Genomic DNA, 114,520 nt, shown 5'->3' on the forward strand with positions numbered 1-114,520 from the left:
ACGCAGGTTTCTTTTTGGTTGGCATACATGCACCTCTTACTCATGTTATGCCCGAACACAAAATTTCTGACACCCCCTCGTCGCCAGGTTTTTCACTAAAACTCCCCCGACCAAAGCTTCCAATTCGCCACGCTTGCGGCCCTTCTCCATCCACTCCGACCAACCCCTCTTCCGCGTCAACAGCGGCGTCCCGATCCGCGAAGCCCTGTCCCACGTTTCCGACTTGCTCCACCTCTCCAAACTGCTGGCCGAAGACGCGGCGATGGAGCGCAATACGGACCGCTATGCCTGGGTGTCGCACTATTTGCAGGAGATGAGTAAGGCGGTGATCGATGACGTGGTGAAGGTGTTGGCCGCGCCAGGTAACAACCGCAGCCAGTAACGTCGCTGTCTGAACCTGATACGCACGCAAGAAAAAGCCCCGAACCAGTCGGGGCTTTCTCATTTCGGCCTTGTATCAGGCCTCAACCACGCATCCGATCATCAGAAGATGTTGATCGGGTAATCCACGAACACACGGACTTCGTTGCCGCTGACGTTGTAGTCGCTGGATTTCTGCGACACGCGCAGGACCGAGCTGCGCACTTTCACGCTCAGGTCTTTGGCCGGGCCGCTTTGGACCACGTACTTGAACTGGTTGAAGATTTCGCGCTCGGTACCGCCGGTGCTGGTGGCGGTGGTGATGTTGTCGCCACGCACGTATGCCACGTTGTAGGTCAGGCCTGGAACGCCGAAAGCGCCGAAGTCGAGGCCGTAGCCTAGCTGCCAGCTGCGTTCGTCTTCAGCGTTGAAGTCGGACCAGTAGGAGTTGGCGAGGTAGATGGTGTTGCCACCGTCACCGAAACGACTGCCATCGTTCTGGTAGCCGCCGTACGGGTAGCCGAGGTTGCTGTCACCGGTGCTGCGCTGGTGCGCGAGGGTGAACGAGTGCGGGCCAGTGACGTAGGTCGCTGCCAGGCTCCAGATTTTGTTGTCCTGGCCTTCGGTTTTGTTATCAAGGGCGTAGGACTTGTCCAGCTTTGTCTGGTAGCCGTTGAAGTCGAAGGTCAGGGACTGATCGGTGGCCAGCGGGAACACGTAGTTCAGGTTCACGTACTGTTTCTTCAGAACGTCTTCTACGTTGGACGCGTAGAACGCACCTTTGAATTGTTCCGTGAACTGGTAGCGACCGCCCAAGACGTTGATCGATTTCAGGCCACCGCTGTCACGACCTTCGGCGCTCTTGCGCGATTCGGCGGTGAAACGGCCAGCGTTCAGCTCCAGGCCTTTGATCTCCTTGGAGGTGATCAAGGTGCCGGTGTAGCTTTCAGGCAGCAGGCGCGAGTTGTCGTAGTTCAGCACCGGCAGCTCCGGCATCTGGTCGCCATAGGTCAGCACGGTGTTGGACAGGCGGAATTTTACCGCCGCGCCAGCCTTGGCCAAGTCATCGGCAGCTTCGCCGCTGTCGCCTTGCTTGAAGAAGTCGATACCGCCGGCGCCACTACGACCCTTGCCGCCATCGAGGCGCAGGGCGTACAGACCGAAGGCATCAACGCCGACACCCACGGTGCCTTGGGTGAAACCCGAGGAGAAGGTGCCAATGGCAGCTTGGCCCCACTCGGCCTTGTCTTCTTTACCGTTCTTGTAATCACGATTGATGTAGGCGTTGCGCAACAGCACTTTCAGGCTGCTGTCTTCAACAAAACCTTTGGACTCCGCCTGGTCGTTAGCCATGGCTTGAGTGGCGCTAAAAATCCCCAGAGCGATCAGACCGATCCGCTTATTCAACATGTTATTTTCCTTATTACGGGTTGATACGCGCTGTGACCGCTGGCTGAAATGGCTGCTATTGCGCTCTTTTTTCACTCCAAAACAAAAAGGCCCGCCCACGCAAAAGCGAGGCAGGCCCTTATTATTTTTTGGAGTCGTGGCGGTTGGCCACAGGCGTTGGGGCGAATCCTAGCCGTGCCCTTAAGCATGTGTCAATTTCGTGAATCTTCTGTAATTAGGCGAAAATTGTCTAAGAACTTACTGCTCGGCAATCGCCAATTGCACCGTGTGGCTGTCCACAAACTGCTCGAAATGGGTGACTTTTCCGTTCGCCAGAGTCCACAAATGCGCGACACGAGCGTTCATCGGACGACCCGTGGCCTTGTAGATTCCGCTGTAATTTCCATAGGCGAATACCTTGTCGCCCTGCGCGACATAGCTCTCGACCTTGAACTGAAAATCGTCCCATTCAGTGCCCAGACGCTTGAAGACATTTTCGACGATGGCGTCAAAACCGACGTAGGTCCCCGCATAGGGAAACCCAGCCGCTTCAGTCCATTGCGCATCGGCGGCCAACGCTGCAGCAGTGTTGCGTGCATTCTCCTGGGAGTTGGCACCTTCGTAAGTACTTTTGATCAGGCTCAGGTTATCCATGGGTCGCTCCGCGTAGTCGATGAGATCAGTGAGCACAACCGTCCAGGCCACAGGCTTGAACCGGGGAAGTGGATTCGTTCGGATGGGCGACGACTGATTGGCTCAACCAGGCCGCAAATGCTTCAGGCTTACCGAGCCATGGACTGATGTCGACCACGGTGAATTGATCGTCCTGCTCCAGCACCAAGGTCGGGAAGCCCTGGCCACCAACCTGCGCCAACAGTGCGCGGCTTTTCTTGATGTGGTCTTGGGTTTCGTTCGCCAGTGCGTCCTTGAACTCGCGCTTGAAGGACTCAGCTTCCAGGCCAATCGATGCAGCGAGTTCCAGCAACACCGCTTCATCGGCAATCCGCCGACCTTCCACGTAGTGCGCGCTCTGCAAACGCCCCAGCAGTTCCAGCCCACGTCCGGCGAGTTGTTCAGCGGCCAGCACGGCAGCAATCGGTGGCGCGGAATCAAACACGGCAGTGTGATCGCGCAACAGGCCTTCGAAATACGCCTCACCAAATGGCTGCCCGGTGTATTCGGCGATGCGTCGGTCGTGAGGCATCACGTAATCACGCAGTTGAGGTGAAACAGTCTGCCGGTTGGCGCCGGTCATCATGCCGCCGCCATGGGCGATCACCGGCAAAACAGCCTGCGCCGCTTGCACCAATGGTTTGGCGCCGTAGCACCAGCCGCACAGTGGGTCGTAGATGTAATGAAGGGTCGCGGTAGACATGGAAAGCTCCAGCAAAGTCGTAGGAATTCGATGCCGGCAGACTATTCCTATGACGGAGAGGGAAAAACGCCGTAATGGCTTTTAGTCTGTTTCGCAGATCGGTCAAATGGTGTGTTTGGGCTACGACAGGCTGGACCAAACCTGAACCCGCTTTTCCAAGGGCAAAAAAAAAAGCGCTGCCATCCGGGCAGCGCTTTACCAATCCTTTGCTTTCTATCCTTCAATCACATCCCACAAGGCTTCAAGTTCTGCCTCACTGAATAAACCAGCGGGATAACGCTCGATCATCATCCTGCGCGGGTCAGGTTCTCTGACCTGTCGCGTTCCGTTGGATTTCAACCATTGCGCCAGCACCTGAAGCGATTCGCCATTCATTGCCAAGGGATGCGATGTCCGCTCGCTGACCATATTCATTTCCGGCGCTCTCTCCTGGTTCGTGAGCGGCTAACTTATCCAAGGTTTATGACAGAACAACGCGGTTCTACATTCCCGAGAATTGCTCTCAGACAGATACAAGAGCTATGCCAAAGTGCCTGCCAGGCCAGCATGTGGATATAAAAAAACCCGCAGTCCATAGGAGCTGCGGGTTAGATAAGGGGTCACTCACATGAACCGGATAAAACGCGGATCAATCCAGCGCCACCGATTGTTACAACTTCACTCAACCTTTGTGCGGTGCCGGCTGTTGTTGGGTAAGGCAATGGATGTTACCGCCACCCAGTAACAGTTCACGCCCCGGCACCATCACCACTTCGTGCTGCGGGAACAGGTTCTGGAGGATTTCCTTGGCTTGCGCGTCCAGCGGATCGTCAAAGCTCGGCGCAATGATGCCGCCGTTGACGATCAGGAAGTTCACGTAGGAACCGGCCAGGCGCACAGAAGGGTTACGCTCCTGAGTACCGTCTACCGGGTCGACACCGGCGCACTCTTCCTCGGTCGCGTAAAGCGGCCCCGGAATCGGCATTTTGTGCACCTTAAATGGGCGGCCCTTGGCGTCCTTGGTGCTTTGCAAGACCTTCATTGCAGCCTGGCAACGCGGGTAGTTCGGATCCTGCGGATCGTCGGTCCAGGCCAACAGCACTTCACCGGGACGCACATAGCAGCAGAAGTTATCGACATGACCGTCGGTTTCGTCGTTGAACAAACCGTCCGGCAGCCAGATGATTTTATCCACAGCCAATTGTGCGCTCAGCACCGCTTCGATGTCGGCACGGCTCATGTGCGGATTGCGATTACGATTCAACAGGCATTCTTCAGTGGTGATCAGCGTGCCTTCGCCATCGACGTGAATCGAACCGCCTTCGAGCACGAAACCCTCGGTGCGGTAACGTGGGCTGCGCTCGATCTCGAGGATCTTGCCGGCCACTTGCGAGTCACGATTCCACGGCGAATACAGACCGCCATCAAAGCCGCCCCAGGCGTTGAAGTCCCAGTCGACACCACGGACTTCGCCGCTGTTATTGATGACGAAGGTCGGGCCGGTGTCACGGACCCAAGCGTCGTCGCTGGACATCTCGACGAGGCGGATATTCGGCACGTCCAGACGCGCACGGGCGTTTTCGTACTGGGCCGCCGAGACGGCAACGGTCACCGGTTCAAAACGTGCGATGGCCTTGGCCACCGCAACGTGAGCGGCTTGCGCCGGCTTGCCACCCAGGCGCCAGTTGTCCGGGCGCTCCGGCCAGACCATCCAGGTCTGGGTTTGGGTTGCCCACTCGGCGGGCATGTAAAAACCGTCAGCGCGAGGCGTGCTGTGCAAAGTAGTCATAGTGATCAGGACTCCAGGGAACCGTCGAGGGTTTTGATTGCGCCGTACAGGTTTGGACGACGATCACGGAACGAACCCCAGGCGCTACGGATGTGCTCCAGTTCGTCGAGGTCGAAGCTCTGAACCAGTACGCCTTCTTCGGTTTCGTTGAGCTCCAGGACTTTCTCGCCGAACTGGTTGGCGATGAACGAGGAGCCGTAGAAGGTGATGTCGTAGCCGTCCTGCTCTTCATTGCCGATACGGTTGCTGGCGATCAGCGGCATCAGGTTGGCGCCGGCATGGCCTTGTTGGACGCGCTGCCAGTGGTCGCGGGACGAAATGCTCTTGTCGTGCGGTTCGCTGCCGATGGCGGTTGGGTAGAACAGGATTTCCGCGCCTTGCAACGCCATGCTGCGGGCGCATTCCGGGAACCACTGATCCCAGCAGATGCCCACGCCGATTTTCGCGTAACGGGTGTTCCAGACTTTGAAGCCGGTATCGCCCGGGTTGAAGTAGTACTTTTCATGGTAGCCAGGACCGTCCGGGATGTGGCTTTTACGATAAATCCCGAGGTTGCTGCCATCGGCATCGATGATCGCGATGCTGTTGAAACGTGCGCGACCCGCCAGTTCGAAGAAGCTGATCGGCAGCACGACTTGCAGTTCTTTGGCGACTTTCTGGAAATGCTTGATGGCCACGTTGTCTTCAACTGAAGTGGCCAGCTGCAGGTAATCCGGGTTCGGCTTCTGGCAGAAGTACGGGGTCTCGAACAGTTCCTGGATCAGGATGATCTGTGCGCCTTTGGCTGCGGCCTCACGGACCAGCTTCTCAGCGGTCTCGATGTTGGCTTCAAGGTCCCAGGAACAAGCCATCTGGGTAGCGGCGACGGTAACGATACGGCTCATGAATCATCTCCCGGGCGGGTTCAGAGGGTCGATTGTGGCATCGACCGATGACAGAAATGGGAACGGCCAGGCGCAGTGATCTACGCCGTTGCGTTAGGCGACTTTATAACCGATAAAAATCGGCTTTTAAAGCGATATATAATCACGAAGTCGAAAATAACCCTTTAAATCCCGATATCAATCGAACTTATCGCAATCCCGTGGAAGTGTGTTTAGAGGCCTTCGTCCAGCACCTTCGACAAGGTATCGACAAAGAAATCCACACTGTGTCGCGTGGTCACCATCGGTGGTTTGATCTTGAGAATGTTCAAGTAATCGCCGGTCGGCTGCATGAAAATGCCCAATTCGCGCAAGCGGTCGCACAACGCCGTGGTTTCTTCCGTGGCCGGTTCCAGGGTTTCGCGGTTGCGAATCAACTCCACGCCCAGATAGAAACCGGAGCCATGCACCGCGCCCACCAAAGGATGGCGCTCGATCAACGCCTCAAGCCGCTCCTTGAAATACCCGCCAACGATCCGGGCGTTTTCCCAGAGTTTCTCTTCCTTCATCACATCCAGCACCGCCATGCCGATGCGGCAACTGACCGGGCTGCCGCCTGCCGACGAGAAGAAATAGCCTTCTGCCTCCAGCGCCTCGGCGATTTCGCGACGGGTAATGACCGCGCCCAATGGCTGGCCGTTGCCCATACCTTTGGCCATGGTGATGATGTCCGGCACTACGCCCTGCTCTTCAAAGCCCCAGAAGAACTTGCCCATGCGACCGTAGCCGACCTGCACTTCATCGGCGATGCACACGCCACCTTGGGCACGGACCAGCGCATACACCTGTTTCAGGTAACCCGGTGGCAGAGAGATTCCACCGGCGTTGCCGTACACCGGCTCGCAGATAAAACCGGCCAGTTGTCGCTTCTGCTCGGCAATCTTCGCCAGGTTGTGTTCGACGCTGCGCACGTAATCCGGCGCGCTGTCGAGGCCACGGAACTCGCCACGATAGGTGTTCGGCGCCGTCACCGGGTGCACCCAGTCCGGACGACTGCTGAGAGCCTTGGGGTTATCTGCAATTGAAGTCGACACCGCATCGGCGGCCACCGACCAGCCGTGATACGCCTCAAGCACGCTGAGCATGTCGCGACCGCCGCTGTAGGCCCACGCCAGACGAATCGCCAGGTCATTGGCCTCGGTACCGCTGTTGACCAGAAACACCCGATCCATCGAGTCCGGCGCCAGTGCCAGCAAACGCTCGGAGAACTCAGCGATAGCCGCATAGTGGAAACGCGAGTTGGTGTTGAGCAACGACCACTGACGGCTGGCCTCGGCGGCCATGCGCGGGTGACCGTGACCGAGCACCGCAACGTTGTTGAGCATGTCCAGGTAGGAGCGGCCCTGCATGTCGATCAGATGATTGCGCCAGCCCCGCTCGATGCGCGGCGGATCGACGTAATAGTGTTTTTGCGAGCGGGCAAAACTCGCATCGCGGCGTTCCAACAAAGTATGCGGATCAAGTTCGGCCTCTGCGTCGCAAGCCAGCCCCAACAACGCCGCGGGCGATGGGCACAACGCCTGCCAGGCAGATGCGCGGGACGGTGAGCAAAACAGTGGTGGATTCAGTTCCGCGCCACGGCTGAGCTGAACCCGCAACGCTCCGCTGACTTCACCCAGCACCTGCCCTTTGAGCACGGCCGCACCGGTGTGCAGCGAGGGATGGACACCCCACAGGCGCACACTCAATTGTGCGCTGTCCAGTTGCACGTGGCCGTCGGCGCTCAGGTGCACGACACCGGCAAAGGGTGCTTCAACCGTTGTGCCCTGTGGCACCTGCAAGTCAACGTGCAGCGGGCACGTGTCCGGCTCGACGGCACTGTCCGGACGCGTCTGCGATAAACGGTATTGCCCGTAACGACTGGCCGCCAAACCATGGGCTGCCGCCGCTTCGACCAACAGACGTTGATCGATGCCGTCCTGCTCCCAGTTGCCCGCTTCGAAATGCGGGCTCAAGACACCGAGGTCGATCAAGGCAAACTCGCGGCCGACCAGGCTCGGCAGCAATGGCGCAAAACCCTGACTGGCAATTGCCGGCAACGACTGGCCGACCGCTATCAAAATCGCCGCTTCCATCAGTTCAAATGGCACTGAAGTCGCAACGCGGAAAATCTCCCACTCGTGGTTCAGATTATCGCGACTGTATTGGTTCTGCGGATCGATGCTGATCTGTTGCTCACCGCTGAGCACCAGCACCGCTGCACGCGCGACGATCAGCGGCCACAGCGCCAGCAACTCTTCGTGCTTCAGCGGATTGACCGCGTGATAAGCCTGCACCGCCGGCAAAATGCACAGTGGATCGCCATCGGCATGGTGCAGCAGCGCAGCGCAGGTCACCGACAGATCGGTAATGCGCCAGGTACGAATCAGATCGCCAAAATCGATGACGCCCTGCAACCGCCAGTGACGCTGCTTATCCCGTTTCCAGACCACATTGTCATCGGTGATGTCCATGTGAATCGCCTGCACCGGCAACTTCACCATCAGCGGCTGCAAACGCCGCTCGGCCTGTTGCGCGGCCTCGGCGATCAATGTTCGTTGCCGCTCATCGCTGATCACCGGCAGCAGGTGATTGATCAACGCATTGGCGTGCCGGGCATCCCACTGCAAGGCACGCTCAAGCCCCGGATGCTCGAACCCGGCTAGCGCCAGATCCATTTCGCCACAGAGTTGGCCGAGGCCGGCAACCAGTTCATGGCCAAGGTGCTTGAGGTGGGTCAGCGATTGACCTTCGATGTAGTCGAGCAAACGCACGTGCAGTGCTTGCCCAGCCAGCTCCAGGGTCAGCAGGTCCTCGCCGTTTTTCGCCGGAATCGCCCGTGGCACATGCAAACCCGGCTGCGAGCCCAGGTGTTTGAGTGCCGCGTGCTGGGCGTGCAGCTCCAGCGCCGCGTAGTCACCCCGGCAGATTTTCAAGACGAAACGGCCCTGGTCGCTGTCGAGCCGGTAGTTGAGATCCTGCTGGCTGCCCAGCGACTGCAACGTCCCGCTCAGGCCGTAGTGCTCGCGCAACAGCTCCAGCGCTTGCTGCACGGTGACTTGCGGGCTGGGCAGACTGGCACGATGAATCAACGTGGCGAGCGACATACAACGACCCCTGGAATTTTTATAAGGCGCCTATATCGCCACTGCTGACCGCGATACGCAACCCCCTTATACCGGTCAGTGATGGATAACGGCGGGAGGCTTCAAGCCACGCCACACAGAGGTGAACTTTCCCACGAAACGTGTCGAACCCGAGGAATGTTCGACGCGTTCTCACGCCCCTAGGCTGCCTCCCATGGACAGGGAAGCCCGCCGCACATGCCAGAACGCTCATACCCGCTGACGTACAAAGAACAGCTGCGCCGCCGTATTTTGCAGCCGCCGCCATCACCCAACCTGTATCCGCCGATTGCCGATTTGCCGGTGAATCGACCCGCTGATCCCGCCCCCAACAAACCGCTGGGCTGCGTTTTCGCCAAATCCTGCAAGTTGCCGGACGGCATCATCAATTACGCCAATCCGTCCGGTTTCGTGCCGCTGGATTCGTTGAAGGATTACGGAAACTTCGCCCTGCTGGGCGGGCGAGAGACCGACAGTCCTGGCGCCGTGCAGCTCAAGAAAATCAGTGGCAGTGCATTGCCAATCGGCCTTGGCGGCCTTGCTCTGGGCGGGTCATCGGTCAGTGCTGTCACAGCAGTCGGCGGCACTGTTGCTGCCGGCTTGCTAACCGGTCTGGTCGCCCTGCTCTGGCCCTCCGAACTGGGCGACAGCGCCCTCTATAGCGAAGAGCAACTGCGCTCGCTTGAACACGCCAACTCACGGGTGCGCCTGCGCGTCGAGCAACAGGCTGACGGCACCCTCATGGGTTACGGCTTCTACACCGGCAACAACGCCGAATGGCAACGGATTCCGGTGATCCAGTTCCAGGCACGCGGGGCGCAACAGGTCGCCGTATTCGGTGAAGGTCTCGAGCTGATCTGGACCCCGGCCATCGACCCCGCCGATACCCTCGGCATCCCCGCACTGGAAGCCGCCCCGCAAGCACCGACCCTCTGGGTCTACCCGCCCACCGAGGCGAGCAACAGCATTCTGGTGAACCCGATTTATCCACCGGAGTATCAGGATTTCATCCTGGTATTCCCTGCGGATTCGGGGGTTAGGCCGCTTTATGTGGTGGTGAGCGGTCGGAGAAGCGGCCTTGTAGACCCTGATCACAAGTACCACTCCAAACCTACATTTCTGCCCGCATTTCCCAACACCATATGGGCAAAACCCAAAACTCCTATTCGAGGAGGGGGCGGCAAACGTGCCCGCTGGAAGGATCCTGAGGGGAAAATTTACGAATGGGACTCAGAAAGTAAAGCCGTAGAAAAATATACGAAGCGAGGAAAACACCTCGGTGAGTTCAACCATGTGACAGGCGAACAAACGAAAGATGCTGATCCAACAAGATGGGTAGAACCATGAAGCACATGCTAATGGGTGTTCCACACGATGAAGACTTTCCAACCCTTGAGAAGGAGCTTCCTCTTACTGCAACAGAACTAATGCCGATTATGGGGTGGCGCCATCCCAATGAGTGCGCCTTTGACTACCTACTCACCGAGCAACAAATTTGTGACATAGAGAAAGCCTGCTCAATAAGGCTACCCAGAGATCTGGAGCTTTTTTTAACCAGCTTCGCTTGAGCTGAATTAACCTATGGAAAGAATATCCCCTATGCGCCGAATTGCATTCTCAGACAAAAAAGTCCGCAACATGCCAGGCCGCCATCGCGGGCAAGCCTTGCTCCTACACGAATGCTACAGCGATCGCAAGAACATGGTTTGTCCGCCCCCCCCTCCCGCAGCTCAACAAAACTCCACAAAAACCAAAATCCGACCAACACCCCTCTTGTGCCGCCCCCCTCCTGCCGACAAGCTATGATCCATACGCATAATCGTTCGACGGAAAAGGCAACTCCACATGCGCATTCTCATCACCGGCGGTGCCGGCTTCATCGGCTCGGCGCTGATTCGCCACCTGATCCGCCACACTGAACATGAAGTGCTCAACCTGGACAAGCTGACCTACGCCGGCAATCTAGAGTCACTGAGCAGTATCGCCACCAACACCCGCTATGAATTCGTGCAGGCCGATATCGTCGACCAGGCCACCGTCAGTGCGGTACTGGCGCGGTTCCAGCCGCACGCGATCATGCACCTGGCCGCAGAGTCCCATGTAGACCGCTCCATCGACGGCCCGTCGGACTTCATCCAGACCAACATTGTCGGTACCTACAGCCTGCTGGAAGCCACTCGCGCCTACTGGAACAGCTTGGCGGAGCCTGAGAAAAGCGCCTTTCGCTTTCACCACATTTCGACCGACGAGGTGTATGGCGACCTGCATGGCGTCGATGACCTGTTCACCGAAACCACACCCTATGCGCCGAGCTCGCCGTACTCCGCCAGCAAGGCGGCGTCCGACCATCTGGTCCGCGCCTGGCAACGCACCTATGGCTTGCCGGTGCTGCTGACCAATTGCTCGAACAATTACGGGCCGTTCCACTTCCCCGAGAAACTCATTCCGCTGGTGATCCTCAACGCCCTCGCCGGTAAGCCACTTCCGGTGTACGGCAACGGCCTGCAAGTGCGTGATTGGCTGTTCGTCGAGGATCATGCCCGCGCACTGCTCACCGTGGTGACCAACGGTGTGGTCGGTGAGACGTACAACATCGGCGGCCACAATGAACAGAAAAACATCGACGTAGTCCGCAGCATCTGCAGCCTGCTGGAGGAGTTGGCGCCGCAAAAACCTGAAGGCGTCGCGCACTTCGCCGACCTGATCACTTTTGTCCAGGATCGCCCCGGCCACGACCAGCGTTACGCCATCGACGCCAGCAAAATCGAACGCGAGCTGGGTTGGGTTCCCGAAGAAACTTTCGCCAGTGGCCTGCGTAAAACCGTGCAGTGGTACCTCGATAACCTAGACTGGTGCCGACGGGTTCAAGACGGTAGTTATCAAGGTGAACGTCTGGGCAACAGTGACTTCAAAGATCTGATCGCCTGAACGCGGCATCCCTCGCGCCGACCACGGCTTTGAGTAAGAATGTCGTCCATCACCACAAATTCACGATTGCTGGAGAACCCCCCATGAATGTAGTCACCACCGACCTGCCCGGTGTTCTGATCATCGAGCCGAAGGTATTTGGTGACGAGCGCGGCTTCTTTTACGAAAGCTTCAACGCCAAAGCTTTCGAGGCCGCGACTGGTCTGAAAGCAATATTCGTACAGGACAACCACTCCCGCTCGCAAAAGGGTGTATTGCGTGGTTTGCACTACCAACTGGAAAATACCCAGGGAAAACTGGTGCGTGTCATCGCCGGTGAAGTGCTCGACGTGGCAGTGGACATCCGCCGCAGTTCACCTCACTTTGGAAAGTCGGTCGCCGTACGTCTGTCGGCTGAAAACAACCGTCAACTCTGGGTGCCGGAAGGTTTCGCCCACGGCTTTGCAGTAATGAGTGACTACGCCGAGTTCCTCTACAAAACCACCGACTACTACACCCCATCGGCCGAGCGCTGCATTCGCTGGGATGACCCATCGCTGGGCATCGACTGGCAACTCAGCGAAGCGCCGCAGCTGTCGGCCAAGGATCAGGCAGGCAAACTGCTCAAGGACGCCGACGTTTTCGCCTGAGCCAATCAGCGGCTGATGTCTCGCGTTGCGCGAGTGTCTTGCCGAACAAGCCTAGGCATAATGCGCCTGTACCTTCAGGCGCCCGATGCTTATGACCCCAACACTCCCCCGCAGACCCCGCTGGCGCAGCCTGGCGCTGCTCGCCCTGTGCCTGGCGCCGTTGTTGTGGCCACTGCAGCACCTGGCCGAGCGTTATTACCGCAGCGAGCTGGTTGGACAAAACCGCCAGACGCTGGACCTCTACGTCGCCAACCTGCTGGGGACCCTGCACCGCTATGAAGTCTTGCCGCAGATCCTCGGTGATCTACCGGCCCTACGTGCCGTTCTCGCCGCGCCATATGAGCCGCAGGCCACCGACAACGCCAATCGCCTGCTCAAGGACATCCGCGCCCAGACTGGCGCCGAAGTCATGTACCTGATGGACACCCACGGCAAGACCCTGGCGGCGTCCAACTGGGACAAACACGATAGTTTTGTCGGGCGTAACTTTGCCTTCCGACCGTATTTCAGCGAAGCCATGCAAGGCCGCCTCGGGCGCTTTTTCGGCCTGGGCACGACGTCGGCCAAACGCGGTTATTTCTTTGCCGGAGCCGTGCGCGATGGCGAGCAGATCATCGGTGTGCTGGTGGTCAAGGTCGACCTCGACCACACTGAAAGCCTTTGGGGTAAAACCCCCGAGCAACTGCTGCTGACCGATCACAACGGGGTGGTCATCATCACCTCACGCCCGGAGTGGCGCTTCAGGGCGACCCGACCGCTGACTGACGAAGAACGCCACGCGATCTCTGCCGTCCAGCCCTACCCGACCCGTGATCCGCAACCGCTGAACCTCAACCCGGACGCTTGGCTGATCCAGACTCAGCAGATCGAAGAAACCGGCTGGAGCGTCAGCATCCTCGCGCCCAGGACCCTGATCGACCGCCCGGTGCGCACCGTGGTGGCCATCGGTGGCGCGACGTTGTTGGTGTTGATGTTGTTGCTCGGCCTGATGATGCAGCGCCGTCGCCACTACTTGCAGCGCATCGCATTCGAAGCCAAGACCCGCCGCGAACTCGAAGCGCGCGTCGCCGAAAGAACCAGCGACCTCGAAGGCCTCAACCGCCGTCTCAAGCAGGAAGTGCTGGAGCGCGAACAGGCGCAACAGGAACTGGTGCGCGCCCAGGATGATCTGGTCCAGGCCGGCAAACTTTCAGCGCTGGGCACGATGTCGGCGAGTATCAGCCATGAGCTCAATCAACCGCTGGCGGCGATTCGCAGCTACGCGGAAAACGCCGAAGTGCTGCTCGACCATCAGCGCACCGACGACGCCCGCGGCAACCTGAAACTGATCAGCGAACTGACCGGGCGCATGGCCTCGATCATCGCCCATCTGCGCGCCTTCGCCCGCCGCGACCGTCACGCTCCGGAAAGCGTTGCGCTGCAACCGGCGCTGGACGATGCGCTGGCATTGCTGGCCAAGCGGCGGCGGAGCATGGAAGTCGAGCTGATCCGTGACCTGCCGGCCGCCACGCTATGGGTCGAGGCCGGCGAAACCCGTCTGCGCCAGGTGCTCGGCAACCTGTTGGCCAACGCCCTTGATGCCCTGACCGAAAAAGGCCCGCCCCGTAGACTCTGGTTGAGTGCCGAATCCACTGCCGATGGCGTCAACCTGTACATTCGCGATAACGGCCCGGGGTTCTGCATGGAAGCCCTCGGCCGCGCCGGCGAACCGTTCTACACCACCAAGACCCGCACTCAGGGCCTTGGATTGGGGCTGGCCATTTGCGACACGCTGATGCGCGCCTTCGGCGGTGAACTGTCGTTCGCCAACCACAAGGAAGGCGGCGCCCTGATCACCCTGCGGTTACGCGCCGGCGCACCCGGTGTAAGTCTGCAACCGTCCGAGGACCGCAGTGAATGAGCAACCTGATCGACAATCGGATTCAAGTGGTGCTGATCGACGACGATCCGCATCTGCGTCAGGCCCTGAGCCAGACCCTGGACCTCGCCGGCCTGAAAATCCTCCCATTGGCCGAAGCCAAGGGCCTCTCCTCGCGCCTTGAGCGCGACTGGCCGGGCGTGGTGGTCAGCGACATCCGCATGCCGGGCATGGACGGCCTCGAACTGTTGAACGAGTTGCACGCCCAGGACCCGGAGCTGCCGGTGTTGCTGATCACCGGCCACGGCGACGTGCCGCTGGCGGTGCAAGCGATGCGTGCCGGTGCTTATGACTTCCTCGAAAAGCCGTTCGCCAGTGATGCGTTGCTCGACAGCGTGCGCCGCGCCCTGGCCCTGCGCCAACTGGTGCTGGATAACCGCAGCCTGCGCCTGGCCCTGAGCGACCGTAATGAACTGAGCACGCGACTGGTCGGACAATCGGCGCCGATGCTGCGACTGCGCGAACAGATCGGCGCCTTGGCACCCACCAAGGCCGACGTGCTGATCCTCGGTGAAACCGGTGCCGGCAAGGAAGTCGTGGCCCGCGCCCTGCACGACCTGTCGAACCGCCGCAATGGCCCGTTTGTGGCGATCAACGCCGGGGCGCTGGCCGAATCGGTGGTCGAAAGCGAATTGTTCGGTCACGAACCCGGCGCCTTCACCGGCGCGCAAAAACGCCGGATCGGCAAATTCGAATTCGCCAACGGCGGCACGCTGTTCCTCGATGAAATCGAGAGCATGAGCCTGGACGTTCAGGTCAAACTGCTGCGCTTGTTGCAAGAGCGGGTGGTCGAGCGTTTGGGCGGCAATCAACTGATCCCGCTGGACATCCGGATCATCGCCGCAACCAAGGAAGACCTGCGCCAATCGGCGGATCAGGGGCGGTTTCGTGCGGACTTGTACTACCGCCTGAACGTCGCGCCGCTGCGTATTCCGCCGCTACGCGAACGCGGCGAAGACGCGCTGATGCTGTTCCAGCACTTCGCCAACGAGGCCAGCGAGCGCCACGGTCTGCCGCCCCACGAACTGCAACCCGGACAACGAGCCCTGCTGTTGCGCCATACCTGGCCTGGCAATGTCCGTGAACTGCAAAACGCCGCCGAACGTTTCGCGCTGGGCCTGGAACTGGCGCTGGACAACGGCGCTCCGGATGGCAGTGCTGCGCCGCACAGTGCAGTGCTCGGCGGCAATCTGAGCGAGCAGGTGGAAAGCTTTGAAAAGAACCTGATCGCCGCCGAACTGGCGCGCACTCACAGCTCACTGCGCAGCGTCGCCGAAGCGCTGGGTATTCCACGCAAAACCCTGCATGACAAACTGCGCAAACACGGCTTGAACTTCGCCGATGGCGCTGGCACCAACAGCAATGCCGACGAGCTCGATTGAGCCATGCCGACTAACCTTCACCCAAGCGTCCCACACTGCGAGGCCCGTGCATGAACCGCGACAGTCGTCATCTGGAATCCGTCCTCCATCGCGACATTCCCCTCACCCGGGATATGGGCCTCAAGGTACTCGACTGGCACGACCGGCAATTACGCCTGCACTTGCCGCTGGCGGCCAACGTCAATCACAAGAGCACCATGTTTGGCGGTAGTTTGTACTGTGGCGCGGTGTTGGCGGGTTGGGGCTGGCTGCATTTGCGCCTGCGCGAAGAAGGCGTCGAGGGCGGGCACATCGTGATTCAGGAAGGTCAGATCAGCTATCCGCTGCCGGTCACTGGCGATGCCATTGCCATTTGCATGGCGCCAAGTGCGGCGGTGTGGAGGAAGTTTTTGGCGATGTACCAACGCTACGGCCGAGCGCGGTTGGCGTTGCATACACGGGTCGTCAACGTCGATAGCGATGAGGATGCGGTGACGTTTACCGGGCAGTATGTGCTGCATCGGTAGTCCCTTTGCAGGAGGTCAGCCAAAGTTTACGCAAAACTTGTGGTGAGGGGGCTTGCCCCCGTTGGGGCGCGAAGCGACCCCGAGCCCAGACACCGAACGGTATCCGTTAAACCCCATTGACTGTATTGCGACTGCTGCGCAGCCGAACGGGGGCAAGCCCCCTCGCCACAAGGCTGCGGTGTGCTCAGGAGCGAGCCAGTTCCAGCAGCTTCTCGCGCCACGCGGCTTTGGCCGGCAGCGCCAGGAAAAACGCATTGCGCAACGACTCTCGCGCCGGATAGCTGAACGGCTCACCGCTCAACTCCAGCACCTCGCCACCCGCACCTTCGAGCACGCCTTGTGCGGCAGCCGTATCCCACTGGGAGGTTGGTGCCAAACGCGGGTAACAATCCGCCGCGCCTTCGGCCAGCAGGCAAAACTTCAGCGAACTGCCGATATTGGCCAGTTGCAGCTCACCCAGACTGGCACTCAAGCCAGCGAGCAAGCGCTCCTGCTCAGGGCTTGAATGTCGACGACTGGCGACCACGGTGAACGCTTCGCCAGCAGGCAGTACGTCACGGACCTGAATCGGCAGCGGCGTAGCATCCTTGTCGGCACGCCAGGCCCCAAGTCCGGCGCCACCGAAGTAGCAGCGGCCATTGGTCGGCATCGACACTACGCCAAACACCACACGTCCCTGTTCGATCAGCGCGATGTTGACGGTGAACTCTTCACTGCCGGAAATGAACTCCTTGGTGCCATCCAACGGGTCGACCAACCACCAGCGCTGCCAACCGGCGCGCACCGATTGCGCAATGTCGGCGTCTTCTTCCGAGAGCACCGGGATGCTCGGATCAAGTGCTGTCAGCCCGGCCAGAATCAGATGATGAGCGGCGAGATCGGCGGCGGTGACCGGAGAATCGTCAGCCTTGGTGGTCACGTCCGTGCCTGTGCGCCAGAACGGCAGGATGACCTCGCCGGCCTTCAACGCCAACTCGACCACGGGGGCCAGCAAAGGATGAACCTGGGGGAAATCACTCACGGTTGAAACACTCCACGCTGGGTCAATAAATCACGGGCCAGGTACAACGCCGCCAAGGCGCGGCCTTCGGTGAACTGCGGGTTCTGCGCCAGCGCCGCGAGCTCTCGCAGATTGACCCGGTCCACACGCATCGGCTCTGGCTCATCGCCTTCAAGGCTTTCTTCGTACAAATCAGTCGCCAACACCACCTGAATTTTCTGGCTCATATAACCGGGCGACAGCGACAGCTCGGTCAGATGCTCCAGTTGCCGGGCGCCAAAACCGGCCTCTTCCTTGAGCTCACGCTCGGCCGCTGCCAACACATCCTCGCCAGGTTCGATCAAGCCCTTGGGCAACGACAGTTCATAGGCATCGGTTCCGCCGCAGTATTCTTCAACCAGCACCGCGTGGTCGGAATCGAGCATCGCCACGATCATTACTGCGCCATACCCCGCGCCCTTGCCGACCAATCGCTCATAGGTGCGCTCGACGCCATTGGAAAAGCGCAACTGCACCTCTTCAACGCAGAACAAGCGGGTGGTGGCGACGATCTCGCGGGCTAATACTTCGGGTTTCTGGCGCATGGCGGCTCCTTGGCGTGAACGCGGTACTATAACGCGGCTTTCTTGATTGTTTATGTCGGATATCTTTTTACCGCTGGAGAAGTTTTCAATGCCATCACTGCCCTGGCGCGACATTGATACCGTTCTGCTGGATATGGACGGCACGCTGCTGGACCTGCACTACGACAACCATTTCTGGATGGAACACCTGCCCAAGCGTTATGCCGAGCTGCATGGTGTCAGTCGGGCCATGGCCGAGCTGGAATTGCAGCCGTTGTTCGAGCGCAACGCCGGTCAGCTGCAGTGGTATTGCCTGGACTTCTGGAGCGCTGAGCTGAAGCTGCCGGTGCGCGAGTTGAAACTCGAGACCGCCCATCTGATCGCATTGCGACCGGACGCCGATACCTTTCTGGCAGCGATCAAGCAGGCCGGAAAGCGCGTGATCCTGATCACCAACGCCCACCGTGACTCATTGTCGCTGAAGCTGGAAAAAGTCGAACTGGCGCCCTACTTCGAGCGGTTGATCAGCTCCCACGATTACGGTTTCGCCAAGGAAAACCCGCAATTCTGGGACGCCTTGCACGCAGACATCGACTTCGACCCACGCCGCAGCCTGTTCATCGACGACACATTACCGATCCTGCGCAGCGCCCGGGAATTTGGCGTGGCGCATCTGTTGGCCGTGAGCCAGCCGGACAGCCGAAAAGAACCGAAAGACACTGCGGAATTTGCAGCCGTCGGGGATTATCGGGATCTCCTTGCAGGCCTCTGAGATCGAGTCGCCTGCATCGCGGGCAAGCCTTGCTCCTACGGACCGTGTGATCGCGTAATCGTGTAATCGTGTGATCGCGTAATCGTCTGTAGGAGCAAAGCTTGCTCGCGATGGCCATCACACGGTCTAGAAATCCACAGTGCCCGACCAATGACTCAACTTCGGCACAAGCGCTAGAATCGCGCCCTTTGCCTGCGCCACGGAGCGACGATGGACATCAAACAGCTGAAATTCCTCATCGCCCTCGACGAAACCCGACACTTCGGCCAAGCCGCAGCGCGCTGCCACATCACTCAGCCTACTCTGTCGATGCGCTTGCGCAGCCTTGAAGAAGAACTCGATCTGCCGTTGGTCAATCGTGGCCAGCGCTTCGAAGGTTTCACCGCACCGGGCGAGCGGGTGCTGGCCTGGGCGCGCACCGTGCTGGCCGCCTGTGACGGCTTGCAGGCCGAGGCCGCAGCCTGTCGCGGCAACCTGGTCGGCACCTTGCGCCTGGGCGTCGTGCCGCTGTCGAGTTTTGATCCGCTGCCACTGATGCAGAAACTGCACGCCGAACACCCGAACCTGCGTTTCGAACTCTCGGCCTTGAGCTCGGAGCAAATCCTCGAACACTTGGCGAACAATCGCCTGGACCTCGGCGTGTCCTATCTCGAGCGCCTCGACAGCGAGTGCTTCGATTCATTGGCCTTCAGCGAAACCCGCATGGGCCTGCTCTACGACCAGCGCTTTTTCAGCTTCGGTGAAAAGCCCTTGAGCTGGGAGGCTCTGATCGAGCTGCCCTTGGGCATGCTCACCAGCGGCATGCACTTTCGCCAGTCCATCGACCACAACTTCCACAGCCGTGGTCTCAGCCCGCAGCCGTTGTTACAGACCGACGCGGTCCATCAATTGTTGCAAGCTGTGCACGGTGGCCTGTGTTGCGCAGTGATGCCACTGGAAGGCGGGCTCGAAACACTGACCGAGCATTTGCGCCTGCAACCGATTGAAAATGCGCAAACCCTTGGCCGGCTGGGGCTGATCATGCGCCGCGGTACACCGCGCTCGGCATTGGCTGAAGCGTGTTTCGCGTACTATCAGAAATCACTTACGAACTCTTGATCGACGCCATCTATCGGTAGATCAGTAATAGCGATTAGACGTGACACATTGACGCGCCTAGGCTTAAGGCTGGATAAACCGCCGGTATTGCCCCATGAAAGCCAAGCGTCCGGTTTGCGGGGCGCCCGCCGTCGAAATGCCCACGCCAGCCGCCAGTCAGAACTATCAGTATTGCAACCTCGACCATAGCGAATCAGCCAGCACCGCGCTCGCTGAGGAAGTGGCGTTGGCAATCGCCTACAACGGCATCAGCCAGGCGGTGATGCTGGTGACACCGAGTGACCTGGAAGACTTCATCGTCGGTTTCAGCCTGGGTAGCGGGATCATCAGTGACGTGTCCGACCTCTATGACCTGCAACTCAGCGGGTCCGGTTCGGCGCAGTACGCGCAGGTCAGTATTTCCAGCCGCGCGTTCTGGAACCTCAAGCAGCAGCGCCGGCAACTGGCCGGTACCAGCGGTTGTGGACTCTGTGGCGTCGAAGCGGTAGAGCAAGCCTTGCCGCAACTCAACGTATTGCCCGGTGCCCCCTTACCGCCCGCACAATGGCTTGAAGGCCTGCGCCAGCGCATCGGTGAATTCCAGCCATTGGGCCAATACAGCGGCGCAGTGCACGCCGCTGTGTTCATGAACAACCAGGGCGAGTTGCTACTGGGCCGTGAAGACATCGGCCGGCACAACGCGCTCGACAAGCTGATTGGCGCGCTGATCCGCCAGAACATCCCGATGGCAGGTGGACTGGTGATAGTCACCAGCCGTTGCAGCCTCGAACTGATCCAGAAAGTGCTGCGCGCCGGCATCCAGACCCTGGTCAGCCTGTCGTCGCCCACCGGCCTGGCCGTGCAATGGGCACGCCGGCACAACCTCAATCTTATCCACCTGCCGCAAAAAAGTGCGCCGCGGGTCTACAGCCCTGCGACGGAGAACCAAGCGTGAGTCAACATCGTCAAGCCGACCAGAAACCCGTCCCCCGCTACAAACCCTACAAAGGCCCAGCCGGTGGCTGGGGCGCGCTGATCAGCGTCGCCCAGGCCTGGTTGACCAGTGATAACGCGCTGAAAAACCTCCGCATAATGCTCAAGACCAACCAGAACGGCGGCTTCGACTGCCCCGGTTGTGCCTGGGGCGATTCTCCGGAAAAGGGCATGGTGATGTTCTGCGAGAACGGCGCCAAGGCGGTCAACTGGGAAGCCACCAAGCGCCGGGTCGATGCCGCGTTCTTCGCCAAGCACAGCGTCAGCTCGCTGCTGGAACAAAGTGACTACTGGCTCGAATACCAGGGCCGGTTGACCGAGCCGATGAGCTACAACGCCGAAACCGACCGCTACACTCCCATCAGCTGGGAAGCAGCCTTCGCGCTGATCGGTAAACACCTGCAGAACCTGCCGAGTCCGAATCAGGCCGAGTTCTACACGTCGGGCCGCGCCAGCAACGAAGCGGCGTATCTCTATCAGCTGTTCGTCCGTGCGTTCGGCACCAATAACTTCCCCGACTGTTCAAACATGTGCCACGAGGCCAGCGGTGTGGCCATGGCGCAGAGTGTCGGTGTCGGCAAAGGCAGCGTGACCTTCGACGACTTCGAACACGCGGACGCGATTTTCGTCTGGGGCCAGAACCCCGGCACCAACCATCCACGGATGCTCGAACCTCTGCGCGAAGCAGTGAAGCGCGGCGCTCAGGTGGTGTGCATCAACCCGCTCAAAGAGCGTGGCCTGGAGCGTTTCCAGCACCCACAGCACCCGATCGAAATGCTCACCAACGGTGACAAGCCGACCAACACCGCGTACTTCCGCCCAGCGTTGGGCGGCGACATGGCGCTGCTGCGCGGCATGGCCAAGTTCCTGCTGCAATGGGAACGCGAGGCGCAGCAAACCGACGCGCCATCGGTGTTCGACCACGACTTCCTCAACGAACACACCGTCAGCGTGCTCGACTACCTGGGCGAGATCGACGACACCTCATGGGAGCAGATCGTCGAGCAGTCCGGGCTGACTCTGGAGGAGATCGAGCAAGCGGCGCGCATGTACGCCAAAGGCAAGAACGTGATCATGTGTTGGGCCATGGGCATTACCCAGCACCGGCACTCGGTACCGACCATCCAGGAAATCGCCAACCTGATGCTGCTGCGCGGCAACATCGGTCGGCCGGGCGCGGGCCTGTGCCCGGTGCGCGGGCACAGCAACGTGCAAGGCGACCGAACCATGGGCATCAACGAACGCCCGCCAGCGTTCTTCCTCGATGCACTGGAGCGCCGCTTCCAGTTCAAGGTGCCGCGTGAAAACGGTCACAACGTGGTCGAGGCCATCCACGCGATGCTCGACGGTCGCTCGAAAGTCTTCATCGGTCTGGGCGGCAACTTTGCCCAAGCCACGCCGGACAGCCCACGGACCTTCCAGGCCCTGAGCAATTGCGACCTCACCGTGCAAATCAGCACCAAGCTCAACCGCAGCCATCTGGCGCACGGTAAAGAGGCGCTGATCCTGCCGTGCCTCGGGCGCACCGACATCGACTTGCAAACCGAAGGGGCGCAAGCGGTGACCGTTGAAGATTCGTTCAGCATGGTTCACGCCTCCAACGGCCAACTGCAGCCGTTGTCGAAACAGATGCGCTCGGAGCCGTCGATCATCGCCGGCATCGCTGCCGCAACCTTGGGCACCACGCCTGTCGACTGGAATTGGCTGGTGGCCGATTACCGCCGTATCCGCGAACTGATTGCCGACACTATTCCGGGCTTCAAGGACTTCAACCAGAAAATCGAGAACCCGGGCGGCTTTTATCTCGGCAACAGCGCACGTGCCCGGCGCTGGCACACGCCGTCGGGCCGCGCCAATTTCCGCCCGAACATCCTGCCAGCTGATCTGGTGCACGAGCGCACCCGCGCCACCGGGCAGTTACCAGACCTGATCATGCAATCAATGCGCTCTCACGATCAGTACAACACCACCATTTACGGTCTCGACGACCGTTATCGTGGGGTCAAAGGCCAGCGTGACGTGCTGTTCGTCAACGAAGCCGACATCATCCGCCTGGGTTTCAAACCGGGGCAGAAAGCCGATATCGTATCGATCTGGGATGACGGCCGTGAGCGCCGCGTCAAAGGCTTCACCTTGCTGGCGTTCGATATTCCCGCCGGACAAGCCGCCGCCTACTACCCGGAAGTGAACCCGTTGGTGCCGCTGGAAAGCATCGGTGATGGCAGCCACACACCGACCTCCAAGTTCGTGGCGATCCGTTTGGAAGCAGCAAGCGAAACCGGGTTGATCATGGCAAAGTCTGCCTGAGACAAAGTCAAACCTCACCACAGGACTATGTTCACCTCACTGACCCGGTGTCAGAACACTTTCCAAACGCCCACAAAAAAGGCCGCTTTTGTATCAAAGCGGCCTGTCGCAAGTAGCTAAAGACCCGCGAAAATCCATTAAGTTCCGTCTATAAAACAATAACTTAGCAAATTGTGCACAAGTCGTGTTACTCGTCGGATTTCTATTGTAACCATCGCGACACAGCCTCAGGATCGCGCCGTCATCCCTTTGAGGCTCCTCTCATGAAGTTCTCCTCGATTCTCTTGTTGTCCCTTGGCCTGATCAGTGGCGCCGCATCTGCCGGTGGCACCGCCGAGGCAGGTGTTGGCGGCGCATTGGGCGGGGTACTTGGCTCAGTGGTTGGTCAATCGCTGGGTGGCAGCACCGGCTCGACCATTGGTGCAGCCCTGGGCGGCGCCGGCGGTAGTGCGGTAGGTGCCAACAGACACAGCCGTGGCGAAGCCGCCATCGGTGGTGCGCTCGGCGCAGCCGGCGGTAACGTGGTCGGCCGCAGCATGGGCGGCACCACAGGCAGCCTGATCGGCGCAGCCGCCGGCGGTGGCGTGGGCGGTGCGCTGGGTAACCATATGGGCAACAGCAGCTATGACGAAGACCGTGGCGGTCGTGACCGTGGTGGCCGCCGTTACTACCGCGATGATGACGATGACCACCGCGGTCGTGGCCACGCCTACGGCCATCGCAAGCATCACCACCGGTACTATCGCGACTGATACTCGAGTAGTGTCACGCAACGGAATCGAGTAGGAGGCGGCTTCACAGCCGCCGTCCTCTCACACCACCGTACGTACGGTTCCGTATACGGCGGTTCAGGTTATGCGGCTAAGCCGGTTTATCGTATCCAGTATCGAGACCAGCCCGAGTCGATCCCACAGTTTCTTCGGCAGCGCCTGATTCATATGTGGCGCTCCCGAGTTCCACCATGGGCCTCGGCCATTGAAGGCCGATTTCCACGCCCGCGCCTCATCAAGCCCTAAGCGCATCAGGTTGCGCGCCCTCGTAGAGGGCCGCTTCCATTGACGCCAGGTGACACAACGAAGTTTGTGACGCACCCAGCCGTCCAGCGCCTCAAGTGGCCGCTTACTTTGACTCAGCTTGAAGTAGCCAGCCCAACCACGCAGCACGGGGGTTATATGCTCAATGATGTATCTCATTGAACGGCTCCGTATCCGACGCAGCAGTTCCCTGAGTCGGTCGCGCAAGCGATGCAGGCTCATGCTCGCCACTCTCAGCTTCGGCTGTTGATGCCAGCTCATCCCATAGCCCAGATAATCACAGACCCAAGGCCGTGCCACGCGGCTCTTTTCCCGATTCAACGTCAGTTTCAGACGCTGGCTCAGGAAGCGCTCAACGCTGACCATCACTCGTTCGCCCGCACGGCGACTGCGCACATAAATGTTCGCATCGTCGGCATAGCGCACGAAGCGATGGCCCCGCCGCTCCAGCTCTCGGTCGAGTTCGTTGAGCAGAATGTTCGACAGCAACGGCGAGAGCGGGCCGCCTTGCGGCGTCCCTTCCTGCCGTCGGCTGGCGATCCCGCCCGACATCACTCCGGCCTGGAGGTAACGACGGATCAGCGTGAGTACCCGCCGGTCTTCGACATGACGCTGTACATAAGCCATCAACACATCGTGGTTGACCCGATCAAAGAACTTCTCCAGATCGAGCTCCACGCACCAGCGGTGACCCGCCGCCACATGGGCACGGGCTGTTTCGATTGCTTGGTGGGCGCTTCTGCCCGGACGAAAGCCGTAGCTGTAGTCCGAGAACAGCGGATCGAAGATCGGCGTGAGCTGTTGCAGCAGTGCCTGTTAGATCAAGCGGTCCACGACGCCGGGAATGCCCAGCTGCCTTGTGCCGCCTTTGGGTTTGGGGATGTCGACGGCGCGTACACCTTGCGGGTGATACTCGCCGGCCAGCAACCGAGCCTTAAGGATCGGCCAATACTGTTTCACGTAGCTCGCCAAGTCGTCGACCGTCATGCCATCGGCACCCGGTGCGCCCTTGTTGCTGACCACGCGTTGATACGCACACCTAAGGTTGGCCGGTGCAAGCACCCGCGCCATCAGCGTATCCGACTCCGCGTTCGTCCACGTCACGGACGCCGCTGATACCTGTGCACTGTCAGCCGTCATCCTCGGATTCTGTCCGGGATTCGGAGTAACAGTCTTCTCTGGGAGAAATTTCTGCATTTCGGTATTCAACGAGACTCTGACGCCTACTGGCGGCATAACCTGTTCGGCCCTTGGTGGCATGGTGATTCGCCACTTACTACGGCCTCGGCTGACTTCTGCAGATCCATCCCGTCGCCTCGCGACGCTCGGTAGCACAGTGGCAAACCTGCAGATCTCCCAGGGTAATTCGCGCGACCTTCCTGCTTATGCCTGTCGGATTTACGTCACAGCGTTCCGTGCAAGTATTGGGCTTTGACGATTGAGGCCGTCTTACCCCGCTGCGCCGCCTCTATCCGCTTCCTGTTCGTCAGGCCAGCATTTTGCCTCGGGCTTCCTTCAGATTCGCAGTCGCCCGCGACACCCTTGCCTCTGGCTAACACTTCCCCTTGCCGGGTGTGTAGAGGACTTTCACCTCCAAGTCACCAGCGAGGCCACCACAGCCAAGCTGGTTGCGCTTGCGCGCAACGCGCCATGCCTGGCGCACCTCCAAAAAGTCGCAGCCCTCGGGCTGCGATTTTTCGTTTCACACCACCAACCGCTCCAAGGCCCCACGTAACCCGGCAGGAATCGCCACCGGCTGATTCGAGGCCCGATCCACAAACACATGCACAAAGCGCCCTGCCGCACAGGCGTCCGCTTCCCCGGCCTTGAACACCGCCAATTCGTATTGCACCGAACTGCTGCCCAACTTGCCCACCCGCAAACCGATTTCAATGCGCTCGGGAAAAGCGATCGAGGCGAAGTAATCGCACGCCGAACTCACCACAAACCCCACCACTTCACCGCCGTGAATATCCAGACCACCGACTTCGATCAGATAGGTATTCACCGCCGTGTCGAAGAAACTGTAATAGGTCACGTTATTCACATGGCCATAGACATCGTTGTCGTGCCAGCGGGTGATGATCGGCTGGAAGTAGCGGTAGTCGGAGCGCTGGGGTATCGGGTTGGACATCAGTGTCGGTTCCTGGAATTGAACAGCCAGTCTAAGGCGAAAACCGCCCGGCCCGCTCCTACATGAGTGACAGTTCAGTCAGCCAGATTCGCTTCGGCCCACTCGCGTACCTCGGCATACGGATAATCCTCCAGCGCTGCAAACCCCGGAATCGCTCGCGCCTTGAGCTTGGTAAACAACGGCACGCTGATACCGCACAAGAATCGCGTCAGCCGTTCCGCACCCGGTAGATCGCCGCTGTACGCCTCATGCCTGTGGATAAAGTCGCCACACAGCGACTCGAAGTTTTTATCCACAAGCGCCGGCAGCTCAGGCGGTTCCGGCAGGCGGGCAACCTGCCCATGACACACCGAACAATGCCCGCACTGCTGCGGCGCGTTTTCGTCACCGAAGTACTGCGCCAATCGATAACCCAGGCAGCGCTCGGTGGCGAACAGATCGAGCATCGCGTGAATCCGGGCAATTTCGGTACGTTCATGTTGCGTGAAATAGCCATGCAACTCGGCACTCAACGCCTGGGCATCGAAGTCCGTCAGCAGCAGGCTGTAGACCTCGGTCATCTGCTTGCTTTCCAGCTCGACCCAGCCCTTCTCCTGGAAGTAATCCAGCGCCTTGACTACCCGGTTGCGCTCGGCTTGATGCTGTTGGTAAAGCGCCTCGAAATTCACCGTGGCCCAGGTTCGCGCACGGCTGGAGGTCTGGATGATCGCCTCGACGAAGTCCCGTCGCTCGCCTTCGAAACGTGCCAACAAGGCTTCAGGCTCCAGCAGGAACTTGAAACGGTATTCGGCAAAGTAGGCGTAACGCGGGGCGATCAAGCCTTTGAGTTCAAGTTGCACCAGCAAGGTCTTGAGCGGCAATTGGCGGATATTGCTCTGGTCAGCCAGCGGTCCCAGTAAAAACTCCCACTGCCCATCTGGCGCGGCCGCTTGCAGTTCGTCGAGCACACAGCGGATGCCGTCCAGCTCCGGCGTGTCGCCGTACACGAAGTTTTCCAACACGTTGAGGCTGTCGCGGTTGGCCAGCACCAGACAGTCGGAAGGCTGCCCGTCACGCCCGGCACGGCCAATTTCCTGACTGTAGTTTTCGATGGATTTCGGCAGGTCAAAATGCACCACGTTGCGGATATCGCTCTTGTCGATACCCATCCCGAACGCGATGGTGGCGACGATGCAATTGGACTGCCCGCCCATGAACCGACGCTGAATGGCTTCCCGTTGTTCGTGGGGCAAACCGGCGTGATAGGCCTCGGCCTGAAGACCGTTTTGGCTCAGGTGCTGGGCAATCTGTTCGGCGGTTTTCTGCAAGGTCACGTAGACGATGCTCGGCTGCCCGGCACGCTGGCTCATCCACTCCACCAGACGCCGGCGCTTGTCCTGGCCACGCACCGGTTCAACCAGCAAATTCAGGTTGGGCCGATAGAAACCGGTGGTCACCACATCGTTCGCCGCGATAGCGAATTTCGCCTGCATGTCGGCGATCACCTTGGGCGTGGCAGTGGCGGTCAGTAGCAAGGCTTGCGGGATGTTGAACTGGCGCTGGTAGTCCGGCAGTTTCAAATAGTCGGGCCTGAAGTTGTGGCCCCACTCGGAGATACAGTGCGCCTCGTCCACCACCAGCAACGAGATCGGTACCTGCTGCAAAAAGTTGCGAAAGCGCTCGTTCTTCAAGCGCTCCACGGAAATCATCAGGATCTTCAATTCGCCGGAACGCGCCCGCGCCATCACCTCGTTGGCGTCATCGCGGCTCTGCGCCGAATCGATACTCGCCGCGGCAATCCCGTGGCGCTGCAAGAACGCCAATTGGTCCTGCATCAACGCCAGCAACGGCGACACCACCAGCGTCAGGTGCGGCAGCAACAAGGCCGGCAACTGATAGCACAAGGACTTGCCGGAACCGGTCGGGAAAATCGCCGCCGCCGAGCGCCCGGCCAACACTGCACTGACCGCCGCCTCCTGGCCGGGCCGGAACTGTGGATAACCAAAGACCTGTTCGAGGGTGTTGTGCATAAGCTGTCACTCCGTTGACTGCTGCCATGCCGAAAGCCTAGCCGGCCAAAGCAGCGAGTCGAGAAAAGGTCGGGCGCAAAAGAGATACGGGATGATACAGGGAGGGAGTGTCGCAAGAGCACCGATCGTTCCGCGCCGGACGTGGAACGATCGTAAACGAATGAGTCGAGCCTACATTTGGGCCCGACAGTCGACCCACTTCACACCGTTGCGCTGATTCGCCGCAATCAACGCGGGAACGGCCTTCGGTGCCTTGTCGTGGATGTCATGGAACAGGATGATCCCGCGGCGCCATAGCAGCATCAGGGTCTGCACACGTTGGGTCGCGGCGTCTGCGTTGATCTGTTTGCTCCAGTCCTGGGAGTCGATGCCCCAAAGCATCACTTTCAGCCCCTGAGCCTTGAAGAACCCGGCGCTATCGCTGCGACGCTGGCCATACGGTGGGCGAAACAACGACTGATAGTCATCCGGAACCGTACCGCGTACCAGCGTCACCGAACGGTTGATCGACGATTGCCACTCGCTCCAGGCGCTGTGGGATTTGTGCTCCCAGCCATGCAGGGCAACGCACTGGCCTCGGTACAACTCGCGCATTTTGTCTGGCGAAGATTGACGCAAGCGTGCCTGAAAGGGCTCGCCGAGCACAAAGAACACGCCGTGCAAATCGTTGGCCCGCAGCACATTGGCCACGGTATCGGTGTGCTTGTCGATGCCACTCGGGCCATCGTCGAACGTCAGCAGAAACTGTCGGTCGGCCAGCTCATCGCCGGTCAGTTCGGCGCTGTCGAAGCGCTCGATCTCGCTGCTGATCCTCGGGAACAACGCGGCCAGACGCAGTTGCTCGTTCAAATACTGCTCGTGAAATACCCGGCTGACCGAAGCCCATGCGGCATAGGCCGGGACGACCTCGCCGGTGAAGCTAGCCGCCTGCTGACGCAAATCGTCGAGACCACGCACCTGTGGACAAAACAGCTCGGCCTCGCAGTTCTGGCTGGCGCTGCGGTAGTTGCTCAATAGCCGGTCCCAGAAACGCTGGCGCACCTGCTCCACGGATTTGAACTCGACTTGCTTCACACCCAAACGCTGCTTGAGGGCGTTTTCGTCCAGTGCTTCGCTGGCCAGCAACGCCTTGCCGAACATCAGCATCTCGGCGCGCGAGGCCGTATCAAAACCCGCCTCAGTGGCCAGCGAACCTGGCCAGCCGCCACGATCAATCGTCGCGAATACCGCCGCACCCACCGCCTGCGCAGTGTTTGCCCACAGGCAACCGAGCAGTAAAAAAGTAAAAGCCCGCAACCGCATACCCAGCTCCTTAAATGCACAACGCGCCGATAGCGGCGCGTTGTGGGGTCAACTCAACGCAAACCGATCAGCGGTTTTGCACGCGCTCGATCGCCTTGTCATACACCGGGTTGGCTTTTTGCTGCTTGGCCAACTGGTAATGACGCAATGCGTCGGGGAACTGATTCGCCGCTTCATAGATACGGGCGATGTTGTAGTAGGAACTGGCGCGAACAGTGGCAGCCGAATTGCCGCTGGCCAGAGCGATAGCCTTGCGGTTGGCCCAGATCGACTCGGCAGTGTTGCCGGCCTTCTGATACGCCAGACCCAGGTTGCTGTAGGCCTGACCGAAACCGTTGTTCAGTTCGATAGCCTGACGATAGAAGTCGATCGCCTGCGGCAGGTCGCCGGCGTGGTAGGCCGCTTCGCCTTTCTGGTTCAGGCTTTTCGCATCCGACAGTGCCGAAGCACTGACCGCCACGGCAGTGACGGCCATGCTGTCATCGAGCAACGGCGAGACTTCGTTCAATACGTTCTTGGCATCGACCTGCGAGCCCGTGAAGTTATTGATGTCCTGGAAATCGCCGCTGCCGGTCATACGGAATACGGTCCACAGATTGCCACTGCGGTTTTGCGGCACGTAGTAAGTGCGTACCAGCGATTGGCCCATGTACACGAACACTTTGGCCTGGCTGTCGGAGAGCGCACGCGAGCTTGGATTACCGCCGTTACTGAAGTCATGCACGGCGTAAACGTAGCTCTCACCGTAGTGCTTTTTCTCCAGGGTGATGGTTTCCGGGCCATAGCTGGTGGTGTCATCGACATCCAGATGAGCGTCGGTGCCCTGCTTGCTGCCGAAGTAGATGTTGTTGCCGGGGAAGATCATATGCGAGTCGAGGTCCCGCGGGGTTGCGCCCCAGGTCAGCACCACTCGCAGGCCGTCGAGGTTGGTCATCACCGGGCTGACGGCATAGGTCATGCCCTTGCACGGGCACTTGACCACCAGGTTGGAGTAACCCGGCTTCTTGATGATCAGCAGGTTGCTGGCGTCATCGGCAAAATCGGCGGTCAGGCTGACCTGGCCCTGAGCATTGGTACGCCCCACCACGTTCTGCGCGCCGTTGCGTTGCAACAGCACTTCAGCGTCGGCGATCTTCTGATCCTTGACCACCGCACTCAACACCTCGATCGGCAGTTGTTCAGCCTGCGCCGAGCCAAAAGCGGCCCACAGCGACAAAATCGAAGCCATACGATGCAATCGCATACCTAATTCCCTTTAAGTGTTTAAACAGACGTTTAGAAACGCCCTACGGATTCTGGCGCGCACCATACCGAAATTTGCCGCGTTTCGCCTGACAATCGCGTAGGAAAATTGACCTCTAAGGGAATCGCTGTAAAAAACCTCGGGCTATGTGTAGTCCCCAGCCTTAAGAGCAAGTAAACCCCCTACAAAACCTGTCCATTCGGGCTGTCTTGCGAGACTTCGGGATCGGGTTCTATAGTTTGCGGCGCGGCTAAACCCCGTGTGTCGGCCTGCAGGAGCGACGTCGTGACTTCCTACAGGACACGTTCAATGAACCCACTCGATCCGTCTAACAACCGCTATCGCCCACTCAAAACCAGCTACAGCGAAACCCCGGTGCTGGTCATCGACACCGAAGCCAACCCCCACGCCATCCTGGACGCCGCCCGACAACGCATCCGCGCCTCCAGCGACCTGCTCGAAACGCTTTATTGCCTGTGCTTCAAGCAAGCAGATGTGAAAGACATTCCGAATATCGTCAATGCGCTGTATCTGCTGACTCAGGATGGGAGTGAGTTGCTTGAGGTGGCTCGGCAGCGGATGACGAGGTGAAAACGTTGCCAGCCAATAAAGGATCCCTCATGCGAACCCATCAAGCCGACGCATACAACCAGCAACTCGCTGCCGACATTCAAGCGGCCATCGACGACCCTAGACCCAGCATTTCGCATGAAGACGCCATGTCGGAGATGGATGCAGAGATTCTGCATTCGTATGGGGATGGAGTGATAACAGCCGCCTACGACGCATGGTTCAGGGAGCAAGTACAAACCAGCATCGACGACCTTCGGCCCAGCATTGAAGATGAAGAAGCCAAGCGTTTTATGGCTGAAAAACGAGACGTCCTACGTCGGCGAAAAGACCGATAGACACGGCCTTACTAATCTTCGTCCCCTTCCTACAACCTCGTGCTCCTTGTCGCCTTTCGCCAGCCTGCACACCACACCTATAGTCGTTAGCGTCGCTGCAAAATCAGCGACCGGGTTTGGTCACCCGAATTGGAATGCACGAAAGCAAGCGTTGTATGCTGCCGGCACCTCTAGTGTAAGCACGCGTTATGGCGGCTGTGTTTGGGACGTCTTCGGGCGTGCCGGGTTTTCGTGTACCTCTACCGGTTGACCAACCTGAACACAGTCCGCCACCCATCGCTTGGTCACGATAACGGCGGTTTCTTCTGATAGATCCAGAGGTAACCAACAATGAACAAATTAGATCCGTTTGCAGAGCGCTATCGCGCCACCAAAACTAATTTCACCGACACGCCGGTTCTGATCATCGACACAGAAGCCGACCCGCAAGACATCCTCGAAGCCGCCCTGCAACGCATCCGCGCCTCTAGCGACCTGCTCGAAACCTTGCACTGCCAATGTTTCAAACACGGCGACGTCAAAGACATCCCCCATATCACCCACGCCCTGTACCTGCTGAATCAAGATGGCTGCGACCTACTCCAGATTGCCCAACAACGCATGCTGAACTGGAAAGCGCCGGCCTGACGTCCGAGTGAACAGATCGTTCCCACGTTCTGCGTGAGAACGATCGAACGCAAAGTGTTGAAAGCCGTCATCGAACACAGGAGATAACCGTGAACACGTTTTTTGATGAGCTGATGGAAAGCGTGCAGCAGATGGACGAGATCGTACGGGGTGAACGCCTACCTTCCCGCAAATTCCATGTTGACGCATTGCAAGCCAAAGAAATTCGTAAGCGTGGGAACGATCAGCCGCGTATCCAGAGCCTTCCACCCAAGCCCTGTGCCCAATAACATTCCTGCATGCCTCAACCGGACTGTTAACCATGTACCTCGCCCCCAACTTTCCCGACGACCACGCCATGCAGTTACTCATGCAGTTGCTGCACGAAGAACTCGGCCTACCCGAACGCAAAACTATCAGCCTCAGCACCTCGATCAATTTCGACCTCGGCTGCGACGGCTCAGACGCCCGGCACCTGATGGAAGCCTTGGAAGAACAGTTCGCCATCGACTTCGTCGACTACGACGCCTATCGCTACTTTCAGCCCGAAGGCTTCGACGTGTTTCTCAAACGCAGGGCCAAGGGGCGTGGAGACAAAGTGCCACTGACCATCGGCATGCTTTACCGGGCCATCAAGACCCAACGCTGGAATACACAGGAATTGGAAGGCATTCAGCCGAACACATAAGTGGCATTATTCTGGCTGTTTAGAGCTATTTCAGCTGGAATAATGGCAGTTCCAGTGGCCCATCATATCCCAACCCAACTGCAAAGAAGTGGGACCACGGTAAGGGGCAGGCTGATTGTGTGATTTTTGGCCAAGCGGCAGCGCTTCACTTAAGTGCTATTATTCTGGCAGTTAAAGCCAAAAAATGAAGGAATAATGGCACATGGCTAAGAAAACGGCGCCGCTCCTGCCCTCCACAAACAAGCTGCTCTCCGAGTTTGGTGAGCGCCTGAAACTTGCTCGACTACGCCGAAAACTGACGGCCAAGCAAGTGGCCGAGAGAGCTGGTATGTCACTGACCACATTGCGCTCTCTGGAGTCAGGCGGATCAGGTGTGACGATGGGCGCCTATTTGTCAGTGATGCAGGTGCTCGGCCTGGAGAAAGACGTAAACAAGCTCGCAGCCGTGGATGAACTGGGGCGCAAACTGCAAGACGCGCAATTAACGCCGGGAGCCAACCTCGCCGCCAACAAACGCCAACGAGCTCGCAGCGTGAGGCCAACAAAAACAACGTCTCTTGTTAGCGACAAGATGACGGAAGTGATTGAAGACCCCGCCTCAAAATTTAATCTTGCCCATGATTTCCCAATCAACACCCACTCTTTATCCAGTTTGTTGACCCAGAAGAAAAAACCCAAACCTACGACAGGTGAAAAATGACACTGATCGCCGTGTATGCAGATTGGGAATCCTTGAACGGCCCTAGGCGTCTTGGATTCCTCCACGCCAACAAGGTCCGCTCCAACAACGTGTTCGAGTTTGAGTACGACGCTGCTGCATTGGCCGATCCTGAGTTGAACTTCACATCTCTCGATCCTCGTATCGGGCTCTTTGAGGGCCGACAGTTCCCCGGTCAACATCAGACCCGTTTCGGCGTTTTTGCTGATTCAAGCCCGGATCGATGGGGTCAGTTGCTGATGAAACGGCGACTGGAACGAGATATTCGTGACGGGTTGATCCCCAGAGGCAGCAAGCTGTACGAGTCGGATTTTCTTTTAGGCGTTCATGACCTTTATCGGGTCGGGGCAATCCGCTACAAGCTCAATGACGAAGGCAACTTCCTGGATGATCGCGATGGGTTGGCTGCCCCCCCCTTCGTCGAGTTGCGCGCTCTGGAGGAAGCAAGTCGTGCCTTGGAAAACGACCCGGATAATACGTCGCCCGATGGGCGCGAGTGGCTGAGAATGCTGATTGCACCAGGTGGTTCATTGGGCGGGGCCAGACCCAAGGCCAGCGTTGCTGACGAGCATGGTCATTTGTGGATCGCAAAATTTCCAAGTACCCGCGATGACTATGACGTCGGAGGTTGGGAAATGGTGGTGAATGCCTTGGCGAGTCGTTGTGGATTACGGGTCGCGAACGGAATTGCACGCCGCTTCGCGAGTGATCATCACTGCTTCATGGTCAAGCGTTTCGACCGCACCGAAAATGGTGGTCGACTCCATTTTGCCTCAGCCATGACCATGACCGACCGAGTTGACGGCGACGATGCATCAGTAGGCGCCAGCTACCTGGAATTGGCTGAAGTGCTCATTAACCACGGTTCGGAAACCAAGGCAGATCTGCGCGAGCTGTGGTCCCGCATCGTGTTCAACATCCTGGTATCCAACACCGACGACCACCTGCGCAACCACGGTTTTATCCTTGATCCCGGCCGGGGATGGCGACTGTCTGACGCCTACGATATGAACCCTGTAGCACACACCGACGGATTGAAGCTCAACATCACCGACTCCGACAACGCCTTGGATCTTGAGCTCGCTCGCGAGGTTGCAGAGTACTTTCGGGTCAGCCGCGCAGATTCAGAAGAAATCATTGAAAGCTTCCGAAACGTAGTCAGCCAATGGGCAACATTGGCCGAAGCGTTGGGGCTTCCGAGGCGTGAACAAGACAACGTGGCGCCGGCGTTTCGCCTCTCAGAAAAATAGATCCAGCACATCAACTGCGACGCCTGTTACCACATCCATCCCAAAGGCTACGATGTACTCCTCAAACGCGAGTCAAGGGACGTGACGACAAAGTCCCCCCAATCATTGGCATGCGCTACCAAACACTAAGCCATCAAGATTCGACGTAGAGAAAATCAAGACTGCGTTGCCATAAAGCTCCACTACGTCCGCCTAACCTGGCCCGACTCCAATGGTTGCAACATCGGAGGCTCAAGCCGCGCAGCTAAAACCTACTCGCCGCTAGCGTCGTTTTCCTAGCATTTTGCGAGCAATCCCCCACGACACGCGACCAAAATCTAGTCCCACCTATCATTACGTACTGGCTATTTGGTAGCCACCAAGCTTTACTCTCAATCAGTAAAAATGGGTTCGTATTCCCAATAGGAGAAAAACTGCTTACTCGAGTATGGATGACACGTAAAAAATCTCGCCATATCAATCTATAAATGGATTTAACATGCAGATTACCAATAATACAAAGCGTGAAATGCCAGGCTGGATATCTGAAGTACTTCTAGTAAACAACATAACACACCTAACGACAATTCAACGTCTTGCTATAGAAGCGGGAGTTGCACAGTATGAAAACCTCGTAATTTGCGCCCCAACGTCCTCAGGAAAAACGTTAGTCGGAGAAATCGCGCTACTGTCCGCACTAAAAGAAAACAACAAAGTTTTATATCTAGTTTCTCACAAAGCTTTGGCCGAGCAAAAATATGAAGACTTTACATCAAAATATGGAAAAAATAGTCCAAGACAAATAGCAGAGATTTCTATCAGCACGGGGGACAGAGAAGAAGGTCAACCAGAAGCCCAAGTACAAGTCACAACGTATGAGAAAGCTATTTCACTATTACATTCCGGCAGCCTGAACCTTTCGGAAACCGTAATCATTGCTGATGAACTTCAGATAATTGGAGATAATAGTCGCGGAGCAGAAATTGAATTATTGTGTGCAGCAATACGACAACGAAAACCCAAACAATTCATAGCACTTACCGCAACAGTTGAGAATGGGCAAGAACTCGCTGACTGGTTAGAGAGCAAACTGGTAAATACGACTGATAGAGACATTGACCTAATACAAGAAGTTTGGTTTGAAAACAAAATCTACACTTTGAAATTTGGTACAGATGAAGGCGAGAACACAACCCCTATAGGTCGCTTGCCCAATACCACTCTGGATGCAGTTGAACAATTACTCAGCAGGAACCTTGGCCCCATATTAGTTTTTACCGAAACAAGAAAAGACGCTATGACCCTAGCAGAAAATTACTCTGCCAGAAGAGCAAAAACTTCAAATGGCTATATATTTGCCGAACAACTCTCATTATTCTCGGAAGCAACAGAATTTTCAGAAAAGCTAAAGACTTCTTCTGAATCCAATATCGTATTTCATACGGCTGATTTGACACAAAGCGAACGCTTGGTTATTGAGCAAGCGTTAATTAAAAGCGAGTTTGATGTATGCTTTGCCACACCAACACTTGCGGCTGGCGTAAACTTCCCATTTAGAACTGTTGTCTTTGATCGAATCATTCGTCAATATATCGAACCTAAAAAATTGCCTGTAGGCGATTACAGAAATATGTCTGGGCGGGCTGGACGACTTGGAATGCATGATAACGGATACTCGATAATCATCCCAAGAGACCGTCTCGAAGCAGCATATGCAAATATTCTAATATCCCCACAAAATGAAAATCTCGCTTCAAAGCTTAGCTCATTGAGCGCGAGAAAAATTGTCTTATCGCTCGTGGCCTCAGGGTCTGGTACAACCAAGCAAGACATTCAAGAACTTCTAAAAAACACATTGTTTTGGCATCAAGTACAAGAAAGAAACCCTGCAAAACTAGTTGATCTTCTTGAAAAAACTGACCACGCCATCGAGTGGCTCAGCCAGCATGAAATGCTCTTAATTGAAGCTGACAGATTAATAGTTACCGATCTTGGCCTAGCTACAGCAAAATCTGGACTACAGCCATCATCCGCTTTCGAGTTATCCAGACTGCTAAAAAACAATGCAACAATAATTGACGAAGGTTTCGAAGATTTTGAGGTTGGTATTATTCATGCAGCTATTTCTTGTGATGAATTTACTGGGGAGCCACCACAACGATTCCTACCTTACGCTACGTCAAAGTCAACGACAACTAGAGCGCTACTTCAAGACTCTAAACTTTTAAGAAGGATCGACTCTTACCCTATAGCCGAGCGCGTCAATTTATCAACCCATGCCATATACTTGTTTATATCTGGCGAGCTAGAAAGAAAAATCAGTTCACAAACCGGCGTGTCCGCTGGACAAATACATAGACTCGCGCAAGACACAGCTTGGATTTTAGATGGCCTTCATAAAATCGCAAGCTTACCCAGTGTCGGCTGCTCTCAACCTACTATGAACGCAATATCTATACTTTCACAACGAGTGAGAATTGGCTCACCTGTGGTAACGCTAGATGTAATAAAAATAGCTCAACGAGCTAGAGTTCCAGGTTTTGGAAGACAACGAGCCTTGGCGCTTATGAGAGCAGGTTTCAGCGACACCGCGACTATACTTTCCGCTGACAAACTCGCTTTATCCAAAATACTTGCCAGCGAAGAGAGAATGACAAAACTTATCGCAGCATTAGAAAACTCAGAAAATCGACCCTATGACAGGGCACGCTGGAAAAATATAAAAAACTCCAAAGAATTAGGGCTTGAAAAACTGGTTACAGACTCGTACGAATTAATTGGAAACGACTACGAAGATCCGATTGAAAGTCTTTTGCGCTTGATTCCTGATTTAACCGTAACAAAATTAGATGATGGCAAGAGACAAGGCACACCAGACTTCATGATTAAATATAAAAGCATGGCCGCTGTACTTGAGTGCAAAACTTGCACCAAAAAACCACCAACAATAACAAAAGACGAAGCATTTGCTGTACTTACAAAGGCCGCAAATATTGATCGATCAATACATAGAATCACACTAGGAAAGCCCGGATTCGATACTTTCTCTGAAAGTAAAGCTTGTGGAGCAGCAGACATAACGCTTATTAATCACTCAGTTTTCATCGAGGGAGTTCTCCTTGTTGTTTCCGGAGAGGTTAGTTCTGAGTGTTTTTATCGATGGCTTGTACAGCCTGGGGTATCGGAAGTTGAACGACTACTAAACAGCTAATATTTGTGTAAAAAAGCCGCCCACAAAGGGCGGCTTTCTCTTACCTCAAACCACTACCGATACTTACAACTTCGGCCCAGCAGCCTTGATCGCGTCGCTCACTTCGAACTTCTTGAAGTTCTCGATGAACAGACCGGCCAGCGCCTTGGCAGCCTCATCGTAAGCAGCCTTGTCAGCCCAGGTGTTACGTGGGTTCAACAGGCCGGTCTCAACGCCTGGCACAGCCAATGGCACGTCGAGGTTGATGGTGTCGAGGTGTTCGGTGGCTGCACCGATCAACGCGCCGCTCTGGATCGCTGCGATCACCGCGCGGGTGGTCGGGATGTTGAAGCGTTTGCCGACGCCGTAGCCGCCGCCGGTCCAGCCGGTGTTGACCAGGTAGACCTTGGAGCCGAAGCCGCGGATGCGCTTGATCAGCAGTTCTGCGTATTCGCCAGCCGGACGCGGGAAGAACGGTGCGCCGAAGCAGGTGGAGAAGGTCGACTTGATGCCGCTGCCCGAACCCATTTCGGTCGAGCCCACCAGTGCGGTGTAGCCGGACAGGAAGTGGTAGGCCGCTTGTTCTTCATTGAGGATCGACACTGGCGGCAGTACGCCGGTCAGGTCGCAGGTCAGGAAGATCACTGCGTTTGGCTCGCCGCCCAGGTTCTTCTCGGAACGCTTGGCAACGTGCTCCAGCGGGTAGGCGGCGCGGCTGTTCTGGGTCAGGCTGACATCGGTGTAGTCGGCGTGCTTGGCGTCGTCGATCACGACGTTTTCCAGGACCGCGCCGTGCTTGATGGCTTTCCAGATGACTGGCTCGTTCTTCTCGGACAGGTCGATGCACTTGGCATAGCAACCGCCTTCGATGTTGAACACCACGCCCTCGCCCCAGCCGTGTTCGTCGTCACCGATCAGGTAACGGCTTTCGTCGGCGGACAGGGTGGTCTTGCCGGTGCCGGACAGACCGAAGAACAGGGTCACGTCGCCTTCTTCGCCGATGTTGGCGGCGCAGTGCATTGGCAACACGTCGGCGGCCGGCAGCAGGAAGTTCTGCACCGAGAACATGGCTTTCTTCATTTCACCGGCGTAGCGCATACCGGCGAGCAGCACTTTCTTCTGCGCGAAGTTGATGATCACGCAGCCGTCGGAGTTGGTGCCGTCACGCTCTGGCACGCACTCGAAGTTGGCGACGTTGAGAACTTGCCACTCTTCACGACCGGCCGGGTTGTACTGGGCCGGGTTGATGAACAGGCAACGACCGAACAGATTCTGCCAGGCAGTCTGGGTGGTCATTTTCACGGCCAGGTAATGCTCTTCAGCCGAACCTACGTGCACGTGGGAAACGAAATGCTCTTGCGCGTTGTTGAACGCCTCAACACGAGCCCACAGGGCATCGAACTTGTCGGCCGGGAACTTGCGGTTGATCGGGCCCCAGGCGATAGCGGCCTGAGTGGTTGGCTCTTCAACAATGAAACGGTCGACTGGCGAACGACCGGTACGGTGACCGGTGCGAACGACCAGCGCGCCGGTATCGGCAAGCTCGCCCTCACCGCGACTCAGGGCTTCTTTAACCAGATCATCAACACTCAGATCGGTGTACACAGCATTATTGGCTTGCGTCATGAGGTTCCCCGTCGGCCAGTGGCCGAGTGCTCCAAACGTTTTGTAGTAGAAAGTCGCGCACTACTACCGCTAAAAAAGTGGGCCGGATTATGCCAGAAAAGCCCAAAAATAGTAGGGCCCTCCCGTCAGGACGGCGTTATTCCGGCGTTTACCAGTGAATTTACCTGCGCTGAAGCGTTTTAGTGACGGGTATCTGACGGCGTATCGACACCCGCTCCGGCGAACAATTGGGTGATATCGGCCGCATCGAACAGGTAGCGCTGGTTGCAGAACTGGCAGTCGATTTCGATGTGGCCACCGTGCTCGACGACCAGTGCCTGAGCATCTTCCTGACCCAGGCTGGACAGCGCGTTTGCAGAACGCTCACGCGAGCAACTGCAATGGAAGCGTAGTTTCTGCACATCAAACAGGCGCACCTGCTCTTCGTGGTAGAGACGATGCAAGATAGTTTCGTTGTCCAGGCTCAGCAATTCATCAGCGGTCAGGGTGCTGCCCAGCGCGGTGATGTGCTGCCAGCTGGCGGCGCGTTCTTCTTCGTCTTTCAGGCGGTCGGCCGGCAGTTGTTGCAACAGCAGACCACGGGCGCGACGACCGTCGGCGTGCAGCCAGAAGCGCGTGCCGACTTGCTGCGACATGACGAAATAGTTGGTGAAGCAGTCAGCCAGGGTCGCGCCGTCGAGGTCGACGATGCCCTGGTAACGCTGGCCCTGGGTCGGGTCGACGGTGAGCGCCAGCACGCCGTCGGGCATCATGTCGGCCAGAGTCGCGTCAGCGGCGATAAGGTCTGCGTCGTAACGGGCCAGACCACGGATTTCACGCTCGCTGGAGCACTCGATCATCAACAGCGACACCGGGCCTTCGGAACGCGCCTGCAGGATCAGCAAGCCATCGAACTTCAAGGTGCCGACCAGCAGCGCCGCAGCCGCCATCAGTTCGCCAAGCAGTTGCGCGACCGGCTCCGGATAGGGATGTTTGGCGAGGACTTCGGCATAGCTACGCTCCAACGCCACCAGCTCGCCGCGGGTGTCGCTGTCATCGAAGATGAAGCGTTGGGTGAAGTCGGTATCCGGTAGATCAGTCATAGGTCTGGGTATCTGAAGTGAAGACTAAAGGATGACAAGGGCTGAAAGCCGCGCCTTGCGCACCGTTTCGGTGCATTAATATTGGCCATGGCAGGCATTTTATGAACAATCCGGGTTTGTTCCAAGCAAGCTCGAACCGCGACGTAACGATGCTCGCTAGTTTAGCCCCGTTAGCCTGTGGCGAGGGAGCTTGCTCCCGCTGGAGGCCGAAGGACTCCAAGACCCGGCCAACGCGGTGAGTTCAGGTACTACCCGGAAGCTGGGTTTACGGCTGCTTCGCCCGAACGCGGACCGGCCAGCGGGAGCAAGCTCCCTCGCCACAAAAGCGCGATTACTCGCCAGCGTTGCTGCCATGAAACTTGAACAGGTCCCGGCGCTGTTTCTTGCTCGGTTTGCCGTCAGTGCTGACGCCCAACGCACCGGCCTTACGCTGGGCTGCGGCGTTTTCGCGTTTGGCGATGCTGGCTTCGGTCTCAACGTACAACGTCTGGGCCTCAGGGGCGCCACGACGGACGATCGAGAGTGCCTGGACGACCACGGTGCGCTCATCGAAACCGGCACGGATCTGAAACTCGTCGCCAATCCTCGGCTCTTTGCCCGGCTTGCAGCGCTCCCCCCGGCAATGCACCTTGCCGCTTTCGATCGCTGCTTTGGCCAACGCACGGGTTTTGTAGAAGCGCGCCGCCCACAACCACTTATCGAGACGGACTTTGTCGTCCTCTTCGTTTTTTTGTGCCATGGGTTTTCCTCATTCTGAAATATTTCTGAACTGTACTACCGTTTCTGTCGTGCCATGAATTTCGCCGGTTCAGCATACAATGCGCGACGCTTTCGAGCCTCGCTCGGCAGCCGAGAATCCGGGCCGTAGATATCTGTCGCCTTTTAACCTTTATTCTGCGTGAATACCGCAAATTCGGCCGCTTTGCGGTGCGAACGGTTCCTCACCGGTTGAGCACATTTGAAGACATTTGACCATTTGACCGTTGTGGGTCTGCGCGAGTGGGTGGCGCTCCCTGATTTGGGAGTTGCGGGCCTGCGCGCGAAGATCGACACCGGCGCCAGCACCTCCAGCCTGCATGCCACCGAAATCGAGCCGTTCGAGCGCGACGGGGAAACGTGGGTGCGTTTCAACGCGCACCTGGGCACGGTGGTGCAGTTGCGTCACCGCCGCTGCGAAGCGCCGTTGGTGACGATGAAAACCATTAAAAGCTCCAACGGCCAAGCACAGGTGCGTTACGTGATCAGTACCACCCTGGCGCTCGGCGATCGGGTTTGGCGAGTGGAGTTCACCCTCGCCTGCCGCAAGTCCATGCGTTATCGCCTGCTGCTCGGTTCCAAAGCCCTGATCGACGGCCAATTGGTGGTCAATCCAGGCATTAAATACGTTCAAGACAAGCCGGTGTTCCCGGTGTCCACTACCTCTTCCACAGGTGTTGCATGAAGATCGCTGTGCTGTCGCGGAACCCGCGTCTGTATTCCACTCGTCGCTTGGTTGAAGCCGGCACCGAACGCGGCCATGAGATGGTGGTGATCGATACCCTGCGCGCCTATATGAACATCGCCAGTCATAAGCCGCAGATCCACTACCGCGGCAAGCCGCTGGAAGGCTTTGACGCTGTGATCCCGCGGATCGGCGCCTCGGTAACTTTTTACGGCTGCGCGGTGTTGCGCCAGTTCGAAATGATGGGCGTGTTCCCGCTCAACGAGTCGGTGGCCATCGCCCGCTCGCGGGACAAACTGCGCTCGCTGCAATTGCTTTCTCGTCGCGGTATCGGTTTGCCGGTCACCGGTTTTGCTCACTCGCCGGACGACATTCCCGACCTGATCGAAATGGTCAACGGCGCACCGTTGGTGATCAAGGTGCTGGAAGGCACTCAGGGCATCGGCGTGGTGATGTGTGAAACGGCGACGGCGGCGGAGTCGGTGATCGAGGCGTTCATGGGCCTCAAGCAGAACATCATGGTTCAGGAATACATCAAGGAAGCCGGCGGCGCGGACATTCGCTGCTTCGTGGTCGGCGACAAGGTGATCGCCGCGATGAAGCGTCAGGCCAAGCCCGGCGAGTTCCGTTCCAACCTGCACCGTGGCGGTAGCGCCAGCCTGATCAAGATCACCCCCGAAGAGCGCATGACCGCGCTGCGTGCGGCCAAGGTCATGGGTTTGAGCGTGGCGGGTGTGGATATCCTGCGTTCCAACCATGGGCCACTGGTGATGGAAGTGAACTCGTCGCCAGGGCTGGAAGGGATCGAAACCACCACCAGCAAAGACGTGGCGGGGATCATCATTCAGCACATCGAGAAGAACGGCGGGCCGAATATGACGCGGACCAAAGGAAAAGGCTAGCGCTCGGCCAGCCCCATGCTGGCGAGGGAGCTTGCTCCCGCTGGAGGCCGAAGGACTCCCAAATGCAGCGGTTGTGCTGGATCAGGTTAAACACAATCGCTGGTTTTGCGGTTGCTGCGCAACCGAGCGGGAGCAAGCTCCCTCGTCACAAGGATCGCAACCAGCCGTTAGACAGCATCCCTCGGCAACATCAGCCCAAGCGGCAATCGCACTCGCGCTTCCAGGCCGCCACCGGAGCGGTTGCGCAGTTCAACGTTGCCGCCATGCATCGACGCAATCCGCTTGACGATGGCCAGCCCTAGCCCGGTGCCCTTGCCGCCCCGCGCGCGGTCGCCACGGGTGAACGGGTTGAAGATCGCTTCCAGCTCTGACGGATCGATCCCGGCGCCACGGTCCATGACGCTCAGCACCACGTAAGGCGCGCTGACGTCGCCCGAAACATACGCCGCCACCTCAACGCCGCTGCCCGCGTGATGCAAGGCGTTGCCGATCAGGTTGTTCAAGAGACGTTTCATCGAGACCCGGCGCAACGGGAACGGCTGGATCGGCTCCAGGCGCAAGCGCACCCGCTCCTCGTTCTGGTTGTAAGGCGCCGCTACTTCGCGCACCAGATCACTCAGGTCGACTTCCTCGACCGACTCGTCCCGACCATCGCGAATGAATGCCAGGAACTGGTCGAGAATCGCGTCCATGTCTTCGATGTCACGCACCATGTCGTCGCTCAGGTCGCTGTGATTACCCATCAGCTCCAACGACAGACGCAAGCGGGTCAACGGTGTGCGCAGGTCGTGTGATACCCCGGCGAGCATCAATTCACGTTCGCGGCCGGCCTGTTCAACGTCTTCCGCCATCTGGTTGAACGCCCGATAGACCTCGGTCATTTCGCTCGGTGTGTCGCTGATCGGCAGGCGCACGCTACGCCCCTGGCCCAGTTGCCGGGCGGCATCGACCAGCCGCTTGAGCGGTTGGTTGAGCTGGCTGACGAAAATCCACGCCGAAGCGGTGGATAACAAGCCGATGGCGAGAAACCAGCCGAGTACGTTCCAGATTTTCTGGCCACGCAACGGATGCGGGTACAGCGGCACTTTCAACCAGCCGTCACCCAGGCTCGGGGCCCGAACCCAAAGCGCCGGCGGTGCGTGCATGCGCAATCGCACTTCGGTGTCGGCACCCAGTTCGGCCTGCATCTGTCGTTGGTAGATTTCGCTATAGGGCCAATGCTGTTCACCCTCGGGAACACCGGCGCCCACCACACGAATCAGTGTCGCGGCATCGGCAATCTTTGCCCGGTTTTCTTCGTCCGCAGCCCAGTAGGCACGCAAGGTCAGCGCGACACCGTGACTGTATTGGCGATCCACCAGCACGTCCTCGTTCATCAACAGATAAACCAGGGTCAGCGCCTTGGAAAACAGCACGACGATCAGCACCAGCCAGAGGGTGCGAGAGAAGAAACTTTGGGGGAACCACACGGGGGTTTTCATAGACAACCGCTACATACTTTGCAGGAGCGAGCGAAGCTCGCAGAGTTGCGGATCGCGAATCAACCGGGTGACACGTTACCCGGCTGACCCGCTCCTACAAATCACCGATCACTTGGTTGCGGTGCCGTCCGGAACGAACACGTAACCCACGCCCCAGACCGTTTGAATGTAGCGTGGTTTCGATGGATCAGGCTCGATCATCCGGCGCAGGCGGGAGATCTGGACGTCGATGGAACGCTCCAGGGCATCCCATTCGCGGCCACGGGCCAGATTCATCAGCTTGTCGCGGGTCAGTGGTTGACGCGCATTCATCACCAACGCCTTGAGCACCGCGAATTCACCGGTGGTGAGCATGTGTACTTCGTCGCCGCGCTTGAGTTCGCGAGTCGCCAGCGACAATTCGTAATCACCGAAGGTCACGCTTTCGTCTTCGCTGCCCGGTGCGCCCGGTACGGGAGCCGACTGGCGACGCAGGACCGCTTTGACACGCGCCATCAGCTCGTCCGGGTTGAACGGCTTGGCCAGGTAATCGTCGGCACCCAGTTCCAGGCCCTTGATACGGCTCAGCTCATCGCCCTTGGCGGTCAGCATGATGATCGGAATCTGATTGTTTGCGCCACGCAAACGACGGCACGCAGTCAGGCCGTCTTCGCCGGGCAACATCAGGTCGAGGACGACCAGGTTGAACACTTCACGCGCCAGCAAACGATCCATCTGTTCGGTGTTCGGTACGGCGCGGGCACGATAGCCCTTGCTGACGAAAAAACGTTCCAGCAGGCTGCTGAGCCCCGGATCGTCGTCAACGATAAGAATTTTTTCGCCTTCAGCAGTTTGTGCAGTGCTGCTCATTGGATGCTCCTTTGATCTCGGTGCGCATTATGGCGTAGCTGCCGTTATACGCACCGTGTGCATTGTTAGCAGATTTTTCCTCTACCGCCAGCGACATGGCCTTTATGCCTACAGCCTGCGATGCCCCCATCGGGCAGAACGGCGGTTATAATGCGCGGCCTTTTGTGTCGGGCAACGTCTGATCGTTACTGCCGGTGGCGGCTTTTTATTTTTCATCGCCCGGCAGTAATTGTTCGATTCCACGGGTCAATGGGATGCCTTTTGATCCAGGTAGCGGCGCTCGCCAGGCCGCTCAACCAGACTCGCCGGGCCTTATTCCCTGCGCCCGCGAGCCTGCTTTCACAATTTGTCAGGTGGTTTTATGGACAGCATCAACAGCCGCATCGCCGAGGAACTCGGTGTACGCCCACAACAGGTCGAAGCGGCCGTCGCGCTACTCGATGAAGGCTCCACGGTGCCCTTCATCGCCCGCTACCGGAAAGAAGTGACCGGCAGCCTCGATGACACGCAATTGCGTCATCTGGAAGAGCGTCTGCGCTACCTGCGAGAACTCGACGAACGGCGCATCAGCATCCTTGCCAGCATTGAAGAGCAAGGCAAACTGACCCCGCAACTCGAACGCGATATCAAACTCGCCGACACCAAGACCCGCCTCGAAGACTTGTACCTGCCGTACAAGCAAAAACGCCGCACCAAGGGCCAGATCGCCCTGGAGGCCGGCCTTGGCGAACTGGCCGACGGCCTGTTCAACGACCCGAACCTGACGCCAGACACCGAAGCCGCACGCTTCGTCAACGCTGAAAAAGGCGTGGCGGACGTGAAAGCGGCCCTCGAAGGCGCCAAGTACATCCTCATGGAACGCTTCGCCGAAGACGCCAACCTGCTCGACAAGTTGCGCAGTTACCTGAAGCAGGAAGCCACCCTCAGTGCCCGCGTGATCGCCGGCAAGGAAGAAGAAGGCGCCAAGTTCCGCGACTATTTCGAACACGACGAACCGCTGAAAAGCATGCCATCGCACCGCGCCCTGGCGATTTTCCGTGGCCGCAACGAAGGCATTCTCAGCTCCGCACTGAAAGTCGGTGACGAGCTGCCGGGCACCATGCACCCGTGCGAGGGCATGATCGGTCAGCAATTCGGCATCGCCAACCAGAACCGCCCAGCCGACAAATGGCTCGGTGAAGTGGTGCGCTGGACCTGGAAGGTCAAGCTCTACACCCACCTGGAAACCGACCTGCTCGGCGAGCTGCGCGACGGCGCCGAGACCGAGGCGATCAACGTGTTCGCGCACAACCTGCACGACTTGCTGCTGGCCGCTCCCGCCGGCCCACGTGCCACGCTGGGCCTGGACCCGGGCCTGCGCACCGGTTGCAAGGTGGCGGTGGTCGACGCCACCGGCAAGCTGCTGGATCACGCCACGGTTTACCCGCACGTGCCGCACAACAAGTGGGACCAGACCATCGCCGTGCTCGCCGCCCTGTGCGCCAAGCACTCGGTGGACCTGATCGCCATCGGCAACGGCACTGCCAGCCGTGAAACCGACAAGCTCGCCGCGGACCTGATCAAAAAATACCCGGCGATGAAAATGACCAAGGTCATGGTCTCCGAAGCCGGCGCTTCGGTGTACTCGGCCTCGGAACTGGCCTCCAAGGAATTCCCGGACCTCGACGTGTCGATCCGTGGCGCGGTGTCGATTGCCCGTCGCTTGCAAGACCCGCTGGCCGAGCTGGTGAAAATCGATCCGAAATCCATCGGTGTCGGCCAGTACCAGCACGACGTGTCGCAGTTGAAACTGGCGCGTGGCCTGGACGCGGTGGTCGAGGACTGCGTGAACGCCGTTGGCGTCGACGTGAACACCGCCTCCGTTGCGCTGCTGGCCCGCATTTCCGGCCTCAACGCGACCCTGGCGCAGAACATCGTGACCCACCGCGATGAAAACGGTGCGTTCAAAACCCGCGCTGCCTTGAAGAAAGTCGCCCGTCTCGGCGAAAAGACCTTCGAACAGGCCGCCGGCTTCCTGCGCGTGATGAACGGTGACAACCCGCTGGACTCCTCCGCGGTTCACCCGGAAGCCTACCCGCTGGTGCAGCGCATCGCCGCTGAAACCGACCGCGATATCCGTTCGCTGATCGGCGACGCCGCTTTCCTCAAGCGTCTCGATCCGAAGAAGTACACCGACGAAACCTTCGGTCTGCCAACGGTCACCGACATCCTGCAAGAACTGGAAAAGCCGGGCCGTGACCCGCGTCCAGAGTTCAAGACTGCCGAGTTCCAGGAAGGCGTCGAAGACCTCAAGGACTTGCAGCTGGGGATGATCCTCGAAGGCGTGGTGACCAACGTGACCAACTTCGGTGCCTTCGTCGATATCGGCGTGCATCAGGACGGTTTGGTGCATATCTCCGCGCTTTCGGAGAAATTCATCAAGGATCCGCGTGAAGCGGTTAAAGCCGGTGACGTGGTCAAGGTCAAGGTCATGGAAGTCGACATCCCGCGTAAACGTGTGGGTCTGTCGATGCGCATGAGCGACACCCCGGGTGAGAAGATCGACGGCGCTCGTGGCGCGCGTCCAGGTTCAGCGCCGCGTCAGTCTTCGAACCCTGCACCGCGTAAAGAAACCACGGCAGCCGCTCCAGGCAACAATGCCATGGCGTCGCTGTTCGCCAATGCCAAGCAGCTGAAGAAACGCTGATGGAAATCCCTGCGGGGTTGACCGAAAGCGCTTTTTTCAAGCTGCTGGGTTGCCGCTTGCACAGTCTTGAGGTCGGGGTGGCGCAAGTCGCCCTGGCGCTTGAGCCGCAGCTGCGTAATCGCGGCGGCAAGCTGCACGGCGGGGCGTTGTTCAGTCTGGTGGACATTGCCATGGGGCTGGCTTGTTCCAGTTCCCATGGTTTTGACCAGCAGAGCGCGACCATCGAGTGCAAGATCAACTACATCCGCGCCGTGGCTGAAGGCGAGGTGATGTGCACGGCGCGGGTGATTCACCCGGGCCGGCGCACGCTGGTGGTCGAAGCCGATGTGATGCAAGGCGACAAACTGGTCGCAAAAGCACAAGGCACGTTCGCTGTCCTGTAGATGCGCATCATCAATTTGAGTTAATTTCGGCGCTGCGAAAGCTGCGCCGACGTTTCTTCGTGCGCGATAGCCAGTTTCAGGGATGGAGTATTGGCCTTTGCGAGTGGGTCATTGCAGCTCGATAATGAGGCGAAAACGCCAGTTTTAACTTCACCCTTGTAGACCGTCCTGCCCACCCCCATATTGGGGCGACTGACGCGTGAAGGAATCCAACTTGAGCGAACTTCTCAACCGCCGCCTGGCTCTGCTCGGCGAGCGCGCTAACCTCTCTCTGCTCGAACAGTGTCTTCACGGCATCGAACGTGAATGCCTGCGCGTGACGGGCGAAGGTCGCCTGGCGCAAACGCCGCACCCTGAAAGCCTGGGTTCCGCGCTGACCAACGAACAGATCACCACCGACTATTCCGAGTCGCTGCTGGAGTTCATCACGCCTGCCCTGCCGGACCCTGCGGACACGCTGGCGAGCCTGGACAAGATTCACCGTTTTGCCTACAGCAAGCTCGGCAACGAGTACCTGTGGAGTCCGTCGATGCCGTGCCCGCTGCCGGCCGAGGAAGATATCCCGATCGCCTACTACGGCACCTCCAACATCGGTCAGCTCAAGTACGTCTACCGCAAGGGCCTGGCCCTGCGCTACGGCAAGACCATGCAGTGCATCGCCGGGATTCACTACAACTTTTCCCTGCCGGAAAAGCTCTGGCCGCTGCTCAAAGAGGCTGAAGGCTTTGTCGGCACCGACCGCGACTATCAGTCGGCGGCCTACATCGCGCTGATCCGCAATTTCCGCCGCTACAGCTGGCTGCTGATGTACCTGTTCGGTGCCTCGCCAGCGCTGGACGCCGGTTTCCTGCGCGGTCGCTCCCATCAGTTGGAGCAATTTGACGCCGAAACCCTGTACCTGCCGTACGCCACCAGCCTGCGCATGAGCGATCTGGGTTACCAGAGCAACGCGCAAGCCGGGCTGACGCCGTGCTACAACGACCTGAACAGCTACACCGACAGCCTGCGCAAAGCGGTTGCCACGCCGTACCCGCCGTACGTCGAAATCGGCACGCACCAGGACGGTGAGTGGGTTCAGCTCAATACCAACATCCTGCAGATCGAAAACGAGTACTACTCCAACATCCGCCCGAAACGCGTGACCTACACCGGCGAGCGGCCGATCCAGGCGCTGATGGCCCGTGGCATTCAGTACGTTGAAGTGCGCTTGCTGGACATCAACCCGTTCATGCCGATGGGTATCGACTTGCCGGAGGCACGTTTCCTCGACGCATTCCTGCTGTATTGCGCGCTGAACGACAGCCCGTTGCTGACCACCACCACCTGCGGCAACGCCACCTCGAACTTCCTCAGCGTGGTCAAGGAAGGTCGTCGTCCGGGCCTGCAATTGCAACGCGATGGCCAGTCGGTGGACATGAAGGAGTGGGCCAGCGAGCTGCTGGAAAAAATCGCCCCACTGGCGGCACTGCTCGACCAGAGCCACGGTGGCGACGCCCACAGCAAAGCCCTCGACGCGCAACGGGCAAAAATCCGCGACCCGTCCCTGACCCCTTCCGCGCAGGTGCTGGCAGCGATGACCGAGCACAAGGAAAGCTTCGCCCAGTTCTCCCTGCGTCAGAGTCAGGCGCACGCCGAGTTCTTCCGCAGCGAGCCGCTGCCTGCCGAAGAGCAGGCGCGCTTTGAAGAACTGGCGCGCTCGTCGCTGGCCCAGCAAACTGAGCTTGAGCAGAACGAAGTCGGCGATTTCGACGTGTTTGTCGGGTCGTATCAGGCGAGCATTCTGGCGATCAGTAACTAGATATACACCTCTGTGGCGAGGGAGCTTGCTCCCGCTGGAGTCCGAAGGACTCCCAATTCCAGCGATAGTGTTTTACCTGATAAAACCCGTCGCTGATTTTGCGTCTGCTTCGCAGACGAGCGGGAGCAAGCTCCCTCGCCACAATGCTGTACACAGGTCGCTGTCAGGTTTTTCCGCTCATAAGCTCATTCGAAAAAGTTATTTATTTTCGAATTCTTAGATCATTTAGTCTCATCACTCGCCGAAACCCCGGCCGCCTGATGAGGACTTTCATGATGAAACTGCACTTCCCCCTTCGCCTCCTGGCGGCCGCGTCCCTGGCTGCAGCGAGCTTTTTCGCTCAGGCGGCAGACGTCACCGTCGCCTACCAGACCACCGTCGACCCAGCCAAAGTCGCCCAGGCTGATGGCAGTTACGAAACCGCCACCCACGCCAAAATCGACTGGCGCAAGTTCGACAACGGAGCCGACATCATCGCCGCCATCGCCTCGGGTGATGTGCAGATCGGCTACCTCGGCTCCAGCCCGCTGACGGCTGCAATCACCCGCAAGGTTCCGGTCGAAACCTTCCTCATCGCCACCCAGATCGGTGCCGCCGAAGCACTGGTGGCCCGCGATGGTTCCGGGATCAAGACCCCGCAGGACCTGATCGGCAAGAAAATCGCCGTGCCATTCGTTTCCACCGGTCACTACAGCCTGCTGGCCGCGCTCAAGCACTGGAACATCGACCCATCAAAAGTCCAGATCCTCAACCTCGCGCCGCCGGCAATCATTGCCGCATGGAAACGCGGTGACATCGACGCCACCTACGTGTGGGACCCGGCACTGGGCGTTGCCAAGGAAAACGGCAAGGTGCTGATCACTTCCGGCGAACTGGCCAAGTTCGGCGCGCCGACCTTCGATGCGTGGATCGTGCGCAAGGATTTCGCCGAGAAGCACCCGGAAATCGTCAGTGCCTTCGCCAAAGTCACCCTCGACGCCTATGCCCACTACCGCAAGGACCCGCAAGCCTGGCTGGCGGATAAGGGCAACGTCGACAAACTGGTAAAACTCTCCGGCGCCAAGGCCAGCGACATCCCGTTGCTGCTGCAAGGCAACGTCTACCCACTGGCGGCTGATCAGGTGATCACCCTCGGCGCGCCGACCACCAAGGCCATCACCGACACCGCGGCGTTCCTCAAGGAACAAGGCAAGGTTGAGGCTGTGCTGCCGGACTACGCCCCTTACGTCAGCGCCAAGTACATCACTAATTGATCGGGAGTTGACCGCGATGGCCTTGCTTCAGCTGGAGCGCATCAGCGCACAGTACCCCGGCACTGCCGAACCGGTGCTGGCGGACATTTCCTTAAGCCTTGGGCCCCAGCAATTGCTGGTCGCCCTCGGCCCGTCCGGCAGCGGCAAGACCTCGCTGTTGAACCTGATCGCCGGCTTCGTCGAACCCAGCGCCGGACGCATCACCCTTGACGGCGTGCCGGTCAAAGGTCCGGGCGCCGAGCGTGGCGTGGTGTTCCAGGACGACGCGCTGCTGCCCTGGCAGGACGTGTTGGCCAATGTCGGTTTCGGTCTGGAACTGGCCGGTGTACCGCGTGATAAACGCGAAGTCCGTGCCCGGGAAATGCTCGCGCTGGTCGACCTCGCAGGCTTTGATGCGCGCCGCATCTGGCAGCTCTCAGGCGGTCAGAAACAACGTGTCGGCCTGGCCCGCGCACTCGCTGCCGACCCACGCGTGCTGCTGATGGACGAACCCTTCGGCGCCCTCGACGCGTTCACCCGCGAACAGATGCAGGAACTGTTGCTGCAAGTCTGGCGACGCACCGCCAAACCGGTGTTCCTGATTACCCATGACATTGAAGAAGCAGTATTCCTGGCCACGGATCTGATTCTGTTGGCGCCCAACCCTGGGCAAATCGTCGAGCGCCTGCAGCTGGATTTCGGTCAGCGTTACGCCGCTGGCGAATCGGCTCGGGCGATCAAATCCGACCCACGCTTTATCGAAACCCGCGAACACGTACTCGCCCGTGTGTTCTCCCAACGCAGCGCCGCCCAGCGGCAGGAGCGCGCATGAGCAGTTATGAAATCCCGGCCACGACGGCCAGCCCCACCAGCCCATCGACGCTGATTCCGCTGCGTCGCAGCCTCGGCACACGCTGGATCAGCGTACTGACGCTGATCGCTTTGCTCGCGGTTTGGTGGGCTGTTACCGCCAGTGGTCTGATCGAGCCGTTGTTCCTGCCACCGCCGGCGGCTGTCCTGCAAAAAGGCTGGTTGCTGGCGACCACGGGCTATATGGACTCGACCCTCTGGCAGCATTTGGGCGCAAGCCTCAGCCGGATTGGTCTGGGCCTGGGCTTTGCAGTCCTGACCGCCGTGCCGGTCGGTATCGCCATTGGTCACAACCGCATCGCACGCGGCGTTCTCGACCCGCTGATCGAGTTCTACCGGCCGATACCACCGTTGGCCTATCTGCCGTTGATCGTGATCTGGTGCGGCATTGGTGAGCTGTCCAAGGTGTTGCTGATCTATCTGGCGATCTTCGCCCCGATCGCCATCGCCACCGCGACTGGCGTACGCACCGTCGACCCCGCCAAATTGCGCGCCGCTCAGTCGTTAGGCGCGACCCGGGCCCAGCTGATTCGCCATGTGATTTTGCCAAGTGCCTTGCCGGACATTCTGACCGGCGTGCGTATTGGCTTGGGCGTGGGTTGGTCGACGCTGGTGGCTGCCGAGTTGATCGCCGCCACCAGCGGCCTGGGCTTCATGGTGCAGTCGGCCGCGCAATTTCTGGTCACCGATGTGGTGGTGCTGGGGATTCTGGTGATCGCGCTGATCGCCTTCGCCATGGAAATGGGCCTGCGAGCGCTGCAACGCAAACTGGTGCCGTGGCATGGCCAGGCGCATTGAGACGTTTTTTTAAGCACTGACTACGCCGACAGTTCGGCGCCCGAATTGAAGAGAAAGCCATGAGCAGCCTGACCGTCACCCCACTCAGCACCGCCCTCGGCGCGCAGATCAGCGGCGTCGATATCTCCCAGCCGCTGAACCTCGAACAGCGCGATGCGATCGAGCAGGCACTGCTCAAGCACCAAGTGCTGTTCTTCCGCGAGCAGCCGATCAACCCACAGCAGCAGGCACGCTTCGCGGCGAATTTCGGCGACCTGCATATTCACCCGATCTACCCGAATGTACCGGAACAGCCAGAAGTGTTGATCCTCGACACCGCTCATACCGATGTGCGTGACAACGCCGTGTGGCACACCGACGTGACCTTCCTGCCGACCCCGGCCCTTGGCGCGGTGCTCAGCGCCAAGCTGTTACCGGAGTTTGGTGGCGACACCTTGTGGGCCAGCGGTATTGCGGCGTACGAAGCCCTGTCGACGCCTCTGCAAAACCTGCTGCAAGGCCTGACCGCGACCCACGATTTCGTCAAATCCTTCCCGCTGGAGCGCTTTGGCACCACGCCTGAAGCCTTGGTTCAGTGGGAGGCCGCCCGCAAGAAAAATCCACCGCTGTCGCATCCGGTGATCCGCACGCACCCGGTGAGCGGGCGCAAGTCGTTGTTCGTCAATGAAGGCTTCACGACGAAGATCAATGAGCTCTCGGAAACCGAAAGCGAGGCGATTCTGAAGCTGCTGTTCGCCCATGCTACCCGGCCGGAATTTACCATTCGCTGGCGTTGGCAGGAGAACGACGTGGCGTTCTGGGATAACCGCGTAACCCAGCATTTTGCGGTGGACGACTACCGGCCGGCACGGCGGGTGATGCACCGGGCGACGGTGTTGGGGGATGTGCCGTTTTTCAGATGAGATGATCGTTCCCACGCGGGTGCGTGGGAACGATCATTACGGGGTTATTCCGCCGTCGAAGGCTTCTCCCACAAATTGATCCCGCCCTCCTGGGCAAAGCGGTCAATTTCTTCCAGTTCCTCAACGCTGAAGCTCAAGTTTTTCAACGCCCCGACGTTCTCGATAATCTGCTCTGGTCGGCTCGCGCCTATCAGCGCTGAGGTCACACGCGGGTCGCGCAGTGTCCAGGCCAGGGCCATTTGCGCCAGGCTTTGGCCACGGCGCTTGGCGATTTCGTTGAGGGCGCGCACCAGGGCGATGTTGGCATCGGACAGGTGCGAGGCTTGCAACGAGTCACCGCCCGGACGATTGACCCGTGCATCTTTGGGTACGCCGTTGAGGTACTTGTCGGTCAACAACCCCTGAGCCAACGGCGTGAAGGCAATCACACCCGCGCCGAGTTCATCGGTGGCGTCCAGCAGATCCTTTTCCACCCAACGGTTGAGCAGGTTATAGGCCGGCTGGTGGATCAACAGCGGGACCTTCCACTCTTTCAGCAGTGCAGCCATTTCGCGGGTTTTCGCCCCGGAATACGACGAGATACCGATGTACAGCGCCTTGCCCTGCTGCACGGCGGTGGCCAGCGCACTAGCGGTTTCTTCCAGCGGAGTGTCCGTGTCGAAGCGGTGGGAGTAGAAAATATCCACATAGTCGACGCCCAAGCGTTGCAGACTCTGGTCGAGGCTGGCCAGCACGTATTTGCGCGAGCCACCGCCCTGGCCGTAAGGGCCCGGCCACATGTCCCAACCGGCCTTGCTGGAGATGATCAGCTCGTCGCGGTACTGCTTGAAGTCTTCGCGCAGCAAACGGCCGAAATTGATCTCGGCACTGCCGTACGGCGGGCCGTAGTTGTTGGCCAGGTCGAAGTGATTGATACCCAGGTCGAAGGCAGTACGCAGCAAGGATCGCTGGGTATCGATCGGCGTGCTGTCGCCGAAGTTGTGCCACAAGCCCAGCGACAGTGCCGGCAGCACCAGCCCGCTGCGACCGACGCGGCGGTAAGGAATGGAGTCGTAACGATCAGCAGCAGCGGTGTAAGTCATCGAGCCCTCTCTTGTTATGAGCGACGAAGTCGTCAGCGTTGCCCAGCATACGCTCAGGCAACGCATTCAAAACGGGGAGTTCGACTAAATGCTGAAACGTTTCATACAGTTCTTGATTTGGTCCTTACGCCGACAGTTCGCGCAGGGCCGCTGCTGCCAGAAACCCGGATCTTGAGTTGTACCGTTGATCGCGTCTGACCGTCTGATCAATGCGCTCCAGCAACTGCTCTGGCAACGTTGCATTGAAACGCACGGACTTGCCGAAATACGGCGTCACATCAAACTCGACCACTGCCCAAACACCTCCCGCGTAATCCGGGTTTTCGAAGTGCTCGTCGATCTCGCGCACCTGCGGCAACGGATCGCCATCAGCGACCAGTCCTTCGTAATGCAACGCCAGCGCTTCTTTAACGTTTTCGAGCGCCTGCGCCACCGTTCCACCTGCTGAGAAACAACCCGCAACGTCGGGGATGATCACGCCGTAATCTGAGTCGGCATCCTTGTGCAGTACGACTGGGAATTTCATGGGAATAGGCCCTTCCAATCCGCCCCCATCGGGGCGTTGATCGATATTCTCCAGGCTCATTTCAAGCCCGCCTGTTTCAAAATGCTGTTGATTGTTCCCCTTGTCGTCAGCATCTGCTGCGACTTTACCCGGCAAAGGGACACCCCAATACACACCATACACACTCGGTTAAATATTAGCCCATCGCAAACACCCGAACTCGTGGCGACATGTGTCGGTTGTGCGGGCAGAACATCGACACCGGCATTGGAGGTGCCCGCCAGTGGGTTGGTTTAAGCGCCATTGTGCTAAACGGCGCCTATGCTCGGTATGACAAATACCGACTCAGGAGCACACTTCATGCACACCACGATCATCATCACCTTCGGCCTGGTCTTGCTGGCGCTGATGCTGTTCATCGGTGAAAAGCTCGGCTTCAGCCGCCAGACCCTGACCTACAGTTTCGTCGTCCTGTGGCTGGCGCTGACGGTGATCAACGGCGCTATCGGCATGATCACCGCCGGGCAACCGCTAATCTCCGAATTGATGGTGGGCTTCATGGTGTTCAGCGTACCGGTGGCCGCTCTGGTGTTGTTCATGACCTTGAACATCGCCTGAGCACCACCGGCCTCGATCAGCGCACCAGATGCAGGAACTGCATGTGTCGCTCGTACTGATCGAGGATGTCGTTGATGATTTGCTCCTTGGTGTAGCCCACCAGATCGTAATCCTGACTGCCTTCGCTCAGGTGCACTTCAGCCCGGTAGTAGCGACGGTTGTTGAGCTCTTTGGAGCCCATCCCGCCACGGGCGAAGGACGGTGTGAAGTAACCGCGCATTTGCGCCTGGTAGATGAACGGATGCTGCTCACCGTGACCAATTTCCAGGCTGACACTGTCGTTGGCCGGGTCCGGTTGGGTGACTACGTTCAAGCCTTTTTCAGCGAACACCGCCGTCACTTCTTCAATCGCCGGACGCACCGTCGTGTCGAGAAAACGGTACACCTCGTCACGCGACGGAAAGTGCACAGCCTGACTCAGACGCTGACGCCAGCCACCCTTACCGCGCCGTGACGACGCCGAGACCGGCGCCAACGAATGCAACTGGGCGATCTGCTTTTGCGATTCGAGGTAGAACGCCTTGTGCAGCCCCCACATCATCAGCAACAGAATCAGCGAGAACGGCAACGAGGTCAGTACCACCGCTGACTTCAACGAGTCGATGCTGCCGGCAAACAACAATGCACTGGTGACCAGCGCGGTCATCGCGCCCCAGAACACCCGCAACCATTTCGGCCCGTCTTCATCGGCGTTACCGCCCTTGGCCGACAGCGTCGAGAGCACCACGGTGCCGGAGTCGGCCGAGGTGACGAAGAACACGAAGCTGATGAACACCGTAACGGCGATCACCGTTTTACTCCATGGGTAGGTTTCCAGCAGCAAGTAGAGGGTCATCGACGGGTTCTCGATGGCCGACAGGCCAAGGGCACTCATGCCGTGGTTGAGTACCTGGTCGATGGCGCTGTTACCGAAGATCGACATCCACGCCAGGGTGAAGCCGAGCGGAATCAACAGCACACCGAAGACGAATTCACGGATGGTCCGACCACGGGAAATACGTGCGATGAACAGGCCCACGAACGGCGACCACGCGATCCACCAGGCCCAGTAGAACACCGTCCAGCCGCCCAGCCAGTCGCTGGGTTTGTCATAGGCATAAAGGTCGAAACTCTTCATCGGCAAGGCGCCGAGGTAATCGCCGAGGTTCTGGATCAGAGTATTGAGCAGGTGCTGGGTAGGGCCGGCGAACAACACGAACAGCAACAGCGCACAGGCCAGCAGCATGTTGATGTCGGACATCACCCGCACGCCTTTATCGACGCCGGCGACGGCAACGATGATCGCCGCGCCCATCATCAGCGTGATCAGGCCGACCTGAATCCACTGGGTGTGGGCAATGCCGAACAAGTAGTCGAGGCCGGAGTTGAGGTGCAACACGCCGAAACCCATGTCAGCGCCCAGACCGAACACCGTGGCGATGATGCCGAAGCCATCCACCGCGTAACCGATCGGGCCGTTGATGCGTTTGCCGATCAGCGGATAAAGCGCCGAGCGCAGGGCCAGCGGCAGGTTATGCCGATAGGCGAAATAGGCCAGCGCCATGCCGACAAACGCGAACACGCCCCAGCCGTGGAGGCCCCAATGCAGAAACAGCACCTGCATCGCCTGGCGTGCCGCATCGGCCGTGCCGGCCTCGCCCTGCGGCGGTTGCAGCATGTGCGTCAGCGGTTCAGAGACGCAGAAGAAAAACAGCGTGATGCTGATCCCGGCGGCGAACAACATGCCGGCCCAGGACAGGTAACTGAATTCGGGCTCGTCGTGGTCGGCACCGAGCTTGATCTTGCCGTAGCCGGACAAGGCGGTGACCACCACGAAGACCAGATACAGGGTCATCGCCAGCATGTAGTACCAGCCGACCGTGTTGGCCGCCCAGTTTTGCGCCGCCAGCAACCAGGCGCCGGACTCTTGCGGGAAGGCGATGACCACTAGGCCGAACAGTAAAATGAAGGTCGCCGCGAAGTAGAACACCGGCGGATTCATGCGGATCTGGCCGCTTGGAGGGGTGAACGATGCACTCATGAAACGTGCACCTCGAGGGGGTAAAACGTGGCTGTCAATAACGGACTCAGCAAAGGCTAGCCTCCTGTTGTGAGCGGGCAGCGAACCACCGGTTTAACTTGAATGAACGTTCAAGTTAAACATGGATAGGCTGTGAGGACTAATCGCGAGGTTCGGCGGTACGTCTGTGGCGAGGGAGCTTGCTCCCGCTGGGACGCGCAGCGGCCCTAAAAACATAGAAGCTGACGACTGCTTCGCCCGAACGCGGACCGGCCGACGGGAGCAAGCTCCCTCGCCACAAAAATGAGTGCCTTCACGCCAGCTCAAGGAGGGAATGGCTGGAACTATCATCAGCCTCAGGGCTTACTTCTGCGTCCCGTCATCATGCTGCAAGTTCGCCTGGGTCAAATTGCATCCGGCCGGTACGCTGCGAGTCAGCCAGACGTTGCCGCCGATGGTCGAGCCCTTGCCGATGGTGATCCGCCCGAGGATGGTCGCACCGGCATAGATCACCACATCGTCTTCGACGATCGGATGGCGCGGATGGCCTTTCTGCAACTGGCCGTCTTCATCAGCCGGGAAGCGTTTGGCGCCGAGGGTCACGGCCTGGTAAATGCGTACCCGCTCGCCGATGATCGCGGTTTCGCCGATCACCACGCCCGTGCCGTGGTCGATGAAGAAGCTACGGCCGATCTGCGCGCCCGGGTGAATGTCGATGCCGGTGGCCGAGTGCGCGATTTCCGCACTGATCCGCGCCAGCAATGGCAGCCCGGCGCGGTACAAATGGTGGGCCAGACGATGGTGAATCACCGCCAGAATCCCCGGATAGCACAGCAGCACTTCATCGACACTGCGTGCTGCCGGGTCACCGTGATACGCCGCCAGTACATCGGAATCCAACAGGCTGCGCAGACCTGGCAAGGCCAGGGCGAAATCCTGGATCAGGCTGATCGCCCGCGCCTCGACTTCGGTATCGACCTGGGCGCTTTGTCGCGCGACATAGCGCAGCTCCAACCGCGCCTGAGCCAGCAGCGCGTTCAGCGCCACATCCAGCGTATGCCCGACGTAAAAGTCTTCGCTCTCTTCACGCAGATCCACCGGGCCCAGGCGCATCGGGAACAGCGCACCGCACAATGCTTCGAGAATCTCCGCCATCGCCGCACGCGATGGCAGCTCACGCCCGCCCTGCTCGCCGCTGATACGACCGTTCTGCGCACGCCACTGGTCGCGGGCAGTGCGCAGTTGGCTGACGATAGTCTGTAATTGCCAATGGCTGGAACGCTGGCTCACGGTAAAACTCCTCACGTGCGGCGGCCGGACAGTAAGGCCGCCTGAACGGAGTTCACTTTACGGTATGCGCTCAAAGCGGAATTAAGAACGAATAGTGCTGTATTAAGCACTTTTTGGCATAAGCGACATTGTCGGTTGCCCGAGCAAATCGGCCTGCCTATAGTCCAGTCATCTCCCACAACCCGTGCGGCCCCATGATCAAACAACAGCTGGCTCGTTTTAATCGTCTGGACCTTCTTGCCAATGCTACCGCGCTGGAAAAACTCGAACGCTTGTCGGCCTGGCTAGGGCGTGATGTCTACGTCAAACGTGACGACCTGACACCGCTGGCCATGGGCGGCAACAAGCTGCGCAAACTCGAATACCTCGCCGCCGACGCGCTCGCGCAAGGTGCCGATACGCTGATCACCGCTGGCGCCATCCAGTCCAACCATGTGCGTCAGACGGCAGCGCTTGCCGCCAAACTGGGCCTGGGCTGCGTCGCCTTGCTGGAGAATCCGATCGGCACTGATGACAGTAATTACCTGGGCAACGGCAATCGCCTGCTGCTGGACTTGTTCGATGCCAAGGTCGAGCTGGTAGAGAACCTCGATAACGCCGACCAACAGTTACAAGCCCTGGCCGAGCGTCTGCGCAGTAACGGCAAAAAACCTTATCTGGTGCCGATTGGCGGCTCCAACGCCTTGGGCGCGCTGGGCTATGTACGAGCCGGACTGGAGCTGGCCGGGCAAATCGAGGACAGCGGCCTGGAGTTCGCCGCCGTGGTGCTGGCTTCGGGCAGCGCCGGGACTCACAGCGGTCTGGCGTTGGCGCTGAGCGAAGTACTGCCGGACTTGCCGGTGATCGGCGTCACCGTTTCGCGCAGCGACGAAGACCAGCGGCCGAAAGTCCAGGGCCTGGCCGAGCGCACTGCCGAACTGCTGGGCGTGAACCTGCCGGCGAGTTTCAAGGTGCAATTGTGGGACGAGTATTTCGCTCCGCGTTACGGCGAGCCGAACGCTGGAACCCTCGCTGCCGTCAAGTTGCTGGCCAGCCAGGAAGGGCTGTTGCTCGACCCGGTCTACACCGGCAAGGCCATGGCCGGCTTGCTCGACGGTATCGGCCGGCAGCGCTTCAATGACGGCCCGATCATCTTCCTGCACACCGGAGGTGCGCCGGCGTTGTTTGCCTATAGCTCGGCGTTTTGAGCCAGCCGGAAAAAGATCTTCTGTGGTGAGGGAGCAAGCTCCCTCACCATAGGAATTACACGAAGCATTTATATTCCAATAAAGAATAACAAGCTGAATTTATATTATTTTCACATCTAAAAGCCTCGTCATATAGTCGCGCCGCAGGCGCAATTGCCGCGAGACGCATACGCTGCTTTTAGGGCACGATGTTGCAGCCGTTCAATTCTCGGTTTTGCCTGCTTCTCCAAAAAACGTCTTCATAAAAAACACAGGGGCTTGTCATGAATTTTTCCGCATTTCGTCGAAATCTGCTGGTGGGCTCGTTGGGCCTGGTACTCGGTGCTGGCCTGTTGGGGCAAGCGGTGGCCGGTGAGCAGCTGCAAAAAATCAAGGAAGCCGGCGTGATCAACGTCGGCCTGGAAGGCACTTATCCACCGTTCAGTTTCGTCGATGCCAACGGCAAACTGGCCGGCTTCGAAGTGGAGTTCTCCGAAGCCCTGGCCAAAGAGCTGGGCGTGAAGGTCAAACTGCAACCGACCAAATGGGACGGCATCCTCGCGGCGCTGGAATCCAAGCGCCTGGACGCAGTGATCAACCAGGTGACGATCTCCGAAGAGCGCAAGAAGAAATATGACTTCTCCGAGCCTTACACCGTTTCCGGGATTCAGGCGCTGGTGCTGACGAAGAAGGTTGCGGAGCTGAACATCAAGACCGCCGCCGACCTGACCGGCAAGAAAGTCGGTGTAGGCCTGGGCACCAACTACGAACAGTGGGTAAAAACCAATGTGCCGGGTGCTGAAGTCCGCACCTACGAAGATGATCCGACCAAGTTCCAGGACCTGCGCGTTGGCCGCACCGACGTCATTCTGATCGACCGCCTCGCCGCGCTGGAATACGCCAAGAAGGCCAAGGACACCACCGCCGCTGGCGAAGCGTTCTCCCGTCAGGAAGCCGGCATTGCCCTGCGCAAAGGCGAGCCTGAGCTGCTGGCTGCGGTGAACAAGGCCATCGACAAGCTGCGTGCCGACGGTACGCTGAAAAAGCTTTCGGAAAAATACTTCAGCGCTGACGTCACCCAATAATGGAAGAAGCTTTCCAACTCGCACTGGACTCCGCGCCCTTTTTGCTCAAGGGCGCGTATTTCACGGTCATCCTCAGCCTGGGCGGGATGTTCTTTGGTCTGTTGCTGGGGTTTAGCCTGGCCTTGATGCGCTTGTCGCGCTTCAAGCTGGTGAGCTGGATCGCCCGCATCTATGTGTCGTTCTTTCGCGGCACGCCGTTGCTGGTGCAACTGTTCGTGATCTATTACGGCTTGCCGCAATTGGGTATCGAACTTGATCCGCTGCCAGCGGCCTTGATCGGCTTCTCGCTGAACATGGCTGCCTACGCCTGCGAAATCCTCCGTGCCGCGATCAGTTCCATTGAGCGCGGCCAATGGGAAGCCGCTGCCAGTATCGGCATGACCCGCGCGCAAACCCTGCGCCGGGCCATCCTGCCGCAAGCTGCGCGAACGGCGTTGCCGCCACTGGGCAACAGCTTCATTTCGCTGGTCAAGGACACCGCGCTGGCGGCGACCATTCAGGTGCCGGAACTGTTCCGTCAGGCACAGCTGATCACCGCCCGTACCTTCGAAATTTTTACCATGTATCTTGCCGCCGCACTGATCTACTGGGTGCTTGCAACGGTGCTCTCGCACCTGCAAAACCAGTTGGAAGAGCGGGTCAATCGGCACGACCAGGAGTCCTGACCCCATGATTGTCGTGGAAAAACTGACAAAGCAGTTCAAGGGTCAAGTGGTGCTCAATGGCATCGATCTGAAGGTTGAAGAAGGCGAGGTGGTGGCGATCATCGGACCTAGCGGCTCGGGCAAGACCACCTTCCTGCGTTGCCTGAACTTTCTTGAAGAACCCACCAGCGGCCGGATCAAGGTCGGCGACATCGAGATCGATGGCAGCCGCCCGCTGAACCAGCAGCAGAGCCTGGTGCGCCGGTTGCGCCAGCATGTCGGTTTCGTGTTTCAGAACTTCAATCTGTTCCCTCATCGCACGGCCCTGGAAAACGTCATCGAAGGCCCTTTGGTGGTGAAGAAAATGCCAAAGGACCAAGCATTGGCGCTGGGTCGAAAACTGCTGGCCAAGGTCGGCCTGGCAGGCAAGGAAGACGCCTATCCGCGCAGGCTGTCCGGTGGGCAGCAACAGCGCGTGGCAATCGCCCGGGCGCTGGCCATGGAGCCGGAAGTGATCCTCTTCGACGAGCCAACCTCGGCGCTCGATCCGGAACTGGTCGGCGAAGTGCTGGCGGCCATTCGCAGTCTGGCCGAAGAAAAACGCACGATGGTCATCGTTACCCACGAAATGAGTTTTGCTCGTGATGTGGCGAACCGGGTGGTGTTTTTCGACAAGGGCGTCATCGTCGAACAAGGTGAAGCAAAGGCATTGTTTGCCAATCCAAAAGAAGAACGAACCCGACAATTCCTCAACAAGTTCCTCAACTCCTGAAGTTAACAATCACCATCAGAAATAGAGTAAGCACTGTCAACTTCCACGGAAGGAAGTGACATTTATCACACCACTTGACTCGTCTCACCCGCCTCCCGCCGATTTCCGTAATTAATTAATCACCCCAGTCGAAAGCGGTATATAGATACCTCCTGCAACATCCTCCCGCCACGTAACCTCCAACACACTCAGACTGATTCAATGCCGAAAAACACTGGAAACACTGGCTCACAAATCGAGCGCACCCAGGAAAAAGCCGAACAGCATGTCCATCGATCGCTAATTAGAGGTAGGAAATATCTGAATAGCCTGGCATTCCCACGTTCTCAACTTGCGTCTATTGACACCCCGTCGACCACTCCCTTATCTAGTCGCTAACAGGCATTTCACAGTACTTGAATATAGTTAATCGCCTACTACCCTAACGCCTTCGACACTTCCGAAATGGACTTCGCTGCGATGTTTCAAGGAGAACACACATGACTTGTATGTCGAACAAAGTTGAACTGGCGGCTCCCGGCCTGACGCAGTCGCCCGGCTCTGCCATCAACATCACTTCCGCGGCTTACCTGCTGATCGAAATACCACCTTATGCCGGTATGGACGAAGGTGATCTGATCGAACTGTTCTGGGATAACTGCTATGTGGCCTCAAAGGTGCTCAACCGCGCAGAAGTCGGTCAGCCACTCAACCTGCGGATTCCCGAGAGTTTTATCCGCAACGGCAGCTCGCGTATCCACTACCGGCTCATGCAAGTCGGGCAAGGCCCGGCGCTGTCCGCGGCGAAACAGCTCCAGGTCAAACTCGACTGCCCGGGTGGTCAGCCACACACCCTGTGCGCAGATGAAAACCAGCACCTGGAGCCATTGGGTATTCCCGAGATGATTCGCCGTCACGGGGTCAATCCGAACCAGATCAAACGTGGCGTGCCACTGATCATCGAACCTTATCTGAACATGGCGGCTGATGATGAAATCACCCTGCGCTGGGGCGATGTGCGCATGGACCTGCCCAAGATCAAACCCGGCGAAGTCGGCCACCCGATCAACGTCTGGGTGCCGCCCTCAGTGATTCTTGAAGCCGGTGAAGATAACCGGCTGGAAGTCACCTACTGCATCCTCGATCGCGTCGGTAACAACTCGCGCTGGGCGCCGGCACGCACCTTGAAAGTCGGCTGCGCCAATACCTACCTGAAAGTACCGGCCAGGAAGTGCTGAAGGCCCCTGCCCCCTGCGACCGATGAGATCCCTGTAGCAGCTGGCGCAGCCAGCTGCTACAGGGTTGCGTTTACATCCGCCCATGCGAACAACCACAGGGCTGATGACACCCTTCTATGCATATTCCTAAAAGTTAGTTCATTAATTTTTTATACGCGTTTAGGGTATATGAACCGGACCACCGGACATTCTTGATTTTGATTTCGCCGCACGCTGCGGCTTATCCATGAGATGTGAGGTAGGTATGGTCAGGAACATAATCACCCCGGTGCAAATCGCCAGGGCATTGCGTGCAGCCAAGGAGCGGCGCTGATGTCTAATCTGGCAGATGCAAACGTTCAGAGTGATCTGGACATTCCCCCGCTGTTGTTGCCCGCACACGTTTTGCGCAATGACGCACAAGCCCTCGAAGCAGCCCGTGAACTCGCTCAGGTCGCCCGCTTGCAAGCCGCTCGACGCGATCAACAGCGCAAGTTGCCCTGGGCGGAAATCGAACAATTCACCCGCAGTGGCCTGGGCAGTATTGCCATTGGCAAAGCGTTCGGCGGCCCCGAGGTTTCATTCGTCACCATCGCTGAAGTCTTCGCGATCATTTCCGCGGCCGACCCGGCACTCGGGCAAATCCCGCAGAACCACTTCGGGATTCTCAACCTGCTCCAGCACACCGCCAACGAACGGCAGAAAAAGCAGCTGTTCCAGAGCGTGCTCGACGGCTGGCGAATCGGCAACGCAGGCCCGGAACGCGGCACCAAAAACACCCTGGAGCTCAAGGCCCGCATCACCGCCGACGGTGATGGCTACGTCATCAATGGTCAGAAGTTTTACTCCACGGGCGCGCTGTTCGCGCACTGGGTCGCAGTCAAGGCACTCAACGACGACGGCAAGCAAGTCATCGCTTTCGTCCGTCGCGGCACTCCGGGGCTGCGCATCGTCGACGACTGGTCGGGCTTCGGCCAGCGCACCACGGCCAGTGGCACCGTGCTGCTGAACAATGTGCGGGTCGATGCTGATCTGGTGGTGGAAAACTGGCGGATCAACGACAGCCCGAACATCCAGGGCGCCGTGTCACAGCTGATTCAAGCCGCCATCGACGCCGGCATTGCCCGCGGCGCCATCGATGACGCCATCAGCTTCGTTCGCGAACGCGCACGGCCGTGGATCGACGCCAACGTCGAACGCGCCAGCGATGACCTCTACGTGATTGCCGACATCGGCAAACTGAAAATCGAACTGCACGCTGCCGAAGCGCTACTGCGCAAAGCCGGAAAAGTGCTCGATCAAGTCAGCGCCGCGCCGGTCACCGCCGAATCCGCCGCACGCGCCTCGATTGCCGTCGCCGAAGCCAAGGTGCTGACCACCGAAATCTCGCTGCTGGCCAGCGAAAAGCTCTTCGAGCTGGCCGGCAGCCGCGCCACCCTTGCCGAGTTCAACCTCGACCGCCACTGGCGCAACGCACGCGTGCACACCCTTCACGATCCGGTGCGCTGGAAATACCACGCCGTGGGCACTTATCACCTGAACGGCACTTTACCCGCACGACATTCCTGGATCTGAACGACCAGAACACTTTTGACCAGATCTCTGGAGAAACACATGACTCTTTCTCACCCCGTCGCGGTCATCACCAGCGATGAGCAAGCCCTTGTCGTCGCCAGCGATCTGGCCGAAGACTTCAAACGCGACAGCGCCCTGCGCGACCGTGAGCGACGCCTGCCCTACCCCGAACTGGAAGTCTTTTCGCGCTCCGGCCTGTGGGGCATCAGCGTGCCCAGGGAATACGGCGGTGCGGGGGTTTCCAACGTCACCCTGGCCAAAGTCATCGCACTGATCGCCCAGGCCGACGGTTCGCTGGGGCAGATCCCGCAGAACCACTTTTATGCCCTCGAAGTGCTGCGCGTAAACGGTACATCCGAGCAGAAAAAACGCCTGTACGCCGAAGTCCTCGCCGGTCAGCGCTTCGGCAATGCACTGGCCGAACTCGGGACCAAAACCGCTCTCCACCGGGTCACCAGCCTGACTCCCGATGGCAACGGTTTTCGCATCAACGGCCGCAAGTTCTACTCCACCGGGGCGATCTACGCACAACGGATTCCGACCACGGTGGTCGATGAAAACGGCGTCCAGCAACTGGCCTTCGTCCCGCGTGACAGCCAGGGCCTGACGGTCATCGATGACTGGAGCGGCTTCGGCCAACGCACCACCGGCAGCGGTTCGGTGGTGTTCGAAGACGTCTACGTCTCGGCAGACGACGTGATCCCGTTTCAAAGCGCCTTCGAACGTCCGACCCCGGTCGGCCCGCTGGCGCAGATTCTCCACGCGGCCATCGATACCGGCATTGCTCGCGCTGCCTATGAAGACGCGCTGCATTTCGTGCGAAGCAAAACCCGCCCGTGGATCGACTCCGGCAATGACAACGCCACCGAAGACCCGCTGACGATCAAAAGCTTTGGCCACCTGAGCATTCGCCTGCACGCGACGGAAGCACTGCTGGAGCGTGCAGGAGAATTCCTCGACCGCGCCCAGGCCGACACCAACGCCGAAACGATCGCGGCGGCCTCGATTGCCGTGGCCGAAGCGCGCGCCATCAGCACGGAAATCTCCCTGGCGGCCGGCAGCACGCTGTTCGAACTGTCCGGCAGCCAGGCCACCCTCGCCGAGCACGGGTTGGATCGTCACTGGCGCAACGCCCGCGTGCACACCCTGCACGACCCGGTGCGCTGGAAGTACCACGCAATTGGCAACTACTACCTCAACGATGAAAACCCGCCACTGCGAGGGACTATTTGATGCCCTCGCCTCTGACAAAGAAAAAAAAGATCCTGCTCAATGCCTTCAACATGAACTGCATCGGGCACATCAACCACGGCCTGTGGACTCATCCACGGGACAACTCGACCCAGTACAAGACGGTCGAGTACTGGACCGAACTCGCGCAGTTGCTGGAGCGTGGCTTGTTCGACGGGCTGTTCATCGCCGACATCGTCGGGGTGTACGACGTCTATCAGCACTCGGTCGATGTGCCGCTCAAGGAGTCGATCCAGTTGCCGGTCAACGACCCGCTGCTGCTGGTGTCGGCCATGGCCGCGGTGACCAGGAACCTCGGCTTTGGCCTGACCGCCAACCTGACGTATGAGCCGCCGTACCTGTTCGCCCGGCGCCTGTCGACCCTCGATCACCTGAGCCGTGGCCGGGTCGGCTGGAACATCGTCACCGGCTATCTCGACAGCGCCGCCAAGGCCATGGGCCTGAACGAACAGATCGAACATGACCGACGTTACGACCAGGCCGATGAGTACCTTGAGGTGCTGTATAAACTCTGGGAAGGCAGTTGGGAAAGCGATGCGGTGATCAACGACCGCGAGCAGCGGGTCTACGCCCAACCGAGCAAAGTGCACAAGGTCGAACACCACGGCGAGTTCTATCAGGTCGAGGGTTATCACCTCTGCGAGCCCTCACCGCAGCGCACGCCAGTGCTGTTTCAGGCCGGCAGTTCGGATCGCGGCCTGGTGTTCGCCGGGCAACACGCCGAGTGCGTATTCATCAGCGGCCAGAACAAGGCCACGACCAAGGTGCAGGTGGACAAGGTCCGCGCCAGCGCCACCGCTGCCGGGCGCAACCCCGAGGACATCAAGGTCTTCATGGGGCTGAACGTAATCGTCGGTGCAACCGAGGAGCTGGCCTGGGCCAAGCACGCTGAATACCTGAGCTACGCCAGCGCCGAAGCCGGGGTGGCGCATTTCTCGGCGTCCACCGGGATCGACTTTTCCGAATACGAACTCGATGAACCGATCCAGTACGTGAAAAGCAACGCCATCCAGTCCGCCACCAAAAACCTGCAAAACAACGACTGGACCCGACGCAAGTTGCTGGAGCAACACGCCTTGGGCGGCCGCTACATCACCGTGGTCGGCTCGCCTGAACAGGTCGCCGATGAGCTGGAATCCTGGATCGCGGAAACCGGTCTGGACGGCTTCAACCTGACCCGCATCGTTACCCCGGAAAGCTACGTCGATTTCATCGACCTGGTGATTCCCGAGTTGCAACGCCGCGGGTCGTACAAGACCGCTTATGACGAAGGCTCCTTGCGCGAAAAGCTGTTTCACGCGCAGGCGTATTTGCCCGAGCAACACACAGGATCCACCTACCGACACTAACCGTTGTGGCGAGGGAGCTTGCTCCCGCTCGACTGCGCAGCAGTCGCGCAACCTCCTGCCGAGTTTTAACAGGCACGCCTCATTGAATGGTTTTGGGACCGCTGCGCGGCCCAGCGGGAGCAAGCTCCCTCGCCACAAATATGAGTCACACATTCAATAACTGACTGGAAACCCACCATGAAAAACAACCTGCTCACCCCCCCAGTCAAAGCACTGGCCATGGCCCTCGGCCTCTTCAGTTCCATGACTTTCGCCACCGACGCACCGCTGAAAATCGGCACCACCGCAGCCTTCGCCATCCCATTGGAAGCGGCAGTCGAAGAGGCCGGTAAACAAGGCCTGAAGGTCGAGCTGGTGGAGTTCAGCGACTGGATTGCACCGAACGTCAGCCTGGCCTCGGGCGACATCGATGTGAACTACTTCCAGCACATTCCGTTTCTGGAAAACGCCAAGGCCGCTGCCGGGTTTGATCTGGTGCCGTTTGCGCCGGGCATCATCAACAACGTCGGCCTGTACTCGAAGAAATACAAAAGCTTCGACGAGCTTCCCGAGGGCGCCAGCGTGGCCATCGCCAACGACCCGATCAACAGCGGTCGCGGCTTGCAACTGCTGGCCAAGGCCGGGTTGATCAGCCTCAAACCGGGTGTGGGCTACAAGGCCACCGAAGACGACATCGTCGCCAATCCGAAAAAGCTGAAAATCCTTCAGGTTGAAGCCGTGCAACTGGTGCGCGCGTATGACGACGCCGATCTGGTGCAGGGCTACCCGGCCTACATTCGCCTGGCCAAGACCTTCGATGCCGGCTCGGCGCTGCTGTTCGACGGCCTCGACCACAAGGAATACGTGATCCAGTTCGTGATCCAGCCAAAAAGTAAAACCGACCCGCGCCTGATCAAGTTCGTCGACATCTACCAGCATTCGCCGGTGGTTCGCGCCGCGCTGGATAAAGCCCACGGCAAGCTCTACCAAGCTGGCTGGGAAGGCTGACCATGAATGCCGCCAATGCCCAACTTCGACTGCAAATCCCGCCGTCCAGCAGTGCAGAACAGACCGAGCTGCACCCTGAGTTCAACCGTGCCCATGTGCGCTTTATCAGCGTGGGCAAAACCTACAACGGCCAACAAGGCCCGGTCGCTGCGCTGCACGGCATTGACCTGGCGATCCAGCGCGGTGAAGTGTTCGGCATCATCGGCCGCAGCGGTGCCGGCAAGTCCTCGCTGATCCGCACCATCAACCGCCTCGAACAACCGAGCACCGGTCGGGTGCTGATCGATCAGGTGGACATCGGCGAGTTCGATGAAGACCGTCTGGTGGCGCTGCGGCGGCGGATCGGCATGATCTTCCAGCACTTCAACCTGATGTCGGCGAAAACCGTGTGGCAGAACGTCGAGCTGCCGCTCAAGGTCGCGGGCGTGCCGAAAGCCGAGCGTGAACAGAAAGTTCGTGAGCTGCTGGAACTGGTCGGCCTGCAAGGCAAACACACGGCCTATCCGGCGCAGCTCTCGGGTGGGCAAAAACAGCGTGTCGGCATCGCCCGGGCGCTGGTGCACGACCCGGAGATTCTACTTTGCGATGAGGCCACCTCGGCCCTCGACCCGGAAACCACGCAATCGATCCTCGGCCTGTTGCGCGAGATCAATCAGCGTCTCGGGCTGACGATCATTTTGATCACCCACGAAATGGCGGTAATCCGCGACATTTGTGATCGGGTGGTGGTGCTCGAACACGGGCGGATTGTCGAGCAAGGACCGGTCTGGGAAGTGTTTGGCAACCCGCAGCACGATGTCAGTAAAACCCTGCTGGCGCCTCTGCAACATGGCTTGCCGGAAGAACTGCAAAGCCGCTTGCAGGCGCAAGCGCAATCGTCGGAATCCGCGGTAGTGCTGCGCTTGCAGTTCACCGGCAACAGCACTGATGAGCCCGACCTGGCGGCGCTGTTCAGTGCGCTCGGCGGGCGAGTGCGCTTGCTGCAAGGCGGCGTCGAACGGATTCAGGGGCACGCCCTAGGGCAATTGTTATTGGCGGTAACCGGTTCGTCCTTGGGCGCCGAAGAGTTGCGCCAGCGCGCCAGTCACTGGGCACAACAGGTGGAGGTGCTGGGTTATGTGGTTTGATCGATTGCTGCAGGGCGTTATCGACACGTTTCTGATGGTCGGCGTGTCATCGCTGATCGCGCTGTTGGCGGGTATTCCGCTGGCGGTGATTCTGGTCACCAGTTCCAAGGGCGGCATCTATGAAGCGCCTGCGCTGAACCGTGCGCTGGGGGCCTTCGTCAACCTGTTCCGCTCGATCCCGTTCCTGATCCTGATGGTCGCGCTGATCCCCTTCACCCGCTTGATCGTCGGAACCACCTACGGCGTCTGGGCCGCCGTGGTGCCGCTGACCATCGCCGCCACGCCATTCTTTGCGCGCATCGCCGAGGTCAGCTTGCGCGAGGTCGACCACGGCCTGATCGAGGCTGCCCAGGCCATGGGTTGCCGACGCTGGCATATCGTCTGGCATGTGTTGTTGCCTGAGGCGCTGCCGGGAATTGTCGGGGGGTTCACCATCACGTTGGTGACCATGATCAATTCCTCGGCGATGGCCGGAGCCATTGGTGCCGGCGGCTTGGGGGATATTGCGTACCGCTATGGGTATCAGCGCTTTGATAGCCAGATCATGCTGACGGTGATTGTGTTGCTGGTGATTCTGGTGGCGGTGATTCAGCTGGGTGGGGATCGGTTGGCTCGAGGATTGAACAAGCGCTGAACGATCATCGGAATGGGAACGATCTTCCTCAAGGGGTATATTCGGCGAACTCACCCTTTGCCTGCGCAGCCGCCATGAAGCACACCCCCGACGACCTCAAACAGATCACCGCGACCACTCTTGGCCATTACGATCAGGTGGCCGAAAGTTTCCGTGAAGGCACACGCGACCACGATGTCAGCCAGAACATCGACGCGCTGTTGCGGCACATACAGGGCTCGGCGCCGTTCACCCTGCTCGATTTCGGCTGTGGCCCCGGCCGCGACCTGCAAACCTTCACCCGCATGGGCCATATCGCCATTGGCCTCGACGGCTCCGAACGTTTCGCCCAGATGGCCCGCGAGGACAGCGGCTGTGAGGTCTGGCAGCAAGACTTTTTGAAACTCGATCTGCCGGCCGAACGCTTCGACGGGATCTTCGCCAACGCGGTGCTGTTTCATGTTCCGGTTCAGGAATTGCCTCGGGTGCTGAAACAGTTGCACGGGACGTTGAAGCCGGGCGGTGTGTTGTTCAGTTCGAATCCACGCGGGGATAACCGCGAAGGCTGGAATGGCCCGCGCTTTGGCGCGTATCACGATCTGGCGGCGTGGCAAAAGCTGCTCACTGAAGCGGGGTTTGTCGAGCTGGAGCATTACTACCGGCCGGCCGGGCTGCCGCGGGATCAGCAGCCTTGGTTGGCGAGTGTCTGGCGTAAAGCCTCTTAGGCATAATCGTTCCCGCGCTCCATTCAGGTCGACAAGGAATTCCGGCGCAGCTCGGCCGTCAGCTCGTCTATGCGCTGGTGCAGCGCCTTGCCGAAGGCCTCGCAGCCAGCAGGGCAAAGAAACTCAGGCCAACGACGAACTTCCGTCCGGGACCGGCGTTGCACAGTAACAACCGCACACTTTTGAGGATCATCGTTCTGCCGACAATAAGGCACACTGCCGGGCAACACAGCAGGAGCTCGCGGATGCTCAAAACCCTCGCGGTGGCCAATTACCGCTCGATCAATAAATTGGTGATCCCGCTCGGGCGCCTGAATCTCATCACCGGGCCCAATGGCAGCGGCAAATCCAACCTTTATCGCGCTCTGCGGCTGTTGGCCGAAACCGCTCAGGGCGGCGTGGTCAACGCACTGGCGCGCGAGGGTGGGCTGGATTCGACCTTCTGGGCCGGCCCGGAAAACATCAGCCGGCGCATGCGCAACGGTGAGGTGGCGGTCGAAGCCAGCGTGCGCCGGTCGCCCAAGCGCTTGCGGCTGGGCTTTGCCGGTGAGGATTTCAGTTACGCAATCGCCCTGGGCCTGCCGGAACCGTCGCGCTCAGAATTTTCCCTGGACCCGGAAATCAAGCGTGAATGCATCTGGTCGGGGCCGCTGTACCGCCCGGCGAGTCTGCTGGTGAATCGTACAGGGGCGGTGATTCGCTCGCGGGTCGAGCGCGATTGGGAGGTGCTGGCCCAGCACACACCGGCATTCGACAGCCTGTTCGATCAGGTCGGCAGCCTGCACGCCTCACCCGAGGTATTGCAGCTGCGTGAGTTCATTCGCCGTTGGCGCTTTTACGATCACTTTCGCAGCGACGCCGAGGCGCCGGTTCGTCAACCACAACTGGGCACGCGCACGCCGGTATTGCATCACGATGGCCGCGACCTGGCGGCAGCGTTGCAAACCATCATAGAAATCGGTGATCCCGAGGCGCTGCACGCGGCGATCAGCGATGCATTCCCCGGCGCCCGGCTGAACATCCAGCCGCTGCAAGGCGCGCGGTTTGCCATCGAGTTTTATCAGGAAGGATTATTGCGACCGCTATCCGCCGCCGAGCTGTCGGACGGGACCTTGCGTTACTTGCTGCTGATCGCCGCCCTGCTGACGCCAAGGCCGCCGACGCTGATGGTGCTCAACGAACCGGAAACCAGCCTGCACCCGGACCTGCTGCCGGCATTGGCGCGACTGATCATCCGCGCCTCGGAGCAGTGCCAGGTGTGGGTGGTGTCCCACGCCAGCCGCTTGATCGCAGCATTGCAGCAAGCCCCCGAATGCAACGCCATCGTGCTGGAGAAAAATTTCGGCCAGACGGGAATCGTCGGCCAGGGGATGCTGGACGAACCAGCGTGGAACTGGCCGGATTGAGCCTACACAGATCGTTCCCATGCTCCCTCGCCACAAGAGCATGGGAACGTTCAAACAATCAGCCCTGCCACTTCCCGCCTTCGACAATCACGCTTTCAGGATGGGTGTCATCGCTCAGTTCTTTACGCACGTACTGGTCGTAAAGCTTGAGCAGGTATTTGTCTTCACCCAGCTTCGCCAGCTCGGCGTTGACCCAGTCACGCAGTTCGATGTTGCCCTTCTTTACCGCAGGCGCAATCGGTGCCTCGGCACCGAGGGTTTCGGTCAGCACACGGTAGCCCGGGTTCTGTTTGGCCCAGCTGAACAGCACCAGGTTGTCTTGCGCATATGCATCGCCGCGACCATTGGCCAAGGCTTGCAGGGACTCGGAATTTTTCTCGAACTTCAGCAGCTTCCAGTCCGGGTGGTTCTTGGTCAGCCATATATCGGCAGTGGTGCCAGTGGTCACGATAGTGGTGCGGGTCGCCAGGTCATCGAGGTTTTTGACCGAACTTGCCTGCGGCACCAGCGCCTGAACCGCAACCTTGAGGTTCGGGTTGGTGAACTCCACCGCTTCCTTACGCTCCGGGGTGACGGTCATGTTGGCGAGGATCAGATCGACCTTGTCGCTTTGCAGGAACGGAATCCGGCTCGCCGGCTCGACCGCGACGAACTCGACCTTGTTCTCGTCGCCCAGCAGGTCCTTGGCAAATTGACGGCCGATGTCGGTGTCAAACCCCACGTAGCGTCCGGCTTCATCGACGAAGCCGAACGGCGGTTTGTCGGTGAATACACCAACGATCAGCTTGTCCCGCGCCTTGATTTTCTCCAGGTAGCTGGCCGCCGGTGCCGCGCTGGCGGTAGAGGCCGCAGGTTTGGCAGGCGCTTCGGATTTATTGCACCCGGCCAACAGCGCGAGGCCGAACAATGGGAGTAGCAGCAGTGAAGACTTGGCAGTTTTCATGAGGGTTCCAGTTCCTTTGCAAGTGTCTTTTTGGGCAGTGCTTCGACGTAGGAGAACTTCTCCAGGAACTGCTGCGCTCGTGCGGTTTGCGGGTTCGTAAAGAAAATCTCGGGAGGGTTTTGTTCGAGGATGCGCCCGGCGTCCATGAACACAATGCGGTCCGCCACCGCGCGGGCGAAAGCCATCTCGTGGGTCACGATCAACAGCGTCATGCCGTCGCGGGCCAGGCCCTGAATCACTTCCAGCACTTCCTTGACCATCTCGGGATCAAGGGCCGCGGTGACTTCATCGAACAGCATCACCTGCGGGTTCATGCACAGTGAGCGGATGATGGCGATGCGTTGCTGCTGACCACCGGAAAGCTGGCGCGGGAATGCCTCGCGCTTGTCCGCCAGACCGACCCGTTCCAGCAGCGCCAAGGCTTGTTCGCGAGCTTCACGCGCTGGGCGTTTTTGTACCTTGAGCGGGCCGAGCAGGAGATTGTCGAGCACGCTCATGTGCGGGAACAGGTGATAACTCTGGAACACCATGCCGATCTGCTGGCGCACTTCGCGCCAATCGGTGGTTTTGCTCAGCAACTCGCGCCCGGCGAAACGCAGCTCGCCGCTGTGGGCAACTTCCAGACCGTTTAGGCAACGCAGCAAAGTGCTTTTGCCGCAGCCGCTGGGGCCAAGAATGACGATCACCTCGCCGGTTTTGACGCTCAAGTCGATCCCGTTGAGGACCTGATGCTCACCGAAGAACTTGTTGAAACCCTTGAATTCGATCAATGCATTCATGCTTGCGTCCAGCGCCGTTCCAGCACGCGGGAAGCGGCCGAAAGCGGGTAGCAGATAAAGAAGAAAAACAGGAATAACGCGCCGTAGATCAGCACCGACTCGTAGGTACGCTCGATGATCTGCTGGCCGACCTTGATTACGTCGACCACGCCGATCAACACCGCCAGCGAGCTGGTCTTGATGATCCGCGTGTAGACGTTGATGGTCGGTGGCGTCATGCGTTTCAGTGCCTGGGGCAGCAACACGTAACCGAACAGCTGCGGCCCGGACAGCCCGATCGACAGCCCCGCCTCACGCTGGCCACGGGGCAAGGAATGCAGGGCGCCGCGCACCACTTCGCCAACTTCACTGGCGCCCCACAACGACAGCACCAGCACCGCACACCAGAAACTCGGCAGGCTCAGGCCGAAAAAAATCGGCAGGCCGAAGAACAGCAAATACAGCCAGACCAGCACCGGGATTGCCCGGAACAGCTCCAGATAGACTCGCAGCAACGCGTTCAACCACTTCGAATTCAGACTGCACAGCACGCCGTAGAGCACTCCGCCCACCGTGCTGATGGCGATACTCAAAAACGAAATCGACAAGGTTTGCGCAGCGCCTTTGCCTAACTGCGGCAAAGACACCCAAAGCAATTCAAGACCCGAACTGGCCATGCTGGAGCCTCCTTTCCAGGCGGCTGAGCAGCAGCGACAACGGCAAGAACAGCAACACGCAGATCAGCGTCAGCACGGCGAGCATTTCGTAGGTTTTGTAATACAGCGCGATGTAGCTCTTGGTGGTGTAGAGAATCTCCGGCACCGCCACCGCCGAGACCACGGTGGTTTCCTTGAGCAGGAAAATGAAGTTGGCGAACAGCGATGGCAGGCTGAGGATCCCCGCTTGCGGCAGGATCACGTAACGCAGCAATTGCCAGTGCGACAAACCGATCGAGCGCCCCGACTCCAGTTGCGCCGCAGGCACCGCTTCAACGCCGGCCCGCAACACTTCAGTGAGGTAGGCGCCGCCAAGAAAGGTCATGGTGATGATCGCCGCGGCAAAACCGGAAACCTTCACCCCAAGCGCTGGCAATGCAAAGTAGACGAAGAACAGTTGAATCAGCAGCGGCGTGTTGCGCGCCAACTCCACGTACAACGCTACCAGGCGCTGCAAGTACGGCGTGCGGAACACCAGGAGCGTCGCGTTGATCAGGGCGACCAGCAACGAAGTGCCGATGGCGATCAGACCGACCTGCAGCGTCACGCCCACAGCGCGCAGAAACGCCGGCAGGGTGCTGAGGATGAAAGCGTAATCGAACGTCATTGAAGATCCTGAACGCCGCAGGGTAAGCGACGGTGGCGCAGTCCATTGGGCTGTGGATAACAACCCGGCAGGCACTAACTTTAAAGGTATAAAAAGAAACATTTAAATACCGATAAAGCATATTGATATCACGCAAAAAACTATTCGCTGGATTGGCGGCAGCAGCAGGAGACAGCTATTTCCCTTTGCGCTGTAGGAAGGATCTTTTTTTCAGATTGCACCTCCAAGGACGAGCAGCGCGCGGCCACACTCCCCGGCCAAACCATCACAAGGACGATAAAAATGGCAGACGTGAAAACACCCCAGCGGCTGGATCCGCAGGACATCGTGAAGTTATTGACGGCGTTACGCCGGGCGTTGAAGGCCAGAGTGGCCTGATTGATCTTGTGATCTTGTGGCGAGGGAGCTTGCTCCCGCTGGGGCGCGAAGCGGCCCCTATAGGGCCGAGCATGTCGTAACAGACGTATGTGATGAAGGGCAATTACGGTGGCTTCGCCGCCGAGCGGGAGCAAGCTCCCTCGCCACAGGAAATACGACCACGCAAAAACGCCGACGCTATCGAAAGCCGTCGGCGTTGAAACCTCAAAGGGGTTTACCGCTCAATCAGAACGCCGGCAGTACCGCGCCGTTGTACTTCTTGGCAATGAATGCCTTCACTTCAGGGCTGGTCAGGGCCTTGGCCAGTTTCTGCATCGCTACGCTGTCCTTATTGTCTGGACGCGCGACCAGGAAGTTCACGTAGGGCGAATCCGCACCTTCGATCACCAGTGCGTCCTTAGCCGGGTTCAGACCCGCTTCCAGCGCATAGTTGGTGTTGATCATGTCCAGGTCGACCTGATCCAGCACACGCGGCAGCATCGCCGATTCCAGTTCCTTGAACTTGAAGTTGTGCGGGTTCTTGGCGATGTCTTTCGGGGTAGCCAGGGCGTTTTTCGGGTCTTTCAATTCGATCAGGCCGGCTTTCTGCAACAGGATCAGCGCACGGCCGCTGTTGCTGCCTTCGTTCGGGATAGCGATGGTCGCGCCGTCTTTCAGCTCAGCCAGGGTTTTAACCTTTTTCGAGTAGCCGCCGAACGGTTCGACGTGGACGCCGATCACGGTCACCAGGTGAGTGCCTTTGCCTTCGTTGAAGCTTTGCAGGTACGGCAGGGTCTGGAAGTAGTTGGCGTCCAGACGCTTCTGATCGACCTGCACGTTCGGTTGTACGTAGTCGGTGAAGACCTTGATTTCCAGATCCACGCCTTCTTTGGCGAGGGTCGGTTTGATCAGTTCGAGGATCTCGGCGTGCGGCACCGGCGTTGCGGCAACCACCAGTTTTTCGCCAGCCTGGGCCAGGCCCGCAGTCAGGGCAGCCGCCAATGCGGTGAACAACAGAACCTTTTTCATGCAGTGTCCTTATTTGTCGTTGTCGACAACGGCTAAAAAATGAAATGCCAGTGACGTGCTATCGCTGGTGTGGTGCGGACGATACCGAGATTTTTTATTCCCGAACAATATCTTTTATTCACTTTCATATTCCATTTTGTTCATACACAAAAAAGACACCTAACTCCTGTGGCGAGGGAGCAAGCTCCCTCGCCACAGGGGGTTAAAAGGTTTGCGTCAGGTTTTCGAGCAAACGTTTAAGCGCTGCGCGCTCGCCGGCAGAACCGGAGGTGATGAGCTGCGTTGCCTCTCGCTCGATCAACTCCAATGGCGCAACCACCTGAGGCAAATTCAAATGCGCAGGCGTTATTTCCTCGCCACTGCTCACCAGCAACGCAAAGTGAATGACGTTCTCCAGCTCACGGGTATTGCCCGGCCAGCTGTGCCGTTCCAGAACCTGCTGGGCCGCGTCGCTGATAAACGGTACCGGCAGATTGAGGCGCTGGCTGTAGATACCGAGGAAATACTCGGCCAATGACTGAATGTCACCGACTCGCTCACGCAAGGCCGGCAATTCGAGCTGACCTTCGCTGAGGTAGTGGTAGAGCCGCTCATGAAATTTGCCAGCCGCCACCGCTTGCGCCAGATCGATGCTGGTCGCCGCCACCAGGCGCACATCCACCGGGCTCGGTTGTTGCGCGCCGACGCGGGTGACTTCGTGATTCTCCAGCGCGGCGAGCAGTTTGATCTGAATCGGCAACGGTAAATCGCCGATTTCATCCAGGTACAACGTGCCGCCATTGGCCGAACCAAACCAGCCAGCGCGACTGCTGGCCGAACCACTGAAACTGCCGCCGGCATAACCGAACAACTCGGCATCGGCGTAGGTCGGGCTAATGGCGCCGCAGTTGACCGATACGAACAAACCACCGCGATCACTGGCACGGTGAATGTGCCGTGCCAACAGCTCTTTGCCGCTGCCGGTTTCACCGCGAATCAACACCGAGATCGAGCGCGGCGCCAGTTGCTCCAGCTCCTGGCGCAGCTGCCGCGAACGCGGGTCGACAAACACCAGCGCTTTGGCGCGAATGCTCAACGGGCTTTTTTCAGCGTCGGGAAAGGTCAGCAAAGGCTGACCGAAAGATTCATGCAAACTCATGGCAGACTCCCGCCCAGAACCGCCAGGAGACGGGGGCGTTTAAATAATAAAGAGGTTCAAGCGCGGCGCAGGGCGTGATGTTCCATGCGGTTTTGCAGGCGATACAGGTAGGCAAAACCCTGCTCCCAACGATGGTGGCCAGACTTCACATTGATGTGCCCGGCACCCGCCAGAATCCCCGCTTCGGCGCCCCAGTTTCGTGCCAACTCAAGCGCCCGCGGAGCGCTGACAGCGGCATCGTTGTCGGAGCTCACCACCTGGCTCGGGAACGGCAGCAGGTGCGTCGGAATCGGTGCAAAGTTACGCAACGCAGGCACACAGGCTGGGCGCTCGACGTCGGCAGGCGCCACCAGCAAGGCCCCGCGAACCTGACGCAATGCCTGCAACGGCGCAGTAGCCGCCCAATGGGCAACGGTGATGCAACCCAGGCTGTGGGCGATCAGGATCACCGGCGTGCTGTCGGCATCAATCGCTTCGGCCAGCGCCGCGACCCAATCCTCGCGGCGCGGCGTCAGCCAATCGGCCTGCTCTACCCGTGCGCTGTTCGGCAGACTGTTCTGCCAATGGCTTTGCCAATGATCCTCTGGCGATCCTTGCCAGCCCGGCACAATCAGGTAGCGAATTGACTCGTTGCGCATGGGGAGCTCTCCTGTGCGTGTCTGTTCCTGGTCGAGTATAGGGATAGGATTTATATTCGTTAAGGAATAAGAAGCTATTTATTAAGACGTAAATAGAATATGCGATAGGTACCTGATACCGGAGACCAGATGTAGGAGCCTGCGCTTTGTCGAGAAAAAAAGGGGCCGCACCCTGCCAAGGAGACGGCCCCGGAAATCACTATTTTGTACCGCGCGGTCATCACCGACAGCTCGGTAGTCCTCAAATGTTTAACACGGATACGTTGCGGTTCGATGAATCGATCTGCCTGCGCCTGGCACTCCCACGCAATCGCTTCGATGGATGAATCATTGCCTCAATGACTTATTTCCGAAAGTAATTTTTTTTTCATTTATATAGACCTATATAGAATAAACAAATCAACACTTCCGGCCCCTCCCGAAATCAAAAAGCTGTCGAGGAACACGTTTTGGAACGATCTACGCTTGAGCTTCCTGAACCGCTTCGGTTGTCTGCTGCGCCTTGCGCACAAACCGGTTCGCCCGTCCAAACGTACCGAAATCATTGAAGCGTACCCCCATCTCGCGCATCACCTTGTGCGCCACCGGGACGGTCAGCTGGCGGATATAAAACGGTTCCTTCACCACAAAATGATGGATGCCATGGCTGCTGCCGAAGTTGAAGCAGAACGCTTGCAACGGCCACATCCACCATGGGTTCAGCACCTGGGTCTGCTGGATCACGTTGCCCGGCTCGATATCGCCGTAGTAGTGCATGTTCGAGCTGACGAAGTGCAGGCAAAAGGTGCGCAGCACGTTCGGGCCGATGATCACCACGGCGGCGATATCGATCACCTGCATCACCGACAGCGTGGTCGCCGACCACTCCACCGAGGAGCCCAGCAAAGACGCAATGCCGTTGGCCGCGTGGAAACCGAGAAACAGGTACCACGCACCCCAGTGCACCAGCGCCAGTGGCGCGTAAACTTTCAAAGAGCGCTTGATGATGCTGAATTTATGCGCCCAGGTCTTGGCCCGCAGCATGCGGATAAACGCCGACATTACGTTGTCGCCGACCATCAGCAAACGCGCGATACCCCACGGCTCGCCATTGGTGATCGCACGCTCTTCCATGTCGGCTTCGCTGCCGGACACCTTGTGGTGGTTGAGGTGCAGATGACGGCGGATCCACGGGTTGATGGTGCTTGGCCGCGCCAGCCAGACCAAGCCCATCATCAGGTTGTGCGGCAGGCGTTGCTTGCGGAAATACATGCTGTGGATCAGGTCGTGTTCCAGCTCATGGGTCAGCGAGGCAAAAAACGCATTCAGCAGCAAACACGCCCACCAGGCCATATGCCCGGTCATGTAGAGCGCCGCCGAGCCAATCATCCCGGCCAGGGCGAAGGCCAGAATGCCCACGCCCAAGGCGTCCTGATGATCGAGAATCGGGTAACGCTTACGCAGTTCGACACCGCGGGCGAGCACCACTTCACGAATGTGTGCAGATCGTTGTTGTGCATTCAGGCGTTGAGGACTTGCAGAAGTACCGTACATGCTTCCATCCTTTAGTTATTGATGTTCGCATCCTGCCCTGTGCGATTGCTTCGGGCGTTAGCTGTGAACGCCAACCTGTTGACCGGAAGCGCCAATCATCATGATTGAACCCACCTCCCTCGCCAGCTGGACCCGCGCATTGCGCAAACAACTCGATGCCCTCGGCCTCGACAGCAACGCGCTGTGCCTGCAAGCCGGGCTCGACCCGCAACTGATGGACGACCCGAACGCCCGCTATCCGTTATCGGCCACGACCCGACTGTGGGAGCTGGCGGTCGAAGTCAGCGGCGATCCGGCGATTGGTTTGCGGGTGTCGCGATTCGTCAGCCCAACCACCTTCCACGCGTTGGGTTATGCGTTGGTGGCCAGCGGCAGTCTGCGTGAGGTGTTCGAGCGCATCGTGCGGTATCACCAGGTGATCAGCGACGCCTTGGACCTCGAACTGACCCGTGGCGAAGATCGTTATTGCTTCACCCTCAAGGTGCCCGAAGGCAGCCCGGCGCCAGCACGGGAAGCAATCGACGCCTTCGCCGCGATCTACGTGCGCACCTGTCGCAACCGTCTGGGCCGGGACTACGCGCCGCTGGCGGTGTACCTGCGTCGCCCGGAACCGGCCGACCCGAAACAATGGCACGCGGTGTTCCGCGCGCCGATCTTCTTTGCTGCTGATGAAGACCGGCTGGAGTTTTCCATCGAAGACTTCGAAAGCCATCTGGATGACGCCAACCCGGAACTCGCCGAACACAACGAAACCGTACTCAAGCGCGCCCTGACGCAACTGCGCCTGCTGACCTGGGAGCGCAAGGTGCTCGATGCCATCGAAGCACAGCTGCCGGAAGGCGAACCCAGCGCCGAACGTATCGCCGAGACCTTGCACTTGAGTTTGCGCAGCCTGCAACGGCACCTGGCGGACGAAGGTTGCCGGTTCGATACGCTGCTCAATGAGTGTCGTGAGAATCTGGCGTTGCTGCACTTGCGAGACCCCCAATGTTCGCTGAGCGAAATCAGCTACCTGCTCGGATTCGCCGATTCCAGCAGCTTCAGCCGCGCCTTCAAACGCTGGACCGGGATGACGCCGGGGCAGTTTCGCGATGGGTTGCGGTAAAGCGTCGGGATTTGGCCGCTTTTGCCGGCCTCATCGCGGGCAAGCCTTGCTCCTACGGATTCACGTCGATCCAGCGTTGTGCTTCACCACAAATCCGTAGGAGCAAAGCTTGCTCGCGATAGCAATTTCCCAGACACCACAGAAGGTTCAGCGCCCCCGATCACGGCGCAGCAACTTGCGCACCCGCGCCACCAGCTCGCTCACGGCGAACGGCTTGAGCAGATAGTCATCCTCATGCAGCTCCAACCCGCGCAGCCGGTCTTCAATGCCATCCGTAGTGGTCAGGAACAGCACCGGCGTTGCACCGAGCTGGCGGATCTGTTGCAACAGCTGCCAGCCGTTGAGGCCGGGCAACATCACATCAAGAATGATCAGATCATACTCACCCGCTTCGATGAAGCGTCGCCCGGCCATGCCGTTGTCCGCTACATCCACCGCATAACTGGCTTCGCTCAGGCCTTGGGCCAGAAGCTTCGCGGTCTCGGGTTCGTCTTCCACTAACAGCAAACGCATGGCACACCTCGAATAATCATCACCACAGGCTAGGCGCCTTGGTGCACAAAGCCCATCACTAACGGTTATTTCGGATGAGGCGGCCGACTCAGACGCTCGCCATCGCCCGCAACCGACCTGCATCGAGGATCTCTATCTCGCCATAACTCAGGTTGAGAATGCCCTGGTTCTCCAGGTCCTTGAGGATCTGGTTGGTGGTCTGCCGCGACAGCGAAAGCAGCAACGCCAACTGCTCCTGAGGTAGTTGCAAAGTACGCCGTGCCGGTTCGATCTCACCGTAGCCGTCGGCAATCATCAGCAAGCGATGCGCCACGCGGGCCGGGGCCGGCAACAGGGTCAACTGTTCGAGATTGATGAACGTCAGGCGCAATTTATGGCTCATCAGCAAGGCCAGCTGTCGCCAATAGTGCGGCTGTTCTTCGAGCAAGGTGAGCAGCGCTGCCTGCGGTATGTGCAACAGAATGCAGTGGCCCACGCCATAGGCGTCGTGGGTGCGCGGCTGGCCATCGAACAGACTGATTTCACCGAACCAGTGCGGCGGTTCGATCAGGCTTAACAACGCCTCCTTGCCCTGCTCACTCACGGCGCCCACGCGTATCGCACCTTCGAGCACCGCGTACAGACCACACGGTGGATCGCCGCGCTTGAACAGCCGTTGCCCCGGCGACAACCGCCGCACGCGGGCCAGGGACAGCAGACTATCCTGTAACGAGGGCGGCAAATGGCTGAACCATTGGCCACTCATCAGGCGCGACCGCCAGACCTGCATATCCATGAAAACTCCAAGATGATTGTCGTCTGGCTGACAGAGCAACGACGGACCGCAGGGCATGATCGAGATCCCTACAGGAGGAATAACAATGAAAAGCCTCGTTGACCACCTCAGTCAATACGCCGCGTACCACCGTGACCCGCGCAACATCGCCAGCCACTTCATTGGCATTCCACTGATCGTGGTCGCCGTCGCGGTGTTGCTGTCACGGCCAGGATGGCCGGTGGCCGGGCTCTGGCTGTCTCCGGCGGTGCTATTGGCGCTGGCGTCGGCGTGGTTCTATTTGCGCCTGGAAGTACGCCTTGGCGGGGTGATGACGGTGCTGCTGGGCCTGTCCGTTTGGCTAGGCCAGATTCTCGCGGCGCACAGCACTCTGCTCTGGTTGAGCAGTGGCATTGCGATGTTCGTGGTCGGCTGGGCGATCCAGTTTGTCGGCCATCACTACGAAGGACGCAAACCGGCGTTTGTCGATGATGTGACAGGGTTGATCGTCGGACCGCTGTTTGTGGTGGCCGAACTGGGGTTTTTGCTGGGCTTGCGGCATGAGCTCAAAGAGCAGATCGAGGCGCGGGCGGGTGGGGTGCGAATTAATCGCAAAAATGCAGCAGCATAAGACGCTTTTGTGGCGAGGGAACTTGCTCCCGCTGGACTGCACAGCAGTCCTAAAACCAGCAATCGCGTTTTCCAGGCAGGACAAGGTGGCCTGCTTTGCGACTGCTGCGCCCGAACGCGGACCGGCCGACGGGAGCAAGCTCCCTCGCCACAGGTCAGTGCAGACCCCGTGGGAGAGGCAAGCCGGCGATATTTTTCAGAGGTTGGCGACTTTCTGCCAGACCTTGGGTTTGAAGAACAGCGTCTCGCCCTTGGCCAGGCCGGTCAGGCTGTCGTGATCCTTCACTACTTCAGCTTCGATCAGTTCGCTCTGGCCCTCGACCTTCAAGGTGATGCGGGTGGTCGCACCCAGCGGGCGGATATCACGTACTTGCGCCGCGTGGTGATCCGCAAGCTCGGTGCGCGACAGCGACACTTCATGAGGGCGGAACAGCACGTGATTGTCGTCGCCCAGGTGCAGGCGGTTCGAATCGCCGAGGAAGTGGTAGACGAAATCGCTGGCCGGGTTTTCGTAGACGTCACCCGGTGAACCGATCTGCTCGATCACGCCCTTGTTCATCACCACGATGCGGTCGGCCACTTCCATCGCCTCTTCCTGGTCGTGGGTCACGAACACCGAGGTCAGGTTGATGTCTTCGTGCAGTCGCGCCAACCAGCGCCGCAGCTCTTTACGAACCTTGGCATCCAGCGCGCCGAACGGTTCGTCGAGCAGCAAGACTTTCGGCTCAACCGCCAAGGCACGGGCCAAGGCGATGCGCTGACGCTGACCGCCGGACAGTTGTTCCGGGTAGCGATCCGACAGCCAATCCAGTTGCACCATGTTCAGCAGCTCATGGACTTTGACCGCGATCTGGCTTTCGCTCGGACGCTGGTTTTTCGGCTTCATGCGCAGGCCAAACGCGACGTTATCGAACACGGTCATGTGGCGGAACAAGGCGTAGTGCTGGAACACAAAGCCGACGTTGCGATCACGCACGTCGTGGCCGGAGACGTCTTCACCATGGAACACAATGCTGCCGGCGTCCGGGGTTTCCAGGCCGGCGATGATCCGCAGCAAAGTGGTTTTGCCGCAGCCGGACGGACCGAGCAACGCCACCAGCTCGCCGCTCTGGATGTCCAGGTTGATGCTGTTCAGCGCCTTGAACGCGTTGAAGTTCTTGCTGACATTACGGACTTCGATCGACATGACTTATTCCTCCGCGGCGCTGGCGCGCAGGCGGTTAATACGGTTTTCGCTCCACTGCTTGAGCAGCAGGATGAAGAGCGCCAGGATCAGCAACAGGCTCGCAACGGCAAACGCGGCAACGTGGTTGTATTCGTTGTAGAGGATCTCGACGTGCAGCGGCAGGGTGTTGGTCACCCCGCGAATGTGCCCGGACACCACCGACACCGCACCGAACTCACCCATCGCCCGCGCGGTACACAGCACCACGCCGTAGATCAGGCCCCACTTGATGTTCGGCACCGTCACGTGCCAGAACATCTGCCAGCCGTTGGCACCCAGCAGCCGTGCGGCTTCCTCTTCTTGCGTGCCCTGCTCCTGCATCAGCGGGATCAACTCACGCGCTACAAACGGCACGGTGACGAAAATCGTCGCCAGCACGATGCCCGGCAAGGCGAAGACGATCTGGATGTCGTGATCCTGCAGCCACGGGCCAAAAATCCCCTGGGCACCGAACATCAGCACGTAGACCAGACCGGCGATCACCGGCGATACCGAGAACGGCAAGTCGATCAGGGTCACCAGCATGCTCTTGCCACGGAACGAGTATTTGCTCACGCACCAGGCCGCGCTGACGCCGAACACCAGGTTCAACGGCACCGAAATCAGCACCGCAATGACGGTTAGCTTCAGAGCCGACAAGGCGTCGGGCTCAAAGATCGCGGTAAAAAATGCGCCGAGGCCCAGCTTCAAGCCTTGGGACACCACGATGAACAGCGGCAGCAGCAGGAACAGCGCAAAAATCAGCCAGCCAAGGCCGATCAGAATTCGCCGAGAAACAGCGCTGCCACGACGGGCGGCGTTGGCCGAAGACGCGGCGGCAATAGACGATTGGGACATTTTTCGCGCCTCCTTATGGGGTTTCGATGCGCCGCTGCAACAAGTTGATCAGCAGCAACAGGACGAAGGAAACCACCAGCATCAGCACGCCAATGGAGGTAGCGCCGGTGTAGTCGTATTGGTCGAGCTTGACCATGATCAGCAGCGGCAGGATTTCGGTTTTCATCGGCATGTTGCCGGCGATGAAAATCACCGAGCCGTACTCACCGACGCCACGGGCAAACGCCAGGGCAAAACCGGTCAGCCACGCCGGCAGCAACGCCGGCATCAGAATGTAACGGAACACCTGCAACGGCTTGGCGCCCAGGCATGCGGCGGCCTCTTCGATCTCTCGCGGGATGTCGGCCAGTACCGGCTGCACCGTACGCACCACGAATGGCAGCGTGACGAAGGTCAGCGCCAGCGTGATTCCGAGCGGCGTGTAGGCGATCTTGAACCCCAGGTCCGCGGCGAACTGCCCGACCAGACCGGTCGGCGTGTACAGCGCCGTCAGCGCAATACCGGCCACGGCCGTCGGCAATGCGAACGGCAGATCGATCATCGCGTCGATGATCTTGCGTCCGGGGAAGGTGTAACGCACCAGCACCCAGGCCAGCAACGTGCCGATGATGCCGTTGATGATCGCGGCGTACAGCGCGGTGCCGAAACTGAGCTTCAATGCCGCCAGCACCCGTGGCGCCGAGATAATTGCCCAGAACTGATCCCAGGTGAGTTGAGCGGCATGCACGAACATCGCCGCCAGTGGTATGAGCACAATCAGACTGAGGTACACCAAGGTGTAGCCCAGCGTCAGCCCGAAGCCGGGTATGACGGGGGAGATACGACGCGACATAAAAGTCCTTGGTTGAGAATGCATAAAGCCCCGACGGTGAATTCGGGGCTCGTTTGCCGATCTATTTCAGGTTACTGCGCCTGATAGATCTGGTCGAACACGCCACCGTCATTGAAGAATTTCGGCTGGGCGGATTTCCAGCCACCAAAATCCTTGTCGATGGTCACCAGCTCCAGGGTCGGGAACTGTTTGGCGTACTTGGCGGCCACGTCCTTGTCACGCGGGCGGTAGAAGTTTTTCGCAGCAATTTCCTGACCAGCCGGGCTGTACAGGTGCTTGAGGTAGGCTTCGGCGATCTGCTGGTTGCCCTTCTTCTCGGCGTTCTTGTCGACGACCGCTACGGGCGGTTCGGCGAGAATCGACAGCGAAGGCACGACGATGTCGAACTTGTCAGCGCCGCCCTGTTCTTTCAGCGCCAGGAAGGCTTCGTTTTCCCAGGCCAGCAACACGTCACCCTGACCATTGTTGACGAAGGTAATGGTCGAACCGCGAGCGCCTGTGTCGAGTACCGGGACATGCTTGAACAGCGTTTGCACGTACTCTTTGGCCTTGGCTTCGTTACCGCCGTTGGCTTTCAGGCCATAGGCCCAGGCCGCGAGGAAGTTCCAGCGCGCACCGCCGGAGGTTTTCGGGTTCGGGGTGATGACTTCAACACCGTTTTTGGTCAGGTCGCCCCAGTCCTTGATGCCTTTGGGGTTGCCCTTGCGCACCAGGAACACGATGGTCGAGGTGTACGGCGTGCTGGCGTCCGGCAGGCGCTTTTGCCAGTCGGCCGGCAGGGTTTTGCCGAGTTTGGCGATTTCGTCGATGTCACCGGCCAGGGCCAGGGTCACCACGTCGGCCCGCAGGCCATCGATCACCGCCCGGCCCTGTTTGCCCGAACCACCATGGGATTGCTGGATCTTCACGTTGTCGCCAGCGTGCTCTTTCTTCCAGAAGTTGATGAACTCGGCGTTGTAATCCTGATACAGCTCGCGGGTCGGGTCGTACGACACGTTGAGCAGTTCGTAATCCTTGGCAACCGCGGAACCTGTAAAAATAGCGCTGGCCAGAGCGGCCAAAGCGTAACGGCGAATCGACGACATGGTGCAGCTCCTGAATTCTTTTGTGTTGGCTGTTCTTATGGTTTTCCGGAATCGGGTTGCCCGTTGAGTAGTACTTCAGCTCGGCTTGTTGCCTGGGTTCTGCAAACGGAATTTCTCTTTGCGTTCGATCTGAACTACCTGGGCGTTGTGCACGGTGATTTCTACTGCCCCAAAGCGCAGATCGCGCAGTGCGCTCTGGATCTCGCGCAAAATGGTTGCTTCGTCCTGGCCGTCAACGCTACGTAGAGATGCGCTCATGGTGCTGCTCCTTCAATGAGATGTGCCTGGCAGTGGCGGCACTGCTTACGGCGTGAGGGCAATAGTAGATAGACGCAGATATTCTTAAAAATACTATTTAAGAATGTTTATATAACTGAAAGACATTAACTGGCAGGACAAGGATTTGCAGATTTTGAAAATTTCGCAGCCTCTGTGGCGAGGGGGCTTGCCCCCGTTCGGGTGCGAAGCAGCCGTAAAATCGGAACACGCGATATGTCTGAAAGAACCGGGCTGCTGATATCGGGACTGCTGCGCAGCCCAACGGGGGCAAGCCCCCTCGCCACAAGAGCGCGGTGTTTACCGAATCACCGGCGCTCGCGTCCAGTCCAGCTCATGAGCCGGCATCGGTCGGCCAAACCAGTAGCCCTGGCCCAGATCGCACCCCTGCTCGAGCAAAAACGCCGCCTGCTCGACCTGCTCGATGCCTTCGGCGTGTACCTGCATGCCCATGCTTTGCGCGAGGGCGATGATCACTCGAACGATCGCCGCATCGTCCTCATCCAACGGCAGGCCAGCGACAAAGCCCTGATCGATCTTGAGTTTCTGCACTGGCAGACGCTTAAGTCGCAGCAACGATGAATAACCGGTACCAAAGTCATCGATGGCCAGCCGCACGCCCAGTTCGCGTAAGCGGTGCATTTGTTCCAGCGCGACTTCCGGATCGTCCATCACTGCGCTTTCGGTCACTTCCAGCTCCAGGCACGCCGGGTCCAGTCCCGTGTCGTGCAGCACTTGGGCAACCCGCTCAAACAGTTCGCGCCGGGCAAACAGGCGGGTGGAAACGTTCACCGCAACAAATGACAACACCACCCCGGCGTTCTGCCAGGCACACATCTGCTGACAGGCCTGTTGCATCACCCAGGCATCAATCTCGGCGATCAACCCGGTGCGTTCGGCAATCGGAATGAACTCACCCGGCGGCACCAGCCCCCGCTGTGGATGCTGCCAGCGAACCAGCGCTTCAACGCCGATCAAACGGCGGGTCGTGAGGTCGTGCACCGGCTGGTAGTACACCCGCAACTCCTGCTGCTCCAGCGCGCGGCGCAATTCGAAGGCCATCTCGACCCGGTGCTGGGCGTGGGCAGTCAACTCCTCGGTGTACAAGGCATAACCGTCGCGCCCCGAACTCTTGGCCTTGAACAACGCCGAATCAGCATTGCGCAGCAATTGTTCGGCGCTCAGCGCGTCGCTGGGGAACAGGCTGATACCGACACTGGCGTTGATGAACAACGGGTGAGCCACGATGAAAAACGGCTCTTTCAGGCCCTCAATGATCCGCTGCGCCAACGCGGCAGCCTGCACCACTTGCGGACAGTTCTCGGCCAACACGGCAAACTCGTCGCCACCCAACCGCGCCAGCGTAACACCGGGGCCAAACAGGCCTTGCAGGCGCACCGCCGTCGCTTTGAGCAGTTGATCGCCAACGTTATGCCCAAGGCTGTCGTTGATCATCTTGAAATGGTCCAGATCAATCATCAGCAACGCACACCCACGCTTGTGGATCTGCGCCGACGCCAGCGCCTGCTCCACGCGATCACTGAACAGCAAACGATTGGGCAGGTCGGTCAGCGGGTCGTGGTGCGCCAGATGCGCGAGTTCGTGCTCGGAGTTCTTGATCGCGCTGATGTCGGAAAACACCGCCACATAGTGGCTGAGCTGGCTATGGTCATCGTGAATGACCCGGATGGTCTGCCATTGCGGATAAATTTCACCGCTTTTGCGCCGGTTCCAGATCTCGCCGCTCCATTCGCGGGTACGTTTCAGACTCTCGAACATCACTTGATAGAAATCCGGCGGATGATGACCGGACTTGAACAGGCTGGGCCTCTGGCCCAACACCTCTTCGGCCTGATAACCGGTGATGTCCATAAAGGCCCGATTGACGTGGACGATCACCCCCTGGCGGTCAGTGACCAATACCCCTTCTCGCGTGCAATCGAACACCGCCTGCGCCTGGCGCAATCGTGCGCGATCTTCGTTTCGCTGGCGTAATTTGGCGCCGACTCCGAGAAAACACAGCAAACGAGCCCGGGCGGTGAAGATAAACCCAGCGCTAAGCACCACCCAGACATAACCGTTGATCAGTTGCCATTGCTGAAGATCTGCGGATTCATCGAATAAATTGGTTAATAAATAACCAGTGAATTTCAGCCAAACGACAGAAAACACCAGGTAGAGCAGCGCTGCACGCAAGGCATCGCGATAAGAAGCAGACATTCGGTCGTCCATGGCCTTACAAAAAAGGTTGGAATTATAGATTAAAGAAACATCCAGCCACTCTTATCTGAAAGGGCGACTGGTTTTATCTGTGTGCTGAGTGATAATGCGCCAGCTGTTTTTTTCTTTATCGAGGGCCATACAGCCTATGTGGTACGAAGGTTTACTCGGCTTGTCGCCCTGGCAACTGGTGGCAGTCACCCTGTTAATGACCCACATCACCATCGTGGGCGTCACGGTTTATCTGCATCGTTATTCAGCCCATCGCTCCCTTGAGCTCAATGCCGGCCTGAAACACTTTTTCCGCTTCTGGCTGTGGCTGACCACGGCGCAGAACACCCGCGAGTGGACTGCCATCCACCGCAAGCATCACGCCAAATGCGAAACCGTCGACGACCCGCACAGCCCGGTGATCAAAGGCCTGTCCACGGTCTTGCGCAAAGGTGCCGAGCTGTACCGCGCCGAAGCGGAGAACCCCGAAACCCTGCGCATTTACGGCAAGAACTGCCCTGAAGACTGGATCGAACGCAACCTCTACAGCCGTTATCCGCTGCTGGGTGTGGCGATCATGGCCGTCATCGACCTGCTGCTGTTCGGCACTAACGGCATCACCATCTGGGCGATCCAGATGATGTGGATCCCGGTCTGGGCCGCTGGCGTGGTCAATGGCCTGGGCCATGCCGTTGGCTACCGCAACTTCGAATGCCGTGATGCGGCGACCAATCTAGTGCCCTGGGGCATTCTGATCGGTGGTGAAGAACTGCATAACAACCATCACACCTACCCTAACTCGGCAAAACTGTCGGTGAAGAAGTGGGAATTCGACCTCGGCTGGGCGTGGATCCAGGTCTTCAGCTTCCTGCGCCTGGCCAAGGTTCAGCGGGTTGCACCGATCGCCCACCGTGTCGAAGGCAAAGGCAGCCTGGACATGGACACCGCCATGGCGATCCTCAACAACCGCTTCCAGATCATGGCCCAGTACCGCAAGCTGGTGATCGGCCCGCTGGTCAAGCAAGAGCTGGAAAAGGTCGACCATTCGGTTCGCCACCAATTCCATCGCGCCAAGCGCCTGCTCTCGCGAGAAACCAGCCTGCTGGATGACAAGCACCATGTGCGCATCCAGACCATGCTCGAGCACAGCCACGCACTGAAGGTAATTTACGAGAAGCGCCTGGCCTTGCAGCAGATCTGGATCAAGACCAGCTCAAATGGCCACGACATGCTGGCGGCCATCAAGGACTGGGTCCACGAAGCCGAAGCCAGCGGTATTCAATCGCTGCGCGACTTCGCCCACCAGTTGAAAACCTACTCTCTGCGCCCCGCCTGACCCTGTGGCGAGCGAGCTTGCTCGCGCTCGAATACAGAGCATTCGCAATCTTGGCGACACGTTTTAACTGACAAAACGCAGTCGCCAGATTCGGGCGGTATACCGCCCAGCGGGAGCACGCTCCCTCGCCACAAAAAGCGGGAACTAAGCTTCAAATCCCCTATCTCAAAGAGCACTTCGCCATCCAGGCGGGCTTTGTTGTGGCCGCTATCGAACTTGCGGCACGCCCTTTGAGAGTTGTGCCGATGGTCAATAAGAACCTGGAAGACCTACCCTACCCACAGTGGCCCGAGGCCGCGCAAACCCTGATGGCCTTGATGCATGCCCAAGGCGAAGTCGCGCGCCTGAGCGAGCGTGAACAGTTGTTCAGTTCGTTGCTGGTCAGCGTCAATGCCGTTCTCTGGGCTTTCAACTGGGAAACGCGTCAGGTGCTGTATGTCAGCCCGGCCTATGAACGGATTTTCGGTCGCTCGGCCGGCCTGCTGCTGGCTGACTATCATCAATGGCGCGACAGCGTTTACCCGGACGATCTGGACTATGCCGAACGCAGCCTTGCCCAAGTGCTGGAAAAAGGCGCAGTTGAAGACCGCGAATACCGAATCTTCGCCGCCGACGGCCAAGTGCGCTGGCTCAGCGACAAGTGCTTCATCAATCGTCAGGCCGAACCCGGGCAACCGCTGATCGTAGTCGGCTTCGCCGAGGACATTACCGAAAAGAAGCAGCTGGAAACCGAGCTGCAACGCCTCGCCACCACTGATGTGCTGACCCAAAGCAGCAACCGTCGACACTTCTTCGAATGCGCCAGCCACGAGTTCGAACAGGCCCGCCTGCAAGGTTCACCGCTGGCGTTTCTGTTGCTGGATATCGATGACTTCAAACTCATCAACGACACGTACGGCCATCAGCAAGGCGATCAAGTGCTGCAACAACTCGCCGAATGCGGACGCGCCGCATTGCGCCGTGGTGACCTGTTCGGGCGCATTGGCGGTGAAGAGTTTGCAGCGGTATTCCCTGGCTGCGCGCCAGAGATGGCGAGGCAAGTCGCCGAGCGCCTGCAACGGGAAATCCAGCGTTTGAGTTTCAGCCATGACGGGCAGACCTTCGCTATCACCGTCAGCCTGGGCCTGACCAGCCTCACGGCAGAAGATGCAGCCATCGACAGCCTGTACGCCCGCGCCGACGCCGCAATGTACAGAGCCAAACGCCAGGGCAAGAACCGCATTATCTCCGGCTGACCCCAATGGCTTGAACAACACCGATCCGTAGGAGCAAGGCTTGCCCGCGATTGGGGCGCCTCGGTCTTGCAGATACACCGCGGTGATGCAATCGCGGGCAAGCCTTGCTCCTACAGGGTTCGGATCGGGTTCATTTTTTGCGCAAGCGCATCAGTTCCGGCAGGCCGATTTTGAGCAGGCGCGCCGTTCGGCTTTTGGCCAGTTCTTCAACGCCTTCATGCTCGGTCAGGCGAGCGAGTTGCGCCGCCAGGTTCATCACCAGCGCTTCACGGGAATACACCCCGCCACCGAGCTGATAGACCGCCGCAATCAGCTCTCGCAACTCCAACGGAAGCCGCCAGCGAGTACGCAACGCCGAACCATAGGCCGCGCCAAATTCAGCCAATGCGTCGCCGACCTCTTCCAGCTCGTCCAGTTCGCCCCCCGCCTGTTTCCACTCCTGCAAGCAACGCAACAGCGCCAGATCGCCGAGACGATGGAGCATGCCGGCGCAATAGCAACGCTCCTGATCGAGATCAAGCAAGCGCGCCAGGCTCCGTCCGTATTCTGCGGTGTGCAGTGACAGCTCCCAGTAGCGCTCGGCGTAATCGGCCAGGCACGGATCACTCAGCTTCGCACTGCGCTTGAGGGCCAGGCCAACGATCAGGTTCATGCTTTGTCCGGTGCCCAGGCGATGCAAGGCCTGGGACACGGTCTGCACCGTGTCGCCAAGGTGCTGCGAGGCGCTGTTGGCGGCGGCGATCAGCACCGCAGTGATCTGTGGGTCAGTGCGCACTTCTTCTTCCAGCAGCTTCAGATCGAGGCCATTGGGGTTCAGGCTGCGCTTGACTGCCAGTTGCACGTCGGTGAGCAACGGCGCGCCGTCCGCCAACTCACGCCGACGCTCAAGGAAGGTCGACAAGGTCATGCCGGGCGCCAGCGCCGGAACGTCACAGGAAACCGTCTGGCCGGCGCTCAGGAGCAAATCCTGCAGGCGCTGAGTCAGACCTTCCATGTTCAGGGGCTTGGTCAGATAGGCCGTCGGGGCCAGCGGCAATACCTCGCGCACGCTGGCGCTGTCGTTGCGGCTGCTCATCAGAATGAACGGCAACACCGGGTTACGCCGCCGCTGACGCACGCTACGCAGCAAGCCCAGGCCATCGACACCGGAAAGCTCCCAATCGGCAATCACCAGGTCATAAGGATTTTCACTCAACAACTCCAGCGCCTGCTGGCCATCAGCACACAGATCCAGCCGCGCATCGCAGCGCACGTGCAGCAACACCTGCTTGAGCAGGTCTCGAGACCAAGGGTCAGCCTCGGCGATCAGCACTCGCGGTACAGCCGGTAAATCAACAGCGGTCATCAGTTCACTCCGAGGCAATGCTTGCACCTTAGACAATGCTGGCCATTCGATACAGCGCAAAAGCCGCCGATGTGTTTCAAGTGACAAAAAAAACCCGCCGAAGCGGGTTTTTTGTCGATCAGGTCACACTGCGCAATCAGAGCTCGGAGAAGCACTCTTCCATGATCGCCAGACCTTTATCCAGTTGCTCGTCCGGTGCAGTCAGCGGCACCAGTACACGCAACACGTTGCCGTAAGTGCCGCACGACAGCAGGATCAGACCCTTGTCGCGCGCCTTGGCCACGACTTTGGCGACAGCGGCGGCGTTAGGCTTGTGGCTGTCGCCGTTTTCGAACAGTTCAACCGCGATCATCGCGCCCAGGGCACGCACTTCACCGATCACCGGGTACTTGGCCTGGATGGCCTTGAGGCCAGTAACCAGACGCTCGCCAACCGCTTTGCAGCGATCCAGCAGGTGCTCTTCTTCGAACACTTCCATCACCGCCAGCGCAGCGGCGCAAGCGATCGGGCTACCGGCGTAAGTGCCGCCCAGGCCGCCTGGAGCGATGGCGTCCATGTATTCAGCCTTGCCGCACACACCGGCCAGCGGGAAGCCGCCAGCGATGGATTTGGCGAAGGTGGTCAGGTCGGCTGCAACGCCCATCTGTTCCATGGCGAAGAAGGTACCGGTACGACCAGCGCCGGTTTGTACTTCGTCAGCGATCAACAGGATGCCGTGCTGGTCGCACAGGGCACGCAGACGCTTCATGAACTCTTTAGGAGCGACGTAGAAACCACCTTCGCCCTGAACCGGCTCGATGATGATTGCAGCGATGTCACGTGGCTCGGCGTCGTTCTTGAAGATACGCTCGATGCTGGCGATCGAATCGTCGACGCTCACGCCATGCAGTTCGTTCGGGTACAGCGCACGGAAGATACCGCCTGGCATCAGACCCATGCCGGCCGAGTAAGGCACGACTTTACCGGTCAGGCCCAGGGTCATCATGGTGCGACCGTGGTACGCACCGGTGAAGGCGATCACGCCGGCACGGCCGGTGGCGGCACGAGCGATCTTGATGGAGTTTTCCACAGCTTCGGAGCCGGTGGTCACCAGCAGGGTCTTCTTGGCGAAATCACCTGGAACCTTGGCGTTGATTTTTTCGCACAGTTCTACGTACGGTTCGTAAGCCAGCACCTGGAAGCAGGTGTGAGTCAGCTTGTTCAGCTGCTCGGTCACGGCTGCGATGACTTTCGGGTGCAGGTGACCGGTGTTCAGCACGGCGATACCGCCGGCGAAGTCGATGAACTCGCGACCTTCAACGTCGGTCACGGTGGCGTTCTTCGCATGGTCGGCGAAGATCGGGTGAATCTGGCCAACACCGCGTGGTACAGCGGCTTCACGGCGTTTCATCAGGGATGCGTTGGTCTTGCTCATAAAGTCCTCATTCACCGCTCATCGGGCGGCGTGGTCCAAGGAATACGTGGCGGGGAGGCAACTACGGCAGCATGCGATGATCGACTGCCACAGCTTTCCCGGCCACCGAGAAATAACGTTTGAAGCCCGCAAAGGGACAGCGCTCTCGTGCCCTTTGCGTTTAATTCCTTACCCGATCAGATGCCCAGGCAGAGGTATTTGATTTCCAGGTAATCTTCGATGCCGTACTTGGAGCCTTCACGGCCCAGGCCCGAGGCCTTGATGCCGCCGAACGGCGCGACTTCGTTGGAGATCAACCCGGTGTTGACGCCGACCATGCCGTATTCCAGGGCTTCAGCCACACGGAACACACGGCCCAGGTCACGCGCATAGAAGTACGAGGCCAGGCCGAACTCGGTGTCGTTCGACATCGCGATCACTTCGGCTTCGTCTTTGAAGCGGAACAGTGGCGCCAATGGACCGAAGGTTTCTTCCTTGGCCACAGCAGCGCTTTTCGGCACGTTGGTCAGGATGGTCGGCTCGAAGAAGTTGCCTTCCATCACCTTGCCACCGGCCAGCAGGGTCGCGCCTTTGCTCAGGGCATCAGCAATGTGCTCCTGAACCTTGGCCACGGCTTTGCCGTCGATCAACGGGCCAGTGGTGGTGCCTTCTTCCAGACCGTTGCCGATCTTCAGTTTGGCCACGGCCACTTTGAGTTTTTCAGCGAACGCGTCGTACACCGAATCCTGAATGTACAAACGGTTGGCACAGACGCAGGTCTGGCCGTTGTTGCGGTATTTGGAAATGATCGCGCCTTCGACGGCCTTATCCAGGTCCGCGTCGTCGAACACGATGAACGGTGCGTTGCCGCCCAGTTCCAGGGAAACTTTCTTGATGTCCTTGGCGCATTCAGCCATCAACTGACGACCGATTTCGGTCGAGCCGGTGAAGGACAGCTTGCGCACGATCGGGTTGCTGGTCAGCTCGCTGCCGATGTCGCCGGCGCTGCCGGTTACAACACTCAGCACGCCTTTCGGGATACCGGCACGCTGGGCCAGCTCAGCCAGGGCGAAGGCCGAGTAAGGCGTTTGCGAAGCAGGCTTGAGCACCATGGTGCAGCCAGCGGCCAGGGCCGGGCCGGCTTTACGGGTGATCATGGCAGCCGGGAAGTTCCACGGAGTGATTGCAGCGGTCACGCCGATTGGCTGCTTGATCACGATCAGGCGCTTGTCTGGCTGGTGGCCCGGAATCACGTCACCGTAGATGCGCTTGGCTTCTTCGGCGAACCATTCGATGAAGGATGCGGCGTAAACGATTTCGCCCTTGGCTTCGGCCAATGGCTTGCCCTGCTCCAGAGTCATCAGGCGAGCCAGGTCGTCCTGGTTCTCAATGATCAGTTCGAACCAGCGACGCAGCTTGTTCGCGCGCTCTTTGGCGGTCAGTGCACGCCAGGCCGGCAGCGCTTTGTCAGCGGCTTCGATGGCACGGCGGGTTTCGGCAGCGCCCATTTTCGGCACGGTGCCCAGAATTTCGCCCGTTGCCGGGTTGGTGACGTTGATCGTCTGACCATTGTCCGCATCGACCCAGGCGCCATCAATGAAGGCTTGCTGGCGGAACAACAGGGTGTCTTTAAGCTGCATGTCGGCTTTCCTTAACAGCACCGCGCACGCGCGGAGCAAATTATGATTGTAGAAAGGCGCCTTGAAGGCTGCCGTCAGGGAAATCATTCACCGGGCTGAAGCACATAAATAGCGCACTATTGAAGCTCGTGCGGTTCAGCACCCAGACAAGAGCGTTTGAAATCTCAAACGAATCCTAGGATCAAAGGGGGTAAAGGACAATAGGCTGTTCGAAAAAAAGAACGAAAACGCCGCATTTGCCATATTTTTCTGATCAACGTAGTAAACACCCGCTCGGCGGGCGCGAAACATCAGGCTATTCAGCAGCATGGACGCCCGCAGCGCATATGAGTATCATGGCGCCCGCATTGCACCAGTAGCTCAGCTGGATAGAGTACTGCCCTCCGAAGGCAGGGGTCGTGGGTTCGAATCCCGCCTGGTGCACCATCTTCTTTCCCTTGTATGACAAGGGAATAGCGCTCCTGATAAAAACCTGTCCTGGTCCTGAACGTCGTTTTTGCCACAAGCTTGCCGCACTCACACGGTGGCGGGAATGGTCGAAAAGGCAACAATCAGGAATCGCGGCGAGTATCAGTGGGAAGCGCAAATCCATCACAAGGGCTATCCAGCCCAACGAAAAACCTTCGAAACCAAAGCCTTTGCATCTTGGGCGCTCTTTATAGAAAATCCTCCTCTTGCTCGAAAGGATGCTCGCAATGAAGGCCGAAGGGACTTTCCAATACATGACCCCGCACGGGATCGTCTTCAACGTCTCGCAGATCACCCTCACCGACAGCGAGCGCGGCCGCCTGCGCGAGCTTCATTTTGGCGAAGCGAAAAGCGCCCACTATCAGGTCAACAGCAAGGTCGTAGAGGTGTACGACAAGATGCAGGCCAAGAACCTGCCGTGCGTGATGATGATCGGCATCTCCAAGCCGCTGACCCGGCAACAGGCCGACGCCCTGGATACCCAACGCACCAAACTCGCCAACCTGGCCGCCTCCGCCTTCGGTGGCACTGCCGGTACTGTGGGCGGTTTAGCCGGGCCTGTAGGCAGTTTCGCCGCAGGCACTGTTGTAACGGCGGGTGTGCGCTCGTACGTCAATGACACTCTGCCCACCTACCATGCTGGCGACGTCATCGTCAGCATCCAGGCGCAGGTCAATGGTGGGATTGGCCCACAGCGCTCTTCCGAATCCCTGATCATCAAGACCTGAGTGGGGCTGCACATGTCCGAAATTACCCAGACGGTCATCGTCATGGCGCTGGCCTTTCTACTTGATCGGTTTCTTAAGCCGTACCCGCTGCGCAAGTGGCTAGGGGTGACGCTGGTGGTGGCTGGCGCAATCGGCTGCGTTGCAGTGAGCCAGGCCCGGTTGCTGGGCTTTGACCTGGGATTGATGTCGGTCCTTGCCGTGCCGGTGGGCGCGGGGCTGTTCGTGACCAGGCGGCGGTTTGTGGAGGTTGGCTGAAGTGATGTAAAAAAGGGCGCCTGCCTTCGATTGAAGCAGGCTGACTGCCGTAGGCCGATTGCTGCCGTTTTGGTGATGGTCAATGCATTACAGGCGCAAGCCCGCCAAGAGCTAGGCGCTGCTCGCTGTGAACCGAGCTTCCACCCACACCAGTTCACTTCCTCTGCGTTACCTACCCGCCTCGACATCGCGAATGCAATCGTCAAATGGCTCACGCCGCCATCGTTTACGCGCATGCAGATACGCAGCCAGGTCCCCGTAACCCAGTTGACTGGCAATGTGCGCGCGGTTCTCACCCAGAAATTCAAGATGCTGTTCCAGCTCGGCCCTCACCAGATCGAGCAGCAGGCGGAACGTCATGCCTTGCTCTTCCATGCGCCGGCGTAAGGTACGCGGGCTCTGGTGCAGAGCCTCTGCCTGATTTTCCAGGCTGGGTACCACGCCGCGCGCCAGGCTTTGTCGCATGCCGGCCGCGACTTTCCCGGTCCAGCCATTGAGCTGGAGATGCCGTGCGATCCGTCGGTCCATCTCACTGCGCAACAACTCTGCCATTCCGTCGTGTCGCGTCAGCAAAGGTAACCGCAAGACGCTCGGGTCGTAATACAGGCAGTTATGCGCGCACTCGAACACGATGTTATCCCCGAACCATCGGGTGTATTCGGCGTGGTAGGTTGGTCGCGGATGGGCGAAGTGAGCCAGCACCGGCCGGACCGGTTCGCCCGTAGCTTTGCGCAGTTGGGTCACGGCCATCACGCAGTAATGTTCCACCACGTAGCGGGCCAGTTTGGCGGGGGCGTCGATACGCAGCTCTACGCCCAGGCCATGGGCATCGTTGATCAGCTTGACGCTGTCCATGTCCGACGCCAGCCCCGCATAGTCACACCAGCACTGGATAGCTGCGCTGACGTCCGGGCAATACATGCAGATGTACGTCAGCTCGTGGCAGTCCTGCGGCGTGAACCCGGCGAACAGGTGCAGGCCAATGGCAGGATCTTGTTGTGCCGCCGCCGTCCACAATTGCTCAAGCTCAAGCAGGCTGTAATCGCGTCGGTTACTGCGTGTCTGCTTATGCAGTACACGTTCCAGAACCTGTCCGAGCTGCCCTCGATGAAAGCGGCGGGCTGGCTGATTGGCCTCTTCTCGAGTGATTTTGTCCATTTCGCACATGTTGTCTGGAAGGCTCATGGTTTCTTATTGCTCAGGCAATGCCCAGGTCGGGCCTGACTCGAGATTGCCATGAATACAATAATGCTCGCCAACAATCCAATTCCGGTCGTCGCCGGGATTTTTCTGAGTTTCATCCTGCTGGAAATTGCGTGCGCCTGTTTCCGCCAACCCAAAGGTCAGCGCCGCGATACGCTGATCGAGGTCATCGGTTCGTCGCTCCTGCTGGGTGTCACCTTTCCATTGGTGATGTTCCTCAGCAACCTGTTGCTCGGCAGTCTGGCCCCTCAACTCAAGAACAGCCTGGCCAACATTCACTGGGTGGCCGGCCTCGGGCTGTTTCTGCTGTTCGATGACTTGACCCAGTACTGGTGGCACCGCCTGACCCATCGGCTGCCGTTTCTCTATGCCCTGCATCGCGCTCACCATTCGGCGCCCTACATGAGCATTCGCATCGTTTATCGAAACAACAGCTTTTACTACCTGCTGATGCCAGGTATCTGGCTGTCCGGAGCCCTCATTTACCTGGGCCTGGCACCGGTTTACTACGGTTACTTGATCGTCAAGATGACGGTCATCTTCGCCGTGCACAGCAGCGTCGCCTGGGACGAAAAACTCTACCGCATTCCGGCCTTGCGTCCGCTGATGTGGGTCCTCGAACGAACCATTTCGACCCCCGCCACCCATGCGGCCCATCATGGTTTGAACGCCAATGACGGCGTAACCCACTACAAGGGAAACTTCGGCAATCTCCTGTTCTTCTGGGACGTGCTATTCGGTACGGCCAAGATCACCCGGCGTCGCCCCTCAAACTATGGCATTGAGGACCTGCATCCGGTGACGTGGCAGCAGGAGCTGTTCTGGCCGCTGGTTCGTTCACCAAAGCGTGTGCGGCAAGACGATCTTTGAGTACTTCCCAGTGCCCACTTTTCATTTGGCCCACATGCCGGATCACGCCGGGTGGTCGCTGGCTGATGACACAATACAGCCACGATCTGCCCTCGTGCCGTTTCCAGGCTGATTTCCTGGGTAGTTTCTTGGGTAGTTTCTTGGGTAGTTTCTTGGGTAGTTTCTTGGGTAGTTTCTTGGGTGGTTTCTTGGGTAGTCTGTGGTTTGGCGGCTGGCTTGTTAGCAAACAACGATCGCGCTGTATCCCCCACCCTGTTTTGAACCGATAAGGATTGGCCAATCGCCAAGTGAGTGATTTTTGCACGGACGTTTTTTAGTCGTACTCATCGCCTTGGGCTTGTTGGCGGGTTGCTCGACGACACCGCCAAGAGAGCAAAGCAACCTTTGCAGCATTTACCGCCAATACCCGGCCTGGTACGAAGATTCGCTGAAAATGGAGAAGGCCTGGGGCCTGCCACCGCATGTGGCGATGGCGATCATCAAGCAGGAAAGCAGCTTTGTGCACGATGCCCTGCCCCCTCGCTACTACTTTTTGTGGGTTATTCCCTGGGGACGGGTCAGCTCGGCATACGGCTATGCCCAGGCGCAGGATCCGGTGTGGAGCGAGTACAAGAGCGCGACCGGCAACGGCGGTTCGCGTGACAACTTTGACGACGCGATCATGTTCGTCGGCTGGTACGTCGCCGGCACTCAACGTCAGTTGGGGGTTTCCAAATGGGATGCCTACAGCCAGTACCTTGCCTACCACGAAGGACGTGGCGGATTCAGTCGCCAGACCTATCTACAGAAACCCTGGCTGATGCAGGTCGCGCGCAAGGTTGAGCAACAGGCAAAAGATTATGGCTGGCAACTCCGGCAATGCAGGGGCGAACTGGAGAGCAACCGCAGTTGGTGGTAGTCATGCCTTGGATGACAGCTCATCCACGACGTCCACCTCGGCAGGCTCCTCCTCGTCGTCATCCTCTTCATCGTCGTCGAGCAGAAAGTCCTTGCGCGCTTCAGTGATCGCCCGGCGCATTTCTTCGCCCTTGATCGGGCAGTTGAGCAATTGGGCAATGCGGTCTATTCGTTGTGTCACAGCTGGCCTCCAACGCACCAGTAATTGGCTCGATAGTGCTCGCTTTCGACGAACGACGCCAATGCCCTGAACGCTCAGACCGCAATAGCCCTGTAAAACTTTCAGTCAAACCTTACCGCAGCTCACGTCACAGGCATCTGATCGTCATTTGCCGCCAACACCAACGCCTTCTGATGCACCAGTGAGGCCGGCGGGTGCAACTGCTTCTGGAGCTCGGGATCGATGCGCAAGAAGCGTGGGACAACGTGGCTGACATCGCCGTCTTCGTTGTTGTGAATCACCATGGTTCCCAGATCGCGCAGTTGAGCCAGATGCTCTTCGGTCAGGTTGAAGCTTATGCTCAAGCCTTTGTCATCGATCACCGGTGCCGGTAGACGACGCTGGGCGAAGCTTTTGCTCTTGCGGTGCTGGTAACGCGCCCAGGAGATCAGGACCACCGCGTTGAACAACGCCACCCACAAGTAGATTTGCAGCGTGCCAAGGGCGTCGAGCATCGTCGATTCGATACGCAACCCTTCGTGGGTATCAAACAATGGCCAGAGGCCGCTTACCAGCAGGTACAGCAAGCCGAACCAGGCCAATACCGTGAAAAAGGCATCAATGACGACCAGAAATGGTCGTTGACGGGTTCTGATGATTTTCATTTGCTGAACTCCTCGTCATCGTCATCGTCATTCAGCGGCTTGATGCCACGGTCGGGACTGACCCAGCGCGCACGCTTCTGATGTTGGCCAAACAGCACTTTGGGGAAGCTGACCAGGGTGGTGAGCAGGCTGATGAACCAGAACACCAACGGATACCAGACCACCCAGAACATGGTTTTCCACAGCCCGCGCTCGTAGCGACGGTCGATCAGGATGCTGACCGCGAACTGCAGCAAGCAGACCATCGCCAGCAACAGCCCGGTGAAGGCCGGCGGCAGCAAGTGGTGCACGGCAATGGCGGCCGGCATGTCGACGAACTTGCCCACGCCCCAGAAAATCACCGACAGAAAAAAGGTGAAGGCCCAGCCGGTGGACAGGCAGTACTCGAACAGCAGCGGCCAGAGGTAGCGATGGCGGTATTGCCAGATGCCGCGGATGTTTTTGAACAGCACCTCGGCGCCGCCCTGGGCCCAGCGCAAACGCTGCTTCCACAACCCGGACAGGGTCTCCGGCATCAGAATCCAGCACAGTGCGCGTGGCTCGTAGAAGATGCTCCAGTGATCCAGTTGCAGCTTCCAACTGATGTCGATGTCTTCGGTGATCATGTCCGGGCTCCAATAGCCGACCCGATGCAACGCCGAACGACGGAACGCCACAATCACCCCGGACACGGTAAAAATCCGCCCGAAGACCCGTTGGGTGCGCTTGATCAAACCGATGATCGAAGAGAACTCGCCGACCTGAACGCGCCCGACCAGCGTTGAACGGGTTCGAATCCGTGGGTTGCCGGTCACCGCACCAAGCCGGGCGTTGTCCAGCATGGGAGCCACCAGATAGGCCGCCGTGTTCGGCGCGAGCAAGGCATCGCCGTCAATACACACCAGGTACTCACTGCGCGCGGCAATCGCGCCCATGCGCAAGGCCACCGCTTTACCCTGGTTTTCCGCCAGGTGCAGCACCCGCAGGCGCGGGTCTTCAGCAGCGAGGGCATCGAGGACAGCGGCGGTGTTGTCCTTGGAGCCGTCGTTGATCGCGATCACCTCGATGTTCGGGTAATGCTGACCCAGCGCGGCGTGAATCGTATCGGCCGCGTTATCGCCCTCGTTGTAGCAAGGGATCAGGATCGAAATCAGCGGTTCGCCGGCCAGCGGCGGCGGCAGCGTGTCATCCTTCCACGGCCAGTGGCGCTCCCAGTGCAGCCAGAAATACAGGCCACCGGCGATCCACAGTCCGGACATGAACAGCGGATAGAAAAACACGAAGTCCATCAAGAATTGCCCGGTGACCAGAAAGATCAGCCCCAGGGGAATCCCCAGGACGATCGCCAGGACCAGCAGAGCTAGAAGTCTATCCAGCATGTTATGGATTCCACTTGTCGGAGAGCGCGGGACGCACGGTTTTCAGGTCCGGCTGGTTCTCAAGGAAGTTGTCCGGGTAGTAACCGAAACTGGTCGCTCCCTGGCGTTTGAGGCGACCCATCCAGTCAGTCAGTTGCCTGCCATCGATGTCGGCGCCGCTTTTCTTCGTCCAGTCCCTGGCCTGCAATTCGAACACCGTGCGCTCCAGTGCTCCCGGCCGGGCCTTGACCGTGGCCACCAACTCTTCGAGCCATTCACCCGATTGCTTGAGGGGTTTACCTTCCATCAATGGCATAGCCATCGGTGCGGTCCAGTCGTAGGTGCCGAGGAAGTCGTCGAGGTTCTGCGCGAACCAAGCCTCACTGGGCGGATTGAGCATCGGTTCGGCGAAGATGTTGCGCGCCGTCAGCACCTGTGGCCCACGAATGGCGCGAACCTTGGCGGTGAGCTCTTTGGTGAAGTCGATCAGGTAGCGACTCTTGAACCGAGTCCAGCGCTGCATCATCGCCGGATCATCGCGCAGGGCCGCCATCGACCCCGGCAAGCCGTTGGCCGCATAGGTGCGCAAGGCCTCGGGACTGGCGTCCTCGAAGTCCGACAGCACTGCATCGTCGTGGTAGAGGATGCCGTCGACCGAGGTCAGACGCGCCACGTCCTCGTAGATTTCACCGATGATGCGCCGCACGGTCGGGTCGAACGGCGACAGCCGTCGATATTGTCCCGGGTCAACCGAGGTCTGGCCTGTGGCCGGGTCCCAACGGGTGACCCGGGGCAGTTTTGGATCGAGGGCAAAGCTGAGCACCGGCATCCAGGCAAAAACCTTGACGTGGGCGCGAGTACGCAACTGCCAGGCCACCCGGTCGAAGATGTCGGCGCGAACCGGAAGGTGGCGGTTCGGGAAGTACAACGAGTGCACCAGACCGTCGCCCTGAGGATCGGCGAAGGCTTGCAGGAACACGGTGTTGGCGCCCATGTCGGCCATGCGCTGGATCAGCTTGCCCAGATTGACTTCCTGCTGGGCCGGGTCCGGGTCATAAACGTTGTCCAGGTCGACATGCACCACGCGCATCGGTGAGCTGGACTGCACCGCGACGATGCTGTTGGCAAAGTGTTCGCCATCCGGGTCCGAGGCCACCAGGAAACGCGGACTGCTCATCAGGTTGTCGAGTGCATCGAGCCCGTCATCCAGGGTCAGAGCCATCTGGTAACCCTGGGAATCGACCACCTGCAATGTGGTGCCATCGGCCGTGCCGTACGGCCAGACCCATACACGCGGGTTATAACCGGTAGCCTTGCGGATTTTTTCGGTAATGGTGACCACGTCCTTGCGCAGACGAGCCTGGAAATCCGCTTCCGACTCATAGCGACCGGTCGCAGCGTCATAACGACGAGTCGCCGCCGCCGGCTGCAGGTTGCCTTGCGGATTGGCCAGGATGCCTTTGTGGCTGGCGTCGGTGTGAGCGGCGATTTCCACCAGCCCGGACCTGGAAATTTCAGAGATCTGCGCCCAGGTCAAAAACTCCGAACGCGGTCGCATATCACCTGCGAAGTCCACGAGCTTATCCGGTGGTGTATCGATCCAGGTACCGACGGGCGCCAGCAAGGCATGCCAGTTATAGGCCCGCAACACCGGTAGCACACGGGTGTAGAAGCTCGAATAACCATCGTCGAAACTCAACAGAATGGCTTTGGCTGGCAGTTCGGCCCCCCCCTTGCGCGCGGCGATGATCTGATCGACGGTGACAGGTTTGTAGCCGTTCTCACGCAGCCACGCGAGCTGCTCGATCATCCGCTCGGTGCGCACCGCAACGAGCGCCTGATCAGGGTCGCGGTCTTCGACATCGTGATAGGCAATTCCCAACACATGGTTTTTCGGCCATGGCGCTTCATTGGCCGGCAGCGGGCGCTGTGCCGGTGGCGCAAAGGTCGGGGCTTGCCGGGCGCAGGCGCTGATCAGCAAAACGCCCAACAGAAGGATGCAACGGGTCATCAGAGGCATCTTCAAACTCTTCTAGAAACGGTAGGTAAGGTCGACGAGCAGGCGCAGATCGGTTTCTCGATCGCCGTCGAAGGGCCGGTTGATCGCGCTCAGCGCGGCACCAACCTCGAACACATCATTCCAGCTGAAACGCTGGCCGTAGCTGAGCAGGCCTACACCGCCAGTGGAGTAATCACGCTGGCTGTATGTACCGGCACCGACCTGGAACTGCTGACTCCACGAAGTTTCGTAGCGGTGATAGAGCACGTGATTGACGCTGACCGTCGGCAGGACGCTGAAGTCCGACTTGGGGTTGAAGTAGGGAACGTCCTCATTCTTGCTGTTGTGGCTGGCGCCGACCTCCAGACCGAGGTCGACCTGCACCCCCGGCGCGCTGTACACGCCTTCGCGTCCGGTCAGCAATGCTTCGAGACGATTGTTGCCATCGCTGAAGTGCGACGGGCTGACCGCCAGTTTCCACTCGCGGCTTTCGTTGGCGCGCCAGCGCAGGAAACCGCTGCCGCCGTTGGCGGTGACGTTACTGTTCAGTGCCCGCAGCGGCGTAGTGGCCGAGAGGTAGTCGAGGCTGCCGCCATACTGCCAGGCATCATTGATGTCGCGGGCAATCGACAGGCGCGCGCCCTGTTTGTTGCCATAGCCGAAGTTGTGATTGGAGACTTCCGCTTCCAGTGTCATATCGCGGGTTCGGCGCTCGACACCAAGCCGTTCGACACGGTCACGACCGGTGCCTTCCTGGAAGTCACCAGTGGCATAACCGGCACTTGCAAACACACGCCAGTCCTCATTGATCGGTGGACTGTAGAGCGTGGTCTCAATGCCAAAGTCCTTGCTGCCAGCGACTGCACCGGCACCGTTGCTGCCACCGCCATAACTCTTGCCGCCATAGGTCGATACGCGCAGTTCGGCCATGTCGTGCACCTCACGCTGACGCTCCAAACGCTGCACCGCACGGTTGTCCGGGAATCGCGCAGCGACGTCATCGGTCAACGCATCGAGCTGGCGCCACTCCTGCAAATCCTGCGCGGTATGCCCTTGCGCGACTTCCAGACCGATATCTCGCGGGGCCATGCTCTCGGTTTCCTTGAGCAGATTTTCTGCACGGCGTGGCCAGGCACGCGCCAGGTAGACATTCGCCTGCGCCAGACGCAAACCGACGTTGCCCGGTGCTTTTTCAACCAAGGCATCCAGGCCTTGCTGGCTAGCGGGCAAGTTACCGCTATAGGTGCCCGCCTGGGCGGCCAGTTGTTGCGCGTCCATCCATGAATCGTTGGGATTGCCGATCGGCAAGCCTTTGAGCTCCACCCGCGAGCTCTGAGTCTTGGCCAGGTTTTCGGCGACGGTGCGTGCTTCCTGCGGTTTGTCGCTTTCCATCAAGGCGTAAAACAGCGCCGTGGTGTCTTCTACCCGGTCAGCCGGGTCGGCGTCCGGTGCGACCAGCACTTGGCGATACAAGTCTGTCGCGACGTCCGGTTGACGTTGATCCAGATAGGAGGCCGCCACCCAACGCATGGCGTAGGTTGGAATTTTTACGTTTTCAGCGAGCAGTTTCTGGTATTCGCCGATGACCTCAGCCGTGCGCGCGCGGGCCTTGAGTGCGCCCATGCGGTCGATGCGCCAACGAACCACGTCGTCGTGAGCCTGTGCATCCGGGGTCCAGGTCGCCAGCAACTGGTCGTAGTCGCTCAAGGCACGATCGGCGATGTCGTAACGTTCTTTTTCACTGCGCGTGGCAAATTCCGCCAGCCGCACGCGCTCTGCCGCCACATCACCTTCGAGGCGGCGCTGCGTCACCGGATCGATCAACCCCGGACGTTGACGGGCCAGACGCAAAGCCGGCTCTGGCAGCCGTGCGCGTTGCAGGGCGAAAACGTATTCGCGGGCGACTTCAGGTTTGCTCCCGGCGCGGATGAACGCCTGGTCGTATTCGAACAACGCGTCATAGGTCGCACCGGAACGGGTCAAGGCATAGCCCAGCGCCAGGCGCCGGGCCGGATCGTCAGGTTTGGCCGCGACGAGAGCCTTGGCACGGTTGACGGCCTCGACGGGGTTTCCAGAATCAGCCTGGGTCATGGCCAGGCCGAGTTGCAGGTCAGCATTCGCAGGTTCGAGCGCCAGTGCCTTACGGTAGAGCTCGGTGGCAGAGTCCCAGCGCTTGAGATTGCGGTAGGCACGAGCGGTGGCGGTCAGCGCCTGAATCGGCAGCACCCGGTTGCGCCCCTGGGTTTCATAGACCTGAACCACTTCGGCGTCGAGACCGGCCCAACTGGCGATCTGCAAATGGTCGCTGACCTGGCCGGTGGTCACCTGGTTAGCGGGCACGTTGCGTAACAGCGTCAACACCGGTGCGTAGTTACCAGTACGCGCATCGCGAATCATTTGGTCGTAGGCGGTATCCGCGAACGCCAGACTCGGCCAAAGCAGTTGGCTGCACAAGGCCACACGAATCAGAGGGCGCAAGCCAAGAACAATAAAAGGACGAGTAATACGTGGCATTCGTCAGCATCCTTACATGGCGAGCCGGAGTCTCATACCCCCCTTGCCTGGTTCGAAACGGGAAGTCGGGCAATCACCCGACAAGGTTTTACAAACGCAGTATTTCACGCAAGGTTAGACCACTATCAGGAACACAACATTTGTTCAGATTCAGTACAACGGCTTGACCCCCGTGCGCCCTACAGCCTTGATTTGCGGGCACCAGACAGCAAAACGCCCAGCCAATCCACAAATTCGGAGGGCCGGGCGCTAGCTTGTAACCTGCGGTTTAGAGCGTTCGCTTAAGTCAAGCGGTGGGTCGTTTACTGGGGTGCGCCAGTGGTACCGAGCTTGCTCATCACGAAACCGACGAACTGTTCGACGGTCATCTTCTGGCCGTTGAAGTCCACCTGATTATTGGCGTAGTGCAGTTTGGAAACGATGTTGTTGCCGTCCAGCGTCGCCAGTTGCGTACCGACAGCCATGCTGCTGACCATGTCACTGGTCGCAGCGGCTTGATCGGCAACGGCTTTGACGTCGGTCTGGCCTTCCATCTGCGCCTGCACTGTCACCAGATCGGTGATCATCGGCTTGGAGATCTTCAGATTGAAGTCCAGCAGGGCAATCAATTGCTTGCCCAACTGGTCGGGTGGCAGGTCCAGCGATGTCGGCTTGGTCAGGTCAATCACCAGGCTGGCACGGCTTTCACCGTTCGGGGTGGAGAACGAAAAGTTCTCCAGCGCGACTTGTGGCTGGGCGGCCAGCAACGTCTCCAGACCCGCCTTGACTTGTGCCTGTTCGGCGTCGGTCAGCTTCAGTTCGGGCGCCGGTTCACCCGCAGCGGCAGCAGCCGCGGCGGCCGCTTCGTACGGCTGCAGTTTGTTCTGGTAGATCTGTACCAGCGACAGCGTCGACGGAATATCGAGGTTTTTCATGCTCCAGGCCATTTGCGCCGAGCCGAGGGCCTTGTCGTTGAGGGCGATTTCGCCAATCTTGTAATCGGCACGACCGGCTGCGTTGGTCCCGGACTCGGTGGTGGAACTCTTCATTTCAGTGTTCTTGAAGGTCATCACCGACTGTTTGTCGCCAAAGGTCGTCTTGGTGCTGGTCAGCTCGACGACGTTTTCCCCCAGGTAGTAGCCATAGCTGCTTTTGCTGAGGTTGCTGGCCAGGGTCAGGCCATTCAACTCGACTTTCACCGGGGACTGGTCTTCGGCAACGCTGGTCAGCGTGAGGCTGTCCATGTAACCGTCAGCCTTGACCTTCTGTGCCTGGGCGCTGGCCGACACGTCGATGTTCAGACCGGAAAACTTCAACGTGGACTTGTCGTCCAGTGCCGTTTCGACGGGCAGCAGTTCAAGGTTGCCGCTGGTAGCACGGTCATAGCCGATGTTGACCACACCCTTGAGTGGAGACGCATCCTTGGTGGCGGCAAACCACTTCTCGGTGGTCGGGGTCTTTTCCAGCGAGTAGTGACTGGTGGCCATGACCGGCAGCCATTTCAGCGACACCAGGCGCGAGAATGGCAGCGGGCCGTGTTCGATGTGGTCAACGAACAGCAGCTCTACGCCTTCAGGGTTCTCGCCGAACATTTCGCCCTGGCCCTTGAGGCGGTAGTGCGCGGTACTGCTGAACAACTGGCGATCCAGCGACACCAGTTCCAGGGTCGCGGTGCCGTTGGAGCCGACCATCGCCGTTTGCAGCTCTTTGTTGGCATCAGCGATCGAGGTTTGCAGCACCCCTTCCAGTTTCGTACCGGTGTACCAGGCGCCGCCGGCGCTGATTGCACCGATGGCAACGACGATTCCCAGAAGCACGCCTGCTGATTTATTCATGAATGACCCGATCAATGTCCGTTGTTGAAAATGTGGTCGTCTTCCCTGAACCCTCGACGGGTTGCGGCTCGACTCCGCTAAAAGTGCGATGAGATTAGCATTTGTGCCGTGGAGCGGCCCAATGATTAAAGGTGAAAGAATGTCTATGGAGCGTTGCAGCCTGTGGACAGTCCGCGTTGATCTTTCCCACGCTCTGCGTGGAAATGCTGCCCGTGACGCTCTGCGTCACATCCAGAGCCGAACGCGGAGCGTCCGTAGAAGCATTCCCACGCAGAGCGTGGGAACGATCGGTGGCTGATCAGGAATACTGCACTTCGATCTCATCCAGCTGATGATCAAAGCTTTTCAGCCGTGCCGTCCACGTATAGACCAGCACTTCGAAATCCCGATTGATCACCGCGCCATTCGGTGAATCCGCGCGCGGGTCGCAAAAATCCAGTTGATAGCGTTCGCGGGCCATGGCGTTGGCCACGTCAGACAGTTCGCGGGCATTGTTCAGCCAGTGCCAGCCTTCATCGGTGACCTGTTTGTCGAGGGCCAGGCATTGGGTTTTGAGCGCTTCGAGGCTTTTTTCCAGCGGGGTGCCGGTAAGTTCGCCCATGACTTCCTGAAAAGTACGCCCCGGTTGCCAGTAACTGCCCCAGAAATACCGGTCGAATACCGTTTCAACCCGGCGCAACGCCACCTTGGTGTCCCAGATCAGCACCAGGGTCTTGCCTTGCTCGAGTTGTTTTTTCTTGATCCGCCGGGTTTGCAGCAAAGCCCAGGCGGCGACTGCGATCGACATCACCCCGATCAACGCACTGGCACTGTCGAGAAAGATCAAAGCCTTATCAATCTGGTGCGTCAGCATCACGCCATAAAAATACGTTGCCGAGAGCAGCACCAGCGCGACAATTGCGCACCAGAAGCCGGGAGCATAAGGGTTTTTCATTATTGGAATCCCCATGACCAATGCGAGCTTTGACTGCCGGACCCGCCTGCGCGAACCCGACATCTAAAAGCATAGCAACGGCCTCAGGGTTTCGTTGGCTCTGAACCTTGCGTTCGTCCGCTTTCCCAACCGCCGCCCAGCGCCAGGAACAAATCGATCTGGCTCATGGCAACCTGGGTATTGGCAGCTGCCACCTGCGCACGCACGTCGGTGTAGGTGCGGGTCGCCTGCAAATCGGCGAGGAATGACGCCCGGCCAGCCTGGAAGAAGCGGTGCGTCTGGTCCGCCGCCTGTTGCGCCGATTGCTCGGCATCCACCAGGGCATCGCGACGCTGCAACAGCGCGGAATACTGCGCCAGACCGGTCTGGGTTTCGCGGATCGCGTTCAACACCACCCCGTCAAAGTGCGCCAACGCGCCTTGGGTCGCCGCTTCAGCCTCACGCACCCGTGCCCGGGAGCCGTTGGATGGCACTGTCCAGGTCAACAACGGGCCGAAACCCCAGCGATTGGTTTGCGGTTGGCCAAGGTGATCGAGAATACCCACGGTACCGACGGTCGCGCCGATGCTGATGTCCGGGTAAAGCGCACCGGTAGCAACCCCGATGTCCGCCGTCGCGGCCGCCAGTTGACGTTCGGCCTGACGCACATCCGGCCGCCGTTTAAGCAGCGTGGCGCCGTCACCGACCGGCAACAATTGCGCAATTTTTGGCAGTTCGTGACAACTGCTGGTCCCGGCGGGTAATTGATCCACCGGTTTAGCCAACAGCATCGACAAACGGAACAGCCCGGCCTGACGAGCGGCCTCATAGCGCGGCATATCGGCGCGCAAGGATTTGAACTGGGTTTGCGAACGGGTGACCTGGGTTTCGTCACCGCGCCCAGCATCGCGCAGGCGCTGAATCAGCGCGGTGCTCTGGCCTTGCAGGTCCAGTGAGTGCTCGGCGATTTCACGCTCTTCGTTGGCCGCGCAGACCTGGGTATACGCGCGCACCACATCGGCGACCAAGGTAATTCGCGCCGTATCGGCTGCAGCTTGCGTTGCGTCAGCGCTGGCTTTCGCCGCTTCGATGCCGCGCTGCAAGGTGCCAAACAGATCGAACTGATAGGACGTGGTGATGCCGATATCACCGACATTGGTCACCGGGATCTTTTCCGGCAGTAAGAACGCCTCGCCGGATTCCTGCAAACGCTGGGCGCCGACCTTCACGCCACCGCTCCAGCCGCCCGCCGACTCGGCTTGTTCGACCCGGGCACGAGCGCGCGACAGGTTGGCTGCTGCCACTCGCAAATCGGTATTGGTGGCCATGGCCTGGCGCACCAGCTCATCCAGACTCGGGTCCTGGTACAACCGCCACCAGTCGCCCGGCACCGGCGCCGACACCACGTTTTTACCGTGCGCGGTCAGATCGCCCTGAAAGTCTGCGCGGTGCACCGCTGCCTCTTCAGGCAAATGGTAATCCGGGCCGACCACCTGACAGGCCGACAGCAGCAAGCCGAGACCGGCCGTCGCTAAACAGGCGGCCGCTTTCATTGCTCCGGCTCCTGCTCAGGCTTGTCGCCGATGATCGATACGGTCGCGGTACGCCCGGCAATCATGCGGAAATCTGCCGGCACGTCATCGAAGGCAATCCGCACCGGAATCCGCTGCGCCAACCGCACCCAGCTGAACGCCGGGTTAACGTTGGGCAGCAGGTTCGAACCGCTGCTGCGATCACGGTCTTCGATACCGGCGACGATGCTTTCGACATGCCCGCGCAATCGCGCACGGTCGCCGATCACGCGGATATCGACACCTTGGCCGACATGAATGCCGTCGAGTTTGGTTTCTTCGAAATAGCCGTCAATGTGGAAGGAGTTGCTGTCCACCACCGACAACACCGGACGGCCGGCGGTAACGAACTCCTGAGTACGCGGTGCGCGGTCGTTGACGTAACCGTCCACCGGACTGCGGATTACCGAGCGGTCGAGGTTGAGCTGGGCGCTGTCCACCGACACCTGGGCCTCGGACAACGCCACCTCGGCGCGGGCCACACGGGACTGGCTTTCTTCCAGTTGCTCGCCCGGCACCAGATTGCCCAGGCCACGGTTGCGCTTGGCTTCACGTTGCGCCTGGGCCAGGGTTTCCTGGCGGTCGGCGACCGTGGCCTTGGCCTGGCGCAGCGCCAGTTTGAAACGGTCCTGGTCGATGCTGAACAGCACCTGGCCGCGCTTCACCGGTTGGTTATCACGCACTTCCACTTGCTGGATCAACCCGGAAACGTCCGGGGCGATCTGCACGATATCCGCACGAATGTGCCCGTCACGGGTCCACGGAGCGAACATGTAATACATCACCATGCGCCAGACCACGACGACCGCAAAGGTCACCACCAACAGGGTCAACACCACACGGCCAAGGGTCAAAATAGGTTTTTTCATGTCATCAGGTATCGACTGAGTGAGTCCACGGCGCCGAGCAGCAAGGCGTAAAGACCAACGTTGAACAATGCCCGGTGCCAGACCAGACGATAAAAGTGCAGGCGCGTCAGCAACCCGTGCACCACCAGGTACAGCACATACGTAATACCCATCAGCACCAGCAACGTGGGCAGGAACACCCCGCTGATGTCCAGATCACCGATCATAAAGGCGCTCCATCGATACCTTGGGGAAACGGTTCATCGATCTCGTTACCGATGAACTCCACGCCCGGCAACAGCGCCAGACGCAGACCGGCGAGGGCATGCAGCAGGTGTAGACGGGTTTCGCCGTCACCCTGCAGGCCTTGGCCATTGAGTGCGCGCCGGGTGCGATCCAGGGTCATCAGCAACGGCGCTGGCGCTGGCAAGCGTTCGCCAGCCTTGAGACAGGCCTTGAAGTACTCGCCGACCTCGGCCACCACCTGCCGCAGCAAGACGTTCGGTCCCCCTTGCACCCGTGGCGCGTACGCCAGCAAGTCCAGCAGGTTCAGCGCCACGCGCACTTCGCGCAACGCCACGCCGGTGTCCTGACCGGTCATCGCCAGGCGCGGCAAATGCTGCATCAGCCGATCGAGCATCTGCACA

103 protein-coding genes, 1 tRNA gene and 2 pseudogenes (1 of these 106 cut by a window edge) are annotated in these 114,520 nt (G+C 59.1%); 52 read left to right on the top strand and 54 right to left on the bottom strand.

Annotated features, from left to right (window positions below):
- Positions 1–133 precede the first annotated feature (133 nt).
- On the top strand, positions 134–382 hold the full coding sequence (locus AC1RJ3_RS24205) for a DUF3077 domain-containing protein (protein ID WP_489111216.1): 249 nt from the start codon (positions 134–136) through the stop codon (positions 380–382).
- A gap of 101 nt (positions 383–483) precedes the next feature.
- Here the strand turns inward: AC1RJ3_RS24205 and AC1RJ3_RS24210 are convergent, their stop codons facing one another.
- From AC1RJ3_RS24210 to AC1RJ3_RS24240, 7 genes are all read right to left on the bottom strand, one after another.
- On the bottom strand, positions 484–1,770 hold the full coding sequence (locus tag AC1RJ3_RS24210) for an OprD family porin (protein WP_347928619.1): 1,287 nt from the start codon (positions 1,768–1,770) through the stop codon (positions 484–486).
- 237 nt (positions 1,771–2,007) lie between these two features.
- The gene (locus tag AC1RJ3_RS24215; RefSeq protein ID WP_493080909.1) at positions 2,008–2,403 is read right to left on the bottom strand and encodes a nuclear transport factor 2 family protein; all 396 of its coding nucleotides are present in this window, start codon (positions 2,401–2,403) and stop codon (positions 2,008–2,010) included.
- Between the two features lie 25 nt (positions 2,404–2,428).
- Positions 2,429–3,124 carry a DsbA family protein gene (locus tag AC1RJ3_RS24220; RefSeq protein ID WP_347928617.1) on the bottom strand — a complete coding sequence of 232 codons (696 nt, stop codon included), beginning with the start codon at positions 3,122–3,124 and terminating at the stop codon, positions 2,429–2,431.
- A gap of 213 nt (positions 3,125–3,337) precedes the next feature.
- Positions 3,338–3,538 carry a hypothetical protein gene (locus tag AC1RJ3_RS24225; protein ID WP_054595130.1) on the bottom strand — a complete coding sequence of 67 codons (201 nt, stop codon included), beginning with the start codon at positions 3,536–3,538 and terminating at the stop codon, positions 3,338–3,340.
- Positions 3,539–3,785: 247 nt separating this feature from the next.
- Positions 3,786–4,892: an agmatine deiminase gene (aguA, locus tag AC1RJ3_RS24230; RefSeq protein WP_054595129.1), complete on the bottom strand. Its 1,107-nt coding sequence runs from the start codon at positions 4,890–4,892 to the stop codon at positions 3,786–3,788.
- A gap of 5 nt (positions 4,893–4,897) precedes the next feature.
- Positions 4,898–5,776, bottom strand: a complete 879-nt coding sequence (gene aguB / locus AC1RJ3_RS24235) for an N-carbamoylputrescine amidase (RefSeq protein WP_493080912.1) — start codon at positions 5,774–5,776, stop codon at positions 4,898–4,900.
- 212 nt (positions 5,777–5,988) lie between these two features.
- Positions 5,989–8,901: an aminotransferase gene (locus AC1RJ3_RS24240; protein ID WP_493080914.1), complete on the bottom strand. Its 2,913-nt coding sequence runs from the start codon at positions 8,899–8,901 to the stop codon at positions 5,989–5,991.
- A 216-nt stretch (positions 8,902–9,117) separates the two neighbouring features.
- Here AC1RJ3_RS24240 and AC1RJ3_RS24245 point away from each other — a divergent pair, with 216 nt between their 5' ends.
- From AC1RJ3_RS24245 to AC1RJ3_RS24270, 6 genes are all read left to right on the top strand, one after another.
- Positions 9,118–10,266, top strand: coding sequence for a colicin E3/pyocin S6 family cytotoxin (locus AC1RJ3_RS24245; RefSeq protein WP_493080916.1), 1,149 nt, complete (start codon positions 9,118–9,120; stop codon positions 10,264–10,266).
- A 498-nt stretch (positions 10,267–10,764) separates the two neighbouring features.
- Complete coding sequence (rfbB, locus tag AC1RJ3_RS24250; protein WP_493080918.1) at positions 10,765–11,847, top strand: dTDP-glucose 4,6-dehydratase; 1,083 nt, start codon at positions 10,765–10,767, stop codon at positions 11,845–11,847.
- An 83-nt stretch (positions 11,848–11,930) separates the two neighbouring features.
- Positions 11,931–12,476 carry a dTDP-4-dehydrorhamnose 3,5-epimerase gene (gene rfbC / locus AC1RJ3_RS24255; RefSeq protein ID WP_493080920.1) on the top strand — a complete coding sequence of 182 codons (546 nt, stop codon included), beginning with the start codon at positions 11,931–11,933 and terminating at the stop codon, positions 12,474–12,476.
- Positions 12,477–12,567: 91 nt separating this feature from the next.
- Complete coding sequence (locus AC1RJ3_RS24260; protein WP_493080922.1) at positions 12,568–14,376, top strand: sensor histidine kinase; 1,809 nt, start codon at positions 12,568–12,570, stop codon at positions 14,374–14,376.
- Complete coding sequence (locus AC1RJ3_RS24265; protein ID WP_493080924.1) at positions 14,373–15,776, top strand: sigma-54-dependent transcriptional regulator; 1,404 nt, start codon at positions 14,373–14,375, stop codon at positions 15,774–15,776. The genes AC1RJ3_RS24260 and AC1RJ3_RS24265 overlap by 4 nt, the downstream gene beginning before the upstream one ends.
- 50 nt (positions 15,777–15,826) lie before the next feature.
- Positions 15,827–16,282, top strand: a complete 456-nt coding sequence (locus AC1RJ3_RS24270) for a YiiD C-terminal domain-containing protein (RefSeq protein ID WP_054595117.1) — start codon at positions 15,827–15,829, stop codon at positions 16,280–16,282.
- A 184-nt stretch (positions 16,283–16,466) separates the two neighbouring features.
- Here AC1RJ3_RS24270 and cysQ read toward each other — a convergent pair whose 3' ends face one another.
- On the bottom strand, positions 16,467–17,303 hold the full coding sequence (cysQ, locus tag AC1RJ3_RS24275; protein ID WP_493080926.1) for a 3'(2'),5'-bisphosphate nucleotidase CysQ: 837 nt from the start codon (positions 17,301–17,303) through the stop codon (positions 16,467–16,469).
- Positions 17,300–17,866, bottom strand: a complete 567-nt coding sequence (gene nudE / locus AC1RJ3_RS24280) for an ADP compounds hydrolase NudE (RefSeq protein WP_054595115.1) — start codon at positions 17,864–17,866, stop codon at positions 17,300–17,302. The genes cysQ and nudE overlap by 4 nt, the downstream gene beginning before the upstream one ends.
- An 88-nt stretch (positions 17,867–17,954) precedes the next feature.
- Between nudE and yrfG the strand changes: the two genes are divergently transcribed.
- From yrfG to AC1RJ3_RS24305, 5 genes are all read left to right on the top strand, one after another.
- Positions 17,955–18,617, top strand: coding sequence for a GMP/IMP nucleotidase (gene yrfG / locus AC1RJ3_RS24285; protein ID WP_347928608.1), 663 nt, complete (start codon positions 17,955–17,957; stop codon positions 18,615–18,617).
- A gap of 210 nt (positions 18,618–18,827) precedes the next feature.
- Entirely contained in the window at positions 18,828–19,715 is an 888-nt protein-coding gene (locus tag AC1RJ3_RS24290) for a LysR family transcriptional regulator (RefSeq protein WP_493080929.1), read from the top strand.
- 94 nt (positions 19,716–19,809) lie between these two features.
- Entirely contained in the window at positions 19,810–20,649 is an 840-nt protein-coding gene (gene fdhD, locus AC1RJ3_RS24295) for a formate dehydrogenase accessory sulfurtransferase FdhD (protein ID WP_054595112.1), read from the top strand.
- Complete coding sequence (locus AC1RJ3_RS24300; RefSeq protein WP_054595111.1) at positions 20,646–22,994, top strand: FdhF/YdeP family oxidoreductase; 2,349 nt, start codon at positions 20,646–20,648, stop codon at positions 22,992–22,994. Before fdhD ends, AC1RJ3_RS24300 begins: the two co-directional genes overlap by 4 nt.
- A gap of 263 nt (positions 22,995–23,257) precedes the next feature.
- A complete protein-coding gene (locus tag AC1RJ3_RS24305) occupies positions 23,258–23,746 on the top strand; it encodes a glycine zipper domain-containing protein (protein ID WP_103318232.1) in 489 nt (162 codons plus the stop codon).
- Positions 23,747–23,842: 96 nt separating this feature from the next.
- On the opposite strand, the pseudogene ltrA reads toward AC1RJ3_RS24305, so the two are convergent.
- The 5 genes and pseudogenes from ltrA to AC1RJ3_RS24330 form a co-directional block, all read right to left on the bottom strand.
- A pseudogene (gene ltrA, locus AC1RJ3_RS24310) lies at positions 23,843–25,264 on the bottom strand (group II intron reverse transcriptase/maturase).
- A 466-nt stretch (positions 25,265–25,730) separates the two neighbouring features.
- Positions 25,731–26,162, bottom strand: coding sequence for an acyl-CoA thioesterase (locus AC1RJ3_RS24315; RefSeq protein ID WP_493080932.1), 432 nt, complete (start codon positions 26,160–26,162; stop codon positions 25,731–25,733).
- 74 nt (positions 26,163–26,236) lie between these two features.
- A complete protein-coding gene (locus AC1RJ3_RS24320) occupies positions 26,237–28,171 on the bottom strand; it encodes a RecQ family ATP-dependent DNA helicase (protein WP_493080934.1) in 1,935 nt (644 codons plus the stop codon).
- Between the two features lie 171 nt (positions 28,172–28,342).
- Complete coding sequence (locus AC1RJ3_RS24325) at positions 28,343–29,473, bottom strand: polysaccharide deacetylase family protein (RefSeq protein ID WP_347928602.1); 1,131 nt, start codon at positions 29,471–29,473, stop codon at positions 28,343–28,345.
- 67 nt (positions 29,474–29,540) lie between these two features.
- Positions 29,541–30,716 (bottom strand): tetratricopeptide repeat protein, encoded by a 1,176-nt coding sequence (locus AC1RJ3_RS24330; protein WP_347928601.1) that lies wholly within the window; start codon positions 30,714–30,716, stop codon positions 29,541–29,543.
- A 309-nt stretch (positions 30,717–31,025) separates the two neighbouring features.
- On the opposite strand from AC1RJ3_RS24330, the gene AC1RJ3_RS24335 reads away from it, so the two are divergent.
- The 8 genes and pseudogenes from AC1RJ3_RS24335 (at position 31,026) to AC1RJ3_RS24370 (ending at position 38,076) form a co-directional block, all read left to right on the top strand.
- Positions 31,026–31,307, top strand: coding sequence for a hypothetical protein (locus tag AC1RJ3_RS24335; RefSeq protein ID WP_493080937.1), 282 nt, complete (start codon positions 31,026–31,028; stop codon positions 31,305–31,307).
- A 29-nt stretch (positions 31,308–31,336) separates the two neighbouring features.
- Positions 31,337–31,624 carry an antitoxin PaaA2 family protein gene (locus tag AC1RJ3_RS24340; protein WP_493080939.1) on the top strand — a complete coding sequence of 96 codons (288 nt, stop codon included), beginning with the start codon at positions 31,337–31,339 and terminating at the stop codon, positions 31,622–31,624.
- Between the two features lie 330 nt (positions 31,625–31,954).
- Positions 31,955–32,251, top strand: a complete 297-nt coding sequence (locus AC1RJ3_RS24345) for a hypothetical protein (protein WP_493080941.1) — start codon at positions 31,955–31,957, stop codon at positions 32,249–32,251.
- Positions 32,252–32,340: 89 nt separating this feature from the next.
- Positions 32,341–32,463, top strand: a pseudogene (locus AC1RJ3_RS24350) (transcriptional regulator); the annotation flags it as partial.
- Between the two features lie 89 nt (positions 32,464–32,552).
- Positions 32,553–32,918, top strand: coding sequence for a DUF1493 family protein (locus tag AC1RJ3_RS24355; RefSeq protein WP_493080943.1), 366 nt, complete (start codon positions 32,553–32,555; stop codon positions 32,916–32,918).
- Between the two features lie 202 nt (positions 32,919–33,120).
- On the top strand, positions 33,121–33,618 hold the full coding sequence (locus tag AC1RJ3_RS24360; protein ID WP_493080945.1) for a helix-turn-helix domain-containing protein: 498 nt from the start codon (positions 33,121–33,123) through the stop codon (positions 33,616–33,618).
- Positions 33,615–34,886: a type II toxin-antitoxin system HipA family toxin gene (locus AC1RJ3_RS24365; RefSeq protein WP_493080947.1), complete on the top strand. Its 1,272-nt coding sequence runs from the start codon at positions 33,615–33,617 to the stop codon at positions 34,884–34,886. The genes AC1RJ3_RS24360 and AC1RJ3_RS24365 overlap by 4 nt, the downstream gene beginning before the upstream one ends.
- Before the next feature lie 478 nt (positions 34,887–35,364).
- Positions 35,365–38,076 (top strand): DEAD/DEAH box helicase, encoded by a 2,712-nt coding sequence (locus tag AC1RJ3_RS24370; RefSeq protein WP_493080949.1) that lies wholly within the window; start codon positions 35,365–35,367, stop codon positions 38,074–38,076.
- Positions 38,077–38,139: 63 nt separating this feature from the next.
- Here AC1RJ3_RS24370 and AC1RJ3_RS24375 read toward each other — a convergent pair whose 3' ends face one another.
- The 3 genes from AC1RJ3_RS24375 to AC1RJ3_RS24385 all read right to left on the bottom strand — a co-directional run bounded on the left by AC1RJ3_RS24375 (position 38,140) and on the right by AC1RJ3_RS24385 (position 41,502).
- Positions 38,140–39,681 (bottom strand): phosphoenolpyruvate carboxykinase, encoded by a 1,542-nt coding sequence (locus AC1RJ3_RS24375; RefSeq protein ID WP_054595101.1) that lies wholly within the window; start codon positions 39,679–39,681, stop codon positions 38,140–38,142.
- A gap of 179 nt (positions 39,682–39,860) precedes the next feature.
- Positions 39,861–40,763: an Hsp33 family molecular chaperone HslO gene (hslO, locus tag AC1RJ3_RS24380; RefSeq protein ID WP_054595100.1), complete on the bottom strand. Its 903-nt coding sequence runs from the start codon at positions 40,761–40,763 to the stop codon at positions 39,861–39,863.
- A gap of 331 nt (positions 40,764–41,094) precedes the next feature.
- Complete coding sequence (locus AC1RJ3_RS24385) at positions 41,095–41,502, bottom strand: RNA-binding S4 domain-containing protein (RefSeq protein WP_493080952.1); 408 nt, start codon at positions 41,500–41,502, stop codon at positions 41,095–41,097.
- A gap of 219 nt (positions 41,503–41,721) precedes the next feature.
- On the opposite strand from AC1RJ3_RS24385, the gene rimB reads away from it, so the two are divergent.
- Together rimB and rimK are read left to right on the top strand one after the other, a co-directional pair.
- On the top strand, positions 41,722–42,204 hold the full coding sequence (gene rimB, locus AC1RJ3_RS24390; RefSeq protein WP_054595098.1) for a retropepsin-like aspartic endopeptidase RimB: 483 nt from the start codon (positions 41,722–41,724) through the stop codon (positions 42,202–42,204).
- A complete protein-coding gene (gene rimK, locus AC1RJ3_RS24395; RefSeq protein ID WP_054595097.1) occupies positions 42,201–43,106 on the top strand; it encodes a 30S ribosomal protein S6--L-glutamate ligase in 906 nt (301 codons plus the stop codon). The genes rimB and rimK overlap by 4 nt, the downstream gene beginning before the upstream one ends.
- Positions 43,107–43,273: 167 nt before the next feature.
- Here rimK and AC1RJ3_RS24400 read toward each other — a convergent pair whose 3' ends face one another.
- The gene (locus AC1RJ3_RS24400; protein WP_054595096.1) at positions 43,274–44,587 is read right to left on the bottom strand and encodes an ATP-binding protein; all 1,314 of its coding nucleotides are present in this window, start codon (positions 44,585–44,587) and stop codon (positions 43,274–43,276) included.
- Between the two features lie 108 nt (positions 44,588–44,695).
- Positions 44,696–45,436, bottom strand: a complete 741-nt coding sequence (gene ompR, locus AC1RJ3_RS24405; protein WP_054595095.1) for an osmolarity response regulator transcription factor OmpR — start codon at positions 45,434–45,436, stop codon at positions 44,696–44,698.
- 361 nt (positions 45,437–45,797) lie between these two features.
- Here ompR and AC1RJ3_RS24410 point away from each other — a divergent pair, with 361 nt between their 5' ends.
- The 7 genes from AC1RJ3_RS24410 (at position 45,798) to tauD (ending at position 54,105) form a co-directional block, all read left to right on the top strand.
- Entirely contained in the window at positions 45,798–48,122 is a 2,325-nt protein-coding gene (locus AC1RJ3_RS24410) for a Tex family protein (RefSeq protein ID WP_103318267.1), read from the top strand.
- Positions 48,122–48,505, top strand: a complete 384-nt coding sequence (locus tag AC1RJ3_RS24415) for a PaaI family thioesterase (RefSeq protein WP_054595093.1) — start codon at positions 48,122–48,124, stop codon at positions 48,503–48,505. Before AC1RJ3_RS24410 ends, AC1RJ3_RS24415 begins: the two co-directional genes overlap by 1 nt.
- A 214-nt stretch (positions 48,506–48,719) precedes the next feature.
- On the top strand, positions 48,720–50,303 hold the full coding sequence (gene gshA / locus AC1RJ3_RS24420) for a glutamate--cysteine ligase (RefSeq protein ID WP_427543386.1): 1,584 nt from the start codon (positions 48,720–48,722) through the stop codon (positions 50,301–50,303).
- 275 nt (positions 50,304–50,578) lie between these two features.
- The gene (gene tauA, locus AC1RJ3_RS24425; RefSeq protein ID WP_429539539.1) at positions 50,579–51,556 is read left to right on the top strand and encodes a taurine ABC transporter substrate-binding protein; all 978 of its coding nucleotides are present in this window, start codon (positions 50,579–50,581) and stop codon (positions 51,554–51,556) included.
- A gap of 16 nt (positions 51,557–51,572) precedes the next feature.
- The gene (tauB, locus tag AC1RJ3_RS24430) at positions 51,573–52,367 is read left to right on the top strand and encodes a taurine ABC transporter ATP-binding subunit (protein ID WP_427543389.1); all 795 of its coding nucleotides are present in this window, start codon (positions 51,573–51,575) and stop codon (positions 52,365–52,367) included.
- Positions 52,364–53,203, top strand: a complete 840-nt coding sequence (tauC, locus tag AC1RJ3_RS24435; RefSeq protein WP_347928592.1) for a taurine ABC transporter permease TauC — start codon at positions 52,364–52,366, stop codon at positions 53,201–53,203. Before tauB ends, tauC begins: the two co-directional genes overlap by 4 nt.
- A 59-nt stretch (positions 53,204–53,262) precedes the next feature.
- Positions 53,263–54,105 (top strand): taurine dioxygenase, encoded by an 843-nt coding sequence (gene tauD, locus AC1RJ3_RS24440; RefSeq protein ID WP_493080956.1) that lies wholly within the window; start codon positions 53,263–53,265, stop codon positions 54,103–54,105.
- 44 nt (positions 54,106–54,149) lie between these two features.
- Here the strand turns inward: tauD and mgrA are convergent, their stop codons facing one another.
- Both mgrA and AC1RJ3_RS24450 read right to left on the bottom strand, forming a co-directional pair.
- Positions 54,150–55,187, bottom strand: a complete 1,038-nt coding sequence (gene mgrA, locus AC1RJ3_RS24445) for an L-glyceraldehyde 3-phosphate reductase (protein WP_493080958.1) — start codon at positions 55,185–55,187, stop codon at positions 54,150–54,152.
- Between the two features lie 124 nt (positions 55,188–55,311).
- Complete coding sequence (locus AC1RJ3_RS24450; RefSeq protein ID WP_145019516.1) at positions 55,312–55,713, bottom strand: type II toxin-antitoxin system HicB family antitoxin; 402 nt, start codon at positions 55,711–55,713, stop codon at positions 55,312–55,314.
- A 339-nt stretch (positions 55,714–56,052) separates the two neighbouring features.
- Here AC1RJ3_RS24450 and AC1RJ3_RS24455 point away from each other — a divergent pair, with 339 nt between their 5' ends.
- Entirely contained in the window at positions 56,053–56,310 is a 258-nt protein-coding gene (locus AC1RJ3_RS24455; RefSeq protein ID WP_054595087.1) for a hypothetical protein, read from the top strand.
- Positions 56,311–56,326: 16 nt separating this feature from the next.
- On the opposite strand, the gene betT is transcribed toward AC1RJ3_RS24455, so the two are convergent.
- Together betT and epsC are read right to left on the bottom strand one after the other, a co-directional pair.
- A complete protein-coding gene (gene betT, locus AC1RJ3_RS24460; protein ID WP_162491283.1) occupies positions 56,327–58,291 on the bottom strand; it encodes a choline transporter BetT in 1,965 nt (654 codons plus the stop codon).
- A 381-nt stretch (positions 58,292–58,672) separates the two neighbouring features.
- On the bottom strand, positions 58,673–59,599 hold the full coding sequence (epsC, locus tag AC1RJ3_RS24465; RefSeq protein WP_054595085.1) for a serine O-acetyltransferase EpsC: 927 nt from the start codon (positions 59,597–59,599) through the stop codon (positions 58,673–58,675).
- A 194-nt stretch (positions 59,600–59,793) separates the two neighbouring features.
- On the opposite strand from epsC, the gene AC1RJ3_RS24470 reads away from it, so the two are divergent.
- The 13 genes from AC1RJ3_RS24470 to AC1RJ3_RS24530 all read left to right on the top strand — a co-directional run bounded on the left by AC1RJ3_RS24470 (position 59,794) and on the right by AC1RJ3_RS24530 (position 73,495).
- Entirely contained in the window at positions 59,794–60,786 is a 993-nt protein-coding gene (locus AC1RJ3_RS24470) for a D-cysteine desulfhydrase (RefSeq protein WP_493080961.1), read from the top strand.
- Positions 60,787–61,049: 263 nt separating this feature from the next.
- The gene (gene tcyJ, locus AC1RJ3_RS24475) at positions 61,050–61,850 is read left to right on the top strand and encodes a cystine ABC transporter substrate-binding protein (RefSeq protein WP_493080963.1); all 801 of its coding nucleotides are present in this window, start codon (positions 61,050–61,052) and stop codon (positions 61,848–61,850) included.
- Positions 61,850–62,515: a cystine ABC transporter permease gene (gene tcyL, locus AC1RJ3_RS24480; RefSeq protein ID WP_054595082.1), complete on the top strand. Its 666-nt coding sequence runs from the start codon at positions 61,850–61,852 to the stop codon at positions 62,513–62,515. The genes tcyJ and tcyL overlap by 1 nt, the downstream gene beginning before the upstream one ends.
- 4 nt (positions 62,516–62,519) lie before the next feature.
- A complete protein-coding gene (gene tcyN / locus AC1RJ3_RS24485; protein WP_019691207.1) occupies positions 62,520–63,266 on the top strand; it encodes an L-cystine ABC transporter ATP-binding protein TcyN in 747 nt (248 codons plus the stop codon).
- Between the two features lie 479 nt (positions 63,267–63,745).
- Entirely contained in the window at positions 63,746–64,483 is a 738-nt protein-coding gene (locus AC1RJ3_RS24490; RefSeq protein ID WP_493080966.1) for a hypothetical protein, read from the top strand.
- Between the two features lie 312 nt (positions 64,484–64,795).
- Entirely contained in the window at positions 64,796–66,037 is a 1,242-nt protein-coding gene (locus AC1RJ3_RS24495) for an SfnB family sulfur acquisition oxidoreductase (protein ID WP_493080968.1), read from the top strand.
- A 39-nt stretch (positions 66,038–66,076) separates the two neighbouring features.
- Positions 66,077–67,270: an SfnB family sulfur acquisition oxidoreductase gene (locus tag AC1RJ3_RS24500; RefSeq protein ID WP_347928587.1), complete on the top strand. Its 1,194-nt coding sequence runs from the start codon at positions 66,077–66,079 to the stop codon at positions 67,268–67,270.
- Positions 67,270–68,637 carry an LLM class flavin-dependent oxidoreductase gene (locus AC1RJ3_RS24505; RefSeq protein WP_493080970.1) on the top strand — a complete coding sequence of 456 codons (1,368 nt, stop codon included), beginning with the start codon at positions 67,270–67,272 and terminating at the stop codon, positions 68,635–68,637. The genes AC1RJ3_RS24500 and AC1RJ3_RS24505 overlap by 1 nt, the downstream gene beginning before the upstream one ends.
- A 177-nt stretch (positions 68,638–68,814) precedes the next feature.
- The gene (locus AC1RJ3_RS24510) at positions 68,815–69,624 is read left to right on the top strand and encodes a MetQ/NlpA family ABC transporter substrate-binding protein (protein WP_493080972.1); all 810 of its coding nucleotides are present in this window, start codon (positions 68,815–68,817) and stop codon (positions 69,622–69,624) included.
- Between the two features lie 2 nt (positions 69,625–69,626).
- On the top strand, positions 69,627–70,751 hold the full coding sequence (locus tag AC1RJ3_RS24515; RefSeq protein ID WP_493080974.1) for a methionine ABC transporter ATP-binding protein: 1,125 nt from the start codon (positions 69,627–69,629) through the stop codon (positions 70,749–70,751).
- Positions 70,741–71,385, top strand: a complete 645-nt coding sequence (locus AC1RJ3_RS24520; RefSeq protein ID WP_054595074.1) for a methionine ABC transporter permease — start codon at positions 70,741–70,743, stop codon at positions 71,383–71,385. The genes AC1RJ3_RS24515 and AC1RJ3_RS24520 overlap by 11 nt, the downstream gene beginning before the upstream one ends.
- Positions 71,386–71,459: 74 nt before the next feature.
- Positions 71,460–72,089, top strand: coding sequence for a class I SAM-dependent methyltransferase (locus tag AC1RJ3_RS24525; RefSeq protein WP_054595073.1), 630 nt, complete (start codon positions 71,460–71,462; stop codon positions 72,087–72,089).
- A gap of 245 nt (positions 72,090–72,334) precedes the next feature.
- On the top strand, positions 72,335–73,495 hold the full coding sequence (locus AC1RJ3_RS24530; RefSeq protein WP_493080977.1) for an AAA family ATPase: 1,161 nt from the start codon (positions 72,335–72,337) through the stop codon (positions 73,493–73,495).
- Positions 73,496–73,553: 58 nt separating this feature from the next.
- On the opposite strand, the gene AC1RJ3_RS24535 is transcribed toward AC1RJ3_RS24530, so the two are convergent.
- The 8 genes from AC1RJ3_RS24535 to AC1RJ3_RS24570 all read right to left on the bottom strand — a co-directional run bounded on the left by AC1RJ3_RS24535 (position 73,554) and on the right by AC1RJ3_RS24570 (position 81,214).
- A complete protein-coding gene (locus tag AC1RJ3_RS24535) occupies positions 73,554–74,438 on the bottom strand; it encodes a transporter substrate-binding domain-containing protein (RefSeq protein ID WP_347928582.1) in 885 nt (294 codons plus the stop codon).
- A complete protein-coding gene (locus AC1RJ3_RS24540; protein ID WP_493080979.1) occupies positions 74,435–75,217 on the bottom strand; it encodes an amino acid ABC transporter ATP-binding protein in 783 nt (260 codons plus the stop codon). Before AC1RJ3_RS24540 ends, AC1RJ3_RS24535 begins: the two co-directional genes overlap by 4 nt.
- Positions 75,214–75,873 (bottom strand): amino acid ABC transporter permease, encoded by a 660-nt coding sequence (locus AC1RJ3_RS24545; protein ID WP_054595069.1) that lies wholly within the window; start codon positions 75,871–75,873, stop codon positions 75,214–75,216. Before AC1RJ3_RS24545 ends, AC1RJ3_RS24540 begins: the two co-directional genes overlap by 4 nt.
- Positions 75,854–76,519 (bottom strand): amino acid ABC transporter permease, encoded by a 666-nt coding sequence (locus AC1RJ3_RS24550; protein WP_054595068.1) that lies wholly within the window; start codon positions 76,517–76,519, stop codon positions 75,854–75,856. Before AC1RJ3_RS24550 ends, AC1RJ3_RS24545 begins: the two co-directional genes overlap by 20 nt.
- 603 nt (positions 76,520–77,122) lie before the next feature.
- Positions 77,123–77,905 (bottom strand): MetQ/NlpA family ABC transporter substrate-binding protein, encoded by a 783-nt coding sequence (locus tag AC1RJ3_RS24555; protein WP_054595067.1) that lies wholly within the window; start codon positions 77,903–77,905, stop codon positions 77,123–77,125.
- Positions 77,906–78,107: 202 nt separating this feature from the next.
- Positions 78,108–79,043 (bottom strand): sigma 54-interacting transcriptional regulator, encoded by a 936-nt coding sequence (locus AC1RJ3_RS24560; protein WP_493080982.1) that lies wholly within the window; start codon positions 79,041–79,043, stop codon positions 78,108–78,110.
- A 56-nt stretch (positions 79,044–79,099) separates the two neighbouring features.
- Positions 79,100–79,681, bottom strand: coding sequence for an alpha/beta hydrolase (locus AC1RJ3_RS24565; protein WP_103320512.1), 582 nt, complete (start codon positions 79,679–79,681; stop codon positions 79,100–79,102).
- Between the two features lie 459 nt (positions 79,682–80,140).
- Positions 80,141–81,214, bottom strand: coding sequence for a fatty acid desaturase (locus AC1RJ3_RS24570; RefSeq protein WP_493080984.1), 1,074 nt, complete (start codon positions 81,212–81,214; stop codon positions 80,141–80,143).
- A gap of 100 nt (positions 81,215–81,314) precedes the next feature.
- Here AC1RJ3_RS24570 and AC1RJ3_RS24575 point away from each other — a divergent pair, with 100 nt between their 5' ends.
- Complete coding sequence (locus AC1RJ3_RS24575) at positions 81,315–82,319, top strand: AraC family transcriptional regulator (protein ID WP_054595063.1); 1,005 nt, start codon at positions 81,315–81,317, stop codon at positions 82,317–82,319.
- Positions 82,320–82,466: 147 nt separating this feature from the next.
- On the opposite strand, the gene AC1RJ3_RS24580 is transcribed toward AC1RJ3_RS24575, so the two are convergent.
- The gene (locus AC1RJ3_RS24580) at positions 82,467–82,832 is read right to left on the bottom strand and encodes a response regulator (RefSeq protein ID WP_054595062.1); all 366 of its coding nucleotides are present in this window, start codon (positions 82,830–82,832) and stop codon (positions 82,467–82,469) included.
- A gap of 88 nt (positions 82,833–82,920) precedes the next feature.
- Complete coding sequence (locus AC1RJ3_RS24585; protein WP_103319441.1) at positions 82,921–83,607, bottom strand: Crp/Fnr family transcriptional regulator; 687 nt, start codon at positions 83,605–83,607, stop codon at positions 82,921–82,923.
- Between the two features lie 85 nt (positions 83,608–83,692).
- Between AC1RJ3_RS24585 and AC1RJ3_RS24590 the strand changes: the two genes are divergently transcribed.
- Entirely contained in the window at positions 83,693–84,217 is a 525-nt protein-coding gene (locus AC1RJ3_RS24590) for an Mpo1 family 2-hydroxy fatty acid dioxygenase (RefSeq protein WP_103319443.1), read from the top strand.
- Between the two features lie 195 nt (positions 84,218–84,412).
- Here the strand turns inward: AC1RJ3_RS24590 and AC1RJ3_RS24595 are convergent, their stop codons facing one another.
- The 6 genes from AC1RJ3_RS24595 to dibA form a co-directional block, all read right to left on the bottom strand.
- Positions 84,413–85,402 (bottom strand): sulfate/molybdate ABC transporter ATP-binding protein, encoded by a 990-nt coding sequence (locus AC1RJ3_RS24595; RefSeq protein WP_054595059.1) that lies wholly within the window; start codon positions 85,400–85,402, stop codon positions 84,413–84,415.
- A gap of 3 nt (positions 85,403–85,405) precedes the next feature.
- Positions 85,406–86,278 (bottom strand): sulfate ABC transporter permease subunit CysW, encoded by an 873-nt coding sequence (gene cysW, locus AC1RJ3_RS24600; protein ID WP_054595058.1) that lies wholly within the window; start codon positions 86,276–86,278, stop codon positions 85,406–85,408.
- Positions 86,279–86,291: 13 nt separating this feature from the next.
- Positions 86,292–87,110, bottom strand: a complete 819-nt coding sequence (gene cysT / locus AC1RJ3_RS24605; protein WP_054595057.1) for a sulfate ABC transporter permease subunit CysT — start codon at positions 87,108–87,110, stop codon at positions 86,292–86,294.
- A 71-nt stretch (positions 87,111–87,181) separates the two neighbouring features.
- Positions 87,182–88,195 (bottom strand): sulfate ABC transporter substrate-binding protein, encoded by a 1,014-nt coding sequence (locus AC1RJ3_RS24610; RefSeq protein WP_493080989.1) that lies wholly within the window; start codon positions 88,193–88,195, stop codon positions 87,182–87,184.
- Positions 88,196–88,270: 75 nt separating this feature from the next.
- Positions 88,271–88,453 (bottom strand): sulfur starvation response protein OscA, encoded by a 183-nt coding sequence (gene oscA, locus AC1RJ3_RS24615; RefSeq protein WP_007941032.1) that lies wholly within the window; start codon positions 88,451–88,453, stop codon positions 88,271–88,273.
- A 318-nt stretch (positions 88,454–88,771) separates the two neighbouring features.
- Positions 88,772–90,691 carry a phosphodiesterase DibA gene (dibA, locus tag AC1RJ3_RS24620; RefSeq protein ID WP_493080991.1) on the bottom strand — a complete coding sequence of 640 codons (1,920 nt, stop codon included), beginning with the start codon at positions 90,689–90,691 and terminating at the stop codon, positions 88,772–88,774.
- 148 nt (positions 90,692–90,839) lie between these two features.
- On the opposite strand from dibA, the gene desA reads away from it, so the two are divergent.
- Together desA and AC1RJ3_RS24630 are read left to right on the top strand one after the other, a co-directional pair.
- On the top strand, positions 90,840–92,018 hold the full coding sequence (gene desA, locus AC1RJ3_RS24625; protein ID WP_493080993.1) for a delta-9 fatty acid desaturase DesA: 1,179 nt from the start codon (positions 90,840–90,842) through the stop codon (positions 92,016–92,018).
- A 245-nt stretch (positions 92,019–92,263) separates the two neighbouring features.
- Positions 92,264–93,253, top strand: coding sequence for a GGDEF domain-containing protein (locus AC1RJ3_RS24630; RefSeq protein WP_493080995.1), 990 nt, complete (start codon positions 92,264–92,266; stop codon positions 93,251–93,253).
- A 130-nt stretch (positions 93,254–93,383) separates the two neighbouring features.
- On the opposite strand, the gene AC1RJ3_RS24635 is transcribed toward AC1RJ3_RS24630, so the two are convergent.
- From AC1RJ3_RS24635 to gabD, 3 genes are all read right to left on the bottom strand, one after another.
- Positions 93,384–94,598: a response regulator gene (locus tag AC1RJ3_RS24635; protein WP_054595052.1), complete on the bottom strand. Its 1,215-nt coding sequence runs from the start codon at positions 94,596–94,598 to the stop codon at positions 93,384–93,386.
- A 136-nt stretch (positions 94,599–94,734) separates the two neighbouring features.
- On the bottom strand, positions 94,735–96,012 hold the full coding sequence (gabT, locus tag AC1RJ3_RS24640) for a 4-aminobutyrate--2-oxoglutarate transaminase (protein WP_493080997.1): 1,278 nt from the start codon (positions 96,010–96,012) through the stop codon (positions 94,735–94,737).
- A gap of 176 nt (positions 96,013–96,188) precedes the next feature.
- Positions 96,189–97,631 (bottom strand): NADP-dependent succinate-semialdehyde dehydrogenase, encoded by a 1,443-nt coding sequence (gabD, locus tag AC1RJ3_RS24645; protein WP_054595050.1) that lies wholly within the window; start codon positions 97,629–97,631, stop codon positions 96,189–96,191.
- Between the two features lie 349 nt (positions 97,632–97,980).
- Between gabD and AC1RJ3_RS24650 the strand changes: the two genes are divergently transcribed.
- The 3 genes from AC1RJ3_RS24650 (at position 97,981) to AC1RJ3_RS24660 (ending at position 99,082) form a co-directional block, all read left to right on the top strand.
- Positions 97,981–98,057: transfer RNA gene (locus tag AC1RJ3_RS24650), tRNA-Arg, on the top strand.
- Between the two features lie 269 nt (positions 98,058–98,326).
- Complete coding sequence (locus AC1RJ3_RS24655; RefSeq protein ID WP_103319461.1) at positions 98,327–98,827, top strand: hypothetical protein; 501 nt, start codon at positions 98,327–98,329, stop codon at positions 98,825–98,827.
- A 12-nt stretch (positions 98,828–98,839) separates the two neighbouring features.
- The gene (locus tag AC1RJ3_RS24660) at positions 98,840–99,082 is read left to right on the top strand and encodes a hypothetical protein (protein WP_054595033.1); all 243 of its coding nucleotides are present in this window, start codon (positions 98,840–98,842) and stop codon (positions 99,080–99,082) included.
- Positions 99,083–99,250: 168 nt separating this feature from the next.
- Here the strand turns inward: AC1RJ3_RS24660 and AC1RJ3_RS24665 are convergent, their stop codons facing one another.
- Positions 99,251–100,249 (bottom strand): AraC family transcriptional regulator ligand-binding domain-containing protein, encoded by a 999-nt coding sequence (locus AC1RJ3_RS24665; protein WP_493081057.1) that lies wholly within the window; start codon positions 100,247–100,249, stop codon positions 99,251–99,253.
- Positions 100,250–100,318: 69 nt separating this feature from the next.
- Between AC1RJ3_RS24665 and AC1RJ3_RS24670 the strand changes: the two genes are divergently transcribed.
- Both AC1RJ3_RS24670 and AC1RJ3_RS24675 read left to right on the top strand, forming a co-directional pair.
- Positions 100,319–101,155 carry a sterol desaturase family protein gene (locus AC1RJ3_RS24670; RefSeq protein ID WP_493081000.1) on the top strand — a complete coding sequence of 279 codons (837 nt, stop codon included), beginning with the start codon at positions 100,319–100,321 and terminating at the stop codon, positions 101,153–101,155.
- A 298-nt stretch (positions 101,156–101,453) separates the two neighbouring features.
- Positions 101,454–102,053: a transglycosylase SLT domain-containing protein gene (locus AC1RJ3_RS24675; RefSeq protein ID WP_256585307.1), complete on the top strand. Its 600-nt coding sequence runs from the start codon at positions 101,454–101,456 to the stop codon at positions 102,051–102,053.
- On the opposite strand, the gene AC1RJ3_RS24680 is transcribed toward AC1RJ3_RS24675, so the two are convergent.
- The 11 genes from AC1RJ3_RS24680 to AC1RJ3_RS24730 all read right to left on the bottom strand — a co-directional run.
- Positions 102,054–102,233, bottom strand: a complete 180-nt coding sequence (locus AC1RJ3_RS24680) for a hypothetical protein (RefSeq protein WP_347928566.1) — start codon at positions 102,231–102,233, stop codon at positions 102,054–102,056. It lies immediately after the preceding gene.
- Between the two features lie 122 nt (positions 102,234–102,355).
- Complete coding sequence (gene pgaD / locus AC1RJ3_RS24685) at positions 102,356–102,877, bottom strand: poly-beta-1,6-N-acetyl-D-glucosamine biosynthesis protein PgaD (RefSeq protein ID WP_054595028.1); 522 nt, start codon at positions 102,875–102,877, stop codon at positions 102,356–102,358.
- The gene (gene pgaC / locus AC1RJ3_RS24690) at positions 102,874–104,235 is read right to left on the bottom strand and encodes a poly-beta-1,6-N-acetyl-D-glucosamine synthase (RefSeq protein WP_054595027.1); all 1,362 of its coding nucleotides are present in this window, start codon (positions 104,233–104,235) and stop codon (positions 102,874–102,876) included. The genes pgaD and pgaC overlap by 4 nt, the downstream gene beginning before the upstream one ends.
- Position 104,236: 1 nt before the next feature.
- Positions 104,237–106,234, bottom strand: a complete 1,998-nt coding sequence (gene pgaB, locus AC1RJ3_RS24695) for a poly-beta-1,6-N-acetyl-D-glucosamine N-deacetylase PgaB (RefSeq protein ID WP_493081003.1) — start codon at positions 106,232–106,234, stop codon at positions 104,237–104,239.
- Between the two features lie 12 nt (positions 106,235–106,246).
- Positions 106,247–108,727: a poly-beta-1,6 N-acetyl-D-glucosamine export porin PgaA gene (gene pgaA, locus AC1RJ3_RS24700; protein ID WP_493081005.1), complete on the bottom strand. Its 2,481-nt coding sequence runs from the start codon at positions 108,725–108,727 to the stop codon at positions 106,247–106,249.
- A gap of 302 nt (positions 108,728–109,029) precedes the next feature.
- Positions 109,030–110,541, bottom strand: a complete 1,512-nt coding sequence (locus AC1RJ3_RS24705) for a YdgA family protein (RefSeq protein ID WP_054595024.1) — start codon at positions 110,539–110,541, stop codon at positions 109,030–109,032.
- A gap of 298 nt (positions 110,542–110,839) precedes the next feature.
- On the bottom strand, positions 110,840–111,475 hold the full coding sequence (locus tag AC1RJ3_RS24710) for a hypothetical protein (protein ID WP_054595023.1): 636 nt from the start codon (positions 111,473–111,475) through the stop codon (positions 110,840–110,842).
- An 83-nt stretch (positions 111,476–111,558) separates the two neighbouring features.
- Positions 111,559–113,007, bottom strand: coding sequence for an efflux transporter outer membrane subunit (locus AC1RJ3_RS24715; protein ID WP_493081008.1), 1,449 nt, complete (start codon positions 113,005–113,007; stop codon positions 111,559–111,561).
- The gene (locus AC1RJ3_RS24720; protein WP_103319480.1) at positions 113,004–113,894 is read right to left on the bottom strand and encodes an efflux RND transporter periplasmic adaptor subunit; all 891 of its coding nucleotides are present in this window, start codon (positions 113,892–113,894) and stop codon (positions 113,004–113,006) included. Before AC1RJ3_RS24720 ends, AC1RJ3_RS24715 begins: the two co-directional genes overlap by 4 nt.
- The gene (locus AC1RJ3_RS24725; protein WP_017478036.1) at positions 113,891–114,100 is read right to left on the bottom strand and encodes a DUF1656 domain-containing protein; all 210 of its coding nucleotides are present in this window, start codon (positions 114,098–114,100) and stop codon (positions 113,891–113,893) included. Before AC1RJ3_RS24725 ends, AC1RJ3_RS24720 begins: the two co-directional genes overlap by 4 nt.
- A protein-coding gene (locus AC1RJ3_RS24730) for an FUSC family protein (protein WP_493081011.1) crosses the window boundary here: on the bottom strand, positions 114,097–114,520 show its final stretch. 1,655 nt of this gene lie beyond the right edge of the window; 424 of the gene's 2,079 nt are visible here — the last part of the coding sequence; the start codon falls outside the window, past its right edge — the gene reads right to left on this strand; it ends in the stop codon at positions 114,097–114,099. The genes AC1RJ3_RS24725 and AC1RJ3_RS24730 overlap by 4 nt, the downstream gene beginning before the upstream one ends.

It is taken from the genome of Pseudomonas sp. GW822-FHT04C11 (assembly GCF_058800905.1).

What these genes read in the sequence shown, in the direction of transcription:
- AC1RJ3_RS24505 (WP_493080970.1), top strand. Translation starts at nt 67,270, where the DNA reads ATGCCCTCGCCTCTGACAAAGAAAAAAAAGATCCTGCTCAATGCCTTC.
- cysT (WP_054595057.1), bottom strand. Translation starts at nt 87,110, where the DNA reads ATGTCGCGTCGTATCTCCCCCGTCATACCCGGCTTCGGGCTGACGCTG.
- AC1RJ3_RS24495 (WP_493080968.1), top strand. Translation starts at nt 64,796, where the DNA reads ATGTCTAATCTGGCAGATGCAAACGTTCAGAGTGATCTGGACATTCCC.
- rfbC (WP_493080920.1), top strand. Translation starts at nt 11,931, where the DNA reads ATGAATGTAGTCACCACCGACCTGCCCGGTGTTCTGATCATCGAGCCG.
- AC1RJ3_RS24385 (WP_493080952.1), bottom strand. Translation starts at nt 41,502, where the DNA reads ATGGCACAAAAAAACGAAGAGGACGACAAAGTCCGTCTCGATAAGTGG.
- AC1RJ3_RS24330 (WP_347928601.1), bottom strand. Translation starts at nt 30,716, where the DNA reads ATGCGATTGCATCGTATGGCTTCGATTTTGTCGCTGTGGGCCGCTTTT.
- oscA (WP_007941032.1), bottom strand. Translation starts at nt 88,453, where the DNA reads ATGAGCGCATCTCTACGTAGCGTTGACGGCCAGGACGAAGCAACCATT.
- AC1RJ3_RS24315 (WP_493080932.1), bottom strand. Translation starts at nt 26,162, where the DNA reads ATGTCCAACCCGATACCCCAGCGCTCCGACTACCGCTACTTCCAGCCG.
- tcyN (WP_019691207.1), top strand. Translation starts at nt 62,520, where the DNA reads ATGATTGTCGTGGAAAAACTGACAAAGCAGTTCAAGGGTCAAGTGGTG.
- rfbB (WP_493080918.1), top strand. Translation starts at nt 10,765, where the DNA reads ATGCGCATTCTCATCACCGGCGGTGCCGGCTTCATCGGCTCGGCGCTG.
- AC1RJ3_RS24655 (WP_103319461.1), top strand. Translation starts at nt 98,327, where the DNA reads ATGAAGGCCGAAGGGACTTTCCAATACATGACCCCGCACGGGATCGTC.
- AC1RJ3_RS24525 (WP_054595073.1), top strand. Translation starts at nt 71,460, where the DNA reads ATGAAGCACACCCCCGACGACCTCAAACAGATCACCGCGACCACTCTT.
- AC1RJ3_RS24560 (WP_493080982.1), bottom strand. Translation starts at nt 79,043, where the DNA reads ATGAGTTTGCATGAATCTTTCGGTCAGCCTTTGCTGACCTTTCCCGAC.
- AC1RJ3_RS24515 (WP_493080974.1), top strand. Translation starts at nt 69,627, where the DNA reads ATGAATGCCGCCAATGCCCAACTTCGACTGCAAATCCCGCCGTCCAGC.
- AC1RJ3_RS24540 (WP_493080979.1), bottom strand. Translation starts at nt 75,217, where the DNA reads ATGAATGCATTGATCGAATTCAAGGGTTTCAACAAGTTCTTCGGTGAG.
- AC1RJ3_RS24290 (WP_493080929.1), top strand. Translation starts at nt 18,828, where the DNA reads ATGGACATCAAACAGCTGAAATTCCTCATCGCCCTCGACGAAACCCGA.
- AC1RJ3_RS24470 (WP_493080961.1), top strand. Translation starts at nt 59,794, where the DNA reads ATGATCAAACAACAGCTGGCTCGTTTTAATCGTCTGGACCTTCTTGCC.
- AC1RJ3_RS24210 (WP_347928619.1), bottom strand. Translation starts at nt 1,770, where the DNA reads ATGTTGAATAAGCGGATCGGTCTGATCGCTCTGGGGATTTTTAGCGCC.
- AC1RJ3_RS24340 (WP_493080939.1), top strand. Translation starts at nt 31,337, where the DNA reads ATGCGAACCCATCAAGCCGACGCATACAACCAGCAACTCGCTGCCGAC.
- tauC (WP_347928592.1), top strand. Translation starts at nt 52,364, where the DNA reads ATGAGCAGTTATGAAATCCCGGCCACGACGGCCAGCCCCACCAGCCCA.
- AC1RJ3_RS24455 (WP_054595087.1), top strand. Translation starts at nt 56,053, where the DNA reads ATGCACACCACGATCATCATCACCTTCGGCCTGGTCTTGCTGGCGCTG.
- tauB (WP_427543389.1), top strand. Translation starts at nt 51,573, where the DNA reads ATGGCCTTGCTTCAGCTGGAGCGCATCAGCGCACAGTACCCCGGCACT.
- AC1RJ3_RS24710 (WP_054595023.1), bottom strand. Translation starts at nt 111,475, where the DNA reads ATGAAAAACCCTTATGCTCCCGGCTTCTGGTGCGCAATTGTCGCGCTG.
- nudE (WP_054595115.1), bottom strand. Translation starts at nt 17,866, where the DNA reads ATGCGCCAGAAACCCGAAGTATTAGCCCGCGAGATCGTCGCCACCACC.
- AC1RJ3_RS24325 (WP_347928602.1), bottom strand. Translation starts at nt 29,473, where the DNA reads ATGCGGTTGCGGGCTTTTACTTTTTTACTGCTCGGTTGCCTGTGGGCA.
- AC1RJ3_RS24360 (WP_493080945.1), top strand. Translation starts at nt 33,121, where the DNA reads ATGGCTAAGAAAACGGCGCCGCTCCTGCCCTCCACAAACAAGCTGCTC.
- AC1RJ3_RS24630 (WP_493080995.1), top strand. Translation starts at nt 92,264, where the DNA reads ATGGTCAATAAGAACCTGGAAGACCTACCCTACCCACAGTGGCCCGAG.
- AC1RJ3_RS24410 (WP_103318267.1), top strand. Translation starts at nt 45,798, where the DNA reads ATGGACAGCATCAACAGCCGCATCGCCGAGGAACTCGGTGTACGCCCA.
- pgaD (WP_054595028.1), bottom strand. Translation starts at nt 102,877, where the DNA reads ATGAAAATCATCAGAACCCGTCAACGACCATTTCTGGTCGTCATTGAT.
- AC1RJ3_RS24725 (WP_017478036.1), bottom strand. Translation starts at nt 114,100, where the DNA reads ATGATCGGTGATCTGGACATCAGCGGGGTGTTCCTGCCCACGTTGCTG.
- tcyJ (WP_493080963.1), top strand. Translation starts at nt 61,050, where the DNA reads ATGAATTTTTCCGCATTTCGTCGAAATCTGCTGGTGGGCTCGTTGGGC.
- AC1RJ3_RS24265 (WP_493080924.1), top strand. Translation starts at nt 14,373, where the DNA reads ATGAGCAACCTGATCGACAATCGGATTCAAGTGGTGCTGATCGACGAC.
- pgaB (WP_493081003.1), bottom strand. Translation starts at nt 106,234, where the DNA reads ATGCCTCTGATGACCCGTTGCATCCTTCTGTTGGGCGTTTTGCTGATC.
- AC1RJ3_RS24705 (WP_054595024.1), bottom strand. Translation starts at nt 110,541, where the DNA reads ATGAATAAATCAGCAGGCGTGCTTCTGGGAATCGTCGTTGCCATCGGT.
- AC1RJ3_RS24510 (WP_493080972.1), top strand. Translation starts at nt 68,815, where the DNA reads ATGAAAAACAACCTGCTCACCCCCCCAGTCAAAGCACTGGCCATGGCC.
- rimK (WP_054595097.1), top strand. Translation starts at nt 42,201, where the DNA reads ATGAAGATCGCTGTGCTGTCGCGGAACCCGCGTCTGTATTCCACTCGT.
- AC1RJ3_RS24220 (WP_347928617.1), bottom strand. Translation starts at nt 3,124, where the DNA reads ATGTCTACCGCGACCCTTCATTACATCTACGACCCACTGTGCGGCTGG.
- AC1RJ3_RS24555 (WP_054595067.1), bottom strand. Translation starts at nt 77,905, where the DNA reads ATGAAAAAGGTTCTGTTGTTCACCGCATTGGCGGCTGCCCTGACTGCG.
- AC1RJ3_RS24530 (WP_493080977.1), top strand. Translation starts at nt 72,335, where the DNA reads ATGCTCAAAACCCTCGCGGTGGCCAATTACCGCTCGATCAATAAATTG.
- ompR (WP_054595095.1), bottom strand. Translation starts at nt 45,436, where the DNA reads ATGAGCAGCACTGCACAAACTGCTGAAGGCGAAAAAATTCTTATCGTT.
- tauA (WP_429539539.1), top strand. Translation starts at nt 50,579, where the DNA reads ATGAAACTGCACTTCCCCCTTCGCCTCCTGGCGGCCGCGTCCCTGGCT.
- AC1RJ3_RS24320 (WP_493080934.1), bottom strand. Translation starts at nt 28,171, where the DNA reads ATGCACAACACCCTCGAACAGGTCTTTGGTTATCCACAGTTCCGGCCC.
- AC1RJ3_RS24715 (WP_493081008.1), bottom strand. Translation starts at nt 113,007, where the DNA reads ATGAAAGCGGCCGCCTGTTTAGCGACGGCCGGTCTCGGCTTGCTGCTG.
- AC1RJ3_RS24580 (WP_054595062.1), bottom strand. Translation starts at nt 82,832, where the DNA reads ATGCGTTTGCTGTTAGTGGAAGACGAACCCGAGACCGCGAAGCTTCTG.
- AC1RJ3_RS24355 (WP_493080943.1), top strand. Translation starts at nt 32,553, where the DNA reads ATGTACCTCGCCCCCAACTTTCCCGACGACCACGCCATGCAGTTACTC.
- AC1RJ3_RS24335 (WP_493080937.1), top strand. Translation starts at nt 31,026, where the DNA reads ATGAACCCACTCGATCCGTCTAACAACCGCTATCGCCCACTCAAAACC.
- AC1RJ3_RS24415 (WP_054595093.1), top strand. Translation starts at nt 48,122, where the DNA reads ATGGAAATCCCTGCGGGGTTGACCGAAAGCGCTTTTTTCAAGCTGCTG.
- mgrA (WP_493080958.1), bottom strand. Translation starts at nt 55,187, where the DNA reads ATGACTTACACCGCTGCTGCTGATCGTTACGACTCCATTCCTTACCGC.
- AC1RJ3_RS24375 (WP_054595101.1), bottom strand. Translation starts at nt 39,681, where the DNA reads ATGACGCAAGCCAATAATGCTGTGTACACCGATCTGAGTGTTGATGAT.
- cysW (WP_054595058.1), bottom strand. Translation starts at nt 86,278, where the DNA reads ATGTCCCAATCGTCTATTGCCGCCGCGTCTTCGGCCAACGCCGCCCGT.
- AC1RJ3_RS24575 (WP_054595063.1), top strand. Translation starts at nt 81,315, where the DNA reads ATGATTGAACCCACCTCCCTCGCCAGCTGGACCCGCGCATTGCGCAAA.
- aguB (WP_493080912.1), bottom strand. Translation starts at nt 5,776, where the DNA reads ATGAGCCGTATCGTTACCGTCGCCGCTACCCAGATGGCTTGTTCCTGG.
- AC1RJ3_RS24665 (WP_493081057.1), bottom strand. Translation starts at nt 100,249, where the DNA reads ATGTGCGAAATGGACAAAATCACTCGAGAAGAGGCCAATCAGCCAGCC.
- AC1RJ3_RS24595 (WP_054595059.1), bottom strand. Translation starts at nt 85,402, where the DNA reads ATGTCGATCGAAGTCCGTAATGTCAGCAAGAACTTCAACGCGTTCAAG.
- pgaA (WP_493081005.1), bottom strand. Translation starts at nt 108,727, where the DNA reads ATGCCACGTATTACTCGTCCTTTTATTGTTCTTGGCTTGCGCCCTCTG.
- AC1RJ3_RS24635 (WP_054595052.1), bottom strand. Translation starts at nt 94,598, where the DNA reads ATGACCGCTGTTGATTTACCGGCTGTACCGCGAGTGCTGATCGCCGAG.
- AC1RJ3_RS24670 (WP_493081000.1), top strand. Translation starts at nt 100,319, where the DNA reads ATGAATACAATAATGCTCGCCAACAATCCAATTCCGGTCGTCGCCGGG.
- AC1RJ3_RS24450 (WP_145019516.1), bottom strand. Translation starts at nt 55,713, where the DNA reads ATGAAATTCCCAGTCGTACTGCACAAGGATGCCGACTCAGATTACGGC.
- AC1RJ3_RS24260 (WP_493080922.1), top strand. Translation starts at nt 12,568, where the DNA reads ATGACCCCAACACTCCCCCGCAGACCCCGCTGGCGCAGCCTGGCGCTG.
- desA (WP_493080993.1), top strand. Translation starts at nt 90,840, where the DNA reads ATGTGGTACGAAGGTTTACTCGGCTTGTCGCCCTGGCAACTGGTGGCA.
- AC1RJ3_RS24370 (WP_493080949.1), top strand. Translation starts at nt 35,365, where the DNA reads ATGCAGATTACCAATAATACAAAGCGTGAAATGCCAGGCTGGATATCT.
- AC1RJ3_RS24490 (WP_493080966.1), top strand. Translation starts at nt 63,746, where the DNA reads ATGACTTGTATGTCGAACAAAGTTGAACTGGCGGCTCCCGGCCTGACG.
- AC1RJ3_RS24520 (WP_054595074.1), top strand. Translation starts at nt 70,741, where the DNA reads ATGTGGTTTGATCGATTGCTGCAGGGCGTTATCGACACGTTTCTGATG.
- betT (WP_162491283.1), bottom strand. Translation starts at nt 58,291, where the DNA reads ATGAATCCGCCGGTGTTCTACTTCGCGGCGACCTTCATTTTACTGTTC.
- AC1RJ3_RS24535 (WP_347928582.1), bottom strand. Translation starts at nt 74,438, where the DNA reads ATGAAAACTGCCAAGTCTTCACTGCTGCTACTCCCATTGTTCGGCCTC.
- AC1RJ3_RS24565 (WP_103320512.1), bottom strand. Translation starts at nt 79,681, where the DNA reads ATGCGCAACGAGTCAATTCGCTACCTGATTGTGCCGGGCTGGCAAGGA.
- AC1RJ3_RS24545 (WP_054595069.1), bottom strand. Translation starts at nt 75,873, where the DNA reads ATGGCCAGTTCGGGTCTTGAATTGCTTTGGGTGTCTTTGCCGCAGTTA.
- AC1RJ3_RS24240 (WP_493080914.1), bottom strand. Translation starts at nt 8,901, where the DNA reads ATGTCGCTCGCCACGTTGATTCATCGTGCCAGTCTGCCCAGCCCGCAA.
- AC1RJ3_RS24365 (WP_493080947.1), top strand. Translation starts at nt 33,615, where the DNA reads ATGACACTGATCGCCGTGTATGCAGATTGGGAATCCTTGAACGGCCCT.
- AC1RJ3_RS24345 (WP_493080941.1), top strand. Translation starts at nt 31,955, where the DNA reads ATGAACAAATTAGATCCGTTTGCAGAGCGCTATCGCGCCACCAAAACT.
- AC1RJ3_RS24245 (WP_493080916.1), top strand. Translation starts at nt 9,118, where the DNA reads ATGCCAGAACGCTCATACCCGCTGACGTACAAAGAACAGCTGCGCCGC.
- AC1RJ3_RS24400 (WP_054595096.1), bottom strand. Translation starts at nt 44,587, where the DNA reads ATGAAAACCCCCGTGTGGTTCCCCCAAAGTTTCTTCTCTCGCACCCTC.
- AC1RJ3_RS24610 (WP_493080989.1), bottom strand. Translation starts at nt 88,195, where the DNA reads ATGTCGTCGATTCGCCGTTACGCTTTGGCCGCTCTGGCCAGCGCTATT.
- gabT (WP_493080997.1), bottom strand. Translation starts at nt 96,012, where the DNA reads ATGAGCAAGACCAACGCATCCCTGATGAAACGCCGTGAAGCCGCTGTA.
- AC1RJ3_RS24590 (WP_103319443.1), top strand. Translation starts at nt 83,693, where the DNA reads ATGAAAAGCCTCGTTGACCACCTCAGTCAATACGCCGCGTACCACCGT.
- AC1RJ3_RS24215 (WP_493080909.1), bottom strand. Translation starts at nt 2,403, where the DNA reads ATGGATAACCTGAGCCTGATCAAAAGTACTTACGAAGGTGCCAACTCC.
- AC1RJ3_RS24500 (WP_347928587.1), top strand. Translation starts at nt 66,077, where the DNA reads ATGACTCTTTCTCACCCCGTCGCGGTCATCACCAGCGATGAGCAAGCC.
- AC1RJ3_RS24270 (WP_054595117.1), top strand. Translation starts at nt 15,827, where the DNA reads ATGAACCGCGACAGTCGTCATCTGGAATCCGTCCTCCATCGCGACATT.
- pgaC (WP_054595027.1), bottom strand. Translation starts at nt 104,235, where the DNA reads ATGCTGGATAGACTTCTAGCTCTGCTGGTCCTGGCGATCGTCCTGGGG.
- AC1RJ3_RS24660 (WP_054595033.1), top strand. Translation starts at nt 98,840, where the DNA reads ATGTCCGAAATTACCCAGACGGTCATCGTCATGGCGCTGGCCTTTCTA.
- AC1RJ3_RS24585 (WP_103319441.1), bottom strand. Translation starts at nt 83,607, where the DNA reads ATGGATATGCAGGTCTGGCGGTCGCGCCTGATGAGTGGCCAATGGTTC.
- hslO (WP_054595100.1), bottom strand. Translation starts at nt 40,763, where the DNA reads ATGACTGATCTACCGGATACCGACTTCACCCAACGCTTCATCTTCGAT.
- AC1RJ3_RS24720 (WP_103319480.1), bottom strand. Translation starts at nt 113,894, where the DNA reads ATGAAAAAACCTATTTTGACCCTTGGCCGTGTGGTGTTGACCCTGTTG.
- AC1RJ3_RS24570 (WP_493080984.1), bottom strand. Translation starts at nt 81,214, where the DNA reads ATGTACGGTACTTCTGCAAGTCCTCAACGCCTGAATGCACAACAACGA.
- dibA (WP_493080991.1), bottom strand. Translation starts at nt 90,691, where the DNA reads ATGTCTGCTTCTTATCGCGATGCCTTGCGTGCAGCGCTGCTCTACCTG.
- tcyL (WP_054595082.1), top strand. Translation starts at nt 61,850, where the DNA reads ATGGAAGAAGCTTTCCAACTCGCACTGGACTCCGCGCCCTTTTTGCTC.
- aguA (WP_054595129.1), bottom strand. Translation starts at nt 4,892, where the DNA reads ATGACTACTTTGCACAGCACGCCTCGCGCTGACGGTTTTTACATGCCC.
- yrfG (WP_347928608.1), top strand. Translation starts at nt 17,955, where the DNA reads ATGCCATCACTGCCCTGGCGCGACATTGATACCGTTCTGCTGGATATG.
- fdhD (WP_054595112.1), top strand. Translation starts at nt 19,810, where the DNA reads ATGAAAGCCAAGCGTCCGGTTTGCGGGGCGCCCGCCGTCGAAATGCCC.
- AC1RJ3_RS24550 (WP_054595068.1), bottom strand. Translation starts at nt 76,519, where the DNA reads ATGACGTTCGATTACGCTTTCATCCTCAGCACCCTGCCGGCGTTTCTG.
- tauD (WP_493080956.1), top strand. Translation starts at nt 53,263, where the DNA reads ATGAGCAGCCTGACCGTCACCCCACTCAGCACCGCCCTCGGCGCGCAG.
- gabD (WP_054595050.1), bottom strand. Translation starts at nt 97,631, where the DNA reads ATGCAGCTTAAAGACACCCTGTTGTTCCGCCAGCAAGCCTTCATTGAT.
- AC1RJ3_RS24305 (WP_103318232.1), top strand. Translation starts at nt 23,258, where the DNA reads ATGAAGTTCTCCTCGATTCTCTTGTTGTCCCTTGGCCTGATCAGTGGC.
- AC1RJ3_RS24225 (WP_054595130.1), bottom strand. Translation starts at nt 3,538, where the DNA reads ATGAATATGGTCAGCGAGCGGACATCGCATCCCTTGGCAATGAATGGC.